General features: G+C 46.7%; 99 protein-coding genes and 1 tRNA gene (1 of these 100 running past the window's edge). 47 read left to right on the forward strand and 53 right to left on the reverse strand.

Going from position 1 to position 115,343, the window contains the following annotated elements:
- Window positions 1-210: ATP-binding protein (locus H595_RS21345; RefSeq protein WP_037053252.1), on the forward strand; the 210-nt coding region annotated here is incomplete at its 5' end.
- Between the two features lie 20 nt (window positions 211-230).
- On the opposite strand, the gene H595_RS0100010 is transcribed toward H595_RS21345, so the two are convergent.
- From H595_RS0100010 to H595_RS0100020, 3 genes are read right to left on the reverse strand one after another with little or no spacing between them, the layout of a single operon-like run.
- Window positions 231-2,735, reverse strand: a complete 2,505-nt coding sequence (locus tag H595_RS0100010) for a hypothetical protein (protein WP_027669337.1) — start codon at window positions 2,733-2,735, stop codon at window positions 231-233.
- Between the two features lies 1 nt (window position 2,736).
- Window positions 2,737-3,960, reverse strand: a complete 1,224-nt coding sequence (locus H595_RS0100015) for a vWA domain-containing protein (RefSeq protein ID WP_027669338.1) — start codon at window positions 3,958-3,960, stop codon at window positions 2,737-2,739.
- A gap of 16 nt (window positions 3,961-3,976) precedes the next feature.
- Window positions 3,977-4,972, reverse strand: coding sequence for an AAA family ATPase (locus H595_RS0100020; protein ID WP_027669339.1), 996 nt, complete (start codon window positions 4,970-4,972; stop codon window positions 3,977-3,979).
- A gap of 96 nt (window positions 4,973-5,068) precedes the next feature.
- Here H595_RS0100020 and H595_RS0100025 point away from each other — a divergent pair, with 96 nt between their 5' ends.
- On the forward strand, window positions 5,069-5,347 hold the full coding sequence (locus H595_RS0100025; RefSeq protein ID WP_370300507.1) for a YheU family protein: 279 nt from the start codon (window positions 5,069-5,071) through the stop codon (window positions 5,345-5,347).
- Window positions 5,348-5,452: 105 nt separating this feature from the next.
- Window positions 5,453-7,312 carry a choice-of-anchor I family protein gene (locus H595_RS0100030; protein WP_205623139.1) on the forward strand — a complete coding sequence of 620 codons (1,860 nt, stop codon included), beginning with the start codon at window positions 5,453-5,455 and terminating at the stop codon, window positions 7,310-7,312.
- A 52-nt stretch (window positions 7,313-7,364) separates the two neighbouring features.
- On the opposite strand, the gene H595_RS0100035 is transcribed toward H595_RS0100030, so the two are convergent.
- The 8 genes from H595_RS0100035 to nudE form a co-directional block, all read right to left on the reverse strand.
- Complete coding sequence (locus H595_RS0100035; RefSeq protein WP_027669342.1) at window positions 7,365-9,107, reverse strand: flotillin family protein; 1,743 nt, start codon at window positions 9,105-9,107, stop codon at window positions 7,365-7,367.
- Between the two features lie 3 nt (window positions 9,108-9,110).
- On the reverse strand, window positions 9,111-9,821 hold the full coding sequence (locus tag H595_RS21350; RefSeq protein WP_051219671.1) for a YqiJ family protein: 711 nt from the start codon (window positions 9,819-9,821) through the stop codon (window positions 9,111-9,113).
- Window positions 9,821-10,489: a PspA/IM30 family protein gene (locus tag H595_RS0100045; RefSeq protein ID WP_027669343.1), complete on the reverse strand. Its 669-nt coding sequence runs from the start codon at window positions 10,487-10,489 to the stop codon at window positions 9,821-9,823. Before H595_RS0100045 ends, H595_RS21350 begins: the two co-directional genes overlap by 1 nt.
- Complete coding sequence (locus H595_RS0100050; RefSeq protein ID WP_027669344.1) at window positions 10,486-10,995, reverse strand: hypothetical protein; 510 nt, start codon at window positions 10,993-10,995, stop codon at window positions 10,486-10,488. Before H595_RS0100050 ends, H595_RS0100045 begins: the two co-directional genes overlap by 4 nt.
- A gap of 167 nt (window positions 10,996-11,162) precedes the next feature.
- Window positions 11,163-12,782, reverse strand: a complete 1,620-nt coding sequence (locus H595_RS0100055) for a methyl-accepting chemotaxis protein (RefSeq protein WP_027669345.1) — start codon at window positions 12,780-12,782, stop codon at window positions 11,163-11,165.
- 216 nt (window positions 12,783-12,998) lie between these two features.
- A complete protein-coding gene (gene pckA / locus H595_RS0100060) occupies window positions 12,999-14,600 on the reverse strand; it encodes a phosphoenolpyruvate carboxykinase (ATP) (protein ID WP_027669346.1) in 1,602 nt (533 codons plus the stop codon).
- Between the two features lie 252 nt (window positions 14,601-14,852).
- Window positions 14,853-15,683 carry a 3'(2'),5'-bisphosphate nucleotidase CysQ gene (cysQ, locus tag H595_RS0100070; RefSeq protein WP_027669347.1) on the reverse strand — a complete coding sequence of 277 codons (831 nt, stop codon included), beginning with the start codon at window positions 15,681-15,683 and terminating at the stop codon, window positions 14,853-14,855.
- Window positions 15,661-16,260 carry an ADP compounds hydrolase NudE gene (gene nudE, locus H595_RS0100075; RefSeq protein WP_027669348.1) on the reverse strand — a complete coding sequence of 200 codons (600 nt, stop codon included), beginning with the start codon at window positions 16,258-16,260 and terminating at the stop codon, window positions 15,661-15,663. The genes cysQ (H595_RS0100070) and nudE overlap by 23 nt, the downstream gene beginning before the upstream one ends.
- A gap of 59 nt (window positions 16,261-16,319) precedes the next feature.
- On the opposite strand from nudE, the gene yrfG reads away from it, so the two are divergent.
- Entirely contained in the window at window positions 16,320-17,000 is a 681-nt protein-coding gene (yrfG, locus tag H595_RS0100080) for a GMP/IMP nucleotidase (protein WP_027669349.1), read from the forward strand.
- On the opposite strand, the gene H595_RS0100085 is transcribed toward yrfG, so the two are convergent.
- From H595_RS0100085 to gspC, 12 genes are read right to left on the reverse strand one after another with little or no spacing between them, the layout of a single operon-like run.
- The gene (locus H595_RS0100085) at window positions 16,997-17,740 is read right to left on the reverse strand and encodes a type II secretion system protein N (RefSeq protein ID WP_027669350.1); all 744 of its coding nucleotides are present in this window, start codon (window positions 17,738-17,740) and stop codon (window positions 16,997-16,999) included. The two genes, yrfG and H595_RS0100085, sit on opposite strands and share 4 nt — an antisense overlap.
- Before the next feature lie 9 nt (window positions 17,741-17,749).
- The gene (gspM, locus tag H595_RS0100090; protein ID WP_027669351.1) at window positions 17,750-18,220 is read right to left on the reverse strand and encodes a type II secretion system protein GspM; all 471 of its coding nucleotides are present in this window, start codon (window positions 18,218-18,220) and stop codon (window positions 17,750-17,752) included.
- Window positions 18,217-19,404 carry a type II secretion system protein GspL gene (gene gspL / locus H595_RS0100095; protein ID WP_027669352.1) on the reverse strand — a complete coding sequence of 396 codons (1,188 nt, stop codon included), beginning with the start codon at window positions 19,402-19,404 and terminating at the stop codon, window positions 18,217-18,219. Before gspL ends, gspM begins: the two co-directional genes overlap by 4 nt.
- Complete coding sequence (gspK, locus tag H595_RS0100100; protein WP_027669353.1) at window positions 19,401-20,384, reverse strand: type II secretion system minor pseudopilin GspK; 984 nt, start codon at window positions 20,382-20,384, stop codon at window positions 19,401-19,403. Before gspK ends, gspL begins: the two co-directional genes overlap by 4 nt.
- The gene (gspJ, locus tag H595_RS21355) at window positions 20,384-21,007 is read right to left on the reverse strand and encodes a type II secretion system minor pseudopilin GspJ (protein ID WP_240474799.1); all 624 of its coding nucleotides are present in this window, start codon (window positions 21,005-21,007) and stop codon (window positions 20,384-20,386) included. Before gspJ ends, gspK begins: the two co-directional genes overlap by 1 nt.
- Window positions 21,000-21,368, reverse strand: coding sequence for a type II secretion system minor pseudopilin GspI (gene gspI / locus H595_RS0100110; RefSeq protein WP_027669354.1), 369 nt, complete (start codon window positions 21,366-21,368; stop codon window positions 21,000-21,002). Before gspI ends, gspJ begins: the two co-directional genes overlap by 8 nt.
- On the reverse strand, window positions 21,365-21,961 hold the full coding sequence (gspH, locus tag H595_RS0100115; protein WP_027669355.1) for a type II secretion system minor pseudopilin GspH: 597 nt from the start codon (window positions 21,959-21,961) through the stop codon (window positions 21,365-21,367). Before gspH ends, gspI begins: the two co-directional genes overlap by 4 nt.
- Entirely contained in the window at window positions 21,961-22,395 is a 435-nt protein-coding gene (gspG, locus tag H595_RS0100120; protein WP_027669356.1) for a type II secretion system major pseudopilin GspG, read from the reverse strand. Before gspG ends, gspH begins: the two co-directional genes overlap by 1 nt.
- A gap of 1 nt (window position 22,396) precedes the next feature.
- Window positions 22,397-23,617, reverse strand: coding sequence for a type II secretion system inner membrane protein GspF (gene gspF, locus H595_RS0100125; RefSeq protein ID WP_027669357.1), 1,221 nt, complete (start codon window positions 23,615-23,617; stop codon window positions 22,397-22,399).
- Entirely contained in the window at window positions 23,617-25,125 is a 1,509-nt protein-coding gene (gspE, locus tag H595_RS0100130; protein WP_027669358.1) for a type II secretion system ATPase GspE, read from the reverse strand. Before gspE ends, gspF begins: the two co-directional genes overlap by 1 nt.
- Complete coding sequence (gene gspD / locus H595_RS0100135; RefSeq protein ID WP_027669359.1) at window positions 25,125-27,248, reverse strand: type II secretion system secretin GspD; 2,124 nt, start codon at window positions 27,246-27,248, stop codon at window positions 25,125-25,127. Before gspD ends, gspE begins: the two co-directional genes overlap by 1 nt.
- 27 nt (window positions 27,249-27,275) lie before the next feature.
- Window positions 27,276-28,232, reverse strand: a complete 957-nt coding sequence (gene gspC / locus H595_RS0100140; protein ID WP_027669360.1) for a type II secretion system protein GspC — start codon at window positions 28,230-28,232, stop codon at window positions 27,276-27,278.
- Between the two features lie 170 nt (window positions 28,233-28,402).
- Here gspC and hslR point away from each other — a divergent pair, with 170 nt between their 5' ends.
- From hslR to H595_RS0100165, 5 genes are all read left to right on the forward strand, one after another.
- On the forward strand, window positions 28,403-28,816 hold the full coding sequence (hslR, locus tag H595_RS0100145) for a ribosome-associated heat shock protein Hsp15 (RefSeq protein ID WP_027669361.1): 414 nt from the start codon (window positions 28,403-28,405) through the stop codon (window positions 28,814-28,816).
- An 11-nt stretch (window positions 28,817-28,827) separates the two neighbouring features.
- Complete coding sequence (gene hslO / locus H595_RS0100150; protein ID WP_027669362.1) at window positions 28,828-29,676, forward strand: Hsp33 family molecular chaperone HslO; 849 nt, start codon at window positions 28,828-28,830, stop codon at window positions 29,674-29,676.
- 210 nt (window positions 29,677-29,886) lie between these two features.
- Window positions 29,887-30,063, forward strand: coding sequence for a DUF1328 family protein (locus H595_RS23740; RefSeq protein WP_027669363.1), 177 nt, complete (start codon window positions 29,887-29,889; stop codon window positions 30,061-30,063).
- A gap of 30 nt (window positions 30,064-30,093) precedes the next feature.
- Entirely contained in the window at window positions 30,094-30,288 is a 195-nt protein-coding gene (locus H595_RS0100160) for a hypothetical protein (RefSeq protein WP_027669364.1), read from the forward strand.
- 60 nt (window positions 30,289-30,348) lie between these two features.
- Window positions 30,349-31,992 carry a diacylglycerol kinase family protein gene (locus tag H595_RS0100165; RefSeq protein ID WP_027669365.1) on the forward strand — a complete coding sequence of 548 codons (1,644 nt, stop codon included), beginning with the start codon at window positions 30,349-30,351 and terminating at the stop codon, window positions 31,990-31,992.
- Here H595_RS0100165 and H595_RS0100170 read toward each other — a convergent pair.
- Window positions 31,989-33,335: a sigma-54 interaction domain-containing protein gene (locus H595_RS0100170; RefSeq protein WP_027669366.1), complete on the reverse strand. Its 1,347-nt coding sequence runs from the start codon at window positions 33,333-33,335 to the stop codon at window positions 31,989-31,991. The two genes, H595_RS0100165 and H595_RS0100170, sit on opposite strands and share 4 nt — an antisense overlap.
- 204 nt (window positions 33,336-33,539) lie before the next feature.
- Here H595_RS0100170 and H595_RS0100175 point away from each other — a divergent pair, with 204 nt between their 5' ends.
- The 4 genes from H595_RS0100175 (at window position 33,540) to sbcC (ending at window position 38,983) form a co-directional block, all read left to right on the forward strand.
- Window positions 33,540-34,016, forward strand: coding sequence for a hypothetical protein (locus H595_RS0100175; RefSeq protein WP_156885888.1), 477 nt, complete (start codon window positions 33,540-33,542; stop codon window positions 34,014-34,016).
- Between the two features lie 101 nt (window positions 34,017-34,117).
- Window positions 34,118-34,657, forward strand: a complete 540-nt coding sequence (locus H595_RS0100180; protein WP_027669368.1) for a BON domain-containing protein — start codon at window positions 34,118-34,120, stop codon at window positions 34,655-34,657.
- 118 nt (window positions 34,658-34,775) lie between these two features.
- The gene (gene sbcD / locus H595_RS0100185) at window positions 34,776-35,993 is read left to right on the forward strand and encodes an exonuclease subunit SbcD (protein WP_027669369.1); all 1,218 of its coding nucleotides are present in this window, start codon (window positions 34,776-34,778) and stop codon (window positions 35,991-35,993) included.
- Window positions 35,990-38,983 (forward strand): exonuclease subunit SbcC, encoded by a 2,994-nt coding sequence (gene sbcC / locus H595_RS0100190; RefSeq protein WP_027669370.1) that lies wholly within the window; start codon window positions 35,990-35,992, stop codon window positions 38,981-38,983. Before sbcD ends, sbcC begins: the two co-directional genes overlap by 4 nt.
- Here sbcC and H595_RS0100195 read toward each other — a convergent pair.
- The 3 genes from H595_RS0100195 to H595_RS0100205 form a co-directional block, all read right to left on the reverse strand.
- Window positions 38,976-41,276, reverse strand: coding sequence for a sensor domain-containing protein (locus H595_RS0100195; protein ID WP_051219672.1), 2,301 nt, complete (start codon window positions 41,274-41,276; stop codon window positions 38,976-38,978). The two genes, sbcC and H595_RS0100195, sit on opposite strands and share 8 nt — an antisense overlap.
- Before the next feature lie 132 nt (window positions 41,277-41,408).
- Window positions 41,409-42,155 carry a DUF481 domain-containing protein gene (locus tag H595_RS0100200; protein ID WP_027669372.1) on the reverse strand — a complete coding sequence of 249 codons (747 nt, stop codon included), beginning with the start codon at window positions 42,153-42,155 and terminating at the stop codon, window positions 41,409-41,411.
- A 2-nt stretch (window positions 42,156-42,157) separates the two neighbouring features.
- Window positions 42,158-42,982 (reverse strand): mechanosensitive ion channel family protein, encoded by an 825-nt coding sequence (locus H595_RS0100205; RefSeq protein ID WP_027669373.1) that lies wholly within the window; start codon window positions 42,980-42,982, stop codon window positions 42,158-42,160.
- Between the two features lie 162 nt (window positions 42,983-43,144).
- Between H595_RS0100205 and H595_RS0100210 the strand changes: the two genes are divergently transcribed.
- The 3 genes from H595_RS0100210 (at window position 43,145) to H595_RS0100220 (ending at window position 45,218) form a co-directional block, all read left to right on the forward strand.
- Window positions 43,145-43,220 (forward strand) — tRNA-His (locus tag H595_RS0100210).
- Between the two features lie 66 nt (window positions 43,221-43,286).
- Window positions 43,287-43,829 carry a DUF1285 domain-containing protein gene (locus H595_RS0100215; RefSeq protein ID WP_027669374.1) on the forward strand — a complete coding sequence of 181 codons (543 nt, stop codon included), beginning with the start codon at window positions 43,287-43,289 and terminating at the stop codon, window positions 43,827-43,829.
- Window positions 43,830-43,934: 105 nt separating this feature from the next.
- Window positions 43,935-45,218 (forward strand): metal-dependent hydrolase family protein, encoded by a 1,284-nt coding sequence (locus tag H595_RS0100220; RefSeq protein ID WP_027669375.1) that lies wholly within the window; start codon window positions 43,935-43,937, stop codon window positions 45,216-45,218.
- 19 nt (window positions 45,219-45,237) lie between these two features.
- Here H595_RS0100220 and H595_RS0100225 read toward each other — a convergent pair whose 3' ends face one another.
- The 4 genes from H595_RS0100225 to H595_RS0100245 all read right to left on the reverse strand — a co-directional run bounded on the left by H595_RS0100225 (window position 45,238) and on the right by H595_RS0100245 (window position 48,180).
- Window positions 45,238-45,693 carry a DUF2489 domain-containing protein gene (locus H595_RS0100225; protein WP_027669376.1) on the reverse strand — a complete coding sequence of 152 codons (456 nt, stop codon included), beginning with the start codon at window positions 45,691-45,693 and terminating at the stop codon, window positions 45,238-45,240.
- 2 nt (window positions 45,694-45,695) lie between these two features.
- Entirely contained in the window at window positions 45,696-46,256 is a 561-nt protein-coding gene (yihI, locus tag H595_RS0100230) for a Der GTPase-activating protein YihI (protein WP_027669377.1), read from the reverse strand.
- A gap of 53 nt (window positions 46,257-46,309) precedes the next feature.
- Window positions 46,310-46,960 (reverse strand): class I SAM-dependent methyltransferase, encoded by a 651-nt coding sequence (locus H595_RS0100235; RefSeq protein WP_027669378.1) that lies wholly within the window; start codon window positions 46,958-46,960, stop codon window positions 46,310-46,312.
- A 593-nt stretch (window positions 46,961-47,553) separates the two neighbouring features.
- Window positions 47,554-48,180, reverse strand: a complete 627-nt coding sequence (locus H595_RS0100245) for a c-type cytochrome (protein WP_027669379.1) — start codon at window positions 48,178-48,180, stop codon at window positions 47,554-47,556.
- 180 nt (window positions 48,181-48,360) lie between these two features.
- Here H595_RS0100245 and yihA point away from each other — a divergent pair, with 180 nt between their 5' ends.
- Window positions 48,361-48,993 (forward strand): ribosome biogenesis GTP-binding protein YihA/YsxC, encoded by a 633-nt coding sequence (yihA, locus tag H595_RS0100250; RefSeq protein WP_027669380.1) that lies wholly within the window; start codon window positions 48,361-48,363, stop codon window positions 48,991-48,993.
- Between the two features lie 585 nt (window positions 48,994-49,578).
- Here yihA and polA read toward each other — a convergent pair.
- Complete coding sequence (polA, locus tag H595_RS0100255; RefSeq protein WP_027669381.1) at window positions 49,579-52,374, reverse strand: DNA polymerase I; 2,796 nt, start codon at window positions 52,372-52,374, stop codon at window positions 49,579-49,581.
- 591 nt (window positions 52,375-52,965) lie between these two features.
- Here polA and H595_RS0100260 point away from each other — a divergent pair.
- Both H595_RS0100260 and H595_RS0100265 read left to right on the forward strand, forming a co-directional pair.
- Window positions 52,966-53,361, forward strand: a complete 396-nt coding sequence (locus H595_RS0100260) for a c-type cytochrome (protein WP_027669382.1) — start codon at window positions 52,966-52,968, stop codon at window positions 53,359-53,361.
- A 203-nt stretch (window positions 53,362-53,564) separates the two neighbouring features.
- Complete coding sequence (locus tag H595_RS0100265; RefSeq protein WP_051219673.1) at window positions 53,565-56,171, forward strand: sensor domain-containing phosphodiesterase; 2,607 nt, start codon at window positions 53,565-53,567, stop codon at window positions 56,169-56,171.
- Here H595_RS0100265 and rep read toward each other — a convergent pair.
- Complete coding sequence (gene rep / locus H595_RS0100270; protein ID WP_027669384.1) at window positions 56,145-58,160, reverse strand: DNA helicase Rep; 2,016 nt, start codon at window positions 58,158-58,160, stop codon at window positions 56,145-56,147. The genes H595_RS0100265 and rep overlap by 27 nt on opposite strands.
- 140 nt (window positions 58,161-58,300) lie before the next feature.
- Between rep and ubiK the strand changes: the two genes are divergently transcribed.
- A complete protein-coding gene (gene ubiK, locus H595_RS0100275) occupies window positions 58,301-58,588 on the forward strand; it encodes a ubiquinone biosynthesis accessory factor UbiK (protein ID WP_027669385.1) in 288 nt (95 codons plus the stop codon).
- A gap of 5 nt (window positions 58,589-58,593) precedes the next feature.
- Here the strand turns inward: ubiK and H595_RS0100280 are convergent, their stop codons facing one another.
- From H595_RS0100280 to H595_RS0100325, 10 genes are all read right to left on the reverse strand, one after another.
- Window positions 58,594-59,052: an anthrone oxygenase family protein gene (locus tag H595_RS0100280; protein WP_027669386.1), complete on the reverse strand. Its 459-nt coding sequence runs from the start codon at window positions 59,050-59,052 to the stop codon at window positions 58,594-58,596.
- A 24-nt stretch (window positions 59,053-59,076) separates the two neighbouring features.
- Window positions 59,077-59,598: a 3-hydroxyacyl-ACP dehydratase FabZ gene (gene fabZ, locus H595_RS21360; protein ID WP_084153413.1), complete on the reverse strand. Its 522-nt coding sequence runs from the start codon at window positions 59,596-59,598 to the stop codon at window positions 59,077-59,079.
- Window positions 59,599-59,673: 75 nt separating this feature from the next.
- On the reverse strand, window positions 59,674-65,520 hold the full coding sequence (locus H595_RS23340) for an amino acid adenylation domain-containing protein (RefSeq protein WP_156885889.1): 5,847 nt from the start codon (window positions 65,518-65,520) through the stop codon (window positions 59,674-59,676).
- A gap of 46 nt (window positions 65,521-65,566) precedes the next feature.
- Window positions 65,567-66,934, reverse strand: coding sequence for a DUF1302 family protein (locus tag H595_RS0100295; RefSeq protein ID WP_027669387.1), 1,368 nt, complete (start codon window positions 66,932-66,934; stop codon window positions 65,567-65,569).
- Window positions 66,935-67,009: 75 nt separating this feature from the next.
- Window positions 67,010-67,864 (reverse strand): outer membrane lipoprotein-sorting protein, encoded by an 855-nt coding sequence (locus tag H595_RS0100300; RefSeq protein ID WP_205623140.1) that lies wholly within the window; start codon window positions 67,862-67,864, stop codon window positions 67,010-67,012.
- Window positions 67,865-67,905: 41 nt separating this feature from the next.
- Window positions 67,906-70,320 carry an efflux RND transporter permease subunit gene (locus tag H595_RS21370; RefSeq protein ID WP_051219675.1) on the reverse strand — a complete coding sequence of 805 codons (2,415 nt, stop codon included), beginning with the start codon at window positions 70,318-70,320 and terminating at the stop codon, window positions 67,906-67,908.
- Window positions 70,317-71,405 (reverse strand): sterol desaturase family protein, encoded by a 1,089-nt coding sequence (locus H595_RS21375; RefSeq protein ID WP_051219676.1) that lies wholly within the window; start codon window positions 71,403-71,405, stop codon window positions 70,317-70,319. The genes H595_RS21370 and H595_RS21375 overlap by 4 nt, the downstream gene beginning before the upstream one ends.
- A gap of 525 nt (window positions 71,406-71,930) precedes the next feature.
- On the reverse strand, window positions 71,931-72,434 hold the full coding sequence (locus H595_RS0100315; RefSeq protein WP_027669389.1) for a hypothetical protein: 504 nt from the start codon (window positions 72,432-72,434) through the stop codon (window positions 71,931-71,933).
- 64 nt (window positions 72,435-72,498) lie between these two features.
- Window positions 72,499-73,434, reverse strand: coding sequence for an SPFH domain-containing protein (locus H595_RS0100320; RefSeq protein WP_027669390.1), 936 nt, complete (start codon window positions 73,432-73,434; stop codon window positions 72,499-72,501).
- Between the two features lie 44 nt (window positions 73,435-73,478).
- Entirely contained in the window at window positions 73,479-73,925 is a 447-nt protein-coding gene (locus H595_RS0100325; protein ID WP_027669391.1) for an NfeD family protein, read from the reverse strand.
- A 106-nt stretch (window positions 73,926-74,031) separates the two neighbouring features.
- Here H595_RS0100325 and H595_RS0100330 point away from each other — a divergent pair, with 106 nt between their 5' ends.
- A complete protein-coding gene (locus tag H595_RS0100330) occupies window positions 74,032-74,880 on the forward strand; it encodes a matrixin family metalloprotease (protein ID WP_027669392.1) in 849 nt (282 codons plus the stop codon).
- 11 nt (window positions 74,881-74,891) lie between these two features.
- Here the strand turns inward: H595_RS0100330 and H595_RS0100335 are convergent, their stop codons facing one another.
- From H595_RS0100335 to H595_RS0100345, 3 genes are all read right to left on the reverse strand, one after another.
- On the reverse strand, window positions 74,892-75,800 hold the full coding sequence (locus H595_RS0100335; protein WP_027669393.1) for an ABC transporter ATP-binding protein: 909 nt from the start codon (window positions 75,798-75,800) through the stop codon (window positions 74,892-74,894).
- Window positions 75,797-76,624 (reverse strand): ABC transporter permease subunit, encoded by an 828-nt coding sequence (locus H595_RS0100340; RefSeq protein WP_051219677.1) that lies wholly within the window; start codon window positions 76,622-76,624, stop codon window positions 75,797-75,799. The genes H595_RS0100335 and H595_RS0100340 overlap by 4 nt, the downstream gene beginning before the upstream one ends.
- A 243-nt stretch (window positions 76,625-76,867) precedes the next feature.
- Window positions 76,868-77,746: a LysR family transcriptional regulator gene (locus H595_RS0100345; RefSeq protein WP_027669395.1), complete on the reverse strand. Its 879-nt coding sequence runs from the start codon at window positions 77,744-77,746 to the stop codon at window positions 76,868-76,870.
- A 98-nt stretch (window positions 77,747-77,844) separates the two neighbouring features.
- On the opposite strand from H595_RS0100345, the gene H595_RS21380 reads away from it, so the two are divergent.
- Genes H595_RS21380 through H595_RS0100365 form a run of 4 tightly spaced genes read left to right on the forward strand, consistent with a single transcriptional unit; the run spans window position 77,845 to window position 83,415 of the window.
- Window positions 77,845-79,215, forward strand: coding sequence for an NADH-quinone oxidoreductase subunit L (locus H595_RS21380; RefSeq protein WP_037053260.1), 1,371 nt, complete (start codon window positions 77,845-77,847; stop codon window positions 79,213-79,215).
- Entirely contained in the window at window positions 79,212-81,653 is a 2,442-nt protein-coding gene (locus tag H595_RS0100355) for a DUF2309 domain-containing protein (RefSeq protein ID WP_027669396.1), read from the forward strand. Before H595_RS21380 ends, H595_RS0100355 begins: the two co-directional genes overlap by 4 nt.
- Window positions 81,650-82,444 carry a DUF6671 family protein gene (locus H595_RS0100360; RefSeq protein WP_027669397.1) on the forward strand — a complete coding sequence of 265 codons (795 nt, stop codon included), beginning with the start codon at window positions 81,650-81,652 and terminating at the stop codon, window positions 82,442-82,444. The genes H595_RS0100355 and H595_RS0100360 overlap by 4 nt, the downstream gene beginning before the upstream one ends.
- Complete coding sequence (locus H595_RS0100365; protein ID WP_027669398.1) at window positions 82,441-83,415, forward strand: L-threonylcarbamoyladenylate synthase; 975 nt, start codon at window positions 82,441-82,443, stop codon at window positions 83,413-83,415. The genes H595_RS0100360 and H595_RS0100365 overlap by 4 nt, the downstream gene beginning before the upstream one ends.
- A gap of 4 nt (window positions 83,416-83,419) precedes the next feature.
- Here the strand turns inward: H595_RS0100365 and H595_RS0100370 are convergent, their stop codons facing one another.
- Window positions 83,420-83,770: a RidA family protein gene (locus H595_RS0100370; protein ID WP_027669399.1), complete on the reverse strand. Its 351-nt coding sequence runs from the start codon at window positions 83,768-83,770 to the stop codon at window positions 83,420-83,422.
- Window positions 83,771-83,934: 164 nt separating this feature from the next.
- A complete protein-coding gene (locus tag H595_RS0100375; RefSeq protein ID WP_027669400.1) occupies window positions 83,935-84,750 on the reverse strand; it encodes a DUF2884 family protein in 816 nt (271 codons plus the stop codon).
- A gap of 297 nt (window positions 84,751-85,047) precedes the next feature.
- Between H595_RS0100375 and H595_RS0100385 the strand changes: the two genes are divergently transcribed.
- The 3 genes from H595_RS0100385 to H595_RS0100395 are packed head-to-tail and all read left to right on the forward strand — an operon-like array spanning window position 85,048 to window position 89,337.
- Window positions 85,048-86,856 (forward strand): assimilatory sulfite reductase (NADPH) flavoprotein subunit, encoded by a 1,809-nt coding sequence (locus H595_RS0100385; protein ID WP_027669401.1) that lies wholly within the window; start codon window positions 85,048-85,050, stop codon window positions 86,854-86,856.
- Window positions 86,856-88,577, forward strand: a complete 1,722-nt coding sequence (gene cysI, locus H595_RS0100390) for an assimilatory sulfite reductase (NADPH) hemoprotein subunit (protein WP_027669402.1) — start codon at window positions 86,856-86,858, stop codon at window positions 88,575-88,577. The genes H595_RS0100385 and cysI overlap by 1 nt, the downstream gene beginning before the upstream one ends.
- Window positions 88,561-89,337 (forward strand): phosphoadenylyl-sulfate reductase, encoded by a 777-nt coding sequence (locus H595_RS0100395; protein WP_051219678.1) that lies wholly within the window; start codon window positions 88,561-88,563, stop codon window positions 89,335-89,337. The genes cysI and H595_RS0100395 overlap by 17 nt, the downstream gene beginning before the upstream one ends.
- Window positions 89,338-89,391: 54 nt before the next feature.
- On the opposite strand, the gene H595_RS21385 is transcribed toward H595_RS0100395, so the two are convergent.
- Window positions 89,392-90,786: a DUF2867 domain-containing protein gene (locus H595_RS21385; RefSeq protein WP_051219679.1), complete on the reverse strand. Its 1,395-nt coding sequence runs from the start codon at window positions 90,784-90,786 to the stop codon at window positions 89,392-89,394.
- Window positions 90,787-90,899: 113 nt separating this feature from the next.
- On the opposite strand from H595_RS21385, the gene H595_RS0100405 reads away from it, so the two are divergent.
- Window positions 90,900-91,232 carry a metalloregulator ArsR/SmtB family transcription factor gene (locus H595_RS0100405; RefSeq protein ID WP_027669404.1) on the forward strand — a complete coding sequence of 111 codons (333 nt, stop codon included), beginning with the start codon at window positions 90,900-90,902 and terminating at the stop codon, window positions 91,230-91,232.
- 90 nt (window positions 91,233-91,322) lie between these two features.
- On the opposite strand, the gene H595_RS0100410 is transcribed toward H595_RS0100405, so the two are convergent.
- The gene (locus tag H595_RS0100410; RefSeq protein WP_169338529.1) at window positions 91,323-92,315 is read right to left on the reverse strand and encodes a glycosyltransferase family protein; all 993 of its coding nucleotides are present in this window, start codon (window positions 92,313-92,315) and stop codon (window positions 91,323-91,325) included.
- 450 nt (window positions 92,316-92,765) lie between these two features.
- Between H595_RS0100410 and ahpC the strand changes: the two genes are divergently transcribed.
- The 9 genes from ahpC to rsuA all read left to right on the forward strand — a co-directional run bounded on the left by ahpC (window position 92,766) and on the right by rsuA (window position 102,932).
- Entirely contained in the window at window positions 92,766-93,332 is a 567-nt protein-coding gene (gene ahpC, locus H595_RS0100415) for an alkyl hydroperoxide reductase subunit C (RefSeq protein WP_027669406.1), read from the forward strand.
- A gap of 180 nt (window positions 93,333-93,512) precedes the next feature.
- The gene (gene ahpF / locus H595_RS0100420) at window positions 93,513-95,057 is read left to right on the forward strand and encodes an alkyl hydroperoxide reductase subunit F (protein WP_027669407.1); all 1,545 of its coding nucleotides are present in this window, start codon (window positions 93,513-93,515) and stop codon (window positions 95,055-95,057) included.
- A gap of 238 nt (window positions 95,058-95,295) precedes the next feature.
- Window positions 95,296-96,717, forward strand: coding sequence for a siroheme synthase CysG (gene cysG / locus H595_RS0100425; RefSeq protein WP_027669408.1), 1,422 nt, complete (start codon window positions 95,296-95,298; stop codon window positions 96,715-96,717).
- Window positions 96,718-96,727: 10 nt separating this feature from the next.
- Window positions 96,728-97,639, forward strand: coding sequence for a sulfate adenylyltransferase subunit CysD (gene cysD, locus H595_RS0100430; protein WP_027669409.1), 912 nt, complete (start codon window positions 96,728-96,730; stop codon window positions 97,637-97,639).
- Window positions 97,639-99,078 carry a sulfate adenylyltransferase subunit CysN gene (cysN, locus tag H595_RS0100435; protein ID WP_027669410.1) on the forward strand — a complete coding sequence of 480 codons (1,440 nt, stop codon included), beginning with the start codon at window positions 97,639-97,641 and terminating at the stop codon, window positions 99,076-99,078. The genes cysD and cysN overlap by 1 nt, the downstream gene beginning before the upstream one ends.
- Complete coding sequence (locus H595_RS0100440; protein ID WP_027669411.1) at window positions 99,078-100,802, forward strand: SLC13 family permease; 1,725 nt, start codon at window positions 99,078-99,080, stop codon at window positions 100,800-100,802. Before cysN ends, H595_RS0100440 begins: the two co-directional genes overlap by 1 nt.
- 7 nt (window positions 100,803-100,809) lie before the next feature.
- On the forward strand, window positions 100,810-101,409 hold the full coding sequence (gene cysC, locus H595_RS0100445; RefSeq protein ID WP_027669412.1) for an adenylyl-sulfate kinase: 600 nt from the start codon (window positions 100,810-100,812) through the stop codon (window positions 101,407-101,409).
- On the forward strand, window positions 101,410-102,171 hold the full coding sequence (gene cysQ, locus H595_RS0100450) for a 3'(2'),5'-bisphosphate nucleotidase CysQ (protein ID WP_027669413.1): 762 nt from the start codon (window positions 101,410-101,412) through the stop codon (window positions 102,169-102,171).
- A 68-nt stretch (window positions 102,172-102,239) separates the two neighbouring features.
- Window positions 102,240-102,932: a 16S rRNA pseudouridine(516) synthase RsuA gene (gene rsuA, locus H595_RS0100455; RefSeq protein ID WP_027669414.1), complete on the forward strand. Its 693-nt coding sequence runs from the start codon at window positions 102,240-102,242 to the stop codon at window positions 102,930-102,932.
- Here rsuA and H595_RS0100460 read toward each other — a convergent pair.
- Complete coding sequence (locus H595_RS0100460; RefSeq protein WP_027669415.1) at window positions 102,929-104,728, reverse strand: lipoprotein N-acyltransferase Lnb domain-containing protein; 1,800 nt, start codon at window positions 104,726-104,728, stop codon at window positions 102,929-102,931. The genes rsuA and H595_RS0100460 overlap by 4 nt on opposite strands.
- A 9-nt stretch (window positions 104,729-104,737) precedes the next feature.
- A complete protein-coding gene (locus H595_RS0100465) occupies window positions 104,738-105,106 on the reverse strand; it encodes a hypothetical protein (RefSeq protein ID WP_027669416.1) in 369 nt (122 codons plus the stop codon).
- A gap of 533 nt (window positions 105,107-105,639) precedes the next feature.
- Between H595_RS0100465 and H595_RS24510 the strand changes: the two genes are divergently transcribed.
- From H595_RS24510 to H595_RS0100490, 3 genes are all read left to right on the forward strand, one after another.
- Window positions 105,640-106,443: a CsgG/HfaB family protein gene (locus H595_RS24510; protein WP_240474800.1), complete on the forward strand. Its 804-nt coding sequence runs from the start codon at window positions 105,640-105,642 to the stop codon at window positions 106,441-106,443.
- A 174-nt stretch (window positions 106,444-106,617) separates the two neighbouring features.
- Window positions 106,618-107,256, forward strand: a complete 639-nt coding sequence (locus tag H595_RS0100480; protein ID WP_037053267.1) for an START domain-containing protein — start codon at window positions 106,618-106,620, stop codon at window positions 107,254-107,256.
- 111 nt (window positions 107,257-107,367) lie between these two features.
- On the forward strand, window positions 107,368-107,610 hold the full coding sequence (locus H595_RS0100490; RefSeq protein ID WP_027669419.1) for a GlsB/YeaQ/YmgE family stress response membrane protein: 243 nt from the start codon (window positions 107,368-107,370) through the stop codon (window positions 107,608-107,610).
- 4 nt (window positions 107,611-107,614) lie between these two features.
- Here the strand turns inward: H595_RS0100490 and H595_RS0100495 are convergent, their stop codons facing one another.
- Complete coding sequence (locus tag H595_RS0100495; RefSeq protein ID WP_027669420.1) at window positions 107,615-107,857, reverse strand: DUF1289 domain-containing protein; 243 nt, start codon at window positions 107,855-107,857, stop codon at window positions 107,615-107,617.
- A gap of 515 nt (window positions 107,858-108,372) precedes the next feature.
- Here H595_RS0100495 and ilvG point away from each other — a divergent pair.
- The 6 genes from ilvG to H595_RS0100525 all read left to right on the forward strand — a co-directional run.
- The gene (gene ilvG / locus H595_RS0100500; RefSeq protein WP_027669421.1) at window positions 108,373-110,028 is read left to right on the forward strand and encodes an acetolactate synthase 2 catalytic subunit; all 1,656 of its coding nucleotides are present in this window, start codon (window positions 108,373-108,375) and stop codon (window positions 110,026-110,028) included.
- The gene (gene ilvM, locus H595_RS0100505) at window positions 110,025-110,279 is read left to right on the forward strand and encodes an acetolactate synthase 2 small subunit (protein ID WP_027669422.1); all 255 of its coding nucleotides are present in this window, start codon (window positions 110,025-110,027) and stop codon (window positions 110,277-110,279) included. Before ilvG ends, ilvM begins: the two co-directional genes overlap by 4 nt.
- Window positions 110,280-110,329: 50 nt before the next feature.
- Window positions 110,330-112,180, forward strand: coding sequence for a dihydroxy-acid dehydratase (ilvD, locus tag H595_RS0100510; RefSeq protein WP_027669423.1), 1,851 nt, complete (start codon window positions 110,330-110,332; stop codon window positions 112,178-112,180).
- A 580-nt stretch (window positions 112,181-112,760) separates the two neighbouring features.
- The gene (ilvA, locus tag H595_RS0100515; RefSeq protein WP_027669424.1) at window positions 112,761-114,329 is read left to right on the forward strand and encodes a threonine ammonia-lyase, biosynthetic; all 1,569 of its coding nucleotides are present in this window, start codon (window positions 112,761-112,763) and stop codon (window positions 114,327-114,329) included.
- 67 nt (window positions 114,330-114,396) lie between these two features.
- Window positions 114,397-115,047 (forward strand): hypothetical protein, encoded by a 651-nt coding sequence (locus H595_RS0100520; protein ID WP_027669425.1) that lies wholly within the window; start codon window positions 114,397-114,399, stop codon window positions 115,045-115,047.
- A protein-coding gene (locus tag H595_RS0100525; RefSeq protein ID WP_027669426.1) for a hypothetical protein crosses the window boundary here: on the forward strand, window positions 115,031-115,343 show its 5' portion. 173 nt of this gene lie beyond the right edge of the window; the window shows 313 of its 486 coding nt (coding positions 1-313); its start codon is at window positions 115,031-115,033; its stop codon lies beyond the right edge, outside the window. Before H595_RS0100520 ends, H595_RS0100525 begins: the two co-directional genes overlap by 17 nt.

The raw sequence follows: 115,343 nt of genomic DNA on the forward strand, positions 1-115,343 counted from the left end.
GATTTACTGGACGTGATTGAAGATCGCTACGAGCAACGCAGCACAATCATCGTCAGTCAATTACCGGTCTCAGAGTGGTATGGCCTAATGGATAACCCGACCGTTGCAGATGCGCTGTTAGACAGGGTGATCCACAACGCTCATCGGCTGGAATTAACAGGTGAGTCACAACGTAAAAAAACACTGGTTCAGGGTGAGGAAGTCGGGTAAAAAGAGAGGATAAACGAAGGTCAGATCATGCTGGCCGGATCACACCGAAATGCCTGGCCGGATGAAACCGGAACAGGTGGCCGGACAAACCGAAATACGCAACTGGCTGATAAATTAGGATTTTCCGCAAAATTATCTAGATTGAGCGACCTATCCCCTCTTAAGACGTTAAACAGGCATTTATCTAGCAAATCACTGTCAGGGGTTGTGATCATGACAATCTTGTCAAAAATACCATTGTGCTGTTTAAACAAACTATCAGTAAATTGAGTGTCTGTTACTTCTCTACACAGCCACTGACGTAAGTAGGGATCCAATGCCGGGTTTAATACCTGCGCTTTAAGCTGGTTTTGCAATTTTTGTTGTTCAACTTCCGCTAAAGATCTGCGACACAAATTTGAGAAGGCTTTTTGCACTATGTCGGAATTATCTTCGCTGAGCAGCACCAATAGTGAATCGGTATCAAGCTCACTTCTTTGTGCTGCTTCGCAACGTACATCCACAGTTTTATCTTTAGCTAAAACAGCAAGGATTTCACTACATGTTGTGCTACGCACTAAATCCAGCCTGGCCTGTTTATTCCCCAAATTGCCAATCTCAGGTTGCTTTACTTCAGCGGCATTCACCAAGCCGCGTTTCAGTGCCAGCTTTTGCGCCACCCGGAATAAGGCCTTGTCTGGGTCTTGCAGCAGCTCTTGCAGTAAAGCATCGCTTAAGCGCTCTTGTTCAATCAAGGTTTTTTTGCTGGCGACGCCTGTTAACTCAACTACCATACGGTATTCATATTCGCTAAATGCTTGGGCAGATGGATGAATGAACCGTCTTACAGTATGCGTATCACTGGTACATGCCTGTGGCCGTACAAGGTTAGGGTTAACAAAGGTAGCAGAGATGGTTTTTCGCTGTAATGCAATGTCACTGCTATTGCGTAATAGCCAGGTACATAAATACTCGTAACTTTGACCACTGTCTAAATAATCATCTACTTTCCAGCCATCAAATGGCTTTGGCACACTGGCTTTATCTGCTTTATCCAGCAGCACCTTGTAGCCTGGGTTAAGCGCTACATCGTCAGCCATATAATAAGCAAAATGACCAAACAAGCTTTTTGGACAATTTGGATGGCGGGCAATTAACCGTGACAGCACCAGATAACGCGCCTTACTTTCTCTATAAATAGCGCGCAAGGCAGTTCCTGGGGTACCAGGCAGCATTAGCTGTTTCAACCAAGGCCCCCAAACACGTGCCTGGCCTGCAATGACACCCAGCATTTGTGGCTCATCAATAAAGCGGTTGGCTAAATTTGCCAGTACCCTGTTGTCTGAGCTTTGCCGCATTAAATGCAATGCCTGATCTACACTCAGGTTAGGGTTATCCGACAAGGCGATAGCAATAGGCTTATCAGCAGATTTGATTAATGTGCTGATTAACTCGGCGTCCGCAGTATGCAGGGCAATACCAACTTTTGCCCACAAGGGTAAGTCACGGCTGGCGGCGGCGTTAATTACGGCCGCGTCGGCGCAAGCGTGCAACGTTGCGGCACAGGTTAATAAAGGCGTAGCCGACGAGGCAATGTGCAGCAACTCTGTGGCTGGAGCGTGCGGCAGCAACAGCACCCGCATTTGATGTTGGTGTTCCAGATTGCCGGCCAGAGTGGCATTAGTGCCACTTTGTTGTAAAAACTGCTGGCGTTCAGCCTCTGGTAACGTATTAAGTGCCGCCTCTGCCACTGCTTTGTTCTTATCTTTAGCCAGCGTGATTAATATATCTTTTGGTGTAGTAGCATTTAACGCCAAGGCTTTGCGCACAGTTGCTGACTTGGAGGTGACTTGTTGCCTGGAAAATGCCTCTGACACATCATCGCGGGCGGCGACTATGGCCAAAACACCGGGTTCAAAACCCTCCAGATAGGCCTGTAAATCTGCCCAATCCATAAATTTCGCAATGTATTTGGCACTTTCTTTATCAGTTAAATAGTGTTCAATAATAAACTTCGGGGTACGACGTAACATCTCCTGATTAAGCGCAAAGAAACCAGGATATATTTTATCGGTTTGCTGTCGTTGTTCCTGTGAAAAACGCCGCGTTAAATACTCTTTACTGCGACTGAACATTTTGTCATGCAGCAAAGCGGGCAGCGCCCGAACTTCATATTTATAACGCAGCTGACCAGCATCATATCTAGAATCCAGCTGACAATAACCCCATTCGCGCTTACCGTCAGGCTCCAGACAGGCTAGTTGTACCTGTGCCATCGCCACAGTATTGACTGCCCAATCTGGCTTCAAATGATTAATTATTGCCACCACCTCCATCGGGCAATTCGGGTGATTTAACAATTGCTCAATGAGCGCCTTATCAACATCGCGACGATGGCAAGACACACTTTCAAGAAACCATCCCTGACACTGTTCAATGGCAATGCACTGCTCTATCTCAGCGCGGCTGGCATTATAAACAGGCTCTATCCTTTGCGCCGCTAATGGCTTTTTTGACACACATAATTCAGCTAAATTAACATCCATTTTATGCTCTCATTCTTACTACGGTGCCAAACGGGACAGCATTGTCCTCTGCACCATCTTCGGTTAATACCCACAGTACTGGCACTGCTGGCGCAGTGGCAGGAAAACCACCAAAACCATCGGTTAAGTAAATAGCTGCCTGAGGTTGCTCAGAGCTAGAATAGTGAGTGTCTAAATAGGTAAAAAACGGTTTAAAGCTGGTACCGCCGCCGCCCACCGGGGTTGGTAGAGCAAAACTGCTACTATCCAACAGATAAGGGCCATAAAGCTGAGTATCAGCAAAAAAACACTGCAGGCTAATATGCGGATAGCATTGCGCTACTGCCCGCAACTCTTGCATAAATTGACTCAGCTGTTGCATAGAAACAGAACCACTGGTGTCAATAGCTACACACACCTGCAAATTATCCGTCAACAATACTTCTGTATAGCGACGTTGGTACATAAAGCGTCTGTCAAACTCCTGATAATCAGACATATCCGGGCTGGCATATTTCCATAGCATATCGCGCCAATCAAATTGGCTATTGCTTGCCAACTCAATTTCACGCTCCAGCCCGGCAGAGGCATTTCCCCAACTTTGACGTGCCGTCATCTGCCGTTGAATATGCTTGGTTTGCACTAACGCCGAACGCCAATAACTCTCTGAGACTTTAACTACGCTGCTTTCATTAACTAAGTCAGCATGACAACCATACTTTTTGGCCAGCTCGGTATAGCGTGCCTCACTGGTTAGCTGTTTGCCGTCTACAGCAGTTGCAGCCGCGTTATTGTGCTCAGGGGGATGGGTTTCACGCGAACCCGCATCATTGCAACTACGCAATAAACTGGCGTACACCCGCTCTACGGGCTGATCAACAAACCGCATATCCCAGGCAGTGTTACGCGCCGCCGACCAGCCAACATTTTGAATTATAATGCAATTTACCACTATATCCGCCGCCATATTCCACAGCAGCAGATTACGCTCCAGGCCCCTCCTGCTATGCGACAAGGCTAAATGCAGTACCTGATGCAATAAATAGCTAAATAGCTCGGCTTGCGGTATCTCGTCGATCAACTGTGGTGAGATTTGAATGGTTTTACCTGCGGTACTGGCCAACTCAACGGTATCTGTACATTCAAATTTGGCGTACATCGCCAAAGCAGAAAAAAACGGATTACGAGTTTTCAACACTAACAAAAAACGCGTCCATAGTTTTTCAGCGTCTACGCACTCAGCCATATTATATCTTCCCGTTTTAGGCCATAAGCTGCGTAAATTCAGTTAAAAAGCCTCGTGTATCGGCATCTTTTATTAATAAGCGGGTGAATTCAGCATAGTGGCCGATTTCCCTGAGGCGCGGGAACAACTCCAGCGCAAAAAGATGCACCCACTCTTTGGACGCTTGCTGGCGTACCCAGTTAAAGCTATGCACGGCTTCGTTAGCTGAGCCAATTGATACAACTAAAGCAGCAATAATGGCATACAACACAGAGGGATCGTGGCACGTCAGCTCACAACTTTCACCTGCTAATATCGCTTTGCAATCTGGTAGCTGGTTTTGCATGCTGCAAAAAGCGGCAAACTCATTAGCGGCTGAAGCACCAACGGCAGGACTGATGTCCAGAGTCGCTTTGTGTAAATCAGACGCCATGTGCCAGGTTCTTGGCGAAGCCCAATTGGGTTCAGAGGGGTGCATACTATGCAGTAAATCTGGCCGGAAACTCAAAAAGCCAATAATGTCCGGATGCAGTTGCTGCCTGTAGGCATATTGGCGAAAAGTCTGGCCACAACTTTCCAAATTCAAATGTAAAAACCGGTTTGCCAATGGCGCAGGCATATCAAATACTGCAGCCTTGGCAGATTTCTGGTTACCCGCTGCCCAAACAAACCAGCCGTCGGGTAAGCAGTAATCACCCACTTTTCTATCTAAAATTAGCTGCTGTGCAACGCCTTGCATGCTTGGCGCAGCCATATTCAACTCATCTAAAAACAACACGCCGCAGCCAGAGCGGGGTAAAAAAGCAGGTGGATACCACTGAGTAACTGCATCATCAGGAACCGGTATACCACGTAAATCACTTGGCATTAACTGACTCAACCGGACATCGATAAAATCAACGTTGTTATCAGCACATACGGCCTGCACTACTGACGATTTACCAATACCTGGCATTCCCCAGATCATTACTGCATGTTTTAAACCGGATTTAACTACTGCAGTTAGATAGTCCTTTAATTCATTGGCTGTCATAATACTTCTTTTACGGTGAACAATTGTTAACTTAGCATCAGTGCAATGCTAAACAATTTTACAATATATAATAGCCATATTGGTCAGGCAATCTGTATGCCGCATATAATCACCAGCATCAACAACCGAGCAGTTAATCTTATGATTATTCCCTACACCGACATTGCCGAAGCTACGCTAAACAACCTGATTGAATATTATGTTTTGCGTGAAGGAACCGACTATGGTGAACAAGAAGCCACGCTGGAAGAAAAAGTGTTGGCGGTAAAACGCCAGTTACGCAGCGGTGAGGTGGTGATTGTCTATTCAGAACTGCATGAAAGCATTAACCTGATGCCTAAACAGCTGTTTTTACAGCAACAGGATACCTTGTAGTACGTCATAAAATCGTCATGATGGTTTCATTAAAACGTCATCATTGAAGACGACACTGATTAATTAATTGCATTAATTTCAATCAACTAATCAGGAATGATACCCATGTTTAAACGATCTCTGCTGGCGCTTACTGTAATGGCGGCCTTGTCTGGTTGTTCACTGGATGGCGATGATGGTGCACAAGGCGCAACAGGCCCTGCTGGCCAAGCTGGTGCGCCAGGCCAAGCAGGCGCAGTAGGCCAACCTGGCAAAAACTTACCCCGTGACTTAAACGTTGAAGTGGTAGGCCGCTTTAACACTGGCATTTATGGTAAGTCCGCCGCTGAGATTGTGCAGTTCCATAAAACCTCTAACTCAGCGTTTGCCATTAACTCAGCAGAGAACCAAATTGACGTTATTTCTCTGGCAAATTTACCCGTAGCTGCGGTAGGTAATGGCGTAACAGACAACAGTTTGACCTCAGTTCCTTTTACTTTTCCTGCAAACGTAAGCGTTAAAGACGCGAACGGTGCTGATATCACTGTCACGTTAGGCGAAGCCAATTCCATTGCTATTTATGGTGATATGTTGGCCATTGCGGTGGCAGCACCGGTAAAAACCGACAATGGCGCTGTATTGTTTTATAGCTTAAGTGCTACCGGAGTTGGCAGCTTTATTAAAGCGGTGGCAGCAGGTGCGTTACCCGATATGCTGACGTTTACTCCTGATGGTAGCAAAGTGTTGGTTGCCAACGAAGGCGAACCGGATACGGATTATCTGGTTGATCCGGAAGGCTCAATATCGGTTATTAGCTTGGTAAACGGTGTGCCTGCAGATACTGCTGAAACCATCAATATGACCAGCGATATGCTGTTTAGCTCAGATTTACTTAAAGCCGCTGACTACAACACCGACGCCAAGCGCAAGGCATTATTGCAAACTGCCGGCGTTAAGTTTGCCGGCCCGGATGGCATGACGGTGGCGCAAGAGTTAGAACCGGAATACATCACGGTGGCTGCCAACGGTAAAACCGCTTATGTGTCGCTACAAGAAAGTAATGCTATTGGGATTATTAATCTTGAAGATATGAGCATAGAAATAAAAGCCCTGGGTTTTAAAGATTGGTCACAATACGGCATCGACTATACCAATGAAGATGAAGTGGCGTCATTCCAGCACTTACCTAACGTGTATGGCATGTATCAACCAGATACCATTGCCTCATATCAATGGAACGGCGCAACATTCATCGTATCTGCTAACGAGGGTGACTCTCGTGACTGGGATGCTTATTCAGAGGATATCCGTGTTAAAGACATTATTGACGTAGATGAGCTAAATAAAACCTTTAGCACTGAGTTACAGGCTTTATATGACGCTACCGGCGGAGACGACGGTTTAGGCCGGTTAAAGGTTACCGCCGCTTTAGTAGACCCGGACGACGATGGTGTAGTGGATAAACTCTACGCTTATGGCGCGCGTTCGTTCTCTATCTGGGATCAGAACATCAACATGGTTTACGACTCAGGTGATGACTTTGGCCGTATCTCAGCAGCAGTATTAGGCAATAACTTTAATAGTGCACACACTGAAAACAAAGGTGATAACCGTTCTGATGACAAAGGCGGCGAGCCTGAAGCGGTTGATGTAGGTGCTATCGAAGGCCGTACTTATGCCTTTATCGCCCAAGAACGCTCTGGTGACTTGTTTATCTACGACGTAACGAACCCGTTTCAAACGGCTTTTGTCAGCCACTATAACAACCGTGACTTTAGCACCAACTTTGAACTGGATGATGACCTGGACAACCCATGTGATGTAGCAGAAGGGATGGATTGTACAGAAGTCCCCATGTCGGGTGACCTTGGCCCGGAAAGCGTGAAGTTTGTTGCGGCAGAGCATAGCCCTAACGGCAACCCACTATTGATTGTAGGTAACGAAGTCAGTGGTAGCGTAACGGTATATCAGATAACAGAAAAATAAGCTGTTGGCAGCAACAAAACAGGCCGCAATTGCGGCCTGTTTTGTCATAAAATTACGGTTTTAATGGCGCTTGCAAAGCATCCGTCATACCATTGATGTCGCCGGCTTTTAAACCGATTTCCGATAACAATGAATCCAGAATAGGGGCTTGGGCACGGTAGCGTAGTGCGCTGTTAACTACCTGATCGGCCAGTGAGCCATTGCCGCCATCACTGACTGCACCATCAACACTGCCACCGCCCTGTGAGCCCATACCATTAACCTGAAGGATCTTAATATCGCTGATCTGCTCCATTGGTTTCACACTCTGGGCAATAATGTTTGGCAGATGCTCAATCAGTGCCAGCCTTACCTGCATGGCAATTTGCTCAGCCGACAAGGTGTTAGCTGCAGCGTTAATTGCTTGCTTGCCTTCTGCTTCTACCGCGTAGCTACGAGCCTTCGCATCGGCCAATAATAATTCAGCATCAGCTTGACCTCTGGCGGTTAAACGTTCTTTATCCGCCTGTCCCTGAGCAGCGACCCGCAGGGCTTCCGCCTGATCTTCTGCCGCTTTTTTCTCCGCTTCAGCCGCTACCACTAAATGGATCGCATCTTTTTCAGCCTGCTGCCGTGCTTGAATCAGCTCAACCTGCTTCGCCCGCTCAGCTTGCTCGGTTTGTCGCACGGTAATAACACCTTCTTCCTGTTTTACCGCTAAGGCACGGGCTTTATCAGCCTCGGCTTTGGCTTCAGATTCAGCCCGCGATTTCTCCGCCACGGCAATAGATTTCTCTTGTGAAGCCAACTCTACCGCTTTTTGCCGCTCGATTTCTGCTTGCTCAACTGCACGCTGCTTAGCGATATCCATCTCACGGACAGCACGGTCTTTTTGAATGGTTTCATTGTCGATATCACGCTCAGACATAATGCGTTTTAAATCGATTTCACGCTGCGAGGCAATTTGAGCCTCTTCTGCCTCGCGTTTTTTCTCGGCCTGCTCGCGGGCAATTTCGGCCATTTGTGACGCACGGCGGATAGACACTTCACGCTCTTGCTCTAAGCGGGCGTATTCTTCTTCACGCGAGATTTGCAGCTTGGCACGTTCAGCTTCAAGGTTTTTGGTTTTAATGGCCAGATCGGTTTCTTGCTCAATGTCATTACGAATTTTGCGGCGCGATTCTATCGCCTGCGTAAGTTTAGTTAAACCTTCCGCATCAAACGCATTCTGTGGGTTAAAGTGCTCAAACGCAGTTTGATCTAAGCCGGTTAAGGATACCGACTCCAGCTCTAAACCGTTTTTCAGCAAGTCTTCTGATACCACATGCTGTACTTTTTGCACAAAATCAACACGCTTTTCATGCAGTTCTTCCATCGCCATTTCCGCGGCAACAGAGCGCAGTGCATCAACGAACTTACCCTCCACCAGCTCTTTTAACTCTTGCGGATTCATGGTTTTTAAACCCAGCGTTTGCGCCGCATTGGCAATCGCATCAGCGGTCGGTTTCACCCGCACATAAAATTCGGCGGTAACATCGGCGCGCATACGGTCGCGGGTGATTAACGCTTGCTCGTTGGCGCGGCGCACTTCCAGGCGTAGCGTATTCATATTAACCGGAATAATTTCATGCAATACCGGCAGTACCAGCGCGCCACCATTCATAATTACCTTTTCGCCGCGAAAACCGGTACGAACAAAGGACACTTCTTTGGTCGCTCTTTTGTATAGCCGCGCCAAAATCATCCCCAGTACCAGCAAGCCGACCAGCACCGCACCAGCGATGATCAAAATATCAATTAAATTTAATGCCAACATTTACTACTCCTTTTTAAAAAAACCTTCCGTTGTGGCAGGCGCTTTGCGCTGCTCTGACAAATGCGGGTTAGGATTTAACATAGCCTTGTACACAGCACCCTGGCGCGACAACAACAGCACTTCATTGCCCTGAGTAAACTCTTGCGCAGCATCATCCGGTTCCAGCTGGACATAATGGCTGTAGCCGTGTTGATCTCGCACCTTAGCTTCAGCCGGATAGCCTAGCCGTGCTGTACCCAGTGTTATAACAGCAATACGGCCAAGAAGACTATCTTCTGTGACGGCGGTGGTTTCATCCCGCGGCATAATGCCTTGCAATACTCCACCGCCCAGGCGCACTAGAGGCAAACTGAGTAACAGCACTATTGGTACCGCCAGCCAGCCCGGGGCCAATACCTCCAGCACGCTGTGCAACACGCCCTGCAGCAGCAACCCCAGTAAACCAAAACACAGTAAAAACACCACCAGCAACATCAACAGCGGAACTTCACCTACACGCAGCCAGCCGAGAAAGCGGCTTAAAGCGGTATCGCTGTCAATCTGGCCAACTTCTGCATGCGGGCTAAGCTCCGACTCGGGCAGCAAGCTTTCCAGCGCTGATGACACGCCAGCACCAAATAAGGCAGCAACCCCTTCCAGTACGGCTATCATCAGCATCAGTACCAATGCGATACTAAAGGCCATATTCTCACTGGCCAACATCAGACTAAACACTAACTTTTGCCTGCTTTAAGCGCAGCCAAACGCTCCGCCACACGATTTTTGCGAGCTAAATCTTCCAGCTCGGCCAGTTTACCGGCATTACCTAGGCTAGTGTCGCGACCGGCGATACCTGAATTTTTCTCCAATATTCTGCCAAAAGCGTCACTGGCACGGCCAGCCTTATCAGCGGCACTATCACCGCGCTGTGTCACTGCTGATGTAGCCTGCGATTTCGCCTGCTGAGCTTGCACAAAGGCGCGTAACTCAGCCTGCATTTCACGCTTTTTCGCCTGCAACGCCTGCACAAAGCTTTCAAGCTCTTTTTCACGCGCAGCGCCATCACTAATTGCCGCTTCCAAAACAGGAATTCTCGCCTCAATATCCATCTGCTCTGCGATACCAGCTTCAGCTAAATCATCACGGCCATTGGATACGGCAACCTCTAATTGGCTTGCCAGCGCTTCATAACGACTGTTTTCTTCCATCAGTTTTTTACTGGCCAAATGTTTTTGTGCTACTTGCTGGCCCAGTTCGGTGCGGGTATCTGCGATGGCCGCATCCAGCTCTCGAATGGCTTGCTCCATCACGGTTTCTGGCGCACTGTTTTCAACTGCGTCGACCAGTGCATTCACACTACCACTAACTAACCGGGCAACCCGGCGGGTAATACTTTCACTCATAATAACTCTCCTTGCTTAGCGACTTTATAATCAATAACCAGCTGTGCCAATGCAAACAAGGATTGCGTCAACTCAGTAGTATTTTGTCGTTGTTCAGTCACGGCCAGAGGCAGCAACAGTTCATTTATACGTAATATTTTTTGCGTTACGTTACATTCTGCTTGTTGCAGCTCTCGCACATTTAGCTGTGTACAACGCGCTGATAGCGTTTGCAAAGTCGCCAGTAAATCGGGCAAAGCATCAATTACTCGCAGTACCGGCTCTGAATGCTGGTTGAGTTGCTGCTGTCTAATTAACAACTGCCTCTTGATTTGCCCCATCCATTCCTGCATTTGTGCCAAATTTTTACCATAGTCTGCATGGCTACCATGTCGACGTCGTGTTTCAGCAAGCAAGGCACGTAACTTGTCTGATGGTGTATGAGCACCATCGTATTCCAGCGTACTGATAAATTCAGCGTCTTCTACACTGATTCGTGCGCTAAAAGGTACCGTTTTGCTGGCCATTACATGCTCCATGCCATTGTGTTCAATTAACCATGATCGTATTCAAATGAATTCAAAAGTAAATATATAAATCATTTTAGTCATAGATTATTAACCATTAATCACACAGAAATAAAAAACCAGAGCTTAAGCTCTGGTTTTTTATTTCATTTTACCGCTAAACGCTACTACACCTTAAACTTACCTACTAAGGTATTTAGCTGTATTGCTAAGCGCGACAATTCTGTTGCGCTGGCCGTAGTTTGGCTTGAACCATCAGCAGTTTGTGCGGCTAAATCGCTTATGGTAACAATATTGCGGTCAATTTCCCGCGCCACTTTCGACTGCTCTTCTGCCGCACCCGCAATAACGTGATTCTGATCACTGATCGCCATAATATTTTCGGTAATCAGCTCCAGTGCATCAGCCGCCGATTTCGCCACACTTTGTGCGTTGTCAGCATTACCACTAATTAACTGCATAGCCCCAACAGCTTCTTTGGCTGACGCCTGCACCTGCTGAATCATTTGCTCTATTTCACCGGTAGAGGTTTGTGTGCGATGCGCCAAACTGCGCACTTCGTCTGCTACTACCGCAAAGCCACGCCCGGCTTCACCGGCCCGGGCCGCTTCAATGGCCGCATTCAGTGCCAACAAGTTAGTTTGCTCAGCTACGCTGCGAATAACCTCCAACACCTGATTAATCGACGATACCTTGTCTGCCAAGGTATTAATAACGCCAGTACTCTGGCGCACATCAGCATTCATTTTTTCAATAACTTTACTGGTTTGCGATACTTTCTGCGTACCATCTTTGGCCAAACTGGCTGATTGCGAAGATGCTTCTGACGTTTTTAATGCCGTACCCGCAACTTCGTCTACAGCAGAGCTCATTTCTGTAATGGCTGTTGCGGCCTGCTGTACTTCATCATTTTGCAATTGTAATGCTTTGGCAGATTCGTCTGTAACCACATTAAGCTGTTCTGCAGCAGAGGCTAATTGGCTAGACGAACTTGAAATATGGCTGATGGCATCGCGTAATTTCTTCTGCATTTGCACCAACGCAGTAGATAACTGTGTTAGTTCATCATTGCCTTCAGTGGTTAGTGGTTGGGTAAGATCGCCATCGGCAATATATTGTGCCGACATTACAGCTTGGGAAAGTGGCTGGCTGATGCTACGGGCAATAACCGTCGCGATAAGCAGTGCAATTACAACGGCAATAACAATCAATACAATAACCGCAAGTTTTGCCGAGCTGTATGTCGCTATAGATTCGGTGCGCGCATCTGCAGCAGCCTTGTTATTTAGATCGCTCAGCTCCAACAAGTAGCTTGTCATCTGTGCACTAATAGGGTTAATTTTATCCAGCAAATCTGTTGCAGCACCCACTTCGTCGGCCTGCAAAAGCTTAATAGCCTCTTCTTGCAGCTGATAGTACTCTAGCTTCTTCGACGTAAATTGCTCAAATAGCTTACGTTCAGCATCAAGCAAAATAGTGTCGGCATATACTTCGGCACTGCTATCAAGCTGCTTCCTCAAATCATCAATTTGCTGAATTGTTGGCCCTTCCTGAGTAATATCCAATGTCAGCAGTAAACGCAGTGTCAGCACCCGGATACGCGTAATACTGAGGTTAACATCCCCCAATTTACTGATGGCAGGTAACAGGTTGCCTTCAATTAAATCTGCCCGCTGCCTGATTTCTGACATACTCTGCAGACTGAACAAGCCGGTGGCTGCCAATAGCAGCGCCAAAGCACCAAATGCCAGCAACAAACGTTTTTGGATTGAAATCAGCCTTAACATTCTATCTCCTCAACAGCCTAAAAGCCTTGGTAGTTATACAGCGTCACTTCTAATGGACCACGATACAACAGCTAACGTGTGGCAACAAATAAAAATCTTTATTCAACTTTAGCTAGAGCTGCTCTAACCTGCCAGTTTTACTACGTTTTTCTTTAATTAAAGTTTGCCGTGAATAAAAAAGGCCGCATTAGCGGCCTGTTTCATTCATGGCAAAGACTACAGCTGAGGGCCAGCTGCGACTAATGCCTTACCTTCGTCATTGTCCGTAAACTTAACAAAATTGTCGACGAAGCGTTTTGCCAGATCTTGTGCTTTAACATCCCAATCTGTCAGATTTGCATAAGTATTTCGCGGGTCTAATATCGACACATCGTCTACACCGTTCAAGGCTGATGGCATTGCCAGGTTAAAGTATGGCAACTGTACAAATTCAGCATTCTCAATGCTGCCATCTAAAATGGCATCAATAATAGCGCGGGTTGCTTTAATAGAAATACGTTTACCTGTGCCGTTCCAACCGGTGTTCACCAAATAGGCTTCTGCACCCGAGGCTTCCATACGCTTGCCAAGTACTTCAGCATACTTAGTTGGGTGCAAACTTAAGAACGCAGCACCAAAACAGCTGGAAAAGGTCGGGGTAGGTTCGGTAATACCACGCTCTGTGCCTGCTAACTTTGCAGTAAAACCTGACAGAAAATGATATTTAGCCTGTTCTTTGGTTAACTTTGATACCGGCGGCAATACACCAAACGCATCAGCCGTTAAGAAGATCACCTTTTTAGCATGACCCGCTTTAGATACAGGCGTAACAATGTTATCGATGTGATAAATTGGGTATGACACACGGGTGTTTTCGGTTTTAGACCCATCATTGAAGTCAATTTCACCATCTGCCAGCACCGTCACATTTTCCAGCAATGCATCTTTGCGAATTGCCTGATAAATATCGGGTTCATTTTCTTCAGACAGATTAATGGTTTTCGCGTAGCAACCACCTTCAAAGTTAAACACCCCGTCGTCATCCCAGCCGTGTTCATCATCACCAATTAACTGACGCTTTGGATCGGTCGATAAAGTGGTTTTACCGGTACCCGACAAACCAAAGAATACAGCGACATCGCCCGCTTCACCAACGTTGGCTGAACAGTGCATAGACGCAATACCCTGCAGTGGTAAAAAGTAGTTCATCATTGAGAACATACCTTTTTTCATCTCACCGCCATACCAGGTACCACCAATTAACTGAATACGCTCGGTGAGGTTAAATGCAACGAAGTTTTCTGAATTTAAACCATGTTGTTGCCAATTGGTATTGGTACACTTGGCGCCGTTCATTACGATGAAATCAGGTTGGTAAGTTTCCAGCTCTGCATCCGTTGGGCGAATAAACATGTTTTTAACGAAATGCGCCTGCCAGGCTACTTCAGTAATAAAACGCACCGCCAGCCGGCTATCAGCGTTGGCACCGCAGTATGTGTCAACAACAAACAAACGTTTACCTGAAAGCTGCTGTGTTACCAAGGCTTTAAGGTCTACCCAAACTTCTGGCGTAATGGCTTTGTTGTCGTTTTTACCTTGATCAGACCACCACACGGTGTCGCGGGTAGTGTCATCGCGGACAATATATTTGTCTTTCGGCGAGCGGCCAGTAAAGATACCGGTATCGACTGAAACCGCGCCCAGTTTGGTCAGTTTGCCTTGTTCATAACCTTGTAAATCAGCACGGGTTTCTTCCGCAAACAACTGATCATACGAAGGGTTATAAATAATTTCCGTGACATCTGTGATGCCGTATTGGCTCAGATCCAGATCGGACATGATGTAACTCCTAAGGGTACTGTAGGTAAGGGTGCAGTCTCTGGCGGACTTAATTTCATGGTGTTTTTTTCAGAATTTTTTGTTTTTCTGCGCAAAAACCCGGCGTCATGATAGCTTTTTTTCTCGCTAAAAGATAGTTAGCGATTTGCCTGATTTGGCTAAAAACCGCGTCAGCTCTGGCATCTGGCAACGCTATGCAGTTTTTTTAGATAGTTATGCTTATTTTGTTGCCGTAGCTAAAACCTTTCAATGCTAGGCTGAAAGGTCACGCTCTGTTGGTCGTGATTTTACTAAATCGGACCAAGGAATGCTGGCCTTACCCATTACCATAAAGTCCGGGTTGGCTAAGGTGGTGCGTTGATTATAGCTAAGCGCGGTAAATTCGCTGTCTAAAATTTTGCCACCTGCTTCTTCTACAATCACATGTACGGCGCCGGTATCCCATTCGCCGGTTGGTCCTAAACGCAAGTAGCAATCTGCTTTGCCTTCGGCAACCAGACAACTTTTTAAGGAGCAACTGCCCAGCGCAATGTATTCCACCTTCTCAGCGTGCTGCATTAAATCGATAATGGGTTGCAAGGGTTGGCGACGGCTTATGGCTATTTTTAAAATATTACCTGCCTGATGCGTATTTACATGGATGCGGTTAATCAGGTTATGCTGCTGTTTAAAAGCGCCATTACCGCGACTGGCGTAATACATTACATCTTCTTTGGGCCAATAAATTACCCCCAGTGCAGGCCAGCCCCGCTCAACTAAGGCAATACTTACCGCAAAGTCACCACTTCTGGCAACAAACTCCTGCGTACCATCCATGGGGTCAATTAACCAGTACCGCGGCCAGTTTTGACGTTGCGCCAGCGGCACTTGATAAGACTCTTCTGAAATGATCGGGATATCGGCAGCAATTGTCGACAGTCTGTCGATAATTATACTGTTAGCTGCAAGATCGGCGCTGGTTACCGGGCTAGCATCGGATTTCTGCTGTTGCTGAAAATCTCCGGTTTGATACAGTCGCCATAACTCTGCTCCAGCCTCACGGGCCGCCAATTTGACAGGGTCAAGCAGTCTGCTTAAAAACATCTGGGTTCGCTTCCAAATATTGCTGCGCTAAAAACAGGGCGGCGACACTTCTGGCCTCAGTAAAATCTTCCTGCTGTAACAGAGACTGACTTTGCTGACGCGACCAGCGTACAAGCTCAAGCGGTTCCGGCTCGTCGCCTGCCAAGCTTTCTGCATATAAATCAAGGGCCAGAACTATATGCATTGTAGCATTAAAATAGCCTGGAGCTAACGCCAGTGATTTAAGTTGTATAAATCGACGCGCACCAAAGCCAATTTCTTCTTTTAATTCTCGGTTAGCGGCAGCAATAGCATCTTCACCCGGATCAATTAAGCCTTTGGGGAAACCTAATTGATAATCATGGGTGCCAGCGCAGTATTCACGCACTAAGTAAAAATGCTCTTCATCCGGGCAAGCGATAATCATCACAGCACCACGGCCTCCACCACGCATGCGTTCATAGGTTCGCTGTACCCCATTACTGAACTGCAATTCCAGTTGTTCTATTTTAAACAGACGACTTTGTGCCACGATGTCAGCACTTAATATTTCCGGCTTTTGCTTGTTGTTAGGTTTATCATCCTGCCGCTGCGTCATGCTGCTACCTCTGATACAATCCAAGACTGTTACTATAAAACGATTAACAGGAAAAACCTATGCTGAACTGGGCTGAAATTGATACTGTGCTACTGGATATGGACGGTACTTTACTGGACTTGCACTTTGATAATTATTTTTGGCTACAGCATTTACCAAAGCGCTGGGCCGAAATTAGCGGTATTAGTATTAATGAAGCACAGACGCAGTTAAAAGCAGAATACGCCGAATTGACCGGCAAGCTGGAATGGTATTGTCTGGATTATTGGGGTAAACGTTTACTGCTACCCATTACTGAATTAAAACGTGAAGTAATGCATAAAATTGCCATGCGCGCAGACGTTCCTGATTTTCTTACCGCTTTAAAACAAAGTGGCCGGCAAATAGTACTTGTCACCAATGCCCACCCAGACAGCTTGTCTTTAAAAATTGAACGTACCGAACTTGCCAACTACATCGACACGTTAATTTCAACCCACGAATTTGGTGTAACCAAAGAAAACCAGGATTTGTGGAAAAAGCTACAGCAGCGGCTCGGATTTAACGCTGAACGCACGCTTTTTGTCGATGACAGCTTGCCTATATTAACTGCAGCACAGGATTACGGCATTAAACACTTACTGGCTGTAGCAAACCCGGACAGCCAGCAATTAAGCCGGCAAATCACCGAGTTTCCAGCGATTACCGACTACAGTGTACTACTGGATGATATACGCAAAGCGAACCATTTAGCCGATTAAAGTTTAATCGCGTAACGGCCCTGCTCATCAGGCCTGCCAAGGAATTGCATCGCCTGATGTACTTCTTTTGGCATGCTGGCATCTGGTTTCAATGTGCCGTTCACCAAAAGCTGCTCAGCGTTAATCACGGCTTTGATATCTAAACCCAGTAAATTGTTGCCATCCGTTGTCAAGGTAACGGTGCCATTATCACAACTTAACTGGGCAAATAGACTTTGCAGCTCAAGCCAGGTTGCGGTTGGGGTTTGTAATCGGGCGTTTTGCCAGCTTGCGCTGCCAGCCAACTGCTGACACCAGGGTTGGCCTTGACTAAAGCGCTCTACATCCAGCACCAGTTCACCTGTTGCATCTACCGGTAAAGGCAGCGACAGCATAGGGAGAATTTGACTAACGGGTAATTTTAACAAGGTACTTTGTAACCCCATGCCGCCAATACCATAACTGGCTTTGCCTTTTAAATACGGCTGAGTTGCATTTTGCACACTGCCACTGAGTACATCAAATTGAAATTTACCGGTGAATAATTGCCAGCCATTCAACTGCCAACTTAGTGTGTCAAACTGCAATTGCTCGTAACGCACGCCAGCAACATTGCCTTGCCACAAAGTACCTGAAACACTACCCAGCTGCAGCTGGGGTGGCAAGGTAGCCAGCTTTAACCACCAGCTGGCAGGTGTTAGCAACAGGCTAAACAGCAAATAGCTCACAACTCCGATAATAATAAGTTTTAACTTTGACATACCGCCTGCTTACTCCACTACCATACGACGCACCCGCACGATGCCTGGATCATCTGCCGTTGCTATATCTAGATTCTGCAATTTCACACCATGCTGATACTGTAACGCATGTAACCAGCCCAACAACTGGTCAAAGCGCATGTCGTCCAGCACCAAGGTTAGCTGTTCATTCTGCGGCTGCATCCGGCTTACATTTATACCAAAATTACGCGCACTGGTGCTTACCACCTGAGACAAACTTCCACTGCGCTGTATTGTTGCACTACCAGCAGCCTGTAACTGAGGTAACGCCTGCTGCAGCTGGCTAAGCTGGCGCTGTGCGAGCTGGACGTTCTGCTGCTGTGTCACTTTTGACTGATGCAACGGCTGCCAAATCAACCAATAAAACATACCAATAGTCACCACCGCTGCGGCTATGGCAACCAACTGTTGCTCACGCTGCTGTAAACCGGACCACCAGCTTATAATTTGTTGTTTCATACTTTGCCCCGCATAGCGACACTACCCTGCACTTTGCCGCCATCATTACTAAGCGCACCCTGGTCAACGCTAAACCCAGCGGATTCCAACGCGTTTTTCAGTTTTTCAAAACTTTGAAAGCCATCGGCCTTAGCCTGAAAGCGCAATTCTGAACGCTTGCCATCATAGCGCAAGCTTTCCAGACTGACGTCAGGTACTGTCGCTAGCTGTTGTTGTAAGCTTTGTAACAACAGCAAAAACCCCTGCTCATCATCGCCACCTGCCGCTGCCAGTTTCTGTTGCAATTGCAGCTTTAAATTGACAATACGCTCATTAGGAAATGCTTGCTGATATACCGCTAAACTTTGCTGTTGCAAGGCGTCACTTTGTTTACTCAGTTGCCAGTTGCCTAATCCAAGCTGTAACAAATATACGCCAAAACATACACCCGCTATTGCCGCTGTGCTACGCAACATTTGCGTTTGTGTACTAACCTGACGTTTAGGTTTGTACTCACCTTGTAGCATGTTGAAATCATTGTGTGGTAGTTGGCTGGACAGCAGTGCCAAGGGTAATTCAGGCTCTGCCAACTGATGGCTTTGAATCAGCTCTTCTGGCCAAGGGCTGTAACTGGTTAGTACCGGCAGCGCGGCGAGCTGTAAATAATCACCCCACCAACTGGCTTCAATGGCGGATACCTGCCAGCTACTTTGTTTAATCAACCACTGGTCTTGCAATTGAATACAGGCTGGCAGCTGCTGTTCTGGTAACAATAAGGCGTCAGGTATCATGCGGCTAACGCTAAAACCTGCGTCCTTTAACCATGTCAGCCAGTTTTCCAGGCGTTGCTGCTGGCATACTGCAACCTGCTGACGGTAATGCCCATCGTGCAATTCAACCTTACCCAAGGCCAAAAACAAATGCTCAATGTCTTCAGCCTGATCTTCCTCGAGCATATAGGGTAATGCCTGCAGCAGTTGCCGGTTTGGCTTAGCGGGCAAATTAACCAACTTCAACACAACGTCGGACGCCGGCACCAAGGCGACAACCGGCCGCTTACCCAGCCTATCAGCAAGCTCAGCCAACTGCTCAGCGCCTGACAACTCGCCACTGGCGATGATTTCCTGATTATGGCTGGCCCACACTAGCCAGCTAATACTTTGCTCTGCCCGGCTACCTAACCGGATCACCAATTGTTCACTCACCCCTGGCCTCCAAATCGCCGCGCCAATACGCTAACCTGATTATTATCATTTATTTTAAGTACCGACGTTAATATGAAACCACTTTCCAGATAAGCCGCGGTGGCCGTAAGTTGAAAACTGTCAGATTTTACTGTCAGCATGTTTTTTACATCGTCCTCAACCGTCATTCCTGCTAGTGCTGGTAAAGCAAACAGCTCATCGACTGTCCCAAATCCTTGCTCTGGTCTATCCGCTATAATCTCTTGCGCACTTTGCTCTGTAAGTTCAGGAATTAACGCCGCCAACAATACCGCGGTATCCGCCGTTAAGGTATTAATATTAAGCAACAACTGACCGTCCTCCGGCACAACGCAAACAAAGGGCAGCAATAACTGATAATCTGCCGGCGTCATATCCAGGATAACCCGTAACTCCGACACACTGGCCATTAAACCGTTGGCACTATAGTACGGAAATAACAACGAGGCATAGTCGTCTTCTTCAGCACTACCTGCACCACTTAGCAAGCTGTCTTCATCCAACCAATCACCAATGCGTGATGTGAGATACTCAGCGGGCATGGTCAATTCACCGGCTTTTAACTCCAATAACCGTTGAAACGCTTTTTGCGCCGCACTTTGCTCTGCCCGACCACCATTATCTGGCGCGGTATTTTGCAGCGCATTAATATTAAAGCAGCTACGTAAATCACGGATGTCGCCAGCAATAGTGCCGTTTTCAACCGGGAATGTTGCACCTTCTAATGCCCAGTCCTGCGACAAATTAACCGTTTCCTGCCCAGCCAGAGCACGGGCTAATAATACCCGGGCAAATTGCTCTGCGCCCATGGCATACCAAAATGCTTGCTGCTGCTGCTGCACATTTTGCTGACGCTGCAACTGCAATTGCAAACGCCCCGTCATACTGACTGCAATCACTACAATGATGGCTATCACCATCAACACAGCGACTAGCGCCACGCCACGCTGACGACAAGGCATTATCTGCCCCCCGTATTTGCTACTGCGCCATCAGGCAATATAAATACCCGCTCTAACCGACCAAGGTACTCATCGGTTAGGGTAATACGCACCGCTTTGGGGAAGTTGCTGTCTTGCCAGCGTTCCAACCATTCTTCGCCTTTTAAGTACTGTATTTCAAAGCCTGTCAGGCCATTTAACAGCATTTGTACTTTAGGCTCAGTGCCAGTTACGGCATCAGGATATAAAGTAAAGAGCCGCTGCAAATTACCCTCTTGTAAGCGGTAAGCGACGGTCTGAATTTCACTACGCGGCAAAATCATCCCCGGGTTGCGCCACCCCTGACGCGTAAAGCTCACACCGTGATCTTCACTTTCCAACAAAAACTTTTCACCATATAAGCGAAACTTAGACGGTGGCTCACCGTCAATACGCACATGCCGAACACTTATCTGCATAAAATCACGTTCTAACATCAGCATCGATCTTTGCAACTGCACCAAACGCTCAGTCGCTTCTACCGACAAGGCGTCACTTTGGGTAACACTGCTAAGCACGGCTACCGAAGCCATACCCACCATGGCAAAAATAGCCGCCGCTAGCAGCATTTCAATAAAGGTAAAACCACGCTGCCGCTTAACCACTGGGTCGCCCTTTATAACTTTGCAGTTGGTATAGCACTTGTGTCGGCTGCTCAGCCAAACTTACGCTAATTTCGACAAGACGAAGATCGTCATCCGTCAGTTTGCTAATTTGCTGTTGCCAAATCCATTTGCGATTTGCCATTTCTACCTGGCCTTGCGATTTATCTTTGCCTGGCCATTCATCATCTATCATGGCCAGTTGCATTTGATTGGATGCAATGTAACTGGCTAAGGTTAATTCTTCTAACTGGGTTAAATGTCGAATATGGGCAGAGCTAGTTTGCATAATGGCCATGCCTGCAGTGGCAAATATCGCCAGCGCCACCAGTAACTCCAGTAAGGTAAATCCGCGTTGTTTCATGGCAATTGCTCTGCGGCCAAGGTGCGTGTTAACGGGATAGCAAACTCGGTACTTACACTACTGTACAGCGGCGTTAACTCCGACTTTTCGGTAAATAACAGCTGAAACGGGCTAATTTCACCCGAAGACAACACGAACACTTGAGGTAACACCGGGATTTCACTTTCCTCATCAGTTTCATCCTGGTCGTCCAGCACCCAATCTAGCTGGCTAAGTAAATTTGTGTCGGCACCGGGTAGCCCCTCTAATTCAAGCGAAATAGTGATATCTTCAGGCAATATATGCTGCTGTAAACCGCGCGGCTCTGTTGCTTCCAGCCACTTAGCATCGTTGTTACTGTAATACAAAAAGCCGTACCTATCCGGCATGACATACAGCCCCCACTCTTGCTGTTTTAGCATTGCCGTTTCTGCGGCAAAGTGAAACAACTGTTGGAACCGTGCAGCTTCGTCGTCAAGTCGCTCTTTACGCGACTCTCCGGCAAAGTTAATTACCACAACACTGGCAAGCAAACCAATTAATAGTATGACTAACATCAGCTCCAACAAGGTAAAGCCTAGTACTTGCTGACGTTGGACTTGCCGGTTATTCATTAACGGTTCGCGTTATCGTCTGTCGTTGTCCAGTTGCCAATATCGTCATCGCTGCCAGCAACCCGGTCAGGGCCCTTGCTTAAAATATCGATTTGGCCCAACTGACCCGGGCTCACCAGAATATAGTCTTCACCCCAAGGATCTTTTGGCAAGCGTTTGATAAAACCGCCCTCTGGAAAAATACGTGGCGTCGGCTGAGACGTTGGTGCAGTAACCAGAGCTGACAAACCCTGCTCTGTGGTAGGGTAAAAGCCATTACGTAGCTTATACATATCCAGAGTGCTTTCTAACTGCTGAATATCAACCATGGCTTTTTGCTGGTCAGCAACTTCTTTATTCCCTAGCAAATTAGGTACCACCATACTGGCAATAATGCCCAGTATGACAATGACCACCATGACTTCAAGTAAGGTAAAACCAGCGGATTTTTTCATGTTATCTTCCTATCATATTATTTAATGCAAGTATCGGCAGCAGGATGGACAGTACAATCATAAACACCATCGCAGCGAGGATAATGACTACTGCAGGTTTAAATATTTCCAACGATACAGTCATGGTCATTTCAAACTCACGGTCCAGTGTATTGGCCGCGCGTTCCAGCATGGTATCGAGCTGTCCGCTTTTCTCGCCGCTGGCAATCATATGCAGCATCATTGGCGGAAACAGCTTGGTTTGTTCTAAGGCATTTTTCAGCGATGTACCCTCGCGCACCCGCGCGGTTGCATCAGCAACGCTTTGTTTCATATAGGTATTATCTAACACGTCTGCACTAATACGCATGGCCTCTAACAGCGGTACACCACTGGCATTGAGTATGCTTAAGGTGCGGGCAAAGCGGGCAGTGTTAATGCTGGATACAATGCGTCCAATCACCTTCACCTTCAGCAAGCGTCTGTCATAGTTCAGTCTGATTTGTGGCCGCTGTAATAAACGTTTCCAACCAATTATGGCCAACGCAATGCCGACAACTAGCGCTAAGCCGTAACTTTGTACGAATTCGCTGGCGCCAATCATAAATCGGGTTAATGCGGGCAACTGCTGCCCCATGTATTCAAACTGCTCGGTAATTTTAGGCACCACAAACGACAGCAGAACCGCAATAATCGCTACCGCAACCACCACCATAACCACCGGGTAAATTGACGCCATCAGAATTTGATTACGCATATGCTGACGTTGCTCGGTGTAGTCCGCCAGCCGGTTTAACACCTGATCCAAATGCCCCGATTTTTCTCCCGCCGCCACCATGGAGCGAAACAGGTGATCAAACACATGCGGAAACTCAGCCAGGCCTTCAGCTAAGCTGTAGCCCTCAACCACTTTGGACCGCACTGTCATAACCATATTTTTCAGCCGGGGCTTGTCGCATTGCTCTGCTACCGCGAGCAACGCGCTTTCTATTGGCAAAGCTGCTTCAACCAGCGTAGCTAACTGTCGGGTTAGTAATGCCAGCTCAGACGCCGATATTGACGCTTTAAACCACTGCTTACCGGAAGCGAGCATTTTTTCCTGCTGTGACGCCACCGCAACACTCACCGGTGTGAGTTTTTGTTCCCGCAGTAAAGCCCGGGCGTGGCGCGCATTGTCCGCTTCAAGCACCCCTTTACTGGATTTGCCTCTGGCGTCTAGTGCCTGATATTCAAACGCTGCCACTACAAGTCCTCACGCGTAACACGAAGTACTTCTTCCAGCGTGGTCTCGCCGTTTAGCACCTTACTAAAGCCGTCACTACGGATACTCGGGCTGTGTTGGCGCACGTACTTCTCAATCGCCTGCTCGCCTTTGCCATTATGGATAAGCTCACGAATATGCTCATCAACCATTAATAATTCATGGATACCTGTTCGGCCACGGTAACCGGTTTGGTTACAGTGCTCGCAGCCAATAGCACGATAAATGATAACGCCTTCTTTTTTCGCCACACCAAGCAAATTACGTTCTTCTTTATCTGGCTCGTGCGCCGCTTTACAATGCGGACATAACGTACGTACCAAGCGCTGCGCCAGCACGCCTAATAAACTGGACGACAGTAAAAACGCTTCCACACCCATATCTTCTAAGCGGGTAATCGCGCCAGCGGCGGTATTGGTGTGTAACGTAGATAACACTAAGTGGCCGGTTAAACTGGCTTGTACAGCAATTTGGGCGGTTTCAAGATCGCGTATCTCGCCCACCATCACCACGTCCGGGTCTTGCCGTAATATGGCACGTAAACCACGGGCAAAGGTCATACTCACTTTGGTATTTACCTGGGTTTGGCCTATACCTTCCAGCTCATATTCAATGGGGTCTTCAACGGTAAGAATGTTGCGATCTTTGGTGTTAATTTCAGTTAAACCAGCATACAAGGTAGTACTTTTACCCGAACCGGTAGGGCCGGTAACCAAAATAATACCGTGTGGCTTTAATATCAGTTGTGAAAAGGCTTCCTGAACTGACCCGGTCATGCCTAAGTCGACCAAGTTAAGGTGCGAGTTGTTTTTGTCCAATAGGCGTAAAACAACACGCTCGCCATGGCTTGACGGCATCGTCGACACCCTCACGTCCACAGCACGGCCAGCTATTCGCAAGCTAATACGACCATCTTGCGGTACCCGTTTTTCAGCAATATCCAGCTTGGCCATAACTTTAATGCGTGAAACCAGCAGGCTGGACAAACGCCGGTTCGGTCGCAGCACTTCCCGCAAGATCCCGTCTACCCGAAACCGCACAATCAAAGCTTTTTCAAAGGTTTCGACATGAATATCAGACGCACCCAGCTTTATAGCTTCACCCAACATAGCGTTAATAAGCTTAATAATGGGCGCGTCATCTTCGTTTTCCAGTAAGTCTTCGCTTTCCTGAATATCGTCGGCTAATGAAGCGAGGTTAACTTCGTTACCAATATCTTCCATAAGCTGTTGTGCTTCAGACGAGTCGCGCTGATAACTGGCTTCAAGCATGGCTTCAAATTCAACGGCCGACAATCGCGCAATCTGAAACGGCTCGGCTAACATCCGCCGCACTTCAAGCACCGCAGCGGGTGCCGTAGCGGTATGAATATATAACTGCCAGCCATGCGATTGCTGTTGCAGCAACACACCGTGACGTTTCGCAAAACCAAAAGGCAAGCGGATACGGCTGCTAGCAGGCTTAACCTGTTCGGCTTCCAGCGCATCCATTAGTCTTGCTTCCCTTCGTCAGTGCCAACCTCGGCCGGTTGTTGCTTGTTAATATACTCGTCGAAAGTAGGTGGTAATGACAGCGAGTCGTCCCATTCTGGCAATACAACCTGATCTGTCGTCGGCATTAAGCGAATACCTTCTTCCTGCCGTTTTAATTGCTCGGCACGAATATGGTTGTATTTGGTTTTTGAGATACCGGAAAGAGCCGAGCCTTCCTTCAATATTGTGGCTTTAATAAACACCATTAAATTGCGCTTTTGTTTAGTGACACTGGTCGATTTAAATAAATGCCCCAGGATTGGAATGTCACCCAAAAGTGGCACCTTTGACTCACTTTCCTGCACGTCTTCATCAATTAAGCCGCCCAGCACTACTGTGGCACCATCATCTACCATCACGGTGGTTTTTAATTCACGCTTGTTAATGGTGATATCCACCGCTGTCGCACCGCCAATGCTGGACACTTCCTGTTCGATGGTTAATTGCATCGCGGTGCCTTCGTTAATTTGCGGTGTTACTTTGAGCTTAATACCCACTTCCTGGCGCTGCACCTGCTGAAACGGGTTAGTGTTATTGGCACCAGTCGTAGAGCCGGTAATCACAGGCACTTCCTGACCTACCAAAAAGAACGCTTCCTGATTATCCATGGTAGTAATATGTGGCGTGGCCAGCACGTTGGAATTAGTACTGGTGCGCACTGCTTGTACAATGGCTGCCCAATCACCTTTGTAAAAACCGAGCATGGCGCCGTTTAAACCACTCAGCACTTGTGCCAATACTGAATAATCGCGGTTTGAATCAGGAGTAGTGGTAGTAACAGGTTGACCGTTGGCATCAATGATAACTGTAGAGGAGCCTTTGGTGACCTGAGATGCTACCGCAGCACCACCGGCAACACTGATAATCGGTATGGTATTGCCATTGCTAAAATTAGTGCCGCCACCGTTGGCATTTAGCCACTGCACGCCAAAGTCGGTGCCGTCACCTTCAAATACCTCAACAATAATCGCTTCTACCAATACCTGGGCACGGCGAATATCCAGCTGGCGCAACACCTCTTCTAATGAACGCATCATATCGGGTTGGGCGGTGATCACCAGCGAGTTGCTGTCAGCGTGCGCTTCAATACTAATAGCCCGGCCCTGATTAGCGGCAGCACCACGACCACCTTGAGCACCGGCCGCACCTGTAGCCCCTTGCACTTCAGCTACGATAGATTCACTAACGCCCTTTAATACCTGTACCAGTTCTTCGGCTTTGGCATACTTTAGATAAAACACCCGGGTATTGCCGCTGGTTTGCAGTTCCGAATCCAGCCGTTTTGCCAGTTCTATCACACGCTGACGCGCTTGTATCTCGCCGCTGACAATTACACTGTTAGTGCGATCATCGGCCACAATTCTTGGCACCAAAAAGTCGGGTTGGTCACCACGGCCCTGGCTTTTATAAATGCTTTCCAAAATACGCACAATTTCCGGCGCTGAGGCAAACTGTAATTTTACAATCTCCAGCTCCTGATCGCCGGCTTTATCAACACGCTGAATAATATCCACTAAGCGGTTTACCACTGCCGCCGGTCCGGTCATCATAATTACATTAGACGGGTCATAGTGCACGACATGGCCACCACCGGCCTGGTTACTAAATTGGCGCAGCAATGGCGCTAGTTCTCGTACAGATACGTTGCGAACCTGTACCACCCGGGTCACCATTTCGTCACCCTGGCCCGGAGCTTCATCTGTTACAACCGGAATATTGCTGGTTTTGGCGTCTTTATTGCGCACTACTTTTAATATGCCATTTTCCATTTCAACCACGGCGAAGCTATACACTTCAAGCACGTTGAGAAAGAACTGGTAATACTGTTGCTCGTTGAGCATTTCATAGCTGCGTACGTTAATACGCCCACGTACCTGTGGGTCAACAATAATGGTTTTTTTCAGGTTCATACCAACAATATTGATAAACTCATTTATGTCGGTGCCTTTAAAATTCGGCGAATACATTACCTCTTCCTGCGCTACCACAGAGGCAGCGGGAATAATTGCGGTAAGTGCAGCGGCCACCAGCATACTGGCCAGTGAGCGGCGGGAGAAAAAAGAAGATTGCCCTGATTTCATTAGTGAATAACCAATTAGTTTTATTATTTATTGTGACAGGCTTACCAGAATATCTCTGATCTCACCATCGCGTTCTATTTTAATAGCGGCTTCTTTAGCATCACGTAATTCATTAATCACGCTCATTGCCTGCTGCATATCGTTCAATGCTATACCGTTTATTTCTACCGCTAAATCATTTGCCTGCAGCCCCATTTGCGTAAACAAGCTGGGATCTTTCCCTGGCATCAACCGGTAACCCGCCAACTGGCCGTTGGCGCGATAAGGCGACACCCGGATATAGTCGAAAAACTTCATTGGCTCCGCCATCAGCTCTTCGCGCGCCGCCTCAAATTGCTCACTCACTTGCAACGGCTGCATTTCCATTGGTTCTGCAGCGGGAGCCATATCTTGTTGCACCGGCTCTTCGTTATAAGGTTCGTCAGCGCGGCCTAAACCGGCGTTGGCTTGGGCTATTTTGGTATACTCCATACCGTCAAGCATCAAGGTTTCATAACGACCGGCTTGTTGTAATAACACCCGGTCTGACAACACCTGCTTTAGAACTGCATTAGTACCGTCTATTTTGTCATTAACCGCATAAGTAGATTCAATTCCACGGCTTTCAATAATGGCACTGCCTTGATCCGGATCTGCAGCCACAGCCACTAAGCCCGTTAGTTTTACGTTGAGTTGCGTCTTAGGTGCCTCAGTAATAACCGGTACCACTTCTTTTTTCTCTGCCTCAGCGGAGGCTTTACCAAATAGCGCAAAACCGGTTAAAGCCGTCAGCTCTACGTTATTACGATTATTTGCTTTCGCCATTGGGGTCATGGCTGGTGGCAGAGTCATTGATGCAGGCTGCGGCAACACTTGCCAGCTTAAACGCGCCAGCAACCATGCCAGTATAATAACCAACACCAAATTCAGCGCTTGCTGCACCCGGTTTAATGGCACTTTCTGCAGTTGCTTGGTCAATTGCTGCGTGTTTAATAACGACTTCATTGCGCACTTCTATTTTATGAGAATAAATTATCTTACCCAGTTGTCTGTCAACCAACAAGCGTGGCCAAACATTTTACAAGGTATTAACCAACTTTTTTTGACTTTAACGCCAAATTACCTGCTTTGGCCCTATAATAGCGGTCTTAGTTCGACAACCGCAGTTATATATTATGTCGTCAGTAAAATCATCATCGCAATCTAACAGCCCAACGTTACGGTTAGATAAATGGCTATGGGCTTGCCGCTTTTATAAAACCCGCGCTTTGGCGAAAGAGATGATCGAAGGCGGTAAAGTACATTATAATGGCCAGCGCTGCAAAGCCAGTCGAACAGTAGAACCTGGAGCAATGGTTAGATTAACCCAGGGAACAGATGAAAAAATTGTCACTGTGTTAGCATTATCGGAAAAGCGCTTAGCCGCGCCACTGGCACAAGCATTGTACGAAGAGACTGCCGATAGCATAGAACAGCGGTTAAAAAGAGCGGAACTGAGAAAGACTAATAGCCTGTTTGCACCGCACCCCGACACCAAACCTGACAAAAAAGAGCGGCGTAAACTACTCTTGTTAAAATCGCAGCAGTAATAGAGAACAGCATGAATGTAGATAATTTATATCGATTTTTATTTCAGCACAAAAACGTACGCGGCGAGCTGGTACAGTTGTCATCCAGCCTCGACCAGATGTTACTGCATCACGATTATCCATTACCCGTAAAGCAGCTGTTAGCTGAACTGGTTGCCGCAACCAGTTTACTTACTGCAACGCTAAAATTTGAGGGCGATATTGCCTTACAAATTCAAGGTGATGGCCCGGTAAAGTTTGCTGCCGTTAACGGTACCAATGCGCAGCAGTTTCGCGGCGTGGTGCGGATGCAAGCCGAAATCTCTGGTACCAGTTTTCGTGAACTAATCGGCGAAGGTTACTTATTAGTAACCATTACACCGCAACAAGGTGAGCGCTATCAGGGTATAATTCCATTAAGTGGCGACAGCTTAACCAGCACACTAGAAGCCTACTTTGCCCAATCTGAGCAACTACCTACGCGTTTGTATTTGTATACCGATTTTCATTCAGAGCAATGCCGCGCAGCGGGTTTTATGTTGCAGGTATTACCGGTAGACCAGCAAAAAGCCAAAGCCGATTTTGACGAGCTGGTAAATTTGGCAGACACGCTAACGCAAGACGAAATGATTAACCTTGAAGCCGAACAGCTACTGTATCGTCTTTTCCATCAGGAAGAAGTTGAGCTGTTTACCCCGCAAACGGTCAGTTTTGTTTGTGGTTGTTCCAGAGAAAAATGTAGCTCAGCCATAGTTAGCTTGGGTAAAGACATAATTAACGAACACATTGCTGAGGGCAAGTTAGACATAAGCTGCGAATACTGTAATAGCACCTATCATTTTGATAGTGCCGACTTAACAACCCTATTGCAGCAATTGTAACCTGCCCCGGCTGTAATTATGAAAGAGTTACCGATATGTCGGTAACTCTTTCTCATTTCAAAGCCCTACAAATTCCTCACCGCACTCTCCCACACGAAAAATAAGTTAAAATACAACAAGTTAAATTAGTTCAGAGATTTTGGCACACCTTTCGCTTAACCGAATAAGTGATATTAACTATCTGTGCGTAACCGCACTAAGGAGAACATTATGCTGGGCTGGGCTGCAACATTTTTAATTATTGCACTGATCGCTGGCGTATTGGGGTTTGGTGGTATCGCAGGTGCAGCAGCAGGTATAGCAAAGATTATTTTTTTTATTTTTATCGTGTTACTCGTTATTTCATTACTGGTAAACGCGCTGCGCGGTAAAACGCCCAAACTGTAATTTCAAAAAAACACAAAGAGGAAAATTTCTATGACATTGACCAACGTAATTGCTCGATTAGCTATTGTAACAATGCTGGCACTGGTCGTGATGGCCTGTGAAGATAATCACGCTGAAGAAGCTGGCGAAACCATCGACGAAGTAGTAACCGATGCTGGCAACAAAGTTGAAGATTTATGTGAAGATGTAAAAGATAAGGCAGATGCTAAAGACAAAGACTGTTGATTTGTCGGTGGTAACAATCAAGTGTTGTTACCACATTAATTCCCCGGAGCCATTTCTGATATGATTCAAGCCTCAGTTTACACCTTACTGGCACTGCTCAGTGCCACTGCCAGCTGGCTGATACCTTCTTTGCTGTTAAAGCTACTATTCGCTTGGACCGCCTTGTCTTTAGCTGTAGTGAGTTCTGCCTATTGGTTTAATACCGCAACAATATTTAGAAAAAGGCATGATGGCAGCCTGCCTTGGTTCAGTCGCTGGTTATTTATACCCTTTTTACTTGGGGCAGGACTATATAACAAACTCGCCAGACGCTTTGACACGGTGCCATCAATACAACAGGTAAGTCAGGGGCTATATTTAGGCGCGCGTATAACGGCCACCGATATGGACCGCCTGCAGCATCAACGCATAACCGCCGTGCTGGATGTGACTGCAGAGTTTGCCGCTCTGGATCAACTAACACAGTTACCTGATATGTATTACCTGAACATCCCGGTGTTAGATCATGCCAGCCCAACAACCAAACAGTTAAAACAAGCGGTAGAATGGCTGCAACAACAGCGAGCAGCAGGACGAAAAGTACTGGTACATTGCGCCTTAGGCCGTGGCCGCTCGGTTTTAGTATTAGCCGCCTTTTTACTTAGCCGGCACAATAGCCGCAACGCTGAACAAGCCGTGGCGCTTATAAAGCAAATTCGCCATACGGCGCGGCTTAACAAGCGCCAGCTTTCAACATTGCGCCAATTTGCTAACAACTTTGAAAACCAACCGCCAAAACCGGTGTGGTTAATTGCTAATCCGGTTTCTGGCGGTGGGAAATGGGCCGCGGCAGAATCTGAAATTGTCAGCTTATTATCGCCTTTTCTGCAGCTTAGCATTCACACTACCAGTAAAGACTGCACCGCAGAAGCGCTGGCCCAACAAGCGTTGCAAGCCGGTTGCCAGTTGGTTATTGCCTGCGGGGGTGACGGTACAGTGACAGAAGTCGCGTCGGTATTAACCGGCAGCAACGTTCGGCTGGGCATTATTCCATTAGGCACAACCAATGCTCTCAGCCATGCGCTGTGGGGGCTGAAAGCGAAATTACTGCCAGTGCATTCAGCCTGTTTAAACATCATCGATGGCCAAAGTCGCGCCATAGATACTGCCCGCTGTAATAATAAGTTGATGTTGCTGTTGGCCGGTGTTGGCTTTGAGCAGCAAATGATTGCGGCTGCTGACAGAGACAGCAAAAACCAGCTTGGTCAGCTGGCTTACCTAAACGGGTTGTGGCAAGCAGTACAGGCCAACCATATTCAAACCTTGCTGGTTCAGTTTGATCAACAGGATGAACAACTGCTAAATACCGGCAGCCTGGTGGTTGCTAATGCTGCCCCGCTTACCACTGTGCTCGCACAAGGGCGCGGAGCACCTAACCTCGCAGATGGTATGCTGGATGTCACCTGGTTAACCAGCGGCAGCAATGACAACAGCTTGCTTAGCCTGACAGAGCTGGCACTGGCAGGGTTAACTGGCGTTAGCCTGAATGCCGCCAGCCAACATTGTCAGGCCCGCCGAATACAAATCCGCCGAAAGGACCAACAAACATTACACTATGTTATTGACGGTGAGCTATACAGCGATAGTCGTTTAGATATTACTATTGCGCCCGCGTCTTTAAATGTGATGTTGGCAGACGTAGAAGAAAAGGAACACGTTGCTTAAGGCTCGGTCTGCTGGTATTTTTCCAATTTGTTATACAGTGTTTTAACACTGATGCCCAATTGCTGTGCGCTGTCTGTTTTATTACCGGCATTCTGCTCAAGGGTATTTAATATAGCTGCTTTTTCCAGCTGTTCCAGCGGCACACCGGCAGGGACCTCGTTCAACTCGGTTTCTGTTGTATCTGCCAGCGCCATCTCCAGCAACAAATGATCTGGTTCGATCATTTTGTCTGCCAAAATATAGGCCCGTTCAACAGCATGCTTTAACTCCCGCACATTACCCGGCCAGCGATGCTCTGCTATCAGCTGTAGCGTTGCCGTTGATAGCTGTTTTTGTTGCTGTTCCTGAGCATTGCGATAGGCAAGAAAGTGTTGCGCCAAGCCGACAATATCGTCATTACGGTCACGCAGCGGCGGCACAACAACCGGAAACTGTGCCAAACGAAAATACAGGTCTTCCCGCAGTAGCCCATCACTAATAGCCTGTTGTGGATCCCGGTTGGTTGCCGCCACAATCCGCACATTAGCTTGTCGACATTTATCACTGCCTACCGGCCTATACTCACCGCTTTCTAAAACACGCAACAGCTTAACCTGTTGCTCAATCGGCATCTCTGTAACCTCATCGAGAAATAACGTGCCACCTTCTGCCTGGGCAAACACCCCCTGATTATCCCGCAGCGCACCGGTAAATGCGCCTTTGGTATGGCCAAATAACTCACTGTCAACTAACTCCGGGCTAAGTGCGCCGCAATTAATAGCAATAAAAGGCTGTTCTGCACGGTAACTGGCTAAATGCACTGTATTTGCAACCAACTCCTTGCCGGCACCACTTTCGCCTACGATCAAGATATTTGCTTCGGTTACCGCCACCTTACGCAAGGTACGGTAAAGTTTAAGCATCGATCGGGATGAGCCCACCAGCAGGCCAAATTGATCTAACATACAGTTATTGGCTTTAACCTGCTGTTGCGTGCTACTGAGTTGCTGATAAAAATCTTGCAGTGTGTCTAAAATACACACCATATCCAGGGGCTGACGAAAATGATATCCCGCACCAGAGCGCATCAGTTTATCTAGCCAAGGCTCCGGGTTGCCATCACTAACAAAAATAAAATCCATCTCAGCCAGTATATTACTGCTTAGCAGCTGCTGATAATCGGCTTCACTATGCTGATCTGCCTGAATAAACGCCAAATCACACGATTGTTGCAGCAATTGCTCCGACCATGGGGCGGCGTCACTGCTTTTGACCACGATAAAACGCTTAACCACAGCAGATTGAAGCAACTGCGCAGCAAGTGCCGGTTCTTGAACATGCAAAAATAAGCGAGGATGTTTCATCTGTCAGCTCTCAGTTATGAAGTTTAACTCTATGTCAGCATTGTAATTTTAACAATGACTCTGAGTAAAACTTACCAGCAATTCAGTTCACACACTAACGTAATGAAAAAATAATTCATAAAATCATAAATTTACGCATTGGTACATGAATTGAATATGAATTCTTATCTTCACAGCAGTTAACAGGTCACGATGATGAAAGACATGGATACCAAATCAATTCATGGCAAGGCCCAGTTAAAAACAGTACAAGCAATCTGTATTGCTGCCCAACGCTTTTATCAGCAGGCAGCAAAGCAGGTATCCGACGGCAACCTGCGTTATAAATTCGCTGAACTTTCTGCGCTGCATCATAACGCTGCCCAGCGTTTGCCCATTGAAGCAGCACATGACCCCGCACCTAATTTACAGGCAGAACTGATTGCAGTACAGCTCTGGTATCAACATCAACATACAACGTTAACTACAGAGACTGCACAACCGCTTGCCTTATTTGAACTTTACAGCCTGTTACAAAAACAACTTAGTGCGTTAAAACAGCTTACCTTATTAATGCGCAGCTATAGCGCCAAAATTAGCTTGGCGCATCTTACTGCAGCATTACAAATAGCCTGCGACCAATTACCTGCACGACTGAAAGTTTTACCGGTAGACGGGAAAAATATACAAACAAAAAATTAACATAAAATGAATGCAAATATTATTCTCTTTAAAAACATAAAGATAAAAACTGGCATTGAATTAGCATTAGTTATTTCGTCTTACAACAAAGGAGCGACAATATGAAACGTACAACGTTAGCAACGATAATGACTCTGGCGTTAACCACAACAGCAGTAACAGCAAACGACTGGCAAGACAGCGCCAAAGATGCGTGGATTGACGGTAAAGCCGAAACCACCTTGCTGTTAAACGGCAATCTGAATTCTTTTGACATTAACACCGACGTACAAAATGGCACCATAACTCTGACAGGTGTAGTAGAGAGTGACGTTGACAAAGCGTTAGCGGAAGAATTACTGGAAAACCTGGATGGTGTTAGCTCAGTTGACAACAAACTAACGGTGAAAAACCATGCAAAAAACGCTGATAATAGCAAAACCAGCGCGCTAAAAGATGCCAAAATCGCAACCGTGGTTAAAACCCGCTTACTGTTTGAAGCAGAAGTTAGTGGTACTGCTATAAACGTGGATGCAAAAGATGGTGTAGTGACCTTGCAAGGTAAAGTGGATTCTGCGGCAGAAAAAGATTTGGCTGCAGCCATCGCCAAAAATACCGATGATGTTAATCGCGTCGTCAACAAACTGGACGTTGCTGAATAAATATTCTACCGTCTGGATCGTCAAGGCCGATCTGCCCCTTTAGGGCCAGATCGGCCTTTTGCTAGTTGCTGCTATCCGGTATGCTTTGCGCAAAGTTAGTTAGTGGCAACCTTTCATTATGCGCATTTTGCACACGTCAGATTGGCACCTGGGCCAAAATTTTATGGGCCGCAGCCGTGCAACAGAACATAAGGCTTTCCTGCGCTGGCTTGCCAATGAAGTGACAACACGTCAGATTGACGCCATTGTTGTTGCCGGGGATATTTTTGACACCGCCACGCCACCAAGTTATGCCCGGGAAATTTATAATCAGTTTATTGTTGAGCTTCAAAGTAGCCAATGTCAGCTTATTATTTTAGCCGGCAACCATGATGCTGCAGCGGTATTAAACGAAAGTAAAAACCTTCTACAGTGCCTCAACACGCAAGTCATTGCCAGTAGCAGTAGCAAGCTTAATGAGCAATTACTGGTACTACACAACAGAAAACAACAACCGGCAGCGCTATTATGTGCGGTGCCCTTTTTGCGTGCCAGAGACATGCTACAAAGCCAGGCGGGGCAAAGCGCAGGGGATAAACAACGCAGTTTGCAACAGGCTATTGCGGCGCACTATCAGCAGTTATTTGCTCTGGCACAGCAGTACAATACTGAACATAAGCTGGAGCTTCCCATCGTAATGACCGGCCATCTAACCACTTTGGGTGTCAGCCGTTCAGAGTCGGTTCGTGATATTTATATCGGTACACTCGAAGCTTTCCCGGCTGATGCTTTTCCACCGGCTGACTACATTGCACTGGGGCATATTCATCAGAGTCAGCGCATCAATGCTAATACTGATATTCGCTATAGCGGCTCGCCCATTGCGCTTAGTTTCGATGAAGCACGCCAGCAAAAGCAGGCGTGGCTAATAGAATTTGCCGTCGACGGCAAAACGGTATCCAGCCTGCCTATTCCCTGCTTTCAACCACTTATCAGCATTAAAACCACTCTCGATACTATCACCACGCAAGTACAGCAAGCACTGAGTGACATTACCGCTGAGCAAATATTATGGCTGGAGTTGGTTATTGCCGAAACGGATGCCTATCTTACCGACTTGCAGCAACGTGTTGAAACACAATTGCAAGATTTGCCGGTAGAGTTGTTACGCCTGCGCCGCCAACGTACCAACCAGGGCAATGGGTTTGCTGATGCCTCGTACACCAGTCTGGCGGAGTTAACCCCGCAACAGGTTTGGCAGGCCAGACTAGCGACAGAGCAGCTAACTGAACAGCAACAGCAGCAGCTAACAGCGTTACATCAACAGATCCTGGCAAAAATGGAGCATGCAGAGTGAAAATTTTGTCGGTCAGGCTGCAAAATCTCAACTCCTTACGCGGTGAATGGCTTATAGACTTTCGCCTGCCGCCTTTTAATGACACCAACCTTTTTGCGATTACCGGCCCTACTGGTGCAGGTAAAACAACCCTATTAGATGCAATTTGTCTGGCGCTTTATCACCAAACTCCCAGGTTAAAAACGTCTCCTACCAGCAATGAACTGATGACACGCAATACCAGTGAATGCCTGGCTGAAGTAGAGTTTGAAGTGGCCGGTGTTGGTTATCGCGCGTTTTGGAGCCAGCGCCGCGCGCGCGGCCAAAGTGATGGCAATCTGCAAGCGGCCAAAACGGAACTGGCCAAACTGGATGGCAGCATATTGGCCGATAAAACCAGTGACAAGCTACGTTTAGTTGCCGAAATCACCGGGCTGGATTTTGGCCGGTTCACCAAATCAATGCTATTGGCTCAAGGTGGTTTTGCGGCATTTTTAAATGCCGATGCCAATGAACGGGCAGAATTGTTAGAAGAACTTACCGGCACCGATATATATGGCCGGATTTCGGCGCAGGTATTTATTGATTGTCGTGAGCAAAAAAATCAGCTGGAATTAATGCAAGCCCGAGCTTCAGCCGTTGAATTACTCACTGACGAACAACAACAACAGCTTAATACCACGCTCACTGCACTGCAGAGCACCCTTACTGCGCAACAACAAGCATTGGCAGAACAGCGAAAAATACTTAACTGGCGCGAACAACTTGAGCATGCCGAACTAGCGTGTCAGCAAGCGACACAGCAGCTTGAAACGACAAAGGCTACCAGCGCAGCGCATCAGACGGAGTTGGCAAAATTAGCCGCCTGGCAGCCTGCCAGCAAACTTGCGCCACTGCACAATGCACTGCAGATAGCGCTTAGCCAACAGCAACAATGCCAGCAAGAGCAGTCTGCCATAGAGCAAAAGTTACACAACGCGTCTTTGCAACAGGCGACGTTATTATGGCAAGGCATACTTCATATAAAGCAACAACAGCAGCATAATCTTAGCCAAACAGAGCAGAAAAAAGCCGAACAACAAAATCTTAAACAACAAGATGCTGATTTAGCAAAAGAACAACAACAACGACAAGCACAACAACAGTTGCTTATTACGCAACTGGGTGACACCGACCTGACACAGTTACGCCAACACCAACAGCAACGGCGTGACCGACAGTTCAAATTACAACACTTGCAGCAGCAACTGCAGTTACAACAAAAGTGGCAGCAAAAACACAATTCATTGCAGCAACAGCTGCAACAGACCGAGCAGGCTCTGGCACCACTAAGCTTGCAATTACTCACTCTGCGCCAACATTACAAAGCGCTGCAAGAACACATTAGCGATAAAAAGCAGTTGTTAAAACAGCAGCAGCTTATTATGCAGCTATCTGAGCATCGGGCACATTTACAACCAGAGCAACCCTGTCCTTTGTGTGGCGCCACTCAACACCCGGCAGTAGCACAGTATCAACAGCTAAGCAGCTCCGCGACAGAGCAACAACTGCAGCAAAAAGAAGTAGAACTGCAACAAACTCAGCAGCAAGGGGAAACGCTAAAGCAGCAACAGTCTGCTTTACACGCCCAGCGCGAGCAATTGCAGCAGCAACTGACACAGCAACAGCTCGAATTGGCGGAGATAAATACCGACATTGAACGACTGTTGCATGAAGAGCCTTCAGCCGATGTCGCGGCAACATTGCAGCAAGTTCAAAAGGAACTCGCCGCAACAGACTCTCAATTACAGCAGCTTGAACACAGTCAGCAACAACTGCAGCAACAAAAAGAGCAGCTGCATACACTTGCGCAGCAACAGACAGAAAATGCCTATCAGCAACAAACCGTGCAACAACAGATACAACGCTTACAAGAGCAACATGACGACTTAACACAACAACTGCATAGCTGGCAGCAGCAATGGCAAGCCATGCAGCAAGCCGCCCCCCATGCGCAAAAGCCCGTGCAAGATATCGCCGTGTTAACTGAACAACTGCAGCAACTACAGCAACTACAGCAGCAGATACAGCAATGGCAAGGACAGAAGCAAGTGTTACAGCGCCAGCAGCAAAAGCTAACAACCACAGCACAACACGCCGGGCAACATTGGCAGCAAGCGTTAGCTCAAAGTGAATTTGCTGACGAGACAACGTTCAAGGCCGCATTACTTAGCGACGATGAACTTCAGGCAATTCAACACTTACAACAACGACTGCAGCAAGCCGAAATAGAAGCAAAGCGGTTGCATACTGACTGGATACAACGCTTAGAGCAGTTAACACAACAAAAGCTTAGCCCAATGTCCGTGACAGAAATCAACCAAGCCGTTCAGCAGCTTGAACAAGCCGTACAACAGCTGCACACAGAGCAAGGGCAGCTGCAACAACAGCTCAGCAGTGACACATTGCGACGCAAAGGGCAGCAGCAACTGTTGCAAGATATCGCTCAGCGCCAACAGCAATTTGAGCTGTGGCAACGGTTAAACAGCCTGATTGGTTCTGCAGATGGTGCCCGTTACCGCCGTTTTGCGCAGGGATTAACGCTGCAACAGCTAATTGTATTAGCCAACCAGCAATTGGCGGTACTACATAACCGTTATCAGCTGGCACGACATAGCAGCGCTGAACTGGAGCTAGTAGTGCTCGATACCTGGCAAGCCGATAGTGCGCGTGACACTAAAACCTTGTCTGGTGGCGAAAGCTTCCTGGTTAGCCTGGCGTTAGCGCTGGCGTTATCGGATTTGGTGAGTAGTAAAACCCGTATCGACTCACTGTTTCTCGATGAAGGTTTCGGCACTCTGGACGCCGACACCTTAGATAGCGCTTTAGGTGCACTGGATAACCTCAATGCGCGCGGCAAAATGATTGGTATCATTAGCCATGTTGAGGCATTAAAACAGCGTATCAGCGTGCAAATAAAAGTAGAGAAGCAACAAGGGTTAGGCTACAGCCAAATTAAGGTAGTCAGTTAGGCTGCGATAGAAGCAAGGCAATAAACTCCTGTGCTGGTAGCGGTTTACTAAAATAAAAACCTTGGTAGTAGTTGCAGCCTTGCTCACGTAAAAAAGCCAGTTGCTCGGCTGTCTCAACACCTTCTGCTAACACTTTGAAGTTCATAGTATGCGCCAGAGCAATAATCGCACTGGCAATCTGCTGGTCGTCAATGGCTTGCGGAATGTGTTCCACGAAACGTCGATCTATTTTCAGCACGTCCAGCGGCAAACGTTTAAGATATGACAATGAAGAATAACCGGTGCCAAAGTCATCAATTGCCAGCCTAATGCCCATAGCTTTAATTTGGTGCATAGTGGCGACAACTTTTGCCTCATCAATCATTAACGCACTTTCAGTTACCTCCAGTTCAAGCAACTCTGCCGGTACAGCAATTTCTGCCAGCACTTGTTTCAGTTCATCCAATAACTGGTCTTTATTAAACTGTTGTGCTGACACATTAACCGCCAGACTAAATGGCGGGATACCTTGATCTAACCACTGTCGTAATTGCTGGCAGCTGCGTTGTAACACCCATTTACCCAACGCATGTATAAGGCCGCAACTCTCCGCTAAGGGTATAAATACCGAAGGAGCGATAAAACCATACTCAGCGTCATGCCAACGTAATAAAACCTCAGCACCGATAATCTTGCCGCTAAACACATCAAGTTGAGGCTGGTAATAGCACTCCAATTTATCCAGTTTTAACGCACTGCGTAAACGTGTTTCCAGCAACACCCGCTGCCGAGCCTGCGCGGTAAGGTCATCGGTATACACCGCAACATGGTTACGACCTTCACTTTTTACTTTGTACATAGCGACATCCGCTGCGCGGATCAAATCCTCTGCACTACTGGCATGGTCAGGATAAAGGCTAATACCAACCGATAGTGCTGTGATAATTTCACTGCCATTTGCCAGCAGAAATGGCGATTGTAGCTGTTGCATCAATAACTCTGCCAGCGCGGTGACCTCATTGGTTGATTGCACCGATTGCACCAGCACGCCAAACTCGTCACCACCAAGACGGGCAAGGGTATGCTCCGGTGCACAGCAGGCCTGCAAGCGTTGACTGACCTGCATCAACAACTCATCTCCTGCACTGTGACCAAAGCTGTCGTTAATATCTTTAAAGTTATCCAAGTCCATCAACAACAGCGCACATTGTGTCTTGTGCTGAGCTGCCTGCTCAATCGCATTACTAATAGATTGATTAAAGTGTTGCCGATTCGGCAATTGAGTAACAGCATCAAAATCAGATAAAAATGCCAATTTCGCGGCCTGCTTCTTACGCTCGGTCAAATCGACATCTATACAAAAAATCTGCGCTTCTGTATCAGGCAATTTCACCACTGCATGCCCGGAAAAAACCGGCACCAAAGAACCATCTTTTCGGCGTAACACTAGCTCTTCCGACGATACGGATATACCCGTATCAGCCATATGTAACATCGCCTGAGACACTTGTTCCTGCATGTAGGAAGGAATGATTAATTCGAGAAGATTCTTGCCTATCGCTTCTTCCTTGGTGTAGCCGTATATCTGTTCACTGGCTTTATTCCAATAAAATGTTGAGCCATCGGCATAATAACCTTGCACTGCTATCTGCGGCGTATTGTCTAGCAATGTTCGAAACCGCAGCTCACTTTGCGCTAGTTGCTGCTGCGTATGCTTTTGCTCGCTAATATCTTGAATAACTGAAATAAAGTAACATTGGCCAGGCGAAGTAAATAAGGCAACAGATAACCGCGCCCATAATATTCGACCATCTTTGCATAGGTAGCGTTTCTCAATATCGTAATTATTTATTTCACCCCCTTGTAATCGTTGCAATTCCATAACGTCCATTGCCAGATCGCCAGGGTAGGTTAACTGCTGAAAGTTCAATAGCAACAGCTCAGCTTCGCTGTACCCCAGCATCTGACACAACACTTTGTTAGCACGAAGAAACTGACCACTCAACGAAACATGCGCAATACCGATGGCAGCATGAGTAAAGGTATCCGCAAATGCTCGTTCTGATTGATTCAAAGAATGCACAAAAGAACGCTTTTGTCGTAGTAAAAACCAGGCAAAAAATGCGGTCAAACCGACATAAAAGTAGCCTTCATAGCTCTGGTACTTTATTAACGCATCACGATCCGAAACCAACCAGTCTAGTAAGTGGTCGCTACTGCTAATCCAAAATAGTCCCAGCAGGAAATAAAGCAACGCTCCGCATAACGGATGTTGCAGTAAATAATGCCAACTGTGGCTCCGGATGGGTATCATGGCGGCTGCGTAATTTGTGATGGTTGAATACGTAATAATCAAAGCATAGCGTAAATATGCTTCAAGCCAACTTATATCACTAATAACAAGGTATTTAGTAAGAAGCCTGCGAATCGCAGGCTTCTTTAAACGTTAGAAAGAATACACTAGGGTTAAGGATGTTTGTGTATCTGTGCGCTTTTTACCCATAGGTACCTCAGAGTCACTTTGTATCCGAAATGCCGCTTTCATCTGTAGGGAGCCGTTAATCTTAGCTAATAATGACGTCTCGGCGAGTGTACGTGTATTGTCTTCACCGTACTCAACACTAAGCGTTTGCGCAAAACTTGCCGTTTCACTAATAGTCCAGTTAAAAACCGCAGCACCACGCGCGATGATACCTTTTTCAGTTTCCCCTGTTGAACGTTCACCACTAAAGTAACTCGGACCCACTTCGACATCCAATGACTTGTCTTCCGCATTATAAATTCGGGTGCCATAACCCACAGCTAACGTGGTGTATTTGGTGTAAGCACCAAACTTATCGTCAGTATACGAGGCAAAAGTAAACAACTTATCGAACTCATCATCTAACTTATAAGCTGCCTTGGCAGAGACCATAAACTGCTCTGCCGACCTTTCATTAACTTTATTACCATTGTCATCAGTCTTTTCATCCTCTTTAAAATAGGCACTGAAAATATACTGGTTACTCCAATGTTGTAACTCTTGTTTTGCATCAATTTTGCCAGTAACAGAGGTACCGGCAGTATTGCCTGACGTGGTGATGGCGCCAAGCTCAGCTGAGGTGGTCCAGACCTTATCGGTGCCTGCCACATCGTCAGCCTGCACCTGCAAACTGGCTATAACAGCGGCTGCCAGCACTGAATAATATTTCATGTTTACTCCTGCGTATCTTTCTTAATGTGTAAATCCATTTGTGGAAATGGAATACCAATACCTTGCTCATCAAACGTTAATTTTACTTTTTCCAACGTGTCCCAATAAACAGCCCAGTAGTCTGCAGCATTAACCCAGGGACGCAGGTGAATATTCACTGAAGAGTCAGCCAAAGCAGCAACAGCTATGACAGGTGCAGGAGTCGCAAGTATCCGGCTGTCTTGCTTCACTATGTCTTCTAAAAGTGCTTTTGCTTTGCGTAGATCAGAGTCATAACTGATACCAATCAGTAAATCAACGCGGCGGGTTGGCTCCGCTGAAAAGTTGGTAATAGCACTACCGGTGATTTGTGCATTAGGAATGATCACCTTTTTATTATCAGGAGTTTTCATAATGGTTTGAAAAATTTCAATTTTATCAACGGTACCACTAACGCCACCGGCATCAATAAAATCGCCCGATTTAAAAGGACGGAATAAAATAATTAAAATACCTGAAGCGAAATTTGATAAAGACCCTTGTAATGCCAGGCCAACGGCTAAACCGGCTGCACCTAAAATGGCAATAAAAGACGTGGTTTGCACACCAATTTGCGACAATGCCATCAGCACGGTAGCAATCATGATCAAGGCGTAGACAATGCCAGCGACAAAAGAAATGACCGCTTTATCCACAGAACGAGACAGCAATGCTTTTTCCATTAAGCGTTTGATGCCTTTTGCAACTATGCGGCCGACATAAAATATGAAAACGGCAGCCACGAACTTAAGTAAATAGCCAAATATTAATTCATTGTTGTCTTGAAAGAACTGGATAATGTTATCCATAGCGCGCTCCTGTGCGAATTGTGTAATAAAAAATCAGCAAAATGATAGCATACAACCGCTTAGATGAGCATAAAAACCACAACTCAGCCTTGGCTAAGACGCTTTGTTACTAAAAAAGCTTGGTACCACTAGAAAATATGGGTAAAATGCAATGCCTCGGCGGTGATTGTAGCTCAGTTGGTAGAGCCCCGGATTGTGATTCCGGTTGTCGTGGGTTCGAGCCCCATCAGTCACCCCACTTTATTTTCATCATCATACCCATTTGCTAAACTGTGTTTACTCACTACAGCCGTGTTATTTCAATATGGTCAATCTTGCTAGTTTGCAGCATCAACTGCAACACACCAACACTTCTGCAATTGAAAGCTGGACACCGCCATTTTGTGGCGATATTCCTCTGCACATTGATGCAGCAGGTAAATGGCACTATCAAGGCAGTGAAATTAAGCGCCCTGCACTAGTAGCACTATTTGCTTCAGTACTGCTGCTACAATCGGAGGAGTATTTTCTGCAAACTCCGGTTGAAAAAGTCCGAATTACTGTCGCTGATGTGCCTTTTTTGATCACGGATTGGTGCTGGTCGACAACTGATAATGGTCCCGCATTAGTATTAACAACTAATTTGCAGCACCAACTGGTTGCAAGCCCGCAGCATCCAATTTGTTTACGAGCTGATCCACAGCATCAAATTTTGCCCTACATCACGCTATGGCGTGGCTTACAAGCGAAACTAAGTCGCAATGTCTACTATCAACTGGCGGAGCAAACCCATGCAGTTTACTGCAACAAACAGACACATTATCAGCTTAAAAGTGCTGGTTATCCTTATACCTTAGCTATTACATGAGGGGACACTGGTCGGCAATATCCTGCACTTTATCTCAAGCCGATTGTTCAACAGCACAGCTGTGTTAACACTGTTACACCAGAAACTGTACCAGGCTAAAATAAGATGAACAAAACGCCCATCGCACTGCTACTTAGCAGCTTACTTTTTTGTACGCAAATCCAAGCAGCAACCCTTATCCATGCTGGTAAGCTTATTACTGCAGAAAATAGTCAGATTTTGTCTGAACATACTATCGTTGTTGAGCAAGACAAAATCGTTGCGCTAGAGCAAGGCTACCGAAAAGCTGCAGATGGCGACACCATTATCGACCTGCGCCAGCACACTGTAATGCCAGGCTTGATGGACATGCATACTCACTTTTATACCCAATTCAGCGCTAACGTTTACACCGAAGGCTTTACTATGAATGAAGCTGATTATGCCTTGCGTGGTGCAACGTTTGCCGAGAAAACCCTGATGGCAGGTTTCACCACAGTACGCGAACTGGGCGACAACTATCATATTAGTACCGCATTAAAAAAAGCTATTGCTAAGGGGTACATTAAAGGACCTCGTATTTATGCTGCCGGAACATCCATTGCGACTACCGGTGGCCATGCTGATCCTACCAATGGTGTTGCTTATGCGCTAATGGCGGATCCAGGTCCAAAAGAAGGTGTAATAAACGGTGCAGATGACGCACGCAAGGCGGTTAGACAGCGTTATAAAGAAGGCTCAGATTTAATAAAAATCACCGCCACGGGAGGTGTACTTAGCGTCGCTAAAAGTGGTAGTAACCCGCAATTTACTGACGAAGAGCTAGCCGCTATTGTCAGTACAGCAAAAGATTATGGTATGAAAGTCGCGGTGCATGCCCATGGTAAAGAAGGTATGGAACGCGCAATTAAAGCCGGCGTACACTCCATTGAGCATGGCACTTACATGGACAAAAACACCATGGCGTTAATGCGTAAACAAGGTACTTACTTCGTCCCTACGATCAGCGCAGGCAAATGGGCAGAAGAAAAATCCCGTATAGCCGGTTTCTTTCCTGATTTGGTGCGGCCTAAAGCAGCTACTATTGGTGGTCGAATTCAACAGACTTTTGCCGAAGCATATAAAGCCGGTGTGAAAATTGCTTTTGGCACAGATGCCGGCGTGTTTGAACATGGTAACAATTGGCGCGAATTTATCTATATGACTGAAGCGGGAATGCCTGCAATTGAGGCTATACTTAGCGCAACCATTGATGGCGCACGCTTATTGGGTGTTGACGATGAACTTGGTAGTATTAAAGTAGGAAAAACGGCTGACATTATTGCTGTACCTGGTAACCCACTGCAAGATATCACCCAAATGGGTAAAGTTAATTTTGTGATGAAAGCAGGCGAAATATTTCGCCAGTAACTTAGTACATTCCAGCCGGTTACTCCGGCTGGACGCGTTTTAATAAAGCAGCTGCATCAAACAGAATACTCTCTTTTAATTCCTGCTCCGCTTTGATCCTAACTTCATCTTGTTGCGCTGTCAGTGATTTAGCCTGTAATTGCCGTGCTTTATGCGTCGGCATATCTTTAACTACCTGATACATTTTGTACAATCCTGGGTAGGTTATCACCGGATCTGGTTTATGATCCGGCGCCAGATGATCCAACAATACCCACAGCCGCAACGCCCCTTCAGATAATTCACATTGCTCTTCACATACAGCTTTGCAAATGACACTAATACTGTCACGTAAATACTTTTGCTTCTTTTCCAGCTGTTGCTGAGCTACTTGAGTCTGCTGCTGCAGCCGCCATAATAAGGTACCAGCATAAAAAGCCAGAGCAACAACAATAACGCATGCTAAAGTAATAAGTATAACCGCTGTAACGTTCAAGATTAGTCCTCATCTCCTAACAGGTCTTTACGCCAATCTTTACTCTCAAAAGCGGCCAACGGATCAATTTGCTCATTACTGTCATCGTCATCAGTCAAACCTAATTGCTGCAACAATTGCTCCAAACGTGCTGTTTTAGCATTAAAATACTTAGCATCTTTACCGGTCAGTATTTCGTCCTGTTCAACTCGAACCAAAAGCTGCTGCAGATAATTATCATTTTCTATCAATGCTAATTCTTGCTCTGGTGTTAGTGTCTCGGCTTTGGGCTTTGCTAAGCTTGCTTTAGGCAGCGGCATTACACGAGGCTGAGTCGCAGTTTCCGCAACATCAGTCACAATCAACGCAATCGGTTTTTTGCTACCGATGCGCTTGTCTTTCTTAGCCGATTGCTGCTGTGTAGCCGGCTCTGCTAAAGCAACACTATTACGACTACCTGATTTTAAACCAGCACCTTTTTTCTTGGTTTGCTCTTTGGGTTCGCGGGTTTTTCGAATATCTTCTGAGGATAAATGTCGCGAGCCGTTAGGGCCGGCAGAGCGTGTTTTTTTCTGACGAGTCATGATTGTTACCTGTAAAAAAGGGCGCGTATTTTAACCAGAATTTCTGCGAAACACTAATGCTTTCGGCGTTGCAACAGAGCAATATCTTTATCGGGAAAATTGACAATAAAATTATCTCGCTGCGCCAAATAAATAAAAGTATGTTCACAAAAAAAACTGACATGCGTTGGGTCGAGTTTGTAATGCCATGAAGCGAAGGCGTTAACATCAGTATAGCGCTTTGTCATAATGCCTAGCGTCCCCCCCGGTTTCAATAACGTTAGCCACAATTTCCATTCATGCACGGGGTAAATAAAGTGCTCTATCGCTTCAGAGCAGGTAATAAAATCGTACTGTTTTTTAAGTACGCTATCATCGGTAGCAAAGTAGGGATCCCACACTGACATTTTGTGGCCCGTCTCAGCTAACATTTTTGCTAATAAAGGGCCTGGCCCGCAGCCAAAATCCAGCCCCTCAAGGCCACTAGCGGCTAACTGTTGCTGTAATGGTAAGGCTAAACGCTGCAAAAACTGGCGATAGCCAATATCGTTCAAGTCATTTTGATGCATTTGATACTGCGCCAATTCATCTGAAGAAGAGAGCAAAGTTGTTCGATCAGCAAACACCAACAGGCAAAGCTGACACTGATAATACCGTCTTCGATTGTCCTGATAAAAAAACTGACAAGGTTCTGCGTAGCATAAAGGACATTGATGATTTGGCATGGCTAGGGCTTTTTTTGTATAAAGAAAAGGGCGATAAGATTTCCTTATCGCCCTGGATATTTTTGTGTCTCGTGGACACCGTTCTCATTCGCGTTCATCTTCCTGATGCTGCCGCAACACCCTGTCTGCTAGTTCCGTATTTTATATTGCCTTCCTGGCTGCTATTTTTATTGTTTACGATCATCCTGATACTTTCGTAATCATCCTTGAGCGTGAATTCACGCAGCACATCTTCCAAATGTGTTCAAAACGAAGGCACCGCGCACTTGCGTACTGGTACTATTACTTCCCTGCGGATATTCCCTGTTTTTATTCGTTACAAACTGTAACTGACGGTTAATTTACTCTGTTCTGACTATATGGCAAGCCTTTACCCTAAAAAAAACCAATTTCATCACCGCCATAAATATTAAATTTATATTTTTCAGTATGTTGAGCAAAATCAATCACAATAAAAAAGTTCAATTTATTTTCTATACACGCTTTTATCCTACAGCGATTGTGAGATATATCTCACAAAAAATCACCGCAAGCATAAAAAAACCGGCGATGAATGCCGGTTTTTATGCGATAAATGCGGGTAGTTATAGCGTTTAGTGCAAACCACCCAGGTACTGAGATAACACTTCGATATCTTCGTCAGTTAGTTTTTTAGCAATATCTCGCATCATGCCATTCATGTCATTTGCGCGTTGACCGCTGCGAAATTCCAGCAAAGTGGTTTTAAGATAATTTGCATGTTGAAAGGAAATTTTTGGAAATCCACTCAAACTGGCACCCGAACCACGAGGACCATGGCAAGCAATACAAGCTGCAATACCACGCTGTGCATCACCACCACGATACAATGCTTCACCACGTGCAATAACATTTTCAGGAGTAGTGCCTGACTTCATTTTTTGTGAAGCAAAATAGGCCGATAAATCTTTCATGTCTTGGTCTGACAGTGCCGCGACCATACCAAACATTATGCTGTTATTACGGCCTTCCTTGCCCGCAGATGCCATACCGTGCTTGTAGTTGGTTAGCTGTTTATACAAATAGGTCGCATGTTGGCCAGCCAGTTTAGGGTACATGTCAACAACGCTGTTACCATCAGCATTGTGGCAAGCGGCACAAACCGCAGATTTTGCTTTACCCGCTTCAGCATCACCGTCAAACGCTTGGGCTGTTCCGATTAAACCGAATATCAGCGTCAGTGGAAGTAGCATTTTATTCATTTTTTATCCGTCTCTGTCCGCATTAAACCGCCAGCATACTGGCAACCAAGTGTAATAACCTTAATTTTTATCTCTATTTTACACGAAACTGGTCAAAGTAAAATCCCATACCGCATGCAAAAGCTTCTGCGGATCTCTCAGATCCGCTACAATGACGCAAATTATTTGCCGGAGAAGCCCGTGTACAAGTCAAAAATCAATTATCAACGAGCCGCATTTTTAACTAGCGCGCCCGATATCAAGGCATTACCGGCGGACGCAGGCATTGAAGTTGCGTTTGCAGGTCGCTCTAATGCTGGCAAGTCCAGTGCATTAAATACGTTGACGCGCCAAAATAGTTTAGCGCGAACCAGTAAAACGCCCGGCCGCACTCAATTGATCAACACATTTAGTTTGGATGAACACCGTCGATTAATCGATTTGCCGGGTTATGGCTTTGCCAAAGTTCCTTTAGCCGTAAAAGAAAAATGGCAAAAATCACTGGCAGAGTATCTGACAAAACGCGCGAGTTTAAAAGGCATAGTTGTGTTGATGGATATTCGCCACCCATTGAAAGATTTAGATCAAGATCTAATACATTGGGCAGTTGATAGTGAACTTCCTGTACTTATATTGCTGACTAAGTCGGATAAGCTTGGCCCTGGTGCACGAAAGAAAACCTTGTTTGAAGTGCGCGATGCCACGTTAGCTTTTATGGGTGATATCACCGTACACACTTTTAGTTCACTAAATAAACAGGGATTGGCTGATTTGGAGCAGGTGCTGGATTTGTGGTATCAAGCCCCTGATGCCACTTCAGATATTGCAGACTAACACAAAGCATAAAAAAACCGACACCCTTGGGTGTCGGCCATAGCAAACGGGGGAGAAGCTATAATTTCAAATCAACAGGGTGTCTTATCGCTAAGACAGCTGCATTATACAACAAACCCGGCCCATTTAAAGTATTTACTCTAAAAAATCTAATTAAATTTCAAGTTATTTCGCGACATCTGGCATTTTCCAGTCTTCCTGTCGTAATACAGCAACACTGCCACGTCAAAATTATTAATAATTACGCAAAAAAAACGCCCCGCTGCAAGCAGCGGGGCGGCTAAATAAGCCTACTTTCTTGTGTTAGAACTATAGCTCTGTGCACTGAAAGATAGAATATCTTACCTCTGTACCCTACCCGACAAATTTTAGTCAACTACTGGTAAAATGCAAGTCATTTGTGTAATAAAACTACATTATTCATTTAAAAAGCTTGATTAAGCCTTTTTTGGTAATTTAATTACCTTATTAGGGTTATTGAAAATATAAAAAAACCCCGTCAAATGACGGGGCGAAAATAAACTAAGGAGAGATATATCAACGTAACTGACACTACGACTTCTAGTGTATCAACTTAGTTCAAAATTAATGCGCTTGATCCCAATTATCACCATCACCGGCTTCAGCCAGCAGAGGCACATCGAGCTTTGCTGCCTGCGCCATAAGCTCAACCAATGTTTGTTTTACCTGTTCAACCTTGTTCTCATCAACTTCGAATACCAGTTCATCGTGGACCTGCATAATCATTGTCGCAGGGGGACAATCTTGTTGCTGTAGCCAGTTATCTACTACGATCATTGCTTTCTTGATAATGTCTGCTGCAGTGCCCTGCATAGGTGCATTAATTGCCGCTCGCTCAGCGCCTTTTCTTCTAGCCATGTTTTGCGCATTTATGTCAGCCAGATAAAGACGTCGGCCAAATAGCGTTTCAACATAACCGAGTTCATGGGCTTGCAGCCGGGTACGCTCCATATATTGTAGTACGCCGGGAAAACGCTCGAAGTAACGATCAACATATTGCTGAGCTTCGTTGCGCCCTACACCCAGTTGCTTTGCAAGACCAAACGCAGACATGCCATATATCAAACCAAAATTGACAGCTTTGGCACTGCGCCGCTGCTCCGTTGTCACATCCGCCAAATTCACACCAAAGACTTCAGCCGCAGTAGCACCGTGAATATCACGGCCGTGAGCAAAAGCATCCAACAGTGCCTTATCCTGCGACAAATGCGCCATAATACGCAGCTCTATCTGAGAATAATCTACCGCCACTATCTTTTTACCTGGCGCAGCAATAAATGCCTGGCGTATACGCCGGCCTTCTTCTGTACGAATTGGAATATTTTGCAAGTTAGGCTCGGTAGAACTTAAGCGCCCTGTTGCTGCAACGGCCTGATGATAGGAAGTATGCACTCTACCTGTTAGCGGATTTTGCATTTTCGGCAGTTTATCGGTATAGGTAGATTTAAGCTTGGTTAAGCCCCGGTGTTCGGTAATTAACTTCGGGAACTCGTATTCAAGTGCCAGCTCTGCCAACACTTCCTCAGCAGTTGAAGGCGCACCTGTAGGCGTCTTTTTCAACACAGGCAACTGCATTTGCTCAAACAATATTTCCTGCAACTGCTTAGGAGATGCAAGATTAAACGGCTTGCCTGCCTGCTCATAAGCCTGTTGTTCTAGTTCAGCAATTCGCGCCGCCAGTTGCTCGCTTTGCTTAGCAAGTAGCCTGCTATCAATTAACACACCGTGGCGCTCAATGCGCGACAATATATCAACCAACGGCATTTCAATGTCGTTAAGAACCGCTACCAGTCCATCATGCTGTTGAAGCTGAGGCCACAAGTTATGATGTAACTGCAGAGCAATATCAGCGTCTTCTGCCGCATACTGCGCCGCTTTTTCCAACTCAATCTGATTAAAGGTAAGTTGTTTAGCACCTTTACCAGCAATATCGGTAAAACTGATGGCTTTGTGTCCAAGGTACTTAAGCGCAAGGCTGTCCATATCATGCCGGGACGCAACTGAGTTGAGAACATAAGACTCTAACATCGTATCAAAACGTACGCCTTTTAAGTTGATTTCGTATCGAGCTAATACACTTTGATCATATTTCAGGTTTTGTCCTACTTTGGCCTTGCTGTCGTCTTCGAGCCAAGGCTTTAGCTGATCAAGCACCAAGTCTCTATTTAGTTGTTCAGGTGCTCCAACGTAATCGTGTGCTACGGGTACATACCAGGCTTTTCCCGGTGCAGTGGCTACGGATAGGCCTACCAGTTCGGCTTGCATATAGTCCAAACTTGTTGTTTCGGTATCAAATGCGGTAAGCTCGCAGGCGCTTATTTGCGCTAACATATCGTTAAAACTCACCTCATCCAGCACGGTGATATACTGGCTACCTTCTGCTGAACCCGTTGCTGCAGCGTTGGCCAAAATGTCATCGTCGGCGAGCATGTCCAATTGCGCTGTTGCAGGTTGCTTGCTTGTTTTAGCCTCGGTTACGCCACTTAATATGTCGCTTAACCAACGCTTAAACTCACACTCTTTATACAGCTCTGCCAATCGGGCATTGTCGGGCGTTTTCACGGTTAAATCGGCTAACTGACACGGCAAATCAACATCTGTTTTAATGGTTGCCAGCTGATAAGATAACGCCAGTTGATCTCGAAACTCTTCTAACTTCGTCGCCATGGTTTTAGCACCACGAAAACTCAGTTCTGCCACGCTATCCAATTGCTGATATATCTGCTCAATAGAGCCAAGTCCTTGCAATAATGCGACCGCAGTTTTTTCGCCTACGCCAGGTAAGCCGGGAATGTTATCAACTTTGTCACCCATTAACGCTAGATAGTCGACTATTAGTTCGGGCGCAATGCCAAATTTTTCCACCACGCCTTGCGGATCCAATAGCGTATTGGTCATGGTATTAATCAGCGTGACATGCTCATCCACCAACTGTGCCATATCTTTGTCACCGGTAGAGATAAGTGTGGAGCGCCCTTCACGGCTAGCCTGCCTTGCCAAAGTGCCTATAACATCGTCCGCTTCAACACCACTGATACACAGCAGCGGCAGACCCATTGCCTCAATGATGCTATGAAGCGGCGCAATCTGGCTACGCAGATCATCGGGCATGGGTGGGCGGTGAGCTTTATACTCACTATACATTTCATTACGAAACGTCGGCCCTTTCGCATCAAACACCACCACCATCTGCGTTGGTTGGTACTGTCGCAGCAAACTTTTCAGCATGTTGACCACACCATAAATCGCGCCCGTTGCCTCACCGCGGGAGTTAGTTAAATGTGGTGGAGAATGGTAAGCGCGAAAAAGGTATGAAGAGCCATCAACCAAAATCAACGGTGTGCTGGAAATAGAAGCCATCGGAAATAATGTCCTGCAAAAATAAAGCTATAGCATGCCACAGCGCCGTGCACACAACCAGAGAACACGGCAGCAATAATCAAGGTATAATCTGTGGATAACTTTGTGAAAAACAATAGATAATCGCAGGCTATTTGAAAAATAGCCAGTTCGATAGAAAACATAACACGTTGTTTTATTTAGAGAAAAAATGGATGAACTACAAGACCCATATTATTATTTTTGTACTTCCATTTTGTGGAAAACTGTTTTAGGTAGTTTCCAGCAGCAGCGTAATTTTTTTAATTTGCGATAACGCCGGTCAAGCAGACTACCACAATGAACACAGATGCAAAGCAAAACCTTTAAAAAATTTTGCTTTAAAAAATGATAATGTCCTGCGAGAAAAGCATATAGCAAGAACGACGTGCTTTACGACCACAGTGCCAAACTGAAACACAGAGTGTTAATCTTTTTAGCCGTTAAACACGTATGTTTCAACATCGCGTCATTACGGCAAAAGGGCACCCAGCAGAAGGGCTTCCCCTCGCCGGTGCTTGAAGGCTATAATGGTGCAAACTTTGTGCGGACTTTACCACAGGAACTCATAACATGAAGAAAATCACCATTGCACTTGCCTTGCTGTTAACTACTTTTGGCATTCACGCCAGCTCTGAGGCAGATAAGGACGCATTGGCAAAACGATTGTCGCCGGTGGGTCAGGTCTATGTTGCGGGGGCTGTTGCTGCAGCCGATACGGCAGCTTCCGGACCTCGCAGTGGTGAGAAAGTGTATCAAACGGCATGTTTTGCTTGCCACGGCACTGGAGCTTTGGACGCACCAAAGAAGGGTGATGCGGCGTGGAAAACTCGTATAGATCAAGGTTTTGATGTAATGTTGAAGCATGCTATTGAAGGTATCCGTAATATGCCAGCACGCGGCACTTGCGCAGATTGCAGCGATGATGAAATTGCGGCAGCCATTAAGTTTATGACTGAAGGCGTTTAACCACTCCTCGGAGTCGCTATTCCCTCAAGGCCACTCAATTAGCGTGGCCTTAGTATTTTTTTACCTGCCTTAAAAAAATTTAGCCTAAGAATATAATGAAATAATGATCGCACCTCTATTCCAAGCGGTTAAATTTTATGCATAATAAAGTAATTTAAAATTTGGCCATCCAGACTGGATATCCACAACGAAAAGAGTCAGGGTTGAAGGGATCAACGGAACTGAATAAACGCCAAAGGCACACTGATGATAAATTACGTCGGTTAACCTTTTTAGCTAAGCGCTACAAGCAGGCGTATTTAATCCAGAATGCCTTACTCAGGTTGTCTGAACTGGCTAGCACCATTAGCGATATGCGGGAGTTTTATCCGGCTATTCATAATATGGTGTCCGACCTCCTGCATGCCGAAAATTTCTATGTTGTTTTTTATGACAGCGCAACCGAACAATATACGCCGCAATATTTTTCTGATCAAAAAGACCAGCTAATTATTGATCAAGTTCCATCCAGCGCCTTTTCCAGCGGCCTTACTGGCTATGTAGCCCGCAGTGGCAAACCACTTCTGTGTGACACAGAGCAGTTTGCTACTCTCGTAAGAGATGGGCATATAGAAGCTCACGGCTCACCTAGCGCGCACTGGCTTGGCATTCCATTGTGTCGTGGCAATCAGGTAATTGGTGTTATGGCTATTCAGTCATATAACGAAAAACATCGTTACACCGAGTCTGACCTGGCAGTATGCAGTAGTATCGGCGGGCACACCCTAACAGCGCTGGACCGGGTAAAAAGCCGTGAATTGCTGGAAGATACCGTACGCCAACGTACGCGACAACTGCAGAAAATAAACAGTTCATTGCAAAAAGAAATAAAAGAACGGACCAATGCTGAGCAATTGCAGGTAGCACTGTACCGAATTTCAGAACTTACTGCCAGCAGCAGCGACATGAATAGCTTTTATCGGGCAGTCCATCAGGTGTTGTCTGGCTTGATGCCCGCTGAGAACTGTTATATCGCTTTACTTAACAGTGACCGCACCAAACTCACCTTCCCATTCTTTCTCGACCAATATTCACCGCCACCACGCGAACGGCCGCTTAGTAAAGGCTTTACCGAATATGTTATACGTTGTGGTGATGCCAGACTTATTAATAACGATACCGCAGCCGCGCTGGTTGAGGCCGGAGAGCTGCGTCGCAGCGTAGCTGAACCCATAAATAACGCTAGATATTCTACCAGTTGGCTTGGTACTCCACTGCTCATTGAGCAACAGGTTATTGGTGTCATTGCGCTACAGTCATATGAACAAAGCTATAAGTACTCCGAAACCGAGCTAAGTATACTGCGTTTTGTTTCACAGCATATTGCTGTTGCTATTCAGCGCAAGTTAGCAACCGAGCAACAAAAGCGGCAGCAGGAAGAGCTGGAACGTAAAGTGTTTGAAAGTACGCGCGAGCTACGTCAGACCAATTTGTTTTTGCGCTTGCAGGTGGAAGAACGAAAAAAAGCCGAACAAAAGCTATTTTATGAAGCAAATCATGATGCTCTTACCGGCCTGGCCAACCGGCAAATGTTTTTACAGCAATTAAAACAGCAATTTGCGCTGAGTAAACGCCAGTCACAACTGAACATGGCGTTACTCTTTATCGACCTTGACCGATTCAAACTTATAAACGACAACTTGGGGCACCATGTTGGCGATGCTTTTTTAATCGAAGTGAGCAAACGGCTCCTTAGTACTGTTCGTGAACATGACGTAGTAGCTCGGTTAGGCGGCGATGAATTTGTAGTATTGCTGACTAGCTTGATGCAAACAACGGATGCAGAAGATGTAGCAGAGCGTATTATTGATAAAGTACGGCTACCATTTTTTTTACAAGGCCAACAAGTTACATCTGGCGCCAGTATCGGTATTGCTCAGTTTCAAAGCGAACATACTAATGCGGAAGCCTTGCTACGCGATGCAGATGCAGCGATGTACCAAGCTAAATCGATGGGGCGCAACCGCTTTGTTATTTTCAACGAAACCATGCGCGAGCAAATGCTGCAAGCGTTGAGCATAGAGCAAATTATTCAACAGGCACTGGAAAAGCAACAATTTACTGCTGTATTTGAACCGGTACTATGTGGCCAGGCGCGAAACCTGATGGGTTATGAACTTCATACCCGGTGGCAACATCCACAGTTAGGCACACAATACGATTTTAGCCAGCACATAACCGATGCGGGTTTATTGCCAAAAATCGAACAGCTTATGTTGCAACAGGCATGTCATCATCTCGCAGTAAGTGACAGCAATATCGGTTTACTTACGGTAACGTTGAGCACCGCGCACCTGCAACAAGCCGATCTGTACGATCAGCTAAAACAACAACTTTCTGGCTTAGAGCCCAAGCATCGTCTATGTCTGGCATTTACCGAGCGAGAGATGCTTCAAGCTGATAACGCCATCATGACCCCGTTGCGCCAGTTAAAACAGTTAGGTATCAGATTAGCGCTACACAACTTTGCTGCCGACGCAGCGCCAATGGGCTTGCTACTACAGCAACTATTTGAATTTGTTAAGTTAGATGCCACTTTTTGCCGCCAACTGCCTCGCAGCGAACATAAACGCCAACTACTACAAATGCTGCAATCGCTAGCAGTAAGTTATAAATTTCGTGTGTTGGCCGACGGGGTAGACAATGCCGACTTACTTAACCTGTTATTGGCCGAGGGCTGCTGTTTTATGCAAGGTAAATATGTTGCAGAACTGCTATCGGCTCAAGCACTGGCTTCATCACCGTCAGTTGTTTTTCAGCAACTGGCGTAAGCGCTCAATATGCGCCTGACCGGTTTGCTGGCGTTGTTCCGCTGTTTTCACTGGCGCCGCGCTTTGCCACTCCAGGTCATCCTGCGGCAACTCATATAAAAAGCGACTGGGCTCCGGACGAATAGTTTCACCAAACTGACGCCGCTCTTTAGCATAGGTAAATATTAGTTCTTTTCGAGCCCGGGTAATACCAACATAAGCTAACCGCCGCTCTTCTTCTACATTGTCTTCATCTATGCTGCTTTGATGTGGCAAAATACCTTCTTCCATACCCACCATAAACACGAAAGGGAACTCCAGGCCTTTTGATGCGTGCAGGGTTAGCAATTGCACCTGGTCAGAATTGTCGTCTTGTTCTTGCCGCTCCATCATGTCGCGTAATGTAAGGCGAGTGACGACTTCTGGCAGTGTCATAGGCTCGTCGTCATCTTTACCCTGCAGCATTTCACTGATCCAACGGTATAACTCGTTGACGTTTTTAAGCGCCATTTCCGCAGCTTTCGGGCTGGTACTGGTTTCAAACAACCAGGCTTCATAATGGCTTTGGCGGATTAAATCGCGAATGGCTTCGGCTGGCTCGGCGCGCTGGACATTGTCGGCAATGCTCACTATCCACTGCGCAAACTGCTTTACCGCATTATGCGCCCGAGCCGACAAATGCATCGATAGCTCACTGTCACAGCAAGCTTCAAACAAACTAATGTGCTTCTCATTGGCCAAATTACCTATTTGCTGCAAAGTGGCGGCACCAATTTCACGTCGTGGCACATTGATTATGCGGAGTAATGCATTGTCATCATCCTGGTTAACTACCAGGCGTAAATAGGCCATCACATCTTTAATTTCGCTGCGCGAGAAAAACGACGTACCACCGGAAATTTTGTACGGAATACGGTTAGTCATTAGCGCCTTTTCAAATAAACGTGACTGATGATTTCCGCGGTACAGTAAGGCGTAATCCCGGTATTGGCTGCGGTTGATAAAACGGTGTGAAATAATTTCCGCTACCACCTTTTCGGCTTCGTCTTCTTCGTGCTTGCACGGCAGCACCTTAAGCGGCACGCCGTAACCGTTTTCGCTGAATAGCTGCTTTTCAAATTCGTGTGGGTTGTTAGCAATAAGAATATTGGCGGCTTTTAAAATTCGTTCCGCTGAGCGGTAGTTTTGCTCAAGCTTAATGACATTTAAGCTAGGGAAGTCGGTTTTTAATAGTGCCAGATTTTGTGGTCGGGCGCCGCGCCAGGAATAAATCGACTGATCATCATCGCCCACCACTGTAAAACGTTGGCGCTCACCAACTAACCACTTTACCAGCTGATACTGGCTGGTATTGGTATCTTGGTATTCATCTACCAACAGATACTTAATTTTCTGCTGCCACTTGGTACGCACCTCTTCATTGTGCTGAAACAGCAGGGTTGGCATTAAAATTAAGTCGTCAAAATCCAGTGCATTATAGGCGGTAAGTTGCTGGCTATACTGCTGATAATAATTAGCAAAGCTGATGCTCTGTGCGTCTGTAGCTTCAGCCATCGCTTTGGCAGGTAAGGTGAGCTCATTCTTCCAACTGCTAATTTTGCTTTGTAATGCCCGCAGTAAATCTTTATCACCCTGAATATCATTCTCGCTAAGCTCTTTTAGCAAGGCCATGCTGTCTTGATCGTCAAACAAGGTAAAGTTAGATTTATAGCCGATATGGCGGTATTCCTTTTTTAGAATATCCAGCCCTAAGGTGTGAAATGTAGAGATAGTCAGGCCGCGGGTTGCCGTTTTCGGCAATTGATGATTAATACGTTCACGCATTTCACGCGCAGCTTTGTTGGTAAAGGTAACCGCAGCGATATGCCGCGCAGACATTTCGCACTCTTGAATCAAATATGCAATTTTATTAATAATAACCCGGGTTTTACCACTGCCGGCACCAGCCAGCACCAAACAAGGCCCAGAGATAAATTTAACTGCTGCATTTTGTTGCGGATTTAACTTCATTGACTCACCCTTACACCAAGACGGGCATTGTAACGAAATTTGCTGTTAAATAGCATTCGCGATTGTCGTTTTGGCCTGTAGAATAATGCAAACCGTTATACACCATGTTGCAAGTCACAGATGCAACGAAGGAGAACCGCATGATAGACCCGAAAAAAATTGAAGATATCGCCAAACAAATTGGTAATGCTATTCCGCCACAAGTTCGCCAGTTTGCCGATGATGTTGAAGCAAAAGTAAAACAAGTTTTGCAAAGTAAACTCGCCGACATGGACTTTGTTAGCCGTGAAGAATTTGACGTTCAGCGCCAGGTGCTGCTGCGCACACGCGAGAAAGTGGAAAAGCTGGAACAACAACTCGCTGCTATTTTGGCAGAGAAAACCCAGCAATTTGATGCCAAAGATTTACCATCATCAGATCAGCAATAATACCGCTACTGTGAAATGGCGCAAATACTAAGAAAAAATGCCAGCATGCAGATGACAACGCGCAACCGGTGCCAGTTTTGCCAGCGGTTTAATTCACCGGCTAACTGGTCGGCGCTTATAGCTGCACGAGCAAATGCGGCATTGGTCTGGCTAAAATACACAAAATAAATCGCAATTAAACTAGCCGCTAGTAGTGCCGTGCCAGTAGACCACCACGCTGTTGGCGCATTGTTGTACCACGCCAACAGTGCAGCCACGACTGCAACGGGTGGCGTAAGCGCAGTAATGGGAGCAAAAAACTTAAACAAACGCGGCGCATACTGCGGGTGTAGCTTGTAAAACTCATCGCTGCTTAGCGTTTTCCAGTAAGGCACCAATAACTCGCCCTCTGCCCATAGTGCGCCAGCCAGCAAACCTAACAGCGCAACCGTTAACAATTGCGAAATGTCGACTAAAAACAACATAAAGTGCTCACTCACTCTTATTTTTCAAGCATATTGCACAATACAGGATTTTTCCTCAGGTACAGGTGCAAGCGTGTGATTATTCGTAATAAAGTTGCGCTGTGGTTGTTGCTCAGGGTACTCAGCAAACAGGCTGATGGTGGTAGAACACGCCAAATTGCCATTGACGCTTGCCAATGCTGTGACCTTCATTATTTTACGTTTAAGACAGACTACTTTAATGTCTAGTTGTAATTGATCGCCGGGGATAACTTTGCGTTTAAACTTAGTTTTCTCGGTTCCGGCCAAATAGCAAAGCGTACTGTTTTGTAACACGTCAGCATTGCTCTGCGCCCATAAAATGCCTGCGGCCTGTGCTAATGCTTCAATGATCAGTACACCCGGAAACACTGCATTACCCGGGAAATGCCCTTGCAGCGCAGGTTCATTTTTCGACACATTTTTTATCGCACGCAGACCACAGTTCTTCTCATAACCAGTTACGCTATCTACCATCAAAAACGGATATCTGTGTGGTAATACACTCTCTATATCAATAATGCTCATGTTCAATCCTCGCTAAGCGTTAAGGCAGCCCCGCCTGAATAAAGGCGGAACTGCTTTAGTGGTTAAGTCCTTTTATTACGCAGTGGTAGCTTGTGGTTGCTCTACCGCTTGCATCACATGCCGGGCAAGATGTTCTGCCAGCTCCGGATCCTGCATTATCGACCAGTGATCGCCATTGAGCGTTAATGCCGAAAGCATTTTACTTTCCAGCAAGTCATGCCAATCGTTAATATAGTTATTGAACGAGCTTTTTGAAGCGCGCACCAATAAGGTATTCATTGGATTTATGCGTGATGGGTTAAAGCCACGTGCGTTAAAAATATTAGCGATAGCAATTTTGCTATAACGTTCAATTTGCGCTTCTGAGTCTTGTTTGGAGTAACCCAAAAAGCGATAGAATTGCTGTTTAGCGCATTCATCTGCCTGTGTGACAAAACCAAAGCGCCGACCAAACTTGTCTAACAGCGTTTGCAAAGTGCCAGGTTCATATAGGTCATCCAGGTTCAAAATACTGTTATTCTGAATAAAGTGGTCAAAGTCTTCCGGCACATGCGGTGCCTCTGCATCAATAGAAATAAATGCACTGACTTTTTCACCACGCTGAATCAACTCCTGCGCAATATGAAACGCCACAGATACACCATACGACCAACCGCCAATCAGGTAAGGCCCTTCGGGTTGCGTTTGTTGGATCAGACGGACATATTCAGCCACCATTTCTTCTAATGTTGCAAAACATGCCTCACCGTCTTTAAAACCATTCGCTTCAAGACCATAGGCCGTAATGTCAAGGTTATATTGATCACGCAAATTCTTTTGTAAATTTCTAATTAGCGGATAAAAAGACGCCAGATGCCCACCCAAGCCATGCACCATAAATAGTGGCTGAGATTGTCTGACATTGTCGCCTTTACCGCGGTTTAAATCGGGGAAGCGTACTAAGTTAGACGTAGTTACAGCGTCATTTTGTGCTTCAATAAAATGCGTGAGTTTGGCGATGGTAGGGTTGTCAAAAATGGCATGAATAGGCAGCTGAACGCCAAATTGTTTCTGTACTTCACTTAGCAGCGACATCACCAATAAAGAGTGTCCGCCCAGTTCCATAAAGTCGTCATGCAAACCAATATTGTTAACATGCAATAACGACTCCCAAATGGCGGCCATTTTTACGTCCTCTGGCCGTTGTGGCATCGACAGATCCGCATTGTCACTGGCAGAAATCGCCATATCGACAAGTAGCTTACGGTCAACTTTTCCATTTGGATTAAGGGGAACCGCAGGCAATTGCAACAACAAGTTAGGGATCATATAACTTGGCAGTGCTTGCTCAAGGTAGTTGCGTACCTCTGCTGCAGAAAGCGTTACCCCTGAGCTAAAGTAAGCAACAATTTTCTTTTTACGATTGTGCTCTTTTAGCACGACAGCCACATTGTCAATTTGCGGATGACAGCCAATAACACTTTCAATTGCACCTAATTCAATGCGATAGCCCCGCACTTTAACCTGATTATCACTGCGGCCTAAAAACTCAATGTCACCGTCGCGGTTCCAGCGTGCTAAGTCACCCGATTTGTACATTTTACCGTTTGCACTTAGAGGGTTATCAATAAAGGGGTTATCAATAAATGCGGCTGCGGTATCTTGTGGCCGGTTTAAATAACCACGTGTGACGCCAGCACCAGCAATATACAGGTCACCAACGAAACCAATGGGCACCGGCTTTAATTGGGCATCCAGAATATGCATTTGTGTATTTGCAATCGGTTTGCCAATCGTTATCTTTTTAACCGGGCCGGTTAGTGTGCTTAAGCTGGCGGTTACCGTAGTTTCTGTCGGGCCATAGGTATTGATCAGTGGAATAGTCGGGTTGTGCTGACGCCATTGCGTATACTGATGCAAGTCCGCTTCTTCACCACCAATGGCGACTAAACGTACCCCCAACTTTTCTACATTAATGTCACTGATGTTGTGCCAGTAAGCGGTGGAGAATTTCAGTACCGTTACGCTATGCTGGCGCATAATTTGCTGCATTTTTTCGATGTCTGGCAAGTGCTCCTGGCGCACCATCACCAGTGTTGCGCCGCCCAATAAGGTAGGAAAAACCTCCTCGACAAAGGAATCAAAGTTCACGGTAGAGAACTGCAATAATTTATCGTTACGGCTAATAGCAAAGCTGCTTTGCAGGCTTAAACTATGATTAAGCACACTTTGATGTTCAACCATCACGCCCTTAGGGGTGCCTGTCGTACCCGACGTGTAAACCATATACGCCAAATCGTGCGATTGACAGGCTGCATCTATGGCAGCAAGTTGTCGCGCTGATACATCGGCCATCTCGGTAATGGCGTTTACATCCAGCCACTTATTACTATGTGCCTGCAGCTTTTCTTTCGCAGCCTGATCAACCAAAATCCACTGGGCATTGCTATCTTCCAGCATAAAATCCAGGCTAGCTTTAGGATAAGTCGGGTCTAGTGGAACATAGGCGGCGCCAGCTTTTAAAATACCTAACACGCAGGCAATAAGCTCAATCGAGCGGCTAACAGATAAGCCGACAAACTGATTACGTGCCACACCTTGGGCAATAAGATGGCTGGCAATTTTATCAGCCCACATATTCAATGCCGCATAGCTAATAGATTGGCGTTCAAATTCAACAGCAACGGCGTCTGGCGTGAGTGCGGCCTGGTACGCGAACATCTGCTGCAAACACTGCGAATCAGGATAGGCTGTTGCAGTGTTGTTCCAGCGGGCAATTTGTGCCATTTCCTCGGCATAGCTCAGGCCGCTTGTTGTCGGCAATGCATTGTTTTGCACTAAGAAGTTAATAGTTTTTTCAAACCAGCTATCAATAAACTTCTGCTCCATTTTTTGCCGTAATTGCGGGTCCATGTGTTCAATAAAGTTACTGCTGTCATAGAACGATTCTACTTTCGGTGTTGGGTCTTCAAACAAGCGAATAACTAATTGACGATATGACTTACATTGCTCGTCCCAGCGTTCAATCGGATAATTTCTCAAGCGTTCAACAAATTCTACCCGGCTAACTTCGTCAAGCTTATAGCCCATATTGCGTAACATCACCGCAATACGTTTCATGTCGATAGACTCTTTGGATTGACTGGTTACGTTGTAGTTGGTGTTTGCCGCTTTACCAATTAATGACGCCATGGAATCCGCCATCAGATCAACCGGCACCACATCGTGCAGATAATTACCCTGCGGGTAGGCACCAATGGTTAGCAATATACGCAGCATAATATTGAAACCGTCGCCCACTTTAGTCAGGCCGGTTTCTATGTGACCGCCAACCCATACCAGACGATAAATATTACACACGATGCCATCAGCACGGGCGAGTTTACACATTTCTTCGCTGGCATATTTACTGATATCGTAGCCAAAATAGCGGTTGATATCGCCAACCTTAATATTGTCTTGCTCGAGGAATATGGACTGATCATCTTTATCTGGTGAAAAGGTACTGGTACTGGTGTAGTGCAGTTCTTTCTTACGGCCCGTGCGTGCCAGTTGCAACAAACTGCGGGTACCATCGACATTGATTTCGCGAATACCTTCATACGGTAGCCAGTTATTAACGTGCGAGCCAATGTGGAAAATCTTGTCGACATTGGCAACTACCCATTGGTATTGCTCCGCCGGAATACCTAATTGCTTCTTGCTTAAATCGCCCTGCACTAACTTAACACGCTGTTTATCAATGCTGTTTTCCATTTTAAAGTAGGCGACAGCGTCATCGAATTTCTTTTCAATCGCTTCCTGTGAAGCCCCCCGCACCATCAACACAAACTGATCCTGGCTACGCTGCATCATCGCTTGTAAAAAATGCAAACCAAAGAAGCCGGTCCCGCCGGTGATCAGCGAAATACCTGTTTTACCTTGTAAGCTGTTATCAAGTGCCAAAGGCGGTAAGTAAATATCGGAAGCGACATCAGGAAATTCATATTCTGAGGTGCGGTACAGGTAACCATTAATGGTTGGGTAGCGAAACAGCAGTTCCATCGTTACATTTAGGCGCGTTGCCAATTCCAGCATGGTCAGTGAAGAGCCACCCAGTTCAAAGAAATTGTCATTCATTCCCACTTTTTCTGCCGGCATGCTAAGAATATCACCCCACATCACCGCCAGTTCGCGCTCACTTTCGGTAATCGCCGGTACAAAACTATCTTTACTGGCCTCTGCACTATCGCTGTCGCTTTGAGTCGTCGTAGCTTGATGCTCTAACAACGGGGTAAACTCACCAGCCAGATACATCTGTTTCGACAAGCGACGTTGTACTTTACCGCTGGTGGTGGTCGGCAACTCTTTTGGTTTTATCAGCACTACCCGATCCAGGTGCAATTGATGGTCGGCATAGACATTGGCACGTATTTGCTTGGCTAATTGTTGCAGCTCTTCCTCTGTAGAAGTCAGTACCCCGGCAACGACAATTAACTTTTCCTGACCGTCGTTGGTAATAGAAAAAGCAACACAGCAGCCAGGACGAATGGCAGCAAGCTCGTTGGTGCTCCATTCAATGTCTTCAGCGTGAAAGTTTTTACCCTGAATAATAATCACATCTTTAATGCGCCCGGTAATATGCAAGCTACCATGGCGGGCGAAGCCCGTATCGCCGGTACGCAGAAAATGACGCTCATCATCAATGAGTGTGGCTTGAAACGTTTCTGCAGTGGCTTCTGGTCTATTCCAATACCCTTGTGCAACACTGGGGCCATGCACCCAAATTTCTCCTTCCGCGCCGTCAATGACTTCCAGACGGCTTTCAGGATCAACAACCTTAACGACATCACAGCTATCAGCAATACCCGACGGCATATAGTTAGTTTCAGCATCGGCCAGCAACGGTTTATCGCGCTGGGTACCGCTCACAATCAAGGTGGCTTCTGCCAGGCCATACACAGCCATGTAAGCGTCAGCAGGCAGCTTGCACTGGCTGAATTTTTGCGTGAAGCGCTCTACCGTTTCGCGCCGAACCGGCTCGGAGCCATTAAACGCCGACTTCCAGCAAGACAGATCCAACTCCTGCATTTCTTCATCAGAAATCTTATTTACACATAAATCAAAGGCAAAATTTGGCCCGCCACTTATTGTGCCGCGGTACTTACTAATGGCTTTTAACCAACGAACAGGTTTTTGCACAAAATGCAGCGGCGCCATAAAAATCAGTGGCACCCCCAGGTACATAGGTTGTAATGCTTTACCAATCAGTCCCATATCATGAATTAACGGTAACCAGCTGACAAAAACACTATTTTCGTCGTTGTTATAGAGTTTTTTAATCGTACGCTGATTGGCCATCAAATTACTGTGGCTCACCATTACCCCTTTGGGCGTGCCAGTTGAACCTGACGTGTACTGCAAAAATGCAATATCATCGGCGCTCACCTCTTGCTCGATAAAATGCGCTTCAACACCGTCTGTCAGTTGGTCGGTATTAATCCATTCAAGCGTAGAAAACTTGCCGTTATGGCTAGCGTTGTTGCCTACCACTTCCATACTGATCATGCGCTCAATATGCTTACTGGTAGACAAAATAAAGGCAATATCACAATCTTCAACAATGCCATTTAAACGGGTAGCGGTTTTTTTGCTGGTAGGGGGTGACACCAGTACGGCTGTCGCACCAGCATAGAGGCTGCCAAAAAATGACACCAAAAATCCAATACTCTGCGGATAAATCAGCAGTACTCTGCTGTTATGAATTTGCTGGTTTTTTTGCTGCAACGTTGCCGCCAACTGGCGTGCACGTCTATCCAGTTCCTGATAGGTGATTGTTACTTCCTTGTCTTCACCATCTTCGAGAAAGATATAAGCATTTTTATCTGGTGTATGGGCTGCTCTTTGTTTTAGCACATGCACCAGGGTGGCTTGGTTCTCGATCATTGAGTTTATACTGTTCACTTGGGGCTCCTTGTATGCTCCGGATTAAGTGTCTCTAAGCGGTTAACTAAAAATCATATTGGCCATAAATTTGCACAACATCGTTATTGCGATAGGGGTATAGCGTGTCACTTTGATTAAAGTGGTAATGCACCAACAGGCCCCCGACTTTAAACGCGTCAGTCAGGGGGTACTCCAGGTTCAGGCGGAAAATTCGACCGTTGTTGTCCAGCATGGAAATGGCATTTGCTTTGACGGTGAGCTTTTCATTTGTGTCACTCCACAGCAGGCTGAACATGGCACCATATTCATTTTTGTCGATACTTAGTGCGTCAGTGTCGCCAGCGGTGTGTTGCAGATTGAGTTCCAGCGATAAGGTTGTATTGCGCCAGCCGACATAATCAAAACCCGCCATACTTAACAGCTGATCATGTTGCGGCCATCCGCCAAGATAATGGTTAAACTTGGTGGCAGCGGGCATCAGTGACTTATTGTGATGCACGCCCAGCTCGGCTTTATACACCCACAAGCCCTGACTTAAACTGCTGGTGAGCGCCAACACGCTGAAGCGATCTTGGGAAAAAGACAGCTGTTCAGCTTTGGCCTGTTGCAACGTCAAGGTGTTGTTATTGGCTTCAGCCATAATCAGGCTGACATCACCGCCATGGAAGTTATGCTTAAGCCGAACAAAGTATTCTATTTTGTTGTCGGCGTTATATTGCGCGAGTGGTTGCGGCAGGTCGCGTAGTGCAATAAAGGGGTCAAACTCGTTACCCAATGGGGCTAGCTGGTTAAATCCTGCGTCGTAGGTCAGCACCATATCTAGCGTAAAGTCGCTAGTGCTACGAGTAAAATGCGCCGCCGGCACTTGCAAGCGTACATCTCTTAAATCGGCCTGCAGTAGGGTGTAATTGTTGTGCGGGGCAATAACATCAGCAATAACCACAGCGTCACTTTGGCCCCAGGCAATAATCTGATGACCCAGCCTAAGGTGCCATTGCTCAGTTAAACTAATGTCTAAATAAGCATCGCGCAGTTGGAAACGGGTTTCAAATTCGCTTAGCTCTTGCGCCGATGGTTGAATATCGCTATCAAGCCGATAAATTGCATCATAAAAAGCTTCAGCTTCTATCCGCCCGGAAATACGCTCAGAAAACGTATATGAGACTTCACCATGTATACTGGTTTCTATTTTATTGAAGCCCACCTCTGAGCGGGAAAAGCCTTGGCCCGGGGCTTCTACGCCATAGGACAACAGCTGCCGGACAAACCATTTATTTGGGCTGGGGAGCTGATTCAGGTTATCGACGTTAACGTCTATATCAGCAAAAAAGTCATCACTGTTTGCAGCGGCGCTATGCAGTATGCAACACGCTAACAGCACTGAAGTTGCATAACATCGCAGCAGGGCTGTAGCGGTTAGTTTAAAAAGCATTGGAAAACCTCTCTACCAGAGCCAGAAACGGGCTCAGTTGTACTTATGTGTTAAGGGTTGAAACGCTAAGTAGAGTTAGTTCATCGCAGCGGCCCGCTGCATGTTATCCGGCAGGAAAATGTCATCACCCACCCCCACGCCGTAGTTAATATCCTGGATCAGGAAAATACTGGAGTGTTGGCGTTTGTCGTTTTTGGTGGTGATCATTTGCATTTTTTGCGCTGTCCAGATGCCATCAATTTGCTCAACATCGGTTGCCATAAAATATTTTATTTCGCCAGCACGCGCTTTCCATATTTTGCTTTTTACCTGAAAGAAAATGTCTTTGCGCACCCAGGTTTGGGTTTTTACATCACCGGTAGTGCGTAGCACCTTGTCGCGTAATGCGGCTTTAGGTTCATATTCAATTACCCAGCAATCATGGCCATCTACCATCTCGCTTTCCTTGATAATGCGATAGTCGTACCATTCCAGTTCAAAGCCACTGATGTCAGCATAGCTAAAGTCACTACCCAAAAAGGCGGCGGAGCGGTCTTCTGATGATATGCGCTTCACTTTGTTCAGCGCGGGTAAAAACAACCAGGATTCATCATCAACGTCAGCAGAGGCGTTCCAGTCATAGTTAATGTACACGGTGTCTTTAAGATCGGCAGGAGACAGAAAATGCGCCATATATTTTTGTTTGTCGCCATATTCTTTGGCGTACTGCTTTAACTGCCGCACCCGTTGCCTGTTTCGACTGTCAATTAGGATCATCGCGCTGGTCGCAACAGAATTTTCACCTTCATCGCGGGCGTCAACTTGCGCCATAATGTCGCGGGCTGACAAACTATTATTCTCTGTTGCACTAACTAAAACCGATAGCAGTAAAAGTGGCGTTAGTAGCCAGCACGAAAGTGTGCGACCTGATACAAAGTTCTTTTTTTTCATAATGTCAGTTCCTTAACGTGATGCCTGATCACATGTGTTTATCAGGCAATGTCCGAAATATTTTTGTCATGGCTCATGGCTGTTTTGTCATTGCTTATGGCATTGCTGTTGTGGGTGTTATCGCTGTGATTAACGGTGTTTCGCTCTGCCGCGCCCTTGTTATCAAGGGTAAAAATAATGGCGGGTAGCAGGAGTAAATCAGCCAGTAATGCCAGTAACATAATCGCGGCGCTAAACAGGCCGACATGAACGATGGGCACAAAAGACCCCAGCATTAGTACCGAAAACCCCAGTACTAACACCACTGAACTAAACACCACGGCTGTGCCAGACTCTTTCATGGTAATGCTTACCGCTGCAAAGCAATCCAACCCGGCTTGTCTGGCTTTGGCGTAGCGGCTGACTACGTGAATGCTATCGTCAACGGCTAGCCCCATGGTCATCGCGCCCACTATCATGGTGCCTAAATCCAGGGAAACTCCCAGTAAGCCGGTTATTGCCGCCACCACAATAATGGGCAACACGCTGGGAATAATGCAGTACAACCCAAGTTTAAATGAGCGGAATAAAACAAAGAAAAACAAACTGATAACCAATAAGCTCAAGCTAAAAGATTTCACCATGCCTTCAGAGGTGTACACGTCTTGTATTTGAAACAGCAGTTTCACGCCCGTCATTGTAATGGCCAAATCAGCGAAGTCTGTTGCAATAGCCTGCTCAATTTGTGCAAGCTCTTGCTCCATGGCAGATGCCGGCATATTGATCATCGGCACTGTCAGGCGAAGATAGCGGTTATCAAAGTCACGCATGTCTGACAGGTCTTCTTCCGGGCCTGCATTTTCATACAGAAACAACAACTGGCTGGTCATATTACTGCTGGTAGGGATCGTGAAATACTCTGGGTTTTCTTCGTGCATCGATTGATTAATTTCTTTTAAATAATCAACAACCGAGAGTATTTTTCCGGTGGAATTTCGGCTTTCGAGGGCCTTCTCCAACAACGCGACACGTGTTAAAAATGCCGGTTGTTTTATACCGTTCTCAGCACCAGAGTCGATGATAACTTCCATTGTCATCGCACCGTTAAAGTGCTCATCAAAGTACAGCATATCCTGACGGGCAGGGTTGTTGTCTTTAAAATACTCAACAAAGTTGGTATCTACTTTTACTGTATTTAACGCCGCGCAAGTGGCCATAAACAACAATCCACCTAGCCACAGAATAGCTTTGCGATGTTGATTGGCAAAGCCCGGTAACACATGCATCAATGCTGCAATGGCATTAGCTATACCGCTGGGTTGCAGGTGCCGTCCGCCCGGCTTGCTGAAGCTAAGCAGGGCGGGTAGCAGGGAAAAACTTAATATGAACAGCAGTATGGGCCCCACGGTACCCAGAATAGCCATTTCTTTTACCGGCACAATATTGGTAGCAGATAGCGTAAAAAACCCAATGGCCGTGGTAATGCTGGTAAATAAACAGGGTAGCCAAAGTTTAAGCATGGTTTGCTTTACCGCTGCTGCACTATTTTGTAGCTGGGTATTGGCATTGATAAACGCCAAAATAATATGCATACACAAGCCGATGCTAATGATAATCATCGTGGGTATCAGGGCTTGATCGACGGCTGAATGTGGGTAACCAAGCACACCCTGTACACCGTTTAACATTGCTATGGCAAAAATGATCACCGTCCAGGGCATAAGCGTGACATACCAGGAACGAAAGCTAACAAACAGCACGATAATCATAATCAATGCCATCACCGGATACAGCACGGCCGAGTCGCTTTGATTGCGGGTTTCAAACTGCTCATCAAACACTGGCTGCCCGCCAAAGCGAATGCGATAACCCTGCTCGGTATACTGCTGTTGCTCGACATAGGCATACAGCGCTTTGACTAACGCCACCTTGTGTGCGGGTGAGTCTTTGACATAGCGAATACGTGCGGCAATGCGTGTTTCGGTAAGCGCAGTATTCACTAAAGTGTCTAGTGCCAACGCTTCGGATACAATACGCTGACGCGCGGCATCAAGTTGTGCGTCGGTGGCATTAGCCGCATGCTGATTTGGAAATAAATCTTCAATATTTAACGCATCAGCATCACCATGAATATATTGATACTTCGCCAGCGATCGAACCTGCGTAACCGCTTCTTGCTGTTCTAAGAATAGCGTTAACTCATTTACGATATTCATCGTTTTTGATGTAAAAACGTCTTGTTGCTCTGGGGCACTTACGCCAACAACAAGGTATTCATTATCGCCGAACAAGTGTAATAATTCATTGTATTCCAGTACTTTAGGATCATCATCAGCGAAGTTGCGTTCAATGGTGTGGTCGAACGGTATGCTGCTACCCAAGTAGCCGCCAGCTAACAGTAATAGCACTGACAGGATGATAACCAACCAACGTTGGCTGATAACCAGGTTAGCCCAGCTTGCTATAAACCGGCTCATACTTCAGTCCCCGAAGCGGCGTCTGCCTGTTCCGCTGCTCTAACTTTGTTATCCAGAATTAAGCCTATATAAAACAGCAAGCCACCAACCATCGCTAAGGCAAACAGTTGCACACCAAGTGGCAAGCTGGTTTCATAATTGCGGTAAACCGTAATGGTGATCAGCATAAAAGCAAACCACATAATGGCTTTTTGCAAACTGGCTTTACTAATTAACGGGTCAAATTTTTCACGACCGGTGCCAGCATGATCTGCTGCTGCGCCACTTTTTTTCGATAAGTAGCTTGGCGGGCCAAAAAGGGCAACTAACTTGCCTCGAAGGCTTGGTTTACTTTTCGCTTCGGCAAAAACCCGGGCCAAAGTGGTAATTTGCGCAGTAACCGGATTAAGCGTCGTTGTTTCCTGACCAATACCAATTTCTGGTGTTTCAGTGCGTTTTGCAAAAGTACCAAACATTTTGTCCCAGATAATCAGCACGCCGGCAAAGTTCTTATCGACATAACAGCGGTTACGGGCATGGTGAATTTCATGATGGTATGGGGTATTAAAAATTAAGCCAAAAGTTCTGAACTCAGGTAGGTAAGAGGTGTGGATCAGAAACTGATAAAGGTTATGTGCTGCAAAAATCAGGAAAAAGGCGGCCGGTGAAAAGCCCAATACCGCAAACGGCAGGTAGACACTGATGATAGTGAATTCCTGCATTACGCTTCGACGCAGTGCAACCGTAAGGTTAAACTCTTCCACTTCATGGTGCACAACATGGCCAGCCCATAACACACTACAAACATGACTTAATCTGTGGAAGCCATAAAACACTAAATCAACCAGTAGCATCAGGCCGATAAATACCAGTAGCGAGTCTTCGATGGTGTATAAACGATGCGTGTTGTAGAGGTAGATGTAAAGCAGAGCAAACAGGCCTTTAGAGATAAACCCCGTTACCTGTTCAAAGATGCCACAGCTTATATTGCTAATAGCGGCATTAATTCGGTAGTTTTTTTTCTTTCTGCGCATGTCGTATAGAAACTCAATGACCACGCAGGCAATCATAAACGGAATGCAAATTGCAATGATATCAGGATACATAACAAGTCCTTTGATTTACGTTAAAAAAACATTTATCACAGTAATACTCGCGATCTGTACATATATTGAACTCTATAAAAGCGATTGTCTTAACGTTTTAGCATTAGTCAAAAATATATCAGCCATATATTGCACTAATATTAACCATTTGATGTTGTTATTTTGCACTTGTTATGTTTTAGTTTATTTATGGTTCTAACTTGGAAACTGTTTAGTAATTTCATGGCTCCATAAGAGAAACGTGCAATACCGCTAGCAAAATGGCCAACGATATTTTCAGTAGGCAATTAGTAAAAAGCTCACACATAGCCACTAGCTTTGGCGCAGCAGCTATTACGCTGGTAAGAAACGGATAATTAATATCGCATTATCCTTCCTTGCAAGAATCTATGATGAGAGAAATCAGTCGAGAGACAAGTTTTGAGAGATATCTGTTTGAACGCAATGCGGTTTTAACGTTTAGGTAAAGTAACTTAGTCACAGGATGCAACGCGGTGCTTTACGATGAATCCTGTAACTTATTAGCTATTTCTGCTGAGCTCGCTGTTCATAGGCTAATTTAGCTTGGCCTACTTTCTCAAGTTTACGTTGTAACTCAGCGGACTCCTGGCTTAGCTTCGCAATATGCTTTTCAAACTTTAGTTTTTTATTTTGCGTTATAAAACTCACATATTCAGCATTGCTATTGTTTCTGCCGCTTGCCCCTTGCATAAAAGCCTGCGCCTGATAACCAAGCTCTCTATTAAAGTAACGTGGTAAACATTCCATTTTCTTTATGTGAGAACCTATATTTGCTCTGGGGTGACAATCAATACTAAAGTTGCTTATTGTGTTAAGTGCATTATAAGACTCGATAAAATCCATTTGCGCTAATTCAAGCTGTCGCTTGTAGTGATGCTCGCTTCTTTGGCCTGTCACAGTAATGCGTTCAATTGCATCGGAGCTTTGTTGCTGCATAGCGTTAATGTCCGCAGAAAGAAAAATACTCAGACAAAGTATTAACATCGAGTAGTAAGCTGAAATTTTCATAAATCTCGTCTCCTAAGTAGATGTAGGCGGCAATAACACTAAAACCGCCCCTTTCGACACAACGCTATTTTCTTGGTTGCGCTATTTTTAATATTTCAGTTAAACCGGCTACCGCGCCGCCAATATTTGCCAGCTCAGCAGGTACTATCATGGTGTTATTGGTTTTGGCCAGGTTGCCAAATTCTTTAACGTATTGTTCAGCAACACGCAGACTTACCGCTTCTGAACCGCCAGGATGATTTATTGCTTCAGCAATTTGACGAATACCTTCGGCAGTCGCGATGGCGATAAGCTCTATTTCACGTGCACGGCCTTCGGCTTCATTTATCTGCCGCATCTTGTCACCTTCAGACAGGTTGATCACTTCCTGCTTCTGACCTTCAGAAACGTTAATCATCGCCTGACGCTCACCTTCAGATTTCGCAATCGCGGCGCGGCGTTCGCGCTCGGCACGCATTTGTTGCTCCAGTGCGTCTTTAATACTAATGGGCAGCTCAATATCGGCAATTTCATAGCGCAGCACTTTTACGCCCCATGGCGCGGCTGCTTCGTCTAGTGCTTTGACCACCTCTTCATTTATTTTCGCGCGTTCTTCAAAGGTTTTATCTAAGTCTGTCTGGCCTATAACTGAACGCATGGTGGTTTGCGCTAACTGCGCCGATGCATAGCGGTAGTCATTAATACCGTAACTGGCTTTATGCGGGTCGATAACCTGTAAATATAAGATACCGTCGATACCAACCTGGATATTATCGCGGGTGACACAGGTTTGGCGCTGCACATCGATAACTTCTTCTTTTAAGCTGTGCATGTAGGCAACTTTATCCACAAAAGGGATAAGAATATGGAAGCCTGAGTCCAACGTGCGCGAGTATTTACCTAAACGCTCGATAACAAAATTACTTTTTTGCGGTACTACACGGGCCGTTTTTATAATAGTGATAATAACTGCCAACGCAAAGCCGGCCATTAAAATGGTATTAATATCAATTTGAGCCATCAAATTTACTCCTTAAAATAGATGGTTAGTGAATAGTGTAAAAACTAATTTGGTTTAGTTGCAGATACCACCAATTTGATACCGTGATTCGCCACAACCCAGGCGATATCCCCGGCATGTAATGCATCACTCGACTCGGCGTCCCACTGCACGCCGTTAAGCACCACGCGGCCAGCGCCTTGGGTAAAATCAGTATGTACGTTAACGCGGCTACCAATATCGTCCGCAAAACGTGAAGGTTGTTCATTGCTGTCCGCCGTATATCCAACAAACCAGCGTTTAAAATGGCTGCGCGTGCTGAATAACAATACTAAAGACAACACACCAAACAACATAAATTGTGTGCTGTAGCTTTCTATTACCCCTATATTAAGCAACAAGCCGACAATAATAGCTGCAATACCAAAAAATACCGCCACGATACTGGTTGCCATTAATTCAGACAAAATCAGTACAATACCAACGATAATCCACAGGGTAGCAATATTCACTTAATTTGCTCCTTAACAATTGTTATGCTGTACATTAACTTAAGGCATACAAAGTGGTCAATGCAAACTGCATTGGGCTGGCATTAGATAAGCTGTTGGTAACCGAATGAGATTTTTACTGCGGGCACTGTTTTATACGCTATTACTCTACGTAAGTTATTTACTGTTAACCGGCTTAATTCGCAAAGATGCACCTTTACCTCAGGTGTTAGAGCGCTATGCCGAGGCTACGGTAAAACAGTATTTATGCACGTTACCCATTAGTTGGCGTATCGGTGAACTGGACCCGGCATTTGCCCTAACCCTGGAGCAGGCAGAGGATGCCGCCATGCTAGCGGCTGCGCAGTGGAATAACGCCTTTGGTATAGAGGTGTTCCGCTATGACAATATTGAAGGTTTCCCCATTAATTTTGCTTACGACGAACGCCAGCAACATCTGCTACAACAGGCGCTGTTACAACGTAATTTACAGCGTTACGACAGTAACATTAATCAGCGGTTAGAGAATTTGCAGCATCAACATGCGCGCTTGCAACAACAACAAACGCAGTTCGCCCGTGAGCAACAGCAGTTGAATGCACGTCAGCAACAATTACAGCAAAAAGCCGAAGAACTTAATGCAAAACAACAGCAGTTGGTACGTGAACAAGACTATGTCAACGATACTGTAGCAGATCGGAATGCCCTTTTGTCGCAACAGCCCGCAACCGACGTTGCCGCCGAAGTGGGCCTAATGGAAATACGGGGTAAACAGCGCACTATGACTATTTTTGCATATAAAACATTGGTTGATCTGCAGCTGACCATGGCACATGAATTTGGCCATGCATTAGGTGTAGGCCATACCGATAGCCCGGCATCGGTGATGCATTTTGCTTTAAACACGCAACAAAGTGAACTAACGGTAGACGACATTCAAGCTGTTAGCCATCAATGTGACTTGCAGCCACAATGATGGTAATCGCCTTAAACAGCCTTAAATAACTTCTGCTCTAATGTCTGGCCTTTCGTTAAATTACGATAGCGCCAGCCGTTAGCCGCCAGGCATTGTAAAACCGCCAAGTCAAAATCCGTGTTTTGCTGCACGCTATAACATAACACCAACTCTTTTTTCTGGCTGGCGTTAATACTTACCAAACCAGGCAGCTGGCTCAGCGACTGGGTTACTGCTGCGGCATCATCCTGCTCTAATTGCAGCGTCAAATATTGTTGCTGAGAATCAGTTTCGCCGCTGGCTTGAGTTTGCAGTTGGCCATGTTCCAGATAAAGCACCTTATTACACAGCTGTTCAAGTTCAAAGATATTGTGCGAGCTAATCATAAAGCTGACGTCGCCACTTAAACGGCTAATAAGTTGACGAATATGTAGCGCATTTACCGGGTCTAAGCCCGCAGTGGGTTCATCCAGCAATACCAACTCTGGCTGACCAATAAACGCCTGTGCTATGGCAGCACGTTTGCGCATGCCGTGACTAAGCGCTCCGGCTTTATGTTGCACCTGCTCGCTTAGCTCAACCAGTGCCAGTACCCGCAATGTTTCGGCACGGGCAGCTTTATTGCTTAACCCTTGCAAGCGGCCAAAAAAATCGAGCTGCTCACCAATACTAAACGCAGGATCAAATTGCGCATCTTGGGGCAATGCCGAAACCTTGCCAAATAAGGCGTCGCTACCAGCGCGGTGGCCGAGCAAACTTACGCTGCCGCTATCAGGCTTTAAATAACCACATAAAATACTAAATAAGGTGGTTTTACCGGCGCCATTTGGCCCAATAAGTGCCGCAACGTCACCCTTTTCCAACTCAAAACTCAGTTGCTTTAATACCTGTTTGCTGCCGTAGCTTTTTGTCAGAGCCTGACATTGAACAATCGCATTCATAGCATTTTCCTTTTCAATATCACAGTCGCCAAACCTAACAACACTATGGTTTGCACTAGCGGCAACACTGCATGTTGCAAGGTTTGCCAACCTTGTAATGGCAACAACTGCAATACCTGCGTACCGGGCAGATAGCCCAACAAAAACAGAAAATCAGGAAAGTAAAATACAAACCAGCTTAACATGGCAAATAACAAACCCAGACTAACGATAGCAAGGCTTACGGCAAGTCGGGACGAGCGCACCAAGGCTGAAAAACAGCTCATTAACGCGGTAAACGGCAACAATACAATGAACAAATTTACAGCAATCACCAAAGCTGCACTGAGCACAGCGAGACTAATACCGCCTTCACGCCACATCGCTAACGACAGCGTTGCGGCTAAAGATAGTAAGATTAGACAACTTTGCACCAGCATTTGGCCACTAAACCGCCCTAGAACAATACTCAACCGGCTGGAGCGCAGAGCCAGAAAACGCAGTGTGCCGCGTTCTATATCGCTGCATAATTGGTTCGCAGTAAAAAACAGGCTAAATAGCGGCAGTAATAACAAACTCACCGCCCAATACACGGCAAGTTCCGGTGCCGGCCAGGCAAATAACTGCGTTAAACCAGAGTCACCAAAAATACTACGAAAAAACTGTTGAAAACCATCATTGGCAATAAGCTCGCTGGCGGGTGCTATGGCATAGCGCAATAAGAAAAACCAGATCATAGTGGTTGCAGCCAATGTCTTAAGGCCACGTCGGGTAAGCCAAAGTCGGCGTAGTTCAAAGCCGGCATAAAGCTGGCTATGGTGCAGGGTAAATCCCAATGTTGTCATAGTGTAAATCCCTATAGGATAAAGTGCCGTGAGGCTCGATTTATCAAAGCCTGAGCTGAGGATGCAGAGACAATGCCAAATTTTAAGCTATTGTTTTTAATATCTTATTATCTAATTAACCATTTGCATACTACTAAAGCATCGCCAAATTAACCACTTATTAGCCGATAACCCCATACGCAGCTAAGCTGGCGTACCTTTAACCCCAAGAGTGACAAAAATTTTATATATTATCGCATGCGGTTACATAGTAAATGCCTGCAACAGCAAGTTTAATTTTGGGTGCAATAGCTCACGTTGCGTTGTGACAATATAAAAGTTTTCATACACTTGCGGCAGTGTCAGGTATTTCTGCAAGCGGCCATTTTTTAGCTCATCTTTTACCACTACTTCAGGCATTACGGTTAAGGCGCCACTGTCTCGCACCAACAACCGTAGCATGGCCATGTCGTCCGCTTCTGCTACTACCTCAGGTTGCAATTGAAACTGGGCGGCTAGTGCATCAAACGCGGTACGGATAGGGCTTTGCGAAGGTGGAAGTACCCAGCGTTGCCGCTGATATCCCTGATTTAAGCTTTGCGCAGCTTCAATACCGGCAGGTCCAATAATAGATACAGGCTGGCGTGCCAACAGCCTGCACTGCCACAACTGGTTGTCATGCCCCTGCACGATGATATTAGTTAGCGCTAAATCAAGCTGATGCTGGGCCAAGGCATTTAATAGGGCCGGCTGATCCATCGATAACAAGGTGTATCTTGCATCGGGCATGGTGAGCAATGGTGCAATAAAACTTTCAATAAAGTTACGTGACATGGTGGATAACACGCCAATCCGGATAGGGCTATGCTCCGGTTGTAGCCCTTGCATTAACAAATGCTCCAGTTCGGCCCCACGACTAAAAATATCTTCCGCATATTTCAGCGTTTGATATCCACTATCGGTTAGTAGCAGTTTACGACCTTCACGATGAAATAGCGTCACCTCCATACTCTGTTCTAACTGCTTAATTTGCGATGACAGCGCCGACTGTGAAATGTGCAGCAATTCAGCAGTTCGGGTCAAATTACCCTGCTTTGCCACCTGCCAGAAATAATACAAATGATGGTAGTTTAATCGGCTCATTGTTCACTTTTTAAGAACGATTTCTAGTTAATAATGTATTTTACTTAATATAGGTTGCTTATCACAATGACGCCAGCAAAACTAATTGGAGATACGCAATGCAAGAATTGCTGGTTCTAACCCCGTTAAACTCCCTGTTACTCATATTGGTTATGTTATTGGCAGTGGTTATTTGGCGCTACAGTGCTACTGCATTACATGCAGAAACAGATAAACCTCGTTTTATGCGAGCGTTAGCGACAACGTTTAGCGCTGTTATTTTTACCTTGCTCAGCAATCACTTATTACTTTTCTGGTTTGGCTGGGTACTTATAAGCTTTAGTTTGCAACAGTTACTGCTGTTTTATCCGCAACGACCGCGCGCCCAGTTAGCCGCGCACAAAAAAGCGCTTAGTGCGCGTTGCGGCGAATTATTGTTAGCGCTGGCGTTTATGCTGCTTTATGCCGAGTACGACACCGCTAACATCACTGCGTTAATTCAGCTTATTGCAACACAAACAACGCTAAGCCTAACCGGTCACATTGCCGCGATGTTGCTGGTATTAGTTGCTTTGCTTAAATGCGCCCAATTACCCTTACATGGCTGGTTGATACATGTTGTTGAAGCCCCAACGCCAGTATCGGCGCTACTGCATGCTGGCATTATTAACCTTGGTGGCATCTTATTACTTACGTTTGCACCATTATTAAGCCTTAGTATGCCCGCGGCCAGCCTGTTGTTGGTGGCGGCAACATTGAGCACAGTGTTAGCGGCGCTTATTATGACAACCCGGATCAGTATAAAAGTACGTTTGGCATGGTCTACGGTGGCACAAATGGGCTTAATGCTGGTAGAAATTGCGTTAGGCTTCTATACCTTAGCATTACTGCATTTACTGGCGCATTCTTGCTATAAAGCTTATGCCTTCTTACATAGCGGCAATGCCGTTAATCATTATCTGGCGGCGCAGCTGGCACAACCGGTTATACCGCATCTACGCCATTGGTTTGCTTCACTAAGTCTGGCAGCGGGGTTAATCGGTATCACTCATTTACTGGTCATCCCCTTTGTAAACCTGAGTAGTGCGTTGTTACTGATCTTGGCGATTAGCGTATTACTACTCCCGGCGCTTACCCGGACTGATAGCCGCCGCCCTGTAAGATTGTTAATAGCTAATGGCTGCGCAATACTGCTTTTAGCCATTTACCTTGCTGGTAAAACCTTACTGCAGTATATAGCGCCAGCCGATAATGCCTTATCGATGGTAGCGGATTTGTTTGCCAGCCTGGCGTTTTTAAGTCTGTTTGCTCTGGCATTGCTCTTGCGTTATCACGCCCAGCGCAGTGCCGTGAACCGGCTTTTTATTTGGCTCAATGCCGGTGGCTATCTGGATGAGTGGGCTACGCGGGTCACGCTAAAACTTTGGCCATTTACCCCGCAACCAACAAAGAAAAACACCGAATTAACCCCAGTGGAGACAGTGAAATGAGCGCAGTATTAAGCACATCGGCCCCTGTAAACCATAGCCTGGCGCTACTAGTTGCCAACGCTGCCAGCCAAATTGCACCTGTGTGGCCGCTGGATCAAGCTATTGCAGTAAACCCCTGGTGGCCTAAGCGCGCAAACGCCTTTGCTAGTGTCTGTGCAGAGCAACAGCTATTGGCGGGAACAGATTGTTTAATGAGCGCCAACTGGTACTTGTCACAATGGCAGCAGCAAATAAGTGCAATACACTTGCAACAAGCGTTGGATGAATCCCACTCCTCATTAAGTCAGGATGAAGCTGTTGCTGCACTTCGACATCAACACACATTACCTCGCTGGAAAAGACTCTGCGAACTACTCACCGAACATAGCCAAGACAACGACACACTGCCGTGGCAACAGCTTATTTTACAACAGCTAAGCCAGTTCCTTGCGCTGTATCATCAATATCCAGAACGTTTCGCTGTTGCCACTGACAGTCCTGATCATTTGTATCAAAGCTGGTTAAGTGTCGTTCGGCAAGACAAAGGGCTTCGCGTACTTACCGGCACTAACCTGTTACCACTGTTTGATACACTGCCTGACTGCAAAAACACACTTCTTGCAGAATTAGAAAACTGGTTAACACAATGGTGCCCTAGCGAACAATCGCGACTGGCGTATTTTGAAGCGCTTCTACAAAGCATATCCGGCTGGGCAGGTTGGCAAAGCTGGCTTGACTGGCAAAAACAACTGCAAGGCGAACACGGACATAAAGCCGTATGCCAGTTGCTTTACATGCTACTTGGCTGGGATTGGGTGCTGTGGCAATTTAGCTGCCGCCAACCTAACGTCGTCAAACCTATACTGGCCGAGCTACAACAGCAAGCAGAGCAATACCATGCCATGCAACAGCACACTAGGCAGCTACTAAGCGCTCGCCAGCTATGGCAGCGTGCGCTAGAGATCAGTGTGCAAACCCCGTTACTGCGCCAGTTACAACAAGCACAACAACAGTTACAACCTGAATTAAGTAAAAGTAGTGGCACAGCCTCAACACCTGTATTGCAAGCGGCATTTTGCATAGATGTGCGCTCTGAGCCTATGCGTAGGGCATTGGAGAAACAGCATCCCGCCATCCAGACACTGGGCTTTGCCGGCTTTTTTGGCTTGCCCCTGGCGTATCAGGCACCTGACAGCACGCTTACCCGGCCACAGTTGCCAGGCTTGTTTGCACCGGCTATCACCGTGACACAAATACGCCCTGAGCCAGCAACACTGACCCGTCAACCTCTTTTAGGTTGGAAGCAAAGTTTTGATACCGCCTCATCCAGCCTTGGCATGGTAGAAGCCGCAGGGCCAGTTAAACTTATTAGTTTGATTAAAAAAGCCTTTTTCCGTCCAGCACCACACCATGCATTAAATAAGCATCTTGATGACAGTCCGTGGCAGTTAATAAAGCAAAACCAAGCCCTAAGCATTGAAGAACAAGCAGAGCTTTGCGCTGCCATTTTATCGGCAATGGGCCTGAAGCTAAATCTGGCACCGACAGTGCTGTTGTTTGGACACGGTAGTCAAAGCTGTAACAACCCCCACGCCGCGGCATTGGATTGCGGTGCCTGCGGCGGCCAAACCGGCGAAGTTAATGTCAAGGTATTAGCACAGCTACTGAATGATAGCCAAGTGCGCACTGCGCTGGCGCAACATCACAACATCGTGATACCAGCAGAAACGCGCTTTTATGGCGCAATGCACCATACAACAACTGATGCACTGCAGGTGTTTCAAGCGCCGGAGCAGACAGAGTGGCTTAGCTGGCTTGACGCTGCCAGCAAACAAGCACGGACTCAACGTGCAACACAATTCTCTGATGCTCCACAGCAAGCGTCTGGCTTAGCCGCTTTTTTCGCTAATCGCAGCCGCGATTGGGCACAACTGCGACCAGAGTGGGGCCTGGCGAATAACGCCGCCTTTGTGGTTGCCCCCAGAGAGCTTACTCAAACATTAGATTTACAGGGCCGCTGTTTCTTGCACGATTACAATGCCGACAACGACACTGACTTTGCCTTATTAAACACCATTATGACCGCGCCAATGGTAGTCACCAACTGGATTAACCTGCAGTACTATGCCTCAGTTGTGGCGCCGGAAAAATACGGCAGCGGGAATAAATTACTGCACAATGTGGTGGGCGGGCATATTGGTGTGTTTGAAGGAAACGGCGGTGATTTACGAAATGGCCTCTCCTGGCAATCAGTACATGACGGGCAAAAGTTGCGTCATCAGCCTGTGCGACTGAGTGTCATTATTGCTGCTCCCGCCCGTGCCATTAGCGATATTATTGCTAAAGCGCCTGATGTTGCAGCACTCGTCAATAATCAGTGGTTGTGGCTATTCCTGCTTGATGCCAACGGCCAATTACAGCAATGGCAGCCACAAGGTTGGCAGCAGGTTAAACTATGACCCAGCACGTCGCCTTGTTAACACAACATCATAAAGCCGGGTTTATTGCCCCAGCTATGCAGGAACTTGATTGGCAAATAAGCACAATAGCGTGTTTTGATACTGACTTACTGGGTAGTTTTGCCGGCGAACACGCGCGCTTTATGGCGCCGCATGAATGTGCGTTTCGAAAAGCGGCGCTGGCGGCTGATTTATCAGGCTTGGCTATTGGCTTGGGCAGTGAGGGAAGTTACTCCGCAGGCCCTTATGGTCTGGGTACAGTTAATCTGGAGCTGTTATGCTGCATTAATGTAGAGCAAGGTTGGGCGGTGACCGGGCGCTATTACGCACCATCTCGCGCTCAGCAATGGCATATTGCCAGCGAAGAAGCGTTACAACAGGCCATTGCTCAAGTGTGCCCTGGCCAGCATGTGTTAATACAACAGGAAGATGAGTTTGCCAAGGGCTTAACGCCTACTCAAGCGCTGCGCCTCGCGCCTGCTATGCTGAAACAAGGTCCTTTAGAACTGCGTTATGACTTGCGGGCGCATCTTAGCTCTGAGCGACAACAGCATATTCTGCTAGCAGCCGAGGATCTTGTCCGGCGAATGAATAGCACTTGCCCCAAATGCCATACGCCAGGTTTTGTGCCTGACATTACAATACCCGGTTTACCGTGCGAAGCCTGTGGTGCGGCAACCCGATTGATACTGCAACATCAGGCAGTTTGCCAACGCTGCGAATATCAACAGCTGTACCCGGCAAAACAGCCTTTTGCCAACCCTCAATATTGCCCGGAGTGTAATCCATGAATACATTACTGCTGGACGCTAATATACCTGCCGATGTGGATTTATCTGCTGACTTATTACAGGCGGGTAAACTTGTAGCCGTGCCAACTGAAACGGTTTACGGCTTGGCGGCTGACGCCACCAACCCGGATGCTGTCAGGGCAATTTTTACCGCGAAAGGTCGTCCGGAAAATCACCCGCTTATTGTGCATGTGGCAAATAAAACGGCCTTACCGCGCTGGGCAAAAAACATTGGTGTTGAGGCTTACGCCCTGGTGGAAGCTTTCTGGCCGGGTCCACTTACCTTGTTGCTCCACAAAGCGGACCATGTTTCTAGTGTCATAAGCGGCGGTTTAAATACCATTGGATTACGCATGCCCTCACATCCGGCGTTGTTGTCGCTATTGCAAAGACATGATTTAGCTTTAGCAGCGCCGTCTGCCAATCCCTATAAAAAACTTAGCCCAACTTCAGCACAGCAAGTAATGGCGGGGATGCAGGGTAAAATAAGCGCTGTACTTGACGGTGGTGTTTGTCAGTTTGGCCTGGAATCAACCATTTTAGATATGACAGGAGTCAAACCAACAATAGTGCGGGCGGGTCCTATTTCAGCGCAGGCTATCGCCAAGGTTATTGGCCGCCCAGTTGAGCAACCACGCCATCATAATGCCGTAGTGCCAGGCAATGTTAAGGCACATTACCAGCCAGAAAAGCCGTTATTATGCTTTAGTCGGGAAGAACTGCTGTTACATTTGCCATTGCTGGATCATAACATCGCCTTACTGCATGTTTCTGCGTTGCCAGAAACGACAAAAGCCTATCGATTTGCGATGCCTGCCGAGCCCGTCGAGTATGCCCATCGATTGTATCAAACCTTGTTTACTGCCGACCAACAACATGTTGACGCCATTTGGTGCGAGCTTCCTCCAACAGGCGATGCTTGGTTAGCGGTGCATGACAGGTTGTGCCGGGCGGCTTATAGCCCATCTTAACCGGCTAGTTTTGGGCTGCCACTATCTTAATTTCAATTTTCCAGCTTGGGTCTGCCAGCGCGGCTTGCACGGTCGCGCGGGCAGGTGCACAACCGGCAGCTACCCAATTGTCCCATGCTAAATTCATCGCTGGGTAGTCTGCCATATCGGCTAGATAAATAGTGGCATCTACCAATTTAGTTTTATCGCTACCACACTGCGCCAGCAATGCATCAACTTGCGCCAATACATTTTCAGTTTGTAAGGTAGCGTCGGCACTGGTTGTTTCTGGCACCATACCGGCACAAAATATTAAGCCGTTAACAATCACGGCTTCGGAATAACGGGCTGCGGGAAGAATGCGTTGAAGTGTCATGTTTTACTCCTAACTAAGATCGTCTCAGGCTAACCTGAAGTAACGTCAATAACCAGTCGGAGCAGTGTAGCTTGGTTTAAAATGAAGATGAAAAAAGACACGCTGTTGGGATGAAAACAGCGTGCCAAAAGTGGTGGAAAACCACCGGTCCTTGGAGATGAAACTCAGTTAAATAAATAATAAGCCGTTTGTTTACCCGAACTAAAATCAATTAAATCATACTGTTGCATTTGTGGAATAGCTTTGTGGATCTGGCTTTCAATGGCATCTAACTGCTCCAGGTTGGCGCACATCGCCTCACCGCGTTGCTCAAGCAGCTGGCTTTTCACTTCCATACGTTCAGATAAATCATCGCCAAAGCGTTCCATCCGCTCGCCAAAGGCTTCCATACGTTGCTCAAAGTTACCCTCACCACTGCTGATTGCTTTACCTACCAGCATCAGAATACTGCCCATTGAACTGGTTACAGCTTCTTCAATTGCCTGCTCAAACTCTTCGCCAAAGGCATTGTCGATACTGTCAAAGCGGCTACCGTAAATATCAATGGTGTCACCGTGGCGCACCACGATGCTTTCGGTACCGGTTTTAATTTTTTCCAGGGCGTTTTGCAACGCTGGATGGCTATCTAAAGAATCGCCGGTAAGTTCAGTTAGCACAGAATTTACGGCATCAGCTGCCAGCACCAAGGCATCTTCTACCAACGCCACTGTTTCCAACGTTTGCTGGCGGATACCTGCCTGATAGTCACGTAACAAACGCTGAGTCGCACGGTCTGTATTAACCGCTTTACCATCCAGCCATAATTCACCGTCACTATTGATACGCCACCGTTCAGTGCCGGCATCAGTCATTTTGACCTGCTCACTGCTAATAGACATGTCTTTATCAAAGTTAACGTTGCAGCTGTGTTGTTCATGCGCCATAACAGCACCGCTGATACTGGTTAAAGCGAAACCGGTCGCAATAAGTAATGTTTTCATGTTGTCTATCCTTCAGGCTTATGGCCGTTGCTAAGTACAGCTTTGCTATTACAAATTTGATGCCAAAATTTAAGTTATTGTTATTTATCTATAAAAACAAAAACGGCTAAGGTTGGCCTTAATGCAGTTCGCAATATTCACTATTTTTTAGTCATTTACGCCTATATAAAAAGTGTTATTTATTAACGCCAACAGGGGTTTTAATTACTTATTGGAATAATGAAGAGAGATCCATTCTTTTACTGGTATACATATAGACGGCTAAAATGTTAGCAATATTAGTGTGCAGGGTATTTTATGCTTTTATCTTCATTAGTGGCTCAGGCCAGTCCTTTGTCTGAGCAGCAGGTAAGCCAACTGCAGGGTTTGGTCAGTCAGTTAAACCCGATTCAACAAGCCTGGGTTAGTGGCTATCTGGCAGCTAGCGCTCAGCTTGCTGGTCAGGGTGCTGGCGCACCAGTGCAAGCGGCGGCCAGTGCTAACCTGACGATTTTGTTTGGTTCACAAACCGGTAATGCGCGTCATGTAGCAGAAGCTATTGCCAAACAAGCACAAGGCAAGGGCATCGTCGCTAATGTCGTTGATATGGCGGATTATAAAACCACCCAGCTAAAGAACGAACAGTATCTGGTTATCGTGACTTCAACCTATGGCGAAGGTGAACCACCGGAAAATGCCATCGGTTTGCACAATTTCTTATTTAGCAAAAAAGCGCCCAAGCTTACCGGCTTAAAATATGCCGTGCTGGGGCTGGGTGACACCAGTTATGAGTTTTTCTGTAAAACAGCACAAGATTTTGACCAACGCTTAGCTGAACTTGGCGCGACATCGGTGCATGCGCGAGCAGATTTAGATGTTGATTATCAGGCACAAGCTGATAGCTGGAGTAACGAGGTTATTGCAAAGCTGGAGCCAGAGTTAACAGCGACTACCGCACCATCTGCTCAGGTTATTGCCTGGCCGGGAAGTGATACCACCGTAGGTACTGCCAGCCAGTACAGTAAGCAAGCGCCTTTTGCTGCTGAACTGTATACCAACCAGAAAATTACCGGCCGCGATTCAGCTAAAGACGTGCGTCATATTGAAATTTCACTGGCGGGCTCAGGTTTAACTTATCAGCCGGGTGATGCCTTAGGTGTGTATTTCAGCAATGACCCGGCACTGGTCCGTGAACTGCTATTATTAACCGCTATTGCCCGCGATACGCCAGTGCAACTGGGCGGCGAAACCTTAACCGTAGAGCAGGCTTTAACAGAGCAGCTGGAGCTTACTCAGTCGTATCCGGCATTTGTCGAAAAATACGCTAGCGCAACCAACAACGCCACACTTAGCAAGCTGGCTGCTGACAAAGCTGAACTGCGCACTTATATCGGCGAACGACAAATTGTCGATATTGTCCGCGATTATCCGGGTTTACTCAGTGCACAGCAATTAGTTGATGCGCTGCGCAAACAACAGCCACGGCTATACTCTATAGCCTCGTCCCAGGCCGAAGTTGAAGATGAAGTGCATTTAACCGTTGCTGTTGTGCGCTACGATGCCTATGGCACAGGGCATTTAGGTGGTGCATCTGGCTTCTTAGCAGAACGCTTAGCCGAAGGCGACAAAGTGAAGGTGTTTGTTGAGCACAATAATAATTTCCGCCTGCCGGCAAGTAATGACACGCCAGTAATTATGATAGGCCCGGGCACAGGTATCGCCCCGTTTCGGGCATTTTTGCAACAGCGCGATGCTAGTGGTGCTCAGGGTAAAAACTGGCTGTTTTTTGGTAACCCGCACTTTACCCAGGATTTTTTGTACCAGTTAGAGCTGCAAAATTACTTAAAACGCGGTGTACTGAGCAAACTGGATGTCGCCTTTAGCCGTGATCAGGCAGCAAAGGTGTATGTACAAGACAAGTTACGTAAAAATGGTGCCGAAATATGGCAATGGCTGCAGCAAGGTGCACACCTGTATATTTGTGGTGACGCCAACAAGATGGCAAAGGATGTTCAGCAAGCACTGCTTGATATCGTGCAGCAATACGGCAACCACACAGCAGAGCAGGCGCAAAAGTATTTAGATGAGCTGCGCATTGCAAAACGTTTTCAGAAGGACGTGTATTAATGAGTCAGTATCCAATTAATCCAGATTTAGTGGCACCGGGTGCACTGTCGGATAACGAACGCTTAAAAGCCGACAGCGACCACCTGCGCGGCACCATTACCACGGATCTGCAGGATGAGATTACCGGTGGTTTTACCGGCGATAACTTTATGTTAATTCGCTTCCATGGCATGTATCAGCAAGACGACCGTGATATTCGCGCAGAGCGCACGGCACAAAAGCTAGAGCCCCTGCACAACGTGATGCTACGCGCCCGTATGCCGGGCGGCATTATTACGCCACAGCAATGGCTGGCGATAGACAAATTTGCCGCCGACAACACCATGTATGGCAGTATCCGTTTAACTACACGCCAGACTTTTCAGTTTCATGGTGTGTTAAAGCCGCATGTCAAACCCATGCATCAGTTTTTGCATAGTATCGGCATTGACTCTATCGCCACCGCTGGTGACGTAAACCGCAACGTGCTGTGTACCTCAAACCCGGTAGAGTCAGAGCTGCATCAGCAAGCCTATGAATGGGCGGCAAAAATCAGCGAGCATTTATTGCCGAAAACGCGTGCCTATGCCGAAATCTGGCTGGATGACGAAAAAATTGAAACGACCGAAGTAGAACCGATTTTAGGCGATAACTACCTGCCGCGTAAGTTTAAAACTGCGGTAGTGATACCACCGCATAATGATATTGATGTGCATGCCAACGATTTAAGCTTCGTTGCTGTGGCCGAAAACGGCAAGCTAGTTGGTTTTAACGTATTGGTTGGTGCAGGCTTAGCCATGACCTGGGGCGATACTGCTACCTACCCGCGTATGGCTGACGATTTAGGCTATGTATCACTTGAGCACACATTAAAAGTGGCTGAACATGTGGTTACCGTGCAACGTGATTATGGCAACCGCTCAAATCGCAAAAATGCAAAAACCAAATACACTATCGACCGCATTGGCATCGACGCCTTTCGTGCTGAAGTTGAAGCGCGCACTGGCGTGGCCTTTGAGCCAGTCAAACCCTATAACTTTACCAGCCGGGGCGATCGTATTGGCTGGGTAAAGGGTGTCGACGGCAAGCAACATTTAACGCTGTTTATTGAAAATGGCCGCGTGCTGGATTTCCCTAATAAACCGTTAAAAACCGGTTTAGCAAAAATTGCCGCCATCCATCAGGGTGACTTACGCATGACGGCAAACCAAAATCTGATTATCGCCGGGGTACCTGCGGCACAAAAAGCCGAAATTGATGCCATTGCCCGTGCCCACGGTTTAATTGATGACAGCCATAGCGAGCAGCGTAAAAACTCTATGGCATGTGTCTCGTTCCCAACTTGTCCATTAGCGATGGCCGAAGCCGAGCGCTATTTACCCGAGCTGGTAACCAAAACCGAAGACTTATTGGCAAAACATAACCTGGCCGATGAGCATATCGTACTGCGTGTGACCGGCTGTCCCAACGGTTGTGGCCGTGCCATGCTAGCCGAAGTAGGTTTAGTTGGCCGTGGGCCAGGTAAATACAACCTGTATTTAGGCGGTAACCGCGAAGGTACCCGTATTCCACGTCTGTTGCTGGATAACGTCGGCGAAGCCGATATCCTTGGCACACTGGATGGCCTTATCGGCCGCTGGGCCGCTGAGCGCAGCAATAGCAGCGAGGGCTTTGGTGATTTCGTCATAAGGGCTGGCGTAATAGCGCCGGTAGTGGTACCAAAAGATGACTTCCACAGCTAAACAGGTTAGTGCGGTGACAAGCGCAAGCAAGTTTCGTAGCATTCTTAAGCAAGATGCCGCCACGCAGCAAGCGTGGCTGGTTGAGGCCAATCAGCTGCTAGCGGGTTTCACAGCTGCAGAACGTGTACGCTGGGCACTGGACAATCTGCCAGCAAGCCCAATACTCAGCTCCAGCTTTGGCATTCAGGCCGCAGTAATGCTGCATTTGGTGACACAGCAACAGCCCGATATGCCGGTGGTATTAACCGACACCGGTTATTTATTTCCGGAAACCTATCAGTTTGTAGACCAGTTAACTGAGCAGCTGTCACTAAATTTGAAAGTGTATCGCGCCACCCTAAGCCCTGCCTGGCAAGAGGCGCGGTTTGGGCAGCTTTGGCAGACACCTGAAGGCATTAAGCAATATAATCAGCTAAATAAAGTAGAGCCGATGCAGCGTGCGCTGGCAGAACTCAATGTTGGCAGCTGGTTTACCGGTTTACGTCGCAGCCAAAGCAGTACCCGGGCAGAAAAAGCAGTACTGGAGATAAGCCGCGGCGTGGTAAAAATACAGCCAATTATTGATTGGACAAACAAAGACGTTTTTTACTACTTAAAAGAGCACGGCTTAAGCTACCACCCCTTGTGGGAGCAAGGCTATGTATCAGTGGGTGATACGCACTCTACCCGCAAGCTGGAACTCGGTATGAGTGAAGAAGACACCCGCTTTAACGGCTTTGGCCGTGAATGCGGCCTGCATATGGATGGCGATGGCATTTGAAACTGGCTTGCCCGATTAAATAGCAGGAATGCCACTGCCGTTTAACCGGAGGTTTTAGGCCGCTTCCACCATAGTACCAGGCCTGGCAACTGTCACTGATATCACTGCATGCTGCAGCATGGTGGGCACAATATACTGCAGATGCACATATTTAATTAACCTCAAATACCACCTGCCCAAAGCATTATTACATTTAACTTTGGTTGCCAGACTAACCCGAATAAAGCCATTTTTTTGGTCTTGTACTGCAACCGATGAACGAAACCGCAGATGCTTGTCATCCGCACCAAGAATAACCTCTGCCGTATTGCTTTGTTGATCACAGTGTTGCTGTAAAACAGCAAAACGTTTCGCGAAAAGCTGCGCTGGCGCATCAGACAATAGCGACGATACCGGGCAACCCAGCGGCGACGTCCTCCAACCAAAAGGCTTAACCAATATATTTCGGGTCATCATAAATGCTGTTACCCCCAAAGCGGGCTGAGTAATAAACGCGTCTAATATATGTTCCAGCAACAACGCGCTATTGGTTGACGGTGCATCACACACTTTTATATCGATGCTAAAACAGTCTTCATGCTCACATTCCTCACGGTAAAATTGTTGTAGTAAAGAATTAGCGGGAGTTGAACGCTTTACGGCTTTAAACGCTTTATTAATACTTAAAAAGCCCCGCCCGGCAAACCGAGTAAAATAACCTTTAAAACTTCCCATAAAGGCTCTGAACCTACTGCAAAAATGCTGTTGTAAAGTATTTGCGGGGGCATTAAATGACAGCGTCGTAGTAGGTACCTGTAACGTAGCTAAGTAGCTGTGTGACACAAGCGCGTTAATCGAATCAGGTAACAGCGTTGTTAAGCTTGGGATACTGGCATCATTTTCAATAATTTTGTTTTGTAGCTCAGTATTTTCGATACCACTTAATTCGTTGCTATGGCAGGAAATAGCAAACAGTGCCGGATGGGCAGTATTTGGCTGTAGCGGTACGAATTGATGCCATACCATCCCGGGGAACCTCACCACAAACAAACAGTCTGGTGGAATATTTACCACATGCATAGCACGGAAAAATGCGCTTGGATCCGCCGTAAATACGGCTTCAGACGCGGTTGAAAAACGCAGTTGTGTGCCTACACTCCCAGACATTGCCGTGAATATGCGATGACCCGCATGACAATGAAATGGGTGCCCTTTAGCACCAACAGAAAACGAATAAAATGACGTTGCATCTCCTTTGTTGAAGTCTGTACCGCCCAGCTTGGCCGAGGGCTCATCTAAGTCATCCACATATTTAGCATGTGCCGTTTGACGTTTGCTACTTAGTTGCACAAGCTGCGTGCCAGCACCAGGCGCTAATTGAGAAAGTAGCACTACCTCTATCGGTAAACGGTCACTACAAGATGTGATAGTGGCGGTTGGGAAGGTATCAGTTGCTTCAATAGTAGACACGTTTATACTCCTTAAGTCATACAATGTTACTCAGCAGCAAAAACAAACTGCTGGTATCAAACTTGGCACACTGTTAGAATATTACACAATTAACTAATTAGCTAAATATATTTATGGAAATTGATTATGTTTTTGAGGCGTTAGCCTCAACACCTCGGCGTAAAATTTTAGCGTACCTGTCTGAGGCTACCCTTACTGCAGGCGAAATCGCAGCGCGCTTTGACATGAGCAAACCGGCGCTGTCAAAACACCTGAAGATACTCGAACAGGCAAAACTGATTAGCAGTGAACGCAAAGGTCAGTTTATTGAATACCGCCTGGCCGATAAGAATATGATGGTCAGCCTGACCAATATGCTGGCAACGTTTTGCCCTGTGGGAAGTGGATTAAAAAAAGAGAGCACGGCAATAGCTCGCAGTAAAGACAAGACCACCAAACAAGAGTGAAGAAGACTGTCGCTTTATCCTTAAGTACAGCCTGCAATTTGACGGTGATGGTATTGTGGCATCACCCGTTTAGTTATTCAGCATGGGCGCTTATTTAACAATATCCATCCAAGAGAAACGGTCACTGGTGCCACGATTGATAATGTCCAACATCATGCCGGTGATGTTATTGCAGTTGTAGTGTTGTAGCACTTTTTGTTGCGCATTTTTTGCAATAGCTTCACGCTCTATCGGATTATTAAGGTAATGCGCTATTAATGAATCAAGTTGATCAATCGTTTGAAAGGAAACAACTTCGTCCGGGCTAAACAATTCTCTTAAACCATCAAACTCATGAGTAAGAAAAAAAGTGCCAAAGCCGGTGTAGTGCGTTAGACGATCACTGGTATATTTATTTATGTGATGAACGGCATTTACCCCAATACCTATTTTTGCGCGTTGAATAACCTCGAAATAGGCGTCGCCACGAACTTTGCGGTGTTTATTTAAGCGTGAAAGTTCTTTTTTTAGTTTTTGCCACAAGGAAAACCTCGCACCGGTAAATTTTTCGGCGCCACCAAAAAAAGTCACATCGGAGCGCTGTTTTAAATAATCAAGAGTGGCCTTACGCTCATCACCCGCAAAACGATACCCGGTGCCCGTAAACAGCACTTCGAGCGACTTTTCTTCGCTGTAGCCAGAAGTGATAAGGTCAGGGTCAAACGGGTTAAACAAATAAGCTGATACGTTTTTAACGCCAAGCAGATGGTATTGCTTTAACGTTTCGCCACCTGAGGTCATAAAAAAATAATCGACATAAGGCAGCAAGGCCGCAAGATAGCCGGGAACCTCGTTGCGAATATCACCATACCACAATGCTATAGGCAGTTTTGCAGCCAGCTTTGCAGCCAGCGTTGGGCTTAACCTTTCTCCTTTGCCTACTAATATCAGATCATATTTTCCAGACATGGCCAGCAGAGCATCATCCGCGCCACTCTGGCCCAGCTGCTTTGCCAGTTGCTTAAAATCGAAAGTGTCAACCGTACAGCCATTGCTGCGAAGTCCTTTAGCAAGCAGAATATCGCCGCCAAGTGCGTGATCCACATATATGCCATAACCGAGTATTTTCATCTATTTTAGTACAATTTTGAATTATGCAACGCAGTATACCGAAAACGCTATTGGCAACAAGAGGGGGCTTGATTAACCTATTTCCTACTGCTCTGCGACGCTGCTTGTGGACTAAAACGATACTCAAGGTCACCATTACTTAACGTTAGTATTTTACCGTCAAGAGTTACTTTAGGCCGGTTTTGCAAAACTGGCTAAATAGCTGTTCACGTTATATGGCAGAAGAGTGGCACGCTATCATAGTGCTGACCAGTTGAGAAACCCGCTAGTCGTCCCTATCTATACCAAGGCTGCGTAAAGTCGATTTCAATCGTAAAAATTGATTAAACCAATTTGTTTTATTCGTTTTGACAAAAGATGCATGCACGTTAAACTGCATAGCGTTGAAACACGAACTGTTAACTAACCTAAAGGAGCAAGACTATGTCTTCTATTATCAATACTAAAGTTAAGCCGTTTAAAGCGACTGCCTTCCATCAGGGTAAATTTGTTCCTGTTTCTGATCAGGATTTAGCCGGCAAATGGGCTGTAGTATGTTTTTACCCAGCCGACTTCACGTTCGTATGTCCAACTGAACTGGGCGATCTGGCTGATTTCTACCCTAAGTTCCAGGAAATCGGTGTTGAAGTTTACTCAGTATCAACTGACACGCATTTTACACATAAAGCGTGGCACGATGCGTCTGATACCATCAAGAAAATTAACTACCCAATGATCGGTGACCCAACAGGCACTATCACTCGAAACTTTGGCGTGATGATTGAAGAAGATGGTCTGGCACTGCGTGGTACTTTCGTGATTAACCCAGAAGGCGAAATCAAAGTTGCTGAAATTCACGACTTAGGTATTGGCCGTAGTGCTGCAGAACTTTTCCGTAAAGTACAGGCTGCACAGTATGTTGCAAACCACGACGGCGAAGTATGTCCAGCTAAATGGACTCCGGGTGAAGCGACATTAGCACCATCACTGGATCTGGTTGGTAAAATCTAACGTTGATGCAAACTGCAGGCAACTGCAGTGCCGGAAGCGGCAAACAGCTCCTCTTTTAAGAAGCTGTTTCCAGCTTCCCCACTGCTAACACCTTTGTTTGCACGGGCTGGTATTACACCAGCCCGACCTTAGCGGCTGACTTTTTTTCGCACTATCTGAATTACGTAAACCGGAGTCATTATGTTAGATACTAACCTGAAGCAACAATTAAAAACCTATCTGCAGAACCTGAAAACGCAGGTTGAACTGGTGGTATCTTTAGACGATAGCGCCAAGGCCGCAGAAGTTAACGCTCTGGCAAGCGACATTGCCGAATTGTCTGATTTAGTGTCATTGCGTCGCGATGACAATGCCCTGAGCCGTAAACCGGCAATGCTGGTGCGCTCGGTCGCTAACGACACCCACATTACCTTTGCCGGTGTTCCGCTGGGCCATGAATTCACCTCTTTAGTACTGGCACTGCTGCACTCTGGTGGCCACCCCATTAAGGTTGAGGCCGACACCATTGAGCAAATTCGTCAGTTACAAGGCAGCTTCGCCTTTGAGACCTATGTGTCATTAAGCTGCCAAACCTGCCCGGAAGTGGTGCAGGCATTAAATATTATGTCGGCAATTAACCCCGGCATTACCAACGTGATGATTGACGGCGCCATGTTTCAGCAAGAAGTCGCCGACAAAAACATTATGGCCGTGCCTTCGGTTTACTTAAATGGTGAGCTGTTCTCACAAGGCGCTATCACGCTGGAAAAAATCATTCAGAAACTGGATGTCAACGCAGAAAAACGCCAGGCCGAAGCGCTGAAAAACAAGGCTGACTTCGATGTATTAGTGGTTGGCGGTGGCCCTGCAGGTGCGGCTGCATCTATTTATGCAGCGCGTAAAGGCTTAAATACCGGCATTGTAGCTGAACGTTTTGGTGGCCAGGTAGCTGATACTGTTGGCATTGAAAACTTTATTTCGGTGCAGTACACCGAAGGGCCAAAATTAGTCAATAGTTTAGAAGCGCATGTGCGTGAGTACAACGTTGATATTATGAATAACCAGCGTGCAGTTAAGCTAAATAAAGCCGGTAAGGTTGAGCTTGAACTGCAAAACGGCGCGGTACTAAAAAGTAAAACCGTGATTTTAAGCCCCGGTGCACGTTGGAGAGAAATGAACGTACCTGGCGAGCAAGAATATCGCGGCAAAGGCGTAGCTTACTGCCCACACTGTGACGGCCCGTTGTTTAAAGGTAAAAAGGTTGCCGTAATAGGTGGCGGTAATTCTGGCATTGAAGCGGCTATCGACTTAGCCGGTATTGTGGAGCACGTTACCGTCTTGGAATTTGCCGCTGAATTACGTGCCGATGCGGTACTGGTGAAAAAAGCCAATTCAATGGGCAATATTACTATTATTACCGAAGCACAAAGCACAGAAGTCACCGGCGATGGTAGCAAAGTAAATGGTATTAACTATACTGACCGTAAGACCGGTAATAAGCACCATATTGAGCTGGCCGGTATTTTTGTTCAAATTGGTTTAGTACCCAACACAGAATGGTTACGCGGTGCTGTAGAGCTATCGCCACGCGGAGAGATCATTGTGGATGAACGCGGCCAAACTTCTGTACCGGGTGTATTTGCCGCTGGTGATGCGACAACCGCACCCTTCAAGCAAATTATTATTGCCATGGGCTCGGGTGCCAATGCCGCGTTAGGCGCTTTTGATTATATGATTCGAAACTAATTACCACGTTACAACGTACAAAATTACAGCGTTTTCATTCTCCACTCTCTGAGTTTTACGGCAACTTCGGTTGCCGTTTTTTTTGCCTCGACTTCAGCATTACTTATTACAATACTGTTATTAATTCCTTTTAGTTATATCTGAGCGTAATTAACTATTTTATAAAAGCCATACGGACGGCTATTCTGCGCATCGTAAACTAACCTTTTAAACCAGCGACCTTATGGCAGGAGCTTGTGTGCAGTACTTACCCCTTTTCGTTAAGCTAACCGATAAACCTGTGCTCATAGTGGGTGGCGGCTCGGTGGCGTTGCGTAAAGCTGGTACCTTGCTTAGCGCAGGCGCCAAGTTGCATGTGGTATCACCGGAGTTTGCACCGGAGTTTATTGCCTGGCAACATGAAGGCAAAGCTGAACTGATTAACGGCTACTTTAAGCCAACAATGTTGGATGGCAAGCTGCTGGTGATTGCCGCTACAGACAATGATGCAGTAAATGCTGCCGTGTATGACGCTGCTACAGCGCGCAATATGTTGGTTAATACTGTTGACGACCAACCCAAATGTGGTTTCATCTTCCCGTCGATTATCGACCGCAGCCCCATTATTATGGCGATTTCCAGCTTTGGTACCGCCCCTGTATTGGCCAGGCGTTTGCGAGAAAAACTTGAAGCATTGCTACCGCATCATCTGGGCCCGTTGGCTCAGTTAGTTGGCCGTTTTCGTGATCAGGTAAAGGCTAAAATTAGTGGCTTTGCTGCACGCAGACAGTTTTGGGAAAAAGTATTTGATTCAGACGTCGTGCGCGATGTGCAAGCCAATCAATTACCACAGGCAGAGCAACGTTTGCTGCAATTACTGGACGAACCGCAGCAACAGGCCGGTGAAGTCTATGTCGTGGGCGCTGGCCCGGGTGATCCGGAATTGCTTACGCTAAAAGCGCTGCAGCTAATGCAGCAAGCTGATGTCGTGGTCTATGACTATCTGGTGTCGCCGCAAATTATGGAGCTAGTGCGCCGCGATGCTGAGCGTATTTGCGTCGGTAAAAAAGCCGGTGATCATTCGGTGCCGCAGCAAGATACAAATCAGTTATTAGTTGATTTAGCATTAGCTGGCAAAAAAGTCTGCCGGTTAAAAGGTGGCGACCCGTTTATTTTTGGTCGGGGTGGTGAAGAAATACAGGCGCTTATTCCGCATAATATTGCCTTTCAGGTAGTACCAGGTGTAACAGCAGCCGCAGGTTGTGCCGCCTATGCCGGTATACCGCTAACCCATCGTGACCATGCGCAAAGTGTGCAATTTATTACCGGGCATTGCCGCCCAGACGGTACTGAGCCAGACTGGCACAGTATGAGCAAAGCAAATCAAACGCTGGTTATCTATATGGGCCTGATGAAGGCAGCACACATTCAACAGCAACTGATAGATGCGGGGCGCAGCGCCAACACACCGGTGGCCATTATTGAAAATGGTACCCGGCGCGAACAACGCATTATTACCGGCACGCTACAGCAATTAGCTGAACTGGTAAGCCAGCATCAGATAAACTCACCAGCACTGTTGGTGATTGGCGAAGTGGTAAGTTTACAACACGATTTACATTGGTTTGGTCAGCGCCCGCAAGTGCCAGTGTTTGGCCAAACCCTGACCCGGATGGAGTGAGGATTAATAGATGTCTGAATTAGCCAGTGCTTTATCGCACTTACAGCAGCTGGAAGCTGAAAGTATTCATATTTTCCGCGAAGTAGCGGCAGAATTTAAAAAGCCCGTCATGCTGTACTCTATCGGCAAAGACTCGTCAGTATTGTTGCATTTGGCGCGTAAAGCCTTTGCACCGGGTAACATTCCCTTTCCGCTGTTACACGTGGATACTAATTGGAAGTTTCGTGAGATGATTGCGTTTCGCGATCGCTTAGCCAAAGAATACAACTTTGAGCTGTTGGTGCACAAAAACCCCGAAGGGTTGGCTATGAACATTAGCCCGTTCGAACATGGTAGTGCTAAACACACTGACATTATGAAAACCCAAAGCTTAAAACAGGCGTTAAATAAATACGGCTTTGACGCGGCTTTTGGCGGCGCACGACGCGACGAAGAAAAGTCCCGGGCTAAAGAGCGGGTGTACTCGTTTCGTGATAAACACCATCGCTGGGATCCGAAAAATCAACGTCCTGAGCTGTGGAACCTATATAACGGTGCCATTAACGAAGGCGAAAGTATAAGGGTGTTTCCGCTGTCTAACTGGACCGAGCTGGATATCTGGTTATACATTTTGCAAGAAAAAATCGACATAGTGCCGCTGTATTTGGCGAAACCTCGCCCGGTAGTAGAACGCAACGGTAGCTTAATCATGGTAGATGACGAGCGTATGCCGCTGGAGCCCGGCGAAACACCCGAGCTTAAATCAGTACGATTTAGAACCTTAGGCTGTTACCCACTTACCGGCGCTATTGAATCTACCGCAGATACCTTAGAAGGCATCGTTGAAGAAATGCTGCGCGCCCGCACATCTGAACGTCAGGGCCGGGTAATTGACCAGGACCAATCTGGAATGGAATTGAAAAAACGCGAGGGCTATTTCTAATGTCATCAGTTAATGTAACCTCGTTAAACGAGCAATTAAACACCTTAGGTATAGTCGGTTATTTGCAGCAGCATCAGGATAAAGGCCTGCTACGGGTGCTTACCTGTGGCAGCGTGGATGACGGTAAAAGCACCTTAATAGGTCGTCTGTTGCACGACAGCCAGCAGTTGTATGATGATCAGCTGGACGCATTGAAGCGCGACCACAAAGGCCGCAACAGCGAAGGCGAATTAGAACTGGCTATGTTGGTAGATGGCTTACAAGCTGAGCGCGAACAAGGTATTACCATTGATGTGGCGTACCGCTACTTCTCTACCACAGAGCGCAAGTTTATTTTGGCCGACACCCCTGGCCATGAACAATATACCCGTAATATGGCCACCGGTGCGTCAACTTCTGACGTGGCTATATTGCTGATAGATGCCCGTTATGGTGTACAAACACAAACCCGCCGTCATAGTTTTATCTGTTCACAACTGGGGATTAAACACCTTATTGTTGCAGTAAACAAAATGGATATCGTCGATTACAGCGAGCTGCGTTACAACGCGATAAAACAAGACGTGCAAGCACTAATGGCGCAGCTACAGGTACCCACCGTAGACGTGGTACCGATCAGTGCGTTAAAAGGCGAAAACATTTTAACCTTGTCCGCAAACATGCCGTGGTACACCGGTACAGCACTGTTGCCGTTACTGGAAACCTTGCCAATACCTTTGCGTGGCGGTGTGGGCACACGCTTCCCGGTGCAATATGTAAACCGGCCCGATCTGGATTTTCGTGGCTTTGCTGGCACCTTAGTCAGTGGTCGCTTAGCCGTAGGGCAAGCCGTAACCGCTTATCCGTCGGGTAAAAAAAGTACCATTAAACAAATTGTTAGCTTTGCTGGCGAACAAGCTGCCGCCATCGCCGGTCAGGCGGTTACCCTTACGCTTAATGATGAAATTGATATCAGCCGTGGCGACTGGCTGGTACCGTCTGATGAAACTGTAACGCTAACTAAGCGGGCACTGGCTTATCTCGTGTGGTTTGATGAGCAACCATTGCAAACCGGACGCTTGTACGACTTAAAGCTGGCCACACGCAAAAGCAGTGTTTGCATTAACCGGTTAAATCATAAGGTAAACGTAAACACCTTGGCGCAAGAAGCGGCTGAACAGGTGACTATGAATGATATCGCTCTGGTCGAGCTGGAATTAACCGAAACCCAGCCGCTGGATACCTTTAAAAACCAGCCTGGTACCGGTAATTTTATTCTTGTTGACCGTTTAACCAATGCCACTGTGGCGGCGGGTTTAGTACAAAATGTACTGGCCGAAGAAAAAGCAGCAAGCGCGGATATCAGCGTGTTTGAGCAAGAACTTAATGCGCTGATCCGTAAGCACTTTCCGCACTGGGGTGCACGTGATGTGCGCGAGCTATTCAAGGGCGATAAGTAATGCACTATCAGCAGTATGGCGTAATCGTTCTACTTCTGGCGCTGGTAGCGGGGCTAATTTTTAGCAAACGCTCCCCGGCACTGTGGTTCGGTGGCGCCTTACTGCTGAGTTATCTGGTAGGCTGGTTGCCACTGGAAAAAGCCCTGCAAAACTTTGCCAATCCATCGCTGGTCACACTGTTATTGCTGTTATTGGTGTCAATTGCGATTGAAAAGTCACAGCTGGTTACCTGGCTTAGCCAAGGTTTTCAGGGTAAACGACTAAGCAGCGTTATCGCGCGTTTAAGCTTGTCTAGTGCGTTGATGTCAGCCTTTATTAATAATACCGCCGTAGTGGCTACGTTAATGTCGTCGCTTCGTCATCATAACCATTTCGCCGCGTCTAAGCTGCTGTTACCGCTGTCTTACAGTGCTATTTTAGGTGGCATGCTTACACTCATTGGTACCTCAACCAACCTTATTGTTAACGGCTTTATTGAGCAAAGCGGCGAGCCGGTATTGGGCTTTTTTGACTTTACTTTATTGGGTGCTTTAGTGTTGGCAGCCGGAATAGTGGTGTTGATTATTGGCAGCCGCTGGCTACCCGATAACCGCCAACAAGACAGCGATGCCACACCATACTACCTGACAGCACACGTGCGCAGCGACAGCCAATTAATTGGTAAAAGTGTTGAGCAAAACCAGCTACGCGAACTGCAGGCGCTGTTTTTAGCTGAAATTCAACGCGGTAAAGAGCGCATTTGCCCGGTTACTCCCGAAACCGTTATTGAAGCTGGCGATGAGCTGCGCTTTGTCGGCGATATCGCTGCGGTAACCCGGCTACAACAATTCCCCGGTTTAGACTTACTACGACAAGACCAACAGCAAGGCGAACTACTTGAAGCAGTACTGAGCTACAGCTCGCGCCTGGTAGGTAAAAGCTTAAAACAACTGCGCTTTCGCCATGAATATGATGCCGTAGTCATTGCCGTCCGTCGTGGCCATGAACGGTTACAAGGGGGCTTGGGCGACTTAGTGCTGCATGCCGGTGATGTGCTGATATTGTCCGTCGGTAAACACTTCCCCGGCCAGCACCAGTTAAACCAGGAATTTGTCTATGTGAATGGTTTAAGTATTGCCCGGCCATTGTCGCAAAAACTGAGTAATTGGGTATTACTGGGCTTTTTAGCGGCGCTGAGTTTATCAATAGTCAATATTGTCCCGCTGATTAAAAGCTTGCCAGTCTTGCTATTAGCCTATGTCGCCATTGGCGCGGTCAATGTCAAAGAGTTAAAAAACCGCTTCCCACTGGAATTGTGGTTAATTGTTGGCTCTGCCATTGGTTTGGCCCAGTTAATGATACAAACCGGCGTGGCCGGCGCTATAGCAGAGGGCTTAATTACCCTGGTTGATGGCAGTGGTGCTTATGGTGCTTTAGTCGCCGTGTTTATTGCTACCTGGCTGTTTACCGAATTAGTAACCAACAATGCGGCAGCAGCGCTGACATTTCCCATAGCCTATGCCATAGCGCAAAGCCTGAGTGTGGATCCGGTACCCTTTTTTATGGCCGTCGCGTTTGGTGCCTCGGCCAGTTTTATTTCACCATTTGGCTATCAAACCAATTTAATGGTGTACTCAGCAGGCAATTATCAGTTAAAAGACTATCTTCGTTTAGGTATACCCATGGCACTAACATACAGCGCGGTAGTGCTGATTTTTTTGCCAATAATTTATCCGTTTAAGTGATACAAAGATGAAAAATAACGATATTAAGTGGCAATCACATGATGTTGACGTAGTAGCAAGAGAAGCGCTATTCGGTCAACAAAGTGCCGTTATCTGGTTCACTGGTTTATCTGGCTCGGGTAAGTCCACTGTCGCTAATGCGCTGGAACAGGCGTTGGCTGAACGCGGTCAATTTACCTACTTGCTAGATGGTGACAATGTGCGCCATGGTTTATGTGCTGATTTAGGTTTTAGTGCCCAGGACAGAACGGAAAACCTGCGACGGGTTGGCGCCGTTGCCGGGCTAATGGTAGACGCGGGCTTACTGGTATTAAGTGCGTTTATCTCGCCCTACCGCCATCAGCGAGAGCTGGTAAAAAGCTTTATTCCAAACGGCAAATTTATTGAAGTACATATAGCTACTCCTCTGGAAGTGTGTGAGCAACGCGATGTGAAAGGCTTATATAAAAAAGCCCGTGCTGGTGAGATCAGCCACTTCACTGGCATTTCTGACCCATACGAAGCGCCAGAGCACGCGGATTTAGTACTAGACACTTCAACGCTATCATTAGAGGACAGTGTGCAACAACTGTTGCAGCTATTAAAGGTAAAAGGGATGATAAGTTAAATGCACTATTTAAACGCCGTTATTGATATTGCCGAACAAGCCGGTAAAGCCATATTGGCGGTTTATCAGCAAGATACCGCCGCGTTTAACATTACCGGCAAAGCTGATGACTCCCCGCTGACTGCCGCCGATTTAGCCGCCCATCAGTTAATTGTAAAAGCGTTAACCGCACTGACACCACATCTGCCCATTTTGTCGGAAGAAGCGGCGGATATTAGCTGGGATATACGTAAAACCTGGCAGCGTTATTGGTTAGTCGACCCGCTGGATGGCACCAAAGAATTTATTAAACGCAATGGCGAATTTACCGTAAATATTGCCCTGATAGACAATGGCGAACCCGTACTGGGGGTTATTCATGCGCCGGTGCTGAATAAAACCTACTACGCTGCCAAAGGCGAAGGCGCTTTTGTCAAAACGCCTGCCGGTGTTAAGGCGGCAAAAGTGAGCACACCTGGTGATGTCATTCGCGTTGTAGGCAGCCGCAGCCACCCAAGCCCCGATTTAGCTGGTTATCTGGCACAATTTGCCCAACACGACATGGTGCCGGTCGGTAGCTCTCTGAAATTCTGTTTAGTAGCAGAAGGTGTTGCCGACGTATACCCACGCTTTGGGCCAACGATGCAATGGGATACCGGTGCCGGCCATATCATTGCCTTGGAAGCCGGTGCCTGCGTAATTTTTGATGGCATAGCCAGTAAAGTGTACCAGCGCGAGCAACTGTTAAATCCACACTTTATGGTGTCGGCGCTTACACCGTGAAACGCCACTGAGTTAGCGACTACGCCGGTAAAATTGGTTACACTAAACGCAATTAATACAGGTGACTTATGCGTTTAGATAAATTTATATGTGATTGCACCGGCTTAACACGTAGCCAGGCAGGCAAAGTGATCCGGCAAAAATTGGTAACCCTTAACGGCGAGCTGGTAAAACAGGCGGCACTTCAGGTAAAAGACAGCGACGTTGTATGCTTGAACGATGAACAACTGCAGCTCATCGGCTTGCGCTACTTTATGCTGCACAAGCCCGATGGCTATATCTGCTCTACGGAAGACCCGGAACACCCCACGGTATTTACCTTGATGGACGAGCCATTAATCGAACGGCTGCATACTGTCGGCCGGCTCGATTTAGACACCACGGGTTTGGTGCTAATTACCGACGATGGCCAATGGTCACATCGTATCAGCAGCCCCAAACATCACGTTGCCAAAACCTACCGGGTTTGGACCGCCGATCCTATTCCAAATAGTGCTATTGAGCAGTTTGCTGAGGGCGTAATGCTGCGCAATGAAAAGAACGCTACTTTACCAGCCCAGCTGGAAATACTCGATGAAACTGAAGCTCTGCTAACCATTCACGAAGGCCGCTATCATCAGGTAAAACGTATGTTTGCTGCCATTGGTAATAAGGTGGTTAAATTGCACCGGGAGAAGATTGGCGGGTTACAACTACCGGATGATTTGGCTGAAGGTGAGTATCGGCAGTTAACAAGTGCACAATTACAGTTTTTGTGTTAGAAATAAAATCGCAGTGTTAACCCACTGCGAATGTCTTTATTACGGCCTGATAATATTTTATCAAACTGCCATATCAGCGCTGCCTCTGACGAGAAAAACCAGCTCTGGGTCCAACTTAGTTTCCCGATGGGTCGGTCCGAACCGAGCTGATTAAAATCGCGCCGGTAAGACAGAAGTGTTTTGTTATTGAAAAGCTGATACATCATCAAGCCAACTTCCGGCCCTGCAGACAGTTGCAAGCCACGATACCAATCTGCAGAAATATTCATCAAACCATACAGGTAAATATCAGCATGTATTTCGGTTGTAAGGCCTAAAGCGCCACTGACACCTGCTGCGAGTTTGTTTTCAAGATTGCTATCAGCCTTGCGTGCTGCACCTAGGCTAAACCTGCCAGACCAGCCGCCGGTGTAGGGATCATATGGTATAAATGATGATACTGAGTAAACAGTTAGCTCCTGAAGGCGGGCATTGCCGGTGCCAGTGTTGTAACTTACGGAAGAAGAAAATAATTGCAGTTCAGATTCACTGAATGCATGTTTATGATTGTCGCTAAGCTTATGTGATGCAGGTAAGTAACTAAGCACGACATCATTATTTTGGATATAGCTGACAGACATTTGCCCGTCAGCCGGCCTTAGCGTAGGGTCTTTAGTATTACTTAATGTCAACTCAGCATTTGCAGCGTCGCGATCGCTGAGGCTAATAAGCATATCTGTTTTAACGGTGTAGTCTGCCGCCGATATAGTACCCTGTTGATAGTTATAATTTAGCAAGGATTGCGCAAACTCTAGTGCTAAAAGTGTTTCTTCCGGGCCTTCTGCTAGTAGCTGGATATAGTCAGAATAATTAAAGTCACGCGCGTACTTTCTGGCGACATCACCGATCAAGGGGCTAATTGTCCTGACCTTCCATTTATCTGAGGGCAGCAGATTGCTGTGGTTAATAACATTAAATTGTTTATTAATTTTTACTACGTCAAGTGGACTTAACCATGATGATGTGACAGTTGCCAGCTCCGGATTAAGTAACGCTAGTAAGTTATTTGTTAGTGTCGCGCAATTAAATGTATGAAAGTAGTAAGAAAGCTCTGTTTGCTTAAGCTCCCACAAGTGTGCCATCAACAATTCCCGTTGACCAGAATTTGTCGCTACCGGGTACTCAAATACATTTCGCTGCTCATTTTTCAGATAAAATTGTAACTGTTCTTTATAGGGTGAAACTATAAGGTGGCCCTGTTTACCTGAAACAATGCTTTGCCAAATTAATAACGCTACGTTAGATAGATCAACATCAGTAAAGAATGTCAAAGCATGCGACACTTCAATACCTTTTTCGTTGTGACCGGAAAATGCAAGAAAAGCATGCCCCATCATACTGGAAGGCTGGGTGATATTTTCAGCTGCATATACCAGCGTTACGCTGTCCGCCGGCATTTTTTTTCGAAAAATATTATAGTCCGCGCACACTTGGGCCGGTAAAAAGGTATCTGTTTGCTGAAGTTGCTGACGTAACCATATATAGCGTGCAGGATATCGGCAAATGTCTGATTGCCACTGTTTAGTTTGTATGTGTTTGTCGTCGAAAAAAGCCGCAACGAAATATTTAAATTCGGCTTCCGCTGACGCTGTACGCATAAAACCGGCGTCAGTAATCAGGCTTTCTCCATGAACATCAAGATGCAACAGTGCCTGCCATTCATGGTGTAGCCATAGCGGTGTAGTGGCGCTAATCGATGGTATTGATAATAAAAAAAAGGCGCATAAGACAGCGCCTCTTAGTTTGCACAGCAACATCACAGAAAGCTAGTTTCCGCAGCTGATAGTAATGTTGTCATCGTATTTCCACATTTTTTCAGTTGCATAGTCGGTAGTTGAACCGAAAGCACCACCTGATAAAATGTTAACAAAAAAAGTAGGTTCAACTTGACGGTTTAACGCCGTTTGGTTTGAACAACCCTCTGCAGTTGTGGTTATAATTTTTGTCTGCTCTTGTGACTTTTTAACTGTAATGATGCCAGGAGCTTGGTATGACTGACCATCAATAGTTATTTCTGCCGATTTACCATTTGAAGTAGCTACATTAATTTTTTGTGTATCTTCGGTCAGAATTGTAGAACAACCTGACATTACAAGAGTAACGCCTAGCGTTAGCGCAACAACAACTTTTTTCATTATTAATTCCTTTTCGTTTTTGCTTTCAAAAGCTGCTGGATTCTATGTGGCATGTACCAAAAAAGCAACATAGATTCATCTGGCTTATAGCAATGACTAATAAGGATAAAAGTTAATTTCTACATACGATTGAGTATCATCATGCTGCTAAGACTGATATTTAATTTTTACTGGCATTTCACAGGAGATAACTTGCAAAAACTACAATGTAGCGCATGCAGTTTGAAGTGGGTCGGCGCTATTTCGTGGCAGGCCAGGCCGACGATTTTAGTTGGTACGAATGGCAACACAGGTTTGGTTCCCACAACAGATGGGATGCACGTTTGAGTTTAAAGAAACAAAAAACGACTGAGCTGGCATTAGCCTTTAGCTGGTACTGGTAAAAACCAAGACATGCAAAACAACCATGAATACCTATTTGCATTACAAACAATATTGTAACCAAGGTGGCCAAAAAGTTTCATTTAGTTATGGAAACTGTGGTTATTTGCATTTACCCTACTACTGATGATTAATTTAGGAGTTTGTGGATAATGGATATGAACCTCTCAAGCGCTTGTAAATTGCTAACACTGCTGGGCATCTTGGGTTTAAGCGCCTGCTCAAGCACTATGCCTAGTATGGGCGGAAGCTCTGGTAATACTATTACCGGTGGTGCCGGCGGTAGTAATGCGGAAGGACAAAATTCTGCTTTAGAAAAATGTGACGCCCCGCTTGGCACTTTATCTGTTTATGAAGATCAAACCGGTGACTGGTGGGATTACTACAACAGAAACTACTCAAGTCTTGGTAGTACGGTTCCCGTTATTCGCACAATGATTCAGCAATCAAACTGTTTTGTTATTGTTGAGCGTGGTGTATCTATGTCTTCAATGAATACCGAACGTGATTTAATGAATTCTGGTGAGCTTCGCGGTGGTAGCGACTTTGGTAAAGGTCAACTTGTCGCCGCGGACTATACTGTTAGCCCGTCTGTTCAGTTTTCAGCAAAAGACACAGGTGGTGTTGGCGGCTTAATTGGCGGCTGGGTTGGCGCTGTTGCCGGTGGTTTAAAAAGCAACGAAGCAGCAACAACATTGCTGTTAATTGATAACCGCTCGGGTGTGCAAGTTTCATCTGCGGTAGGTAATGCCAAAAACTGGGATTACGGTATTTTTGGTGGACTTTTTGCCGGCGGCTTCTTTGGCGCAGGTGGCTATACCAAAACGCCTGAAGGCAAGGTTATTACAGCAGCGTTTGCAGACTCGTACAACAACATGGTTAAAGCTTTACGTAACTATAAAGCACAAAATGTTGAAGGTGGTTTAGGCAAAGGCGGTAAGCTCAAAGTTAATTGATAATACCGAACAACGGCAGTTTCTGTTTAGGCTGCTGTTGTTCTATTTTTGTAGTTTATTCTCTTCTTTACCTTTTTCAGTGCCGCATAATCCGCTAGCGTTGTGACTACACAACGGTGCATTATTGCACACGATGTTTTTGCATATATATTCCCTAATAGAAAAGGCATTGCAATGAAATGGTCGGTTTTACTGGTGCTACTGGTGTTGCTTGGCCCTCATTTCAGCGGTGTTGCGGCTTCTGGCTGGACGATTTATCATAAATCAGATCAACTACTTATAGAGCATCGCGAATCAGAAAATGCTTTATTACAAGTACACGCAACCACCCAGGTACGCTCGTCTATAGGTGCCTTTTTACATTTGCTCGAAGACACTAATAATATTTCAGCCTGGGTAGCCAATAGCGAGCGGGCCATTGTGCTTGCCACGCCGTCATCGAATACCCATCTGGTGCATATTTACTTTGATGCTATTTGGCCGGTGTCACCACGCGACATGATTACGCAGTCTAGCTGGACGCAAGCCCCCCAAAGCAAGGTGCTAACATTGCATATTGAGGACATGGGGCAGCACTTTTCGCCAGAGCCAGGTTATGTGCGGGTAGAGCAGGTGCAAGGACATTGGGAGTTAACACCGCTAGAGGGCGGTGTATTGCTTATTGACTACACCGGTCAGGCAGATCCGGCCGGGAAATTACCACATTTTATAACTGACAAAGTCACATTACGCTCACTGTTAAGCACATTTAGCGACTTGCAGCAGATATTATCAGGCTACCAAAAACCCTACCCAGGTGTACTGGAGTATTAACAGAGTAAAAAATAAATGCATGACCTACGCATTACTTGCCATTAAACGGTTATATGCTTTGTTTAAACCACCAGCAGCCAATGCTGGGCTAACAATAATTGAGGACATAAGATGAATTTTATTCTGTTTTTACTTATCGGCGCCATAGCGGGCTGGCTAGCGGGTAACATCATGAAAGGCCGTGGTTTTGGCATTCTGGGAAACATCATAGTCGGTATAGTCGGCGCGTTTATCGGCGGCTTTTTATTCGGCGCACTAGGTCTGGCGTCTTTTGGTTTGGTTGGTTCACTCATTACTGCCACGGTAGGCGCTGTGGTGCTGCTATTTATTATTGGCTTGGTTAAAAAAGGCTGATAACTCAAAACAAGTCTAAAGACTTGCCGTTAGCTGGCGAGTCATCTTCTTTCTTCGCTTTAGCGTTTAACCGCATTCTACGCTGCGTAAGTAATTTTAAAATATACGCACGTTCCGCAGCCGGTTTAGCATGCCAGTTGAAGCGCTCATCGCGTGAACGCAGGCAGCCCGTGCAGTAACCGCGGCTATTGCTTTGGCACACACCGATGCAGGGATTGGGCAGTTCAAACAGCTCTAACTGATCCACGCGGCTACCTCGCTGGTTGATGAATGACTTAAGTGTACGTCGCCTATCACTTCAGGTGCAAACTATCGAACCGGTTTACACACACCAACACGCCGTAAATACGTCCCTGTAGGCTCGATTCGGCCATCCAGGCCTGCAACGGTTGGTTTAGTGTAAGCCGATTCTCACACCAGTACCGCAGCTTCCCAACTGACTATTTTTTATCAAATCAGAAAAACCTGTTGACTTCAGACTGATAGACGGCTATTTCTATAGGCAATTAAGTCTGCATTGCAGGCTGTATAACTAAAATAGTTTTTAACCAAGTAAATAAGTAAGAATCATATTATGCGTTTAGCTACTGTTCTGAACATTATTGTCCTCGTGGTCGTGGTGATTATTAATCTCCGCGGGGGCGGTGTTTTGGAAAAAAAGTAGCTTAAGGCGAAATCCAACAAAACCCCCGCTCCGCAAGGACCGGGGGTTTTGTCGTTTCCGGGCCTTGTAAAAGCGGGTTAGCAAACAGAGGAACAACAATGAAAGGCGCAGAATTGGTACTGCAGGTGCTGCAACAACACGGGGTAGAGACCATTTTCGGCTACCCTGGCGGCGCTATTATGCCTATTTACGATGCCCTGTATCAAAGCACGGTAAAACACTATCTGTGCCGGCACGAACAGGGCGGAGCGTTTTCTGCCATTGGCTTCGCCCGCGCCTCCGGCAAGGTTGGCGTGTGCATGGCAACCTCCGGGCCGGGGGCGACTAACCTTATCACTTCGCTGGCTGACGCCATGCTGGACTCGGTGCCTGTTGTCGCCATTACCGGCCAGGTGCCGCAGGCCGTAATGGGCAGTGACGCGTTTCAGGAAATTGATGTACTTGGCTTAAGCCTCGCGGTAACCAAACACAGCTTTATGGTGCGTAGCGTAGAAGAGCTGGAAGCGACACTAAACCAAGCGTTTGCCATTGCCAAAAGCGGGCGCCCAGGCCCTGTTTTAGTAGACATCCCTAAAGACGTGCAGTTAGCAGAAATTGATTACCAGCCCCTAGCTAGCCATACACAAAAGGCAGTGTCGGTGCCTACGTCGCTGGCAAATGCCGCAAAGGCACGGGCACTTATTGCTGCGGCGAAAAAACCGATGGCGTATATCGGCGGTGGCGTGCATATGGCCGGTGCCATGCCTCAGTTGCAGCAATTTTTGGCTGACAACCCAATGCCATCTGTTACCACATTAAAAGCTATGGGGTCGGTTGCAAAAGACAATACACATTACATGGGCATGCTGGGTATGCATGGCACTCAGGCAGCCAATTTGGCCGTGCAGCAATGCGATTTATTAATTTGCTTAGGCGCGCGCTTTGATGACCGGGTAACCGGCAACCTGCAAAAGTTTGCGCCGCACGCCAAAGTAATTCATGTCGATATCGACCCGGCTGAAATCAATAAAGTGCGCTTTGCTGATGCGGCATTGCTGGGCGATATGAAACAAATTTTACCGGCAATCTCGGCCAGCACAAACTGCGATGAGTGGTTAGCCCACTGCGCCACGTTAAAGCAGCAGCATGGCTGGCGCTATGACCATCCGGGCGAACGTATTTATGCGCCGTTGATGTTAAAGCAGCTAAGTGAGCGCATGCCGGATAACAGCGTAGTGTGTTGTGATGTTGGCCAACATCAAATGTGGGTTGCGCAACATATGCGCTTTAGCAGCCCGCGTAATCATTTATCCAGTGGTGGCTTAGGTACTATGGGCTTTGGCCTGCCTGCAGCCATTGGCGCAAAATTAGCCCGGCCACAAGATACGGTAATTACGGTATCAGGTGACGGCTCGTTTATGATGAACGTGCAAGAGCTCGCTACCATTAAACGTTTTCGCCTGCCGGTAAAAATTGTCATTGTCGATAACCAGCGTTTAGGCATGGTAAAGCAGTGGCAACAGCTGTTTTTTAATGAGCGCTACAGCGAAACCGATTTATCTGACAACCCGGATTTTGTTGCATTGGCCGCCGCCTTTGCCATACCGGGCCACTGTATAACCCGCAAAGATGAAGTAGAAGGTGCATTGGAAGCCATGTTTACCTGGCCCGGCCCTTACCTGCTGCATGTTTGTATTGATGACAAAGACAACGTCTGGCCGTTAGTACCGCCGGGAGCTGCCAATGAAGACATGATGACGGAGGCAAAAGCATGAACCATGTACTAAATATCACCGCCAATAATACCCCGGCCGTTGTTGAGCGCCTGTTACAGGTTACCCGCTACCGCGGCTATGAACTGGCCGGCTTACAACTGGCACCGCGGGCTGACTCACGTAGCCTGAATATTACCCTGACGGTCAGCGGTGATAAGCCGATTCATTTATTAACCAGTCAACTGCATAAGCTGTATGACATCCAGCAACTGGAGCTGGTATCGGCTGAATTAGCCGTATTAAGTGCGTAAGCACCCTTTAACCCTATACTAGATATTTACTGAATACACGGAGTAGCACAATGCCAAAGTTAAGATCCGCCACCGTTACCGAAGGCCGCAATATGGCGGGCGCCCGCGCACTGTGGCGAGCCACCGGTGTAAAAGACACCGATTTTGGCAAGCCGATTATTGCGGTAGTGAACTCGTTTTGCGAATTTGTACCCGGCCACGTGCACCTGCGTGATTTAGGCAAACTGGTAGCAAAAAGCATTGAAGAAGCTGGTGGCATTGCTAAAGAATTCAATACTATAGCCGTAGATGATGGCATTGCTATGGGCCACGGCGGCATGCTTTACAGTTTGCCATCTCGCGAGCTGATTGCTGACTCGGTAGAGTATATGGTAAACGCACACTGCGCTGATGCTATGGTGTGTATTTCTAACTGCGACAAGATCACCCCCGGTATGTTAATGGCCGCGATGCGCTTAAACGTACCGGCTATTTTTGTCTCCGGCGGACCGATGGAAGCGGGCAAAACCAAGCTATCGGATCAAATTATCAAGCTGGATTTAGTTGATGCTATGGTGTCAGCCGCCGATCCTAAAGTCAGCGACAGCGACAGCGAGCAAATTGAGCGCAGCGCCTGCCCAACCTGTGGCAGCTGCTCGGGCATGTTTACCGCCAACTCGATGAACTGTTTAGTCGAGGCCCTGGGTTTAGGCCAGCCGGGTAATGGCTCGCTGTTGGCCACCCATGCTGATCGTAAAGAGCTGTTTGTACAGGCTGGTTTCAGAATTATGGAACTGTGCAACCGTTGGTATAAAAATGATGATGCCAGCGCTTTACCGCGTAATATCGCCAATAAAACCGCTTTTGAAAACGCCATGATGTTAGATATCGCCATGGGCGGCTCTACTAATACGGTACTGCATTTACTGGCCGCGGCTATTGAAGCCGAAGTCGATTTTGGCATGGCCGACATCGACCGTTTATCACGCATCGTGCCGCACTTGTGTAAAGTAGCGCCGTCGACACAGAAATACCATATGGAAGATGTACACCGCGCAGGTGGTGTTATGGGTATTTTGGCGGAACTTAACCGTGCCGGTTTATTAAACCCTAACGTACCGCATGTCGCGGGCAATAGCTTGGGTGCAGTGCTGGAGCAATGGGATATTGCAACCACCAGCAACGAAGACGCCAGACAAATGTATTTAGCCGGCCCGGCAGGTATTCGCACCACGCAGGCATTTTCGCAAAACTGTCGTTACCCCACTCTGGATGACGATCGCGTAGACGGCTGTATTCGCAGTAAAGAGCATGCCTATTCGCAGGATGGCGGCTTAGCCGTATTGTTTGGCAACCTGGCGCCGCAAGGCTGTATTGTTAAAACCGCTGGGGTAGAAAAAGAGAATTTAGTGTTTACCGGCCGCGCGCGTATTTTTGAAAGCCAGGACGACGCAGTAGACGCTATTTTAAAAGGCAACGTGGTTGCAGGTGATGCTGTGATTATTCGCTACGAAGGCCCTAAAGGTGGCCCGGGCATGCAGGAAATGTTGTACCCCACCAGCTACTTAAAGTCGATGGGCTTAGGTAAAGCCTGTGCTTTAATCACAGACGGCCGTTTTTCTGGTGGTACTTCTGGTTTGTCTATTGGCCACGTTTCACCAGAAGCCGCCAGTGGTGGTGCTATCGCCTTAGTAGAAGAAGGCGATCGAATCGAAATTGATATTCCGCAGCGCAAAATTGGTATTGCCGTAAGTGATGAGGTGCTGGCACAGCGCCGTGCTGCGATGGATGCCAAAGGCAAGTTAGGCTGGAAGCCAGAGAACCGCCAACGCGTTGTTAGCACTGCATTGAAAGCCTATGCCTTACTGGCAAGCAGTGCGGATAAGGGCGCAGTAAGAGATTTAAGCAAGTTAGAAGAATAAGCAGCAAAACTTGAGACGAAGGGACAAGGTGTACTTTCGCAGCAGCGGCAGGGATGCCGCGCAGGCTGAAAGGGCACAGGGATGTGCTCCTTGAAGGCGGCGAAGAAAGTATTTCCTTGGCGCTGAGTTTAAACCTGAGCCTTAGGCTGCGACAGGCAACAACACGCGGGGACGTTGTAAATACGTCCATGTAAACTCTTCTCCAGACTCCCTGCTGGAGAGGCCCCGCTTTGTTGTCACCTGTCTTCGCTTGAAACTTAAGTGTGTCGACTGGCACAAGCAGCATAACTTAAGACGAAGGGACAGGTGTACTTTCGCAGCAGCGGCAGGGATGCCGCGCAGGCTGAAAGGGCACAGGGATGTGCTCCTTGAAGGCGGCGAAGAAAGTATTTCCTTGGCGCTGAGTTTAAATCTGAGCCTTAGCCTACGACAGGCAACAACACGCGGGGACGTTGTAAATACGTCCATGTAAACTCTTCTCCAGCCTCCCTGCTGGAGAGGCCCCGCTTAGTTGCCACCTGTCTTCGCTTGAAATTTAAACGTGTCGGTTGGCACAAGCATAAAAAGCAGTGGAGCAACAATGAACAACCTGGCAACAGTCACGACAATGCTGACAGATACCGATCTAATGCAGCAGTATCTGCGAGAAATTCTGCTGTCGCCGGTATATCAGGCAGCGGTAGAAACCCCTCTGGATGCCATGACCAAACTAAGCCAGCGCCTGGGCCACAATGTGCTGTTAAAGCGCGAAGATAAACAGCCGGTGTACTCGTTTAAATTGCGTGGTGCTTTTCATAAATTACACAAAGTAAAACTACAGAGCCCCGATGCCAGCGTGGTATGCGCGTCAGCTGGCAACCATGCCCAAGGCGTGGCGTTGTCGGCCAGCAAACTGGGTATCAACGCCACCATCGTTATGCCCATTACTACGCCAGAAATAAAGGTCGCGGCGGTAAAGGCATTGGGCGGTAACGTGGTGCTACACGGCACCGCGTTTGACGAAGCCAATAGTTATGCCATTAACCTGGCCAAGAACGAAGGCGCTATTTACATCCCACCCTTTGACGATGCCGATGTGATTGCCGGCCAAGGTACTGTAGCCAAAGAGCTATTAAGCCAACATAACCACTTAGATACCGTGTTTATTCCCGTAGGCGGTGGCGGCATTCTGGCGGGTATGGCGGTGTACATTAAAGCCATTCAGCCCAATGTGCGGGTTATCGGTGTTGAGCCAGAAGACGCGGCTTGTTTAAAAGCCGCCATGGCCGCAGGCGAGCCGGTAACGCTGGAACGCGTGGGGTTATTTGCCGACGGTGTTGCCGTAAAGCGTATTGGTAGCGAAAATTTCAACCTGGCTAAACGCTTTTGCGATGAAGTGGTTACCGTATCCAGCGATGAAATTTGCGCCGCTATTAAAGATATTTTCGACGATTTACGTGCCGTGGCCGAACCGGCTGGCGCACTGGCACTGGCTGGGCTTAAAAAATACAGCCAGCAACTAAAAAACAGTACTTTAGCTAAACCTCAGCAATTGGCTGCAGTGTTAAGCGGTGCCAATTTAAACTTTGATACACTGCGCTATGTGTCGGAACGCTGCGAACTGGGCGAGAAAAAAGAAGCGGTATTTGCTGTTACCATACCGGAAGAAAAAGGCAGTTTCCGCCGCTTTTGCCAAACGCTGGGTGGCCGCGCCATTACCGAATTTAACTACCGTTACGCCAGCGACAATAAAGCACACATTTTTGTCGGCATTAAACTGCGTCATGGACGGCAGGAACTAAACACCGTCACCAAATTGCTTACTGATGCCGGCTATGAATATCAGGACTTGTCTGATGACGAACTGGCCAAACTGCACGTACGCCATATGGTCGGTGGTATGCCACCCCGTGCGCTACAAGAACAGGTGTATCAGTTTAACTTTCCGGAATATCCGGGCGCCTTAATGAATTTTTTAAATACCCTGGGCGAGCACTGGAATATTACGCTGTTTCATTACCGTAACCACGGCGCCGCCACCGGCGATGTACTGGCTGGCTTTGAAGCCGCCAGCCACGACGACATTGCTGCTTATTTAGACAAACTGGGTTATCAGTATCAGCAGGTGAGCAATAACCGCAGCTACCAGACATTTTTAACCTCGGGTTAAGCAACATAATTGTTACTTTTATGCCATAGCAGGTAAGATAACACCTTGTCTGCTGTGGATTAGAACAATGCCAAAGCCCTATTACTTTTACACTACTTTACTGATTGCATTGCTGATTTTTGTCGCTTGCTTAATGATGAACGGCCCAATGCGGCCTGGCTTACCTGTGGCTAATGACCTGGTTACCCGCATGGCATACATCAACGCTAACCTTACACTGTGGCAATGGGGCTGGCTTAGCTGGATGGTAGCTGCACTTAGCTTGCTGGCTTTTGCGGTGATGTTATCAACCGAGCTTCCCCACGGTGCAGCCCGACAGTATGGCGTGCTTCTGGTTGCCTTAGGCATGGCACCGGATTTAATGGCCGAAACCCTGTTCGCCTTTGTGATGCCACAAATATCTATTGCCAATATCGCTTTACTGCAATTTATCGACAACCTGGCGATGCACTTAACCGGTTTCCTTGGCAATGGTTTGTATAACCTTGGCGGGATGGTGTTAACGCTGGCGCTACTTAAACAGCAACCGGCACTTAAGCTGTGGCTGTCTCCTGGCATTCTAGCCTGGATACTGGGGCTGGGGTTATCTGTTGCCATTGCGCTACAGCAATTAACATTGGCAGAGTATTTTACTGCTGCCAGCATGGTATTAAGTACCGCGTGGTTTGTATTAATTGCCTGGAAGCTATGGGGAGCGAGCAATGTACGCCGCACTTAAAGTAGTGCATTTAGGCTCGTTGATTATGTGGTTAGGCCCGGCTATTGGGTCCTGGCTGGTTCTGCGCTACATGCAGCAGCATGAAGGTGAATTATCGCCCGCGACAGCGAAGGTTTATCGGGTGTTTTTCTGGACGATTACACTAGAGCATATTGCGCTTTGTACCTTACTGCTAAGCGGTGCCACTATGGCATTTCACTACGGCTTTATTGCCATGCCGTGGTTGCAGCAAAAGCTATGGTTAGTCATGCTGCTCATCGTGCCACTGGAAATTGTCGATATTTGGCTGGGTAACT

This window comes from Rheinheimera baltica DSM 14885, from assembly GCF_000425345.1.
Taxonomy (GTDB): Bacteria; Pseudomonadota; Gammaproteobacteria; order Enterobacterales; family Alteromonadaceae; genus Alishewanella; species Alishewanella baltica.

Bases quoted from the DNA above. Each gene is read 5' to 3' on its own strand.
- H595_RS0100010 (WP_027669337.1), bottom strand. From the start codon at position 2,735: ATGGATGTTAATTTAGCTGAATTATGTGTGTCAAAAAAGCCATTAGCG.
- H595_RS0100015 (WP_027669338.1), bottom strand. From the start codon at position 3,960: ATGGCTGAGTGCGTAGACGCTGAAAAACTATGGACGCGTTTTTTGTTA.
- H595_RS0100020 (WP_027669339.1), bottom strand. From the start codon at position 4,972: ATGACAGCCAATGAATTAAAGGACTATCTAACTGCAGTAGTTAAATCC.
- H595_RS0100025 (WP_370300507.1), top strand. From the start codon at position 5,069: ATGCCGCATATAATCACCAGCATCAACAACCGAGCAGTTAATCTTATG.
- H595_RS0100030 (WP_205623139.1), top strand. From the start codon at position 5,453: ATGTTTAAACGATCTCTGCTGGCGCTTACTGTAATGGCGGCCTTGTCT.
- H595_RS0100035 (WP_027669342.1), bottom strand. From the start codon at position 9,107: ATGTTGGCATTAAATTTAATTGATATTTTGATCATCGCTGGTGCGGTG.
- H595_RS0100045 (WP_027669343.1), bottom strand. From the start codon at position 10,489: ATGAGTGAAAGTATTACCCGCCGGGTTGCCCGGTTAGTTAGTGGTAGT.
- H595_RS0100050 (WP_027669344.1), bottom strand. From the start codon at position 10,995: ATGGCCAGCAAAACGGTACCTTTTAGCGCACGAATCAGTGTAGAAGAC.
- H595_RS0100055 (WP_027669345.1), bottom strand. From the start codon at position 12,782: ATGTTAAGGCTGATTTCAATCCAAAAACGTTTGTTGCTGGCATTTGGT.
- pckA (WP_027669346.1), bottom strand. From the start codon at position 14,600: ATGTCCGATCTGGATCTGAGCCAATACGGCATCACAGATGTCACGGAA.
- cysQ (WP_027669347.1), bottom strand. From the start codon at position 15,683: ATGTTTTTAAGCAGACTGCTTGACCCTGTCAAATTGGCGGCCCGTGAG.
- nudE (WP_027669348.1), bottom strand. From the start codon at position 16,260: ATGACGCAGCGGCAGGATGATAAACCTAACAACAAGCAAAAGCCGGAA.
- yrfG (WP_027669349.1), top strand. From the start codon at position 16,320: ATGCTGAACTGGGCTGAAATTGATACTGTGCTACTGGATATGGACGGT.
- H595_RS0100085 (WP_027669350.1), bottom strand. From the start codon at position 17,740: ATGTCAAAGTTAAAACTTATTATTATCGGAGTTGTGAGCTATTTGCTG.
- gspM (WP_027669351.1), bottom strand. From the start codon at position 18,220: ATGAAACAACAAATTATAAGCTGGTGGTCCGGTTTACAGCAGCGTGAG.
- gspK (WP_027669353.1), bottom strand. From the start codon at position 20,384: ATGCCTTGTCGTCAGCGTGGCGTGGCGCTAGTCGCTGTGTTGATGGTG.
- gspI (WP_027669354.1), bottom strand. From the start codon at position 21,368: ATGAAACAACGCGGATTTACCTTACTGGAGTTACTGGTGGCGCTGGCG.
- gspH (WP_027669355.1), bottom strand. From the start codon at position 21,961: ATGAATAACCGGCAAGTCCAACGTCAGCAAGTACTAGGCTTTACCTTG.
- gspG (WP_027669356.1), bottom strand. From the start codon at position 22,395: ATGAAAAAATCCGCTGGTTTTACCTTACTTGAAGTCATGGTGGTCATT.
- gspE (WP_027669358.1), bottom strand. From the start codon at position 25,125: ATGGATGCGCTGGAAGCCGAACAGGTTAAGCCTGCTAGCAGCCGTATC.
- gspD (WP_027669359.1), bottom strand. From the start codon at position 27,248: ATGAAATCAGGGCAATCTTCTTTTTTCTCCCGCCGCTCACTGGCCAGT.
- gspC (WP_027669360.1), bottom strand. From the start codon at position 28,232: ATGAAGTCGTTATTAAACACGCAGCAATTGACCAAGCAACTGCAGAAA.
- hslR (WP_027669361.1), top strand. From the start codon at position 28,403: ATGTCGTCAGTAAAATCATCATCGCAATCTAACAGCCCAACGTTACGG.
- hslO (WP_027669362.1), top strand. From the start codon at position 28,828: ATGAATGTAGATAATTTATATCGATTTTTATTTCAGCACAAAAACGTA.
- H595_RS23740 (WP_027669363.1), top strand. From the start codon at position 29,887: ATGCTGGGCTGGGCTGCAACATTTTTAATTATTGCACTGATCGCTGGC.
- H595_RS0100160 (WP_027669364.1), top strand. From the start codon at position 30,094: ATGACATTGACCAACGTAATTGCTCGATTAGCTATTGTAACAATGCTG.
- H595_RS0100165 (WP_027669365.1), top strand. From the start codon at position 30,349: ATGATTCAAGCCTCAGTTTACACCTTACTGGCACTGCTCAGTGCCACT.
- H595_RS0100170 (WP_027669366.1), bottom strand. From the start codon at position 33,335: ATGAAACATCCTCGCTTATTTTTGCATGTTCAAGAACCGGCACTTGCT.
- H595_RS0100175 (WP_156885888.1), top strand. From the start codon at position 33,540: ATGGATACCAAATCAATTCATGGCAAGGCCCAGTTAAAAACAGTACAA.
- H595_RS0100180 (WP_027669368.1), top strand. From the start codon at position 34,118: ATGAAACGTACAACGTTAGCAACGATAATGACTCTGGCGTTAACCACA.
- sbcD (WP_027669369.1), top strand. From the start codon at position 34,776: ATGCGCATTTTGCACACGTCAGATTGGCACCTGGGCCAAAATTTTATG.
- H595_RS0100195 (WP_051219672.1), bottom strand. From the start codon at position 41,276: ATGATACCCATCCGGAGCCACAGTTGGCATTATTTACTGCAACATCCG.
- H595_RS0100200 (WP_027669372.1), bottom strand. From the start codon at position 42,155: ATGAAATATTATTCAGTGCTGGCAGCCGCTGTTATAGCCAGTTTGCAG.
- H595_RS0100205 (WP_027669373.1), bottom strand. From the start codon at position 42,982: ATGGATAACATTATCCAGTTCTTTCAAGACAACAATGAATTAATATTT.
- H595_RS0100215 (WP_027669374.1), top strand. From the start codon at position 43,287: ATGGTCAATCTTGCTAGTTTGCAGCATCAACTGCAACACACCAACACT.
- H595_RS0100220 (WP_027669375.1), top strand. From the start codon at position 43,935: ATGAACAAAACGCCCATCGCACTGCTACTTAGCAGCTTACTTTTTTGT.
- yihI (WP_027669377.1), bottom strand. From the start codon at position 46,256: ATGACTCGTCAGAAAAAAACACGCTCTGCCGGCCCTAACGGCTCGCGA.
- H595_RS0100235 (WP_027669378.1), bottom strand. From the start codon at position 46,960: ATGCCAAATCATCAATGTCCTTTATGCTACGCAGAACCTTGTCAGTTT.
- H595_RS0100245 (WP_027669379.1), bottom strand. From the start codon at position 48,180: ATGAATAAAATGCTACTTCCACTGACGCTGATATTCGGTTTAATCGGA.
- polA (WP_027669381.1), bottom strand. From the start codon at position 52,374: ATGGCTTCTATTTCCAGCACACCGTTGATTTTGGTTGATGGCTCTTCA.
- H595_RS0100260 (WP_027669382.1), top strand. From the start codon at position 52,966: ATGAAGAAAATCACCATTGCACTTGCCTTGCTGTTAACTACTTTTGGC.
- rep (WP_027669384.1), bottom strand. From the start codon at position 58,160: ATGAAGTTAAATCCGCAACAAAATGCAGCAGTTAAATTTATCTCTGGG.
- ubiK (WP_027669385.1), top strand. From the start codon at position 58,301: ATGATAGACCCGAAAAAAATTGAAGATATCGCCAAACAAATTGGTAAT.
- H595_RS0100280 (WP_027669386.1), bottom strand. From the start codon at position 59,052: ATGTTGTTTTTAGTCGACATTTCGCAATTGTTAACGGTTGCGCTGTTA.
- fabZ (WP_084153413.1), bottom strand. From the start codon at position 59,598: ATGAGCATTATTGATATAGAGAGTGTATTACCACACAGATATCCGTTT.
- H595_RS0100295 (WP_027669387.1), bottom strand. From the start codon at position 66,934: ATGCTTTTTAAACTAACCGCTACAGCCCTGCTGCGATGTTATGCAACT.
- H595_RS0100300 (WP_205623140.1), bottom strand. From the start codon at position 67,864: ATGAAAAAAAAGAACTTTGTATCAGGTCGCACACTTTCGTGCTGGCTA.
- H595_RS21370 (WP_051219675.1), bottom strand. From the start codon at position 70,320: ATGAGCCGGTTTATAGCAAGCTGGGCTAACCTGGTTATCAGCCAACGT.
- H595_RS21375 (WP_051219676.1), bottom strand. From the start codon at position 71,405: ATGTATCCTGATATCATTGCAATTTGCATTCCGTTTATGATTGCCTGC.
- H595_RS0100315 (WP_027669389.1), bottom strand. From the start codon at position 72,434: ATGAAAATTTCAGCTTACTACTCGATGTTAATACTTTGTCTGAGTATT.
- H595_RS0100320 (WP_027669390.1), bottom strand. From the start codon at position 73,434: ATGGCTCAAATTGATATTAATACCATTTTAATGGCCGGCTTTGCGTTG.
- H595_RS0100330 (WP_027669392.1), top strand. From the start codon at position 74,032: ATGAGATTTTTACTGCGGGCACTGTTTTATACGCTATTACTCTACGTA.
- H595_RS0100335 (WP_027669393.1), bottom strand. From the start codon at position 75,800: ATGAATGCGATTGTTCAATGTCAGGCTCTGACAAAAAGCTACGGCAGC.
- H595_RS0100340 (WP_051219677.1), bottom strand. From the start codon at position 76,624: ATGACAACATTGGGATTTACCCTGCACCATAGCCAGCTTTATGCCGGC.
- H595_RS0100345 (WP_027669395.1), bottom strand. From the start codon at position 77,746: ATGAGCCGATTAAACTACCATCATTTGTATTATTTCTGGCAGGTGGCA.
- H595_RS21380 (WP_037053260.1), top strand. From the start codon at position 77,845: ATGCAAGAATTGCTGGTTCTAACCCCGTTAAACTCCCTGTTACTCATA.
- H595_RS0100355 (WP_027669396.1), top strand. From the start codon at position 79,212: ATGAGCGCAGTATTAAGCACATCGGCCCCTGTAAACCATAGCCTGGCG.
- H595_RS0100360 (WP_027669397.1), top strand. From the start codon at position 81,650: ATGACCCAGCACGTCGCCTTGTTAACACAACATCATAAAGCCGGGTTT.
- H595_RS0100365 (WP_027669398.1), top strand. From the start codon at position 82,441: ATGAATACATTACTGCTGGACGCTAATATACCTGCCGATGTGGATTTA.
- H595_RS0100370 (WP_027669399.1), bottom strand. From the start codon at position 83,770: ATGACACTTCAACGCATTCTTCCCGCAGCCCGTTATTCCGAAGCCGTG.
- H595_RS0100375 (WP_027669400.1), bottom strand. From the start codon at position 84,750: ATGAAAACATTACTTATTGCGACCGGTTTCGCTTTAACCAGTATCAGC.
- H595_RS0100385 (WP_027669401.1), top strand. From the start codon at position 85,048: ATGCTTTTATCTTCATTAGTGGCTCAGGCCAGTCCTTTGTCTGAGCAG.
- cysI (WP_027669402.1), top strand. From the start codon at position 86,856: ATGAGTCAGTATCCAATTAATCCAGATTTAGTGGCACCGGGTGCACTG.
- H595_RS0100395 (WP_051219678.1), top strand. From the start codon at position 88,561: ATGACTTCCACAGCTAAACAGGTTAGTGCGGTGACAAGCGCAAGCAAG.
- H595_RS0100405 (WP_027669404.1), top strand. From the start codon at position 90,900: ATGGAAATTGATTATGTTTTTGAGGCGTTAGCCTCAACACCTCGGCGT.
- ahpC (WP_027669406.1), top strand. From the start codon at position 92,766: ATGTCTTCTATTATCAATACTAAAGTTAAGCCGTTTAAAGCGACTGCC.
- ahpF (WP_027669407.1), top strand. From the start codon at position 93,513: ATGTTAGATACTAACCTGAAGCAACAATTAAAAACCTATCTGCAGAAC.
- cysD (WP_027669409.1), top strand. From the start codon at position 96,728: ATGTCTGAATTAGCCAGTGCTTTATCGCACTTACAGCAGCTGGAAGCT.
- cysN (WP_027669410.1), top strand. From the start codon at position 97,639: ATGTCATCAGTTAATGTAACCTCGTTAAACGAGCAATTAAACACCTTA.
- H595_RS0100440 (WP_027669411.1), top strand. From the start codon at position 99,078: ATGCACTATCAGCAGTATGGCGTAATCGTTCTACTTCTGGCGCTGGTA.
- cysC (WP_027669412.1), top strand. From the start codon at position 100,810: ATGAAAAATAACGATATTAAGTGGCAATCACATGATGTTGACGTAGTA.
- cysQ (WP_027669413.1), top strand. From the start codon at position 101,410: ATGCACTATTTAAACGCCGTTATTGATATTGCCGAACAAGCCGGTAAA.
- rsuA (WP_027669414.1), top strand. From the start codon at position 102,240: ATGCGTTTAGATAAATTTATATGTGATTGCACCGGCTTAACACGTAGC.
- H595_RS0100460 (WP_027669415.1), bottom strand. From the start codon at position 104,728: ATGTTGCTGTGCAAACTAAGAGGCGCTGTCTTATGCGCCTTTTTTTTA.
- H595_RS0100465 (WP_027669416.1), bottom strand. From the start codon at position 105,106: ATGAAAAAAGTTGTTGTTGCGCTAACGCTAGGCGTTACTCTTGTAATG.
- H595_RS24510 (WP_240474800.1), top strand. From the start codon at position 105,640: ATGGATATGAACCTCTCAAGCGCTTGTAAATTGCTAACACTGCTGGGC.
- H595_RS0100480 (WP_037053267.1), top strand. From the start codon at position 106,618: ATGAAATGGTCGGTTTTACTGGTGCTACTGGTGTTGCTTGGCCCTCAT.
- H595_RS0100490 (WP_027669419.1), top strand. From the start codon at position 107,368: ATGAATTTTATTCTGTTTTTACTTATCGGCGCCATAGCGGGCTGGCTA.
- ilvG (WP_027669421.1), top strand. From the start codon at position 108,373: ATGAAAGGCGCAGAATTGGTACTGCAGGTGCTGCAACAACACGGGGTA.
- ilvM (WP_027669422.1), top strand. From the start codon at position 110,025: ATGAACCATGTACTAAATATCACCGCCAATAATACCCCGGCCGTTGTT.
- ilvD (WP_027669423.1), top strand. From the start codon at position 110,330: ATGCCAAAGTTAAGATCCGCCACCGTTACCGAAGGCCGCAATATGGCG.
- ilvA (WP_027669424.1), top strand. From the start codon at position 112,761: ATGAACAACCTGGCAACAGTCACGACAATGCTGACAGATACCGATCTA.
- H595_RS0100520 (WP_027669425.1), top strand. From the start codon at position 114,397: ATGCCAAAGCCCTATTACTTTTACACTACTTTACTGATTGCATTGCTG.